Genomic DNA, 115,343 nt, shown 5'->3' on the forward strand with positions numbered 1-115,343 from the left:
TAATGAAAAAGGCCTGCAACTACAACGCAAAATCAATCATGCCATTTATGCGGGACAACGCAGCGGTGAACTCTACCAACGATTCCCCCAGCTCACGCCTATTGATGCCATTAAACGCGATACCGGTTCGTGAGTACTGATTTATCCCGTGCGGTACTGCTTGCCCTGGCAACGTCGTTCGTGGCCAGTCTCGTTGCCGCCGGTTCAAAATGGGCGGCGGAATATGTATCCATTCATCAATTGGTTGCGAGCCAGTATTTTGTGGGTTTTTGTCTCTATTTACCCTTGTTGGTTCGCGGTGGTAAAGCAGCAGTAAAAACCGAGCGTGCCGGTCTCCACTGCTTGCGTGGTCTGGCGGGTCTGGGCGCGTTTTACGCCTACTATGCCGCGATCCAACACATTCCATTGCTGGAGGCCACGTTGCTGCGCAACAGTGCACCCTTGTTGGTGCCGTTGATTGCACTGTGGTTTTTGCGCATCCGGATTCCGGCGGCGCGCTGGTGGCCATTGCTGATCGGGTTTGCGGGTGTGCTGATTATTCTGCGCCCCTTGCCTGCGTTGTTGTCGGTCTGGCATCTGGTGGGTTTTGCCGCTGCCTGGATGATGGCCGCATCAATGATTACCACCCGGCTACTGACTTATACCGAATCCAATCAGGTTGTGCTGTTTTACTATTTTTCCGTGGCGCTGCTGGTCTCCACACCCTTAGCCTTGTGGACCTGGCGCACGGCACCCTGGTGGGTTTACGGCCTGTTGCTGGTGTTGGGCCTTGGGCTTGCGTTGGCGCTTTGGCTGTACACCCTCGCGTATCGCGCAGCTAAACCTTCGGTTCTGGCGCCGGTGTCATACATGAGCGTGGTCTTTGCAGGACTCTGGGGCTGGCTGTTCTGGCGCGAAACACCCGATACGGTTGCCGGCATTGGCACCTTATTGGTGGTGATCAGCGCAGTGATGATCTTGTGGCAGGATAAAACCTCACCGCCTCTGCCAGCGGCACCCAGACCGCCGGCATAAGTGGGCCCTGTGGGCTCAGTAATTGGATTCCTTTGGCAGGCCGTTTAACAGTTGCTGGCGGCAGGCAATCATTTCTTTGTAGGTTTGCAGCATGGAAAAGTCCACCGGGCCGGACTGCAGGCGCAACGCTTCCAGTTGCCGTTGAAAGCCGGTGATTTCCCGTATCAGCTTTTCTTTCAGTTTTTGTGTGCGGTTGTACCGCACGCCAATGTGGCACTCTTTGGGCAGCTTCGCGACTATTGCTTTGGCCATAAATCCATCCGCTCGGTGTGTCAGGAGTGATTAAGAAGTTCCTTAAGCATAGTCAATGATGGCGTTGGGCAAAGACCATTTGGTTATTAGAGGTAGCGTTGCCACGGGAAGCCTATGTCGCCGATGACATAGAAGAACGGGTTCAGAATATCGGCCTTTTGATTGTACCGTAGCACCCGGAAATCCGTGTCGACAACCGCGCCGCCTGCGGCCTCCACAATGGCCTGTGCGGCGGCGGTATCCCACTCGCTGGTGAGTGCCAGGCGCGGGTAGAGATCGGCGCTGCCGTCGGCCACCAGGCACAGCTTGAGCGACGAGCCCATGTTGTCAGTGGCCACCGGCCGCTGGGTTGCGCGACTGAGTTTATCCATCAGGCTTTGCACAGCGTCCGCGCCATGGTTGCGAGACGCCACCAGGGTAATAGGCTCACCTTGTGAAAGTGCTGCGTCGACTTTGCGGGTGCTGATAGTGGCCAATTCGCCGTCGCGCAAACGGTAACTGCCGTGACCATTGGCACCATAGTAAAGCCAGTTTTTGACCGGCACATAAACCATGCCCAGTACCGGCGCCCCTTCATCAATCAAGGCAATGTTGACCGTGAATTCGCCATTGCGATTGATGAATTCCTTGGTACCATCGAGCGGGTCGATCAGCCAGTAGCGGTGCCATTGGCCACGGGTTTCGTAATCGGGAATGTGCGATTCTTCCGACAGTACCGGGACGCCCGGCAACAAGGGTGTGAGGCCTGCCACCAGAATATCGTGCGCTGCGAGGTCCGCCTGGGTAATGGGTGACTGATCGGCCTTATGATCCACCGCAACTGATTCCGGGGCATTGTAGACAGCCAGAATGGCATCGCCTGCGTCGCGCGCGATGGCTTCCAATGCCTGAAAAAGTGACTGGATTTGTTCGGAATTGAATACTGACACGGCGGGCTCCTTAGCTTTGTCGTCTATTCTAAAGCAAAGCTCCGTTGCTGAAGAAAAAAATGATCGAATGGTTTGCCGGGTTGCCGGTGCGCACCAAACTCAAAGCCCTGGTGGCGGGAACCCTGGCACTGGCATTGTTGATGTCCGGGGTGGTGTTTGTGTCCTACGATCGCGCCCGCCAGCTGGACGATACCGTCTCTGCAATGGAGGCTCTGGCGCAGGTGACGGCCCAGCGCTCACAGGCGGCGCTGGCATTCAACGACAGCCGGCGCGCGCTGGAAAACCTCCAGGGTCTGACGCCGGTTCGGGATATTGTGTCTGCCTGTGCCTATAGCGAACGGATTGCCGAGCCGCTGGCCCAGTGGACCAGAAATGACACCAGTGTGTCCGTTTGCTTAAGCGCGCCCGGGCAAGAGATCAGTGTAGATGGCTTTGTGGTCGCGGTGGCTGTGCAATCGCCCACCGGTGTGTTGGGCGTCCTGACACTGGCGGGGAGCTATCAGTCGCTGGACCAGCGGCTGCGCTATCTGGTGCTGAGTTTGCTGGCCATCGGCAGTGCCTGCGTGGTGCTGGCGCTGTGGATGACCCGGCCGTTCCAGCGGATGCTGTATCGGCCCATTGTCGAACTGGCCTCGGTTGCCCGGCAGGTGGAAAAGGGAGCCGATTTTCAGGTCAGGGCGGTCAAGCTCAGTACCGATGAAGTGGGCGAGGCCGTCGATGCGTTCAACGCCATGTTGTTGCGGTTGGAAGAAGACAAGCAGGCGCTGGAAAAACTGGCCTATTACGACACCCTGACGGGGTTGCCCAACCGCCGCCTGTTCATGGAAAAACTGGCGCGCGCCATCGCCCACAGTCGCATGCATGATCTCGCGTTCGGGTTGATTTTCATCGATCTCGACAATTTCAAATGGGTCAACGATACCCTCGGTCACGACCGCGGCGACTGGCTGCTGAAAGTGGTGGCAGAACGCACGCGCAGCGCGGTGCGCGATATGGATACGGTGGCCCGTTTAGGCGGCGATGAATTCACGGTCATACTGCTGGAGTTGACAGATCAGGCCCAGGGCGAGCAGCTGTGCCAGGCCATTCTCGACGCGTTGAAACCACCGGTCATGCTGGGTAATCACAGCCATCAGGCGGGGGCCAGTCTGGGTCTGGCCGTGTGCGATGGCTACTCGGTCTCCATTGACGGCGCCTTGAAGCAGGCTGATCTGGCCGTTTACGACGCCAAGGCAGCGGGCAAAAATACCTACCGTGTCTATCAGCGGGGACCGGATTGAGGTTTGCCCCTTTGCACAAGCACCTTACAATGAGGCTTTTTTTGCAGGACATTGCATGAACACCCCGCGCCTAGACTGGCACGCCATTGATACCGTTTTGCTGGATATGGACGGCACGCTACTGGACCTCCATTTCGATAATCATTTCTGGCTTACTCACCTGCCCCGGCGCTACGCCGAACTGAAGGGGCTGGAGCTGGCGCATGCGCGCGAGCACCTGATGGAGATGATCAAGGGGCATGAAGGCACGCTCAACTGGTATTGCCTGGAGTTCTGGTCGGAGGCGCTGGCGGTGGATATCCGCGCGCTCAAGGAGGAGGTGAAACACAAAATCTGCATGCGTCCGCATGTGGAACAGTTTCTCACCCTGCTGCGCAAGCTGGGCAAGAAAGTGATCCTCATAACCAATGCGCACCCGCAGAGCCTGTCGCTCAAATTGGAAGTGACCGCCTTGGACCGCTGGTTGGACGTGGTGATTTCGTCCCACGAATTCCGGGAGCCGAAGGAAGCGCAGGCATTCTGGCACGCGCTGGTATTGCGCGAACATTTCGACCCGGCCCGGGCACTGTTTGTGGACGATACGGTGCGCATCCTGGATTCGGCCAGAACCTTCGGCATCGGCCATCTGTTGTCGATTCATCAGCCCGACAGCCAGACTCCGCGCACAGTAGACGCCTACCCTGCCATTCATCATTTTGATGAGCTGCTGCCGGATCTGACCGCGATGGTGGCGAGCCGTGGATAAACTGAGGCTGGATAAATGGTTGTGGGCCGCACGCTTTTTCAAAACCCGCAGTCTGGCCAAGGGCGCGATTGAAGGTGGCAAGGTCAAGGTGGACGGCGACCGGCCCAAGGTCAGTAAGGAAATCGCCGTGGGCAACCTGCTCACCATCCGGCGCGGGTTTGACGAGGAGGAGGTTGAGGTACTGGCGTTGTCGGATCAGCGCCGGGGCGCACCGGAGGCCCGCTTGCTGTATCGCGAAACCGAGGCCAGCCTGGCCGCGCGCGAGGGTAATGCCGCGGCCCGCAAGGCGATGGCGGGCGAAGTGCACACGGAAGGGCGCCCCAGCAAGAAGCAGCGCCGGCAGATCCATCGCTTTGTCCGGCGCGTGATCGATGAAGACGAGAGTTAGGTGTTGTCCTGCCCGCTATACTGAAAGACCCGAGCGCGGGTGTTAAAATCCCGCCTTTTTGCCGTGGAAGCTTTCATGTCTGATACGCCCAAGACCTCCTCCGACGACAGTCTGAGTCGCTTTATTTTTGACGGTGCCGATATCCGCGGCGAAATCGTCACCCTTGCCGACAGTTACGCGGCCGTGCTGGCGAACAATCCAGCACCGGCGGCGGTACAACAGCTGCTGGGTGAATTCCTGGCCGCCGCGGCCTTGCTTTCCTCTACGCTCAAATTTGACGGCATCATTACCCTGCAGGCTCAGGGCGACGGGCCTGTGCCGGTCATTATGGCCGAATGCAATCATCACCACGGCCTGCGTGGCACCGTCCGCCCGCCCGAGGCCGGATTCAGCGACGGGCTTACCGGTGACCTGGGCGATCTGATTGGCCAGGGGGTGCTCGCCATTACCATCGACCCCGACAAAGGCGAGCGTTACCAGGGGGTGGTGCCCTTGGACAAGCCCACGCTGGCCGCCTGTCTGGAAGCCTATTTTGCCCAAAGCGAACAGTTAGGCACCCGGATCTGGCTCGAGGCTGATCAGGGGCGCGCAGCCGGACTGCTCATACAGGCGTTGCCCACCCAGCTGGCAGCAAGTATTGAGGACAATCAGGCGCAATGGGACACAGTTATTGCGCTCGCAACTACTGTAACTCAAAATGAATTGTTGTCGCTTGACCATTCATCTAATTTATACAGGTTATTTAATGAAATGCAGGTTCGGGTGTTTGAACCGGCCACCCTGCAGTTCCAATGCACTTGTTCCGAACAGCGCAGTCTTTCTGCGCTGGCGCAGATTGGCCGCGAAGAATGTGAAGAAATCCTTTCAGAACAAGGGGTTATCAACATAGACTGCCAGTTCTGTAACCAGCATTACGCATTCGGCGCGGCTCAGATCCGGGCCCTGTTCGAAGATTCACCCCCCACAATGCACTGATCTGCCAAAACATAGATTCAGTTATTCCCTGTGGGGGTGCTATCGCCCCCGTGAATGAAGTCTGTCATAATGCGCGCCCTTACAAGGGTGCTGTAGCCCTTTGAAAGCGACTCTGGCCCTGACATCTTCGGGGTAATGCGCTAGACCTGATTACAGGCATTGCTCCCACGAGGAGCCGCATTGAATGCACGGCCAGTGCAGGAGAGAGTTTCATAACACCCGTTTGAGCGGGGCGCCGGACCACCGGTACGCCTGACCCGGAATGCCGGGCCAAGGCAATGCTTGCAGATTAGGGCGCGCCCACAAGGCTGCGCTGCAGTTTTAACGCATGTACGCTGACAGGACGAGAGAAATGACCCAAGCTTCTGCGACCGTTTATACGGATCTGAGCTCTGCGCAACTGATTGAAGAAGCGCTGAAACGCGGCGAAGGCCGCCTGACCAATACCGGCGCTCTGCTGGCCGTTACCGGTGAACGCACTGGCCGGTCCCCAGCCGATCGCTTTATCGTTAAAGAACCCACCACCGAATCCGCCATTGACTGGGGCAGCGTCAACCGCCCGTTCGATGCCGCTAAATTCGACGCCCTCTGGGCGCGGGTGGAAGATTACATTGGCGGCCGCGATCGCTTCGTATCGCACCTGTCAGTGGGTGAGGATGCCGAGCACTACATTCCGGTTAAAGTCACCACCGAGACTGCCTGGCACAACCTGTTTGCCCGCAACATGTTCATTCGTCATCAGCCCCACAACCCCAAGGGCAAGGACGAGTGGCAGATTCTGCACGCGGCCAACTTTGTGTGTGAGCCCGAGCGCGATGGCACCAATTCCGAAGGCATTGTGTGCATCAACTTCGCCGCCAAAAAAGTACTGCTGGCCGGCATGAAGTACGCGGGCGAAATGAAAAAATCCATGTTCTCTGTGCAGAACTTCCTGTTGCCTGCTGCCGACGTGATGCCTATGCATTGCTCGGCCAACGTGGGCAAAGACGGCGACACCTGCCTGTTCTTCGGTTTGTCAGGCACCGGTAAAACCACCCTCTCAGCCGACCCCGATCGCTACCTGATCGGCGACGACGAGCACGGCTGGGCCAAGGGCGCCGTATTCAATATGGAAGGTGGTTGCTACGCCAAGACCATCGACCTGTCACAGAAGAACGAGCCCGTGATCTGGGACGCCATCCGTTTCGGTGCCATTGTTGAAAACGTGGTGGTGAACGACGCGCGCGTGGCTGATTACTGCGACACCAGTCTGACCGAAAACGGCCGTTGTTCTTACCCGCTGGAGCATGTTGAGCTGCGCGTGGAAGAAAACCGCGCGGGCGAGCCGAAGAACGTGATCTTCCTGACCTGTGACGTGACCGGCGTGTTGCCACCCGTGTCTATCTTGTCCAAGGAAGCGGCCGCTTACCACTTCCTGTCCGGCTACACTGCGCGTGTAGGCTCTACCGAGCTGGGTGCGGAAGCCGGTATCAACCCCACTTTCTCCACCTGTTTCGGTGCGCCGTTCATGCCGCGTCCAGCGCGTGAATACGCCGAGCTACTGATGAAGCGCATTGAAGACTTCGGCGCTAAGGTTTACCTGGTCAACACCGGTTGGACCGGTGGTGCCGGCGGTGCCAACGGCACCGGTAGCCGCTTCCCGATCCCGGTGACCCGCGCTGTAGTAGCGGCAATCCAGAATGGTTCGCTCGAGGGTGTGGCGACCGAGCACCTGGACGCGCTCAATCTGGATATTCCGGTGAAAGTGGCGGGTGTGGACGATAAGTACCTGAATCCACGCAAAGCCTGGAACAATGAAGCCGCCTACGATGAGCAAGCGGCTAAGTTGGCAGGACTGTTCGCGAAAAACATCAAGAAGTTTGCGGTATCGGCTGACATAGAAGCAGCAGGACCCAAAGCATAAGGCGGAATTTGTCTGCCAAGCGGTGCAAAACAAACGGGGCGGCCAATAGGCCGCCCTTTTTGTTGGTGTTGGTTCAATGAAGGGTGTTTCAGATTTTGCCCATTTTGTTGTGTTGGGAAAAATATTGCATGCCGGCTTTCTCCAGACTGCGATAAACCGAGCCGGGCAATTGCAGCAAGCAAGCGCAAGCGAGTGTGATCAGCGTGCGACCAGGTTCTTCCTTGAGAATGCGCTTGTCAGTTTTAAGCGCGTCCACTACCAGCTTGAGTGCTTGTTGCTTATTGCCCGATTGCACGGCACGGCGCGCCAGATAACGCAATTGGTAAGCGCGCGCCAGGCTGCCCCACTGTTGGAAGAATGCAGGGTTGAGTGCGCGGTTTTTTTCGATGCACAGTTCCCATGCGGCGTACTGCTTTTCCAGATTGGCGGATAATCCGCTGGCGTTAACGCGATAGTAGGTCAGGCCTTCACGTAGCCCCTCGAATTTGCAGCCGGTACTCAGCGCCAATCGCAACCAATATTCAATGTCTTCGGATTGGCGCAGGGATTCATCAAAATAGGTCATCCGGTAGTGGTCGCCAAAATCGGTTTTGCGTCCGGTTTTGATCAGCAAGCTGCGCCGGATTACCGGGGCAGAACCGTTGCCGATTGGGTTGCGGCAAAAAATATCTTTGACGCTGATATTTTTCACTTTTGGGTGCTGGCCAATACCAAGTTCGACACCCTGTTCGTCCACAAACAGACTGGCGCTGTAGCTGCAACCGAGCTTCGGATCCGTGCGGAAGTGTTCAATGTGGCGATACAGTTTTTCCGGGTGCCAGTAATCATCAGAATCCAGAAACGCCACATAGAGTCCATTACTGTGGCCGATGCCGGTGTTGCGTGCGCCGGCGAGGCCGCGGTTTTTCTGATGCACATAACGAATCCGTGGATCGTTAAAACGGCTCACAATCTCTGCGGTTGAGTCGGTGCTGCCGTCGTCCACACAAATCAATTCAAAGTGCGGATAGCTCTGTTCGAGCACGGAGGTGATGGCCTGCTCAACGTAAGCTTCTACGTTATACATGGGCATGACCACAGAAAATACGGGTTTGAATAGTGCATTTGTCATTTCAATAATCCTCTGAACGAATTTTTTTCCAGATATAAATAACCGGAATCAGCCAGCTGACGCTGGTGAATGCCACCAACTGAGCCATTGAGGTGGGATCAGTGGGCGCGAACAACATCAATGACGCGGCCATGAGAATCAGGCAGAAGCTCGCGGCCAATAATTCCAGTGCCGGTTGATTTCTTATGCGCAACAGCATGCCGGTTGCATCGATAAACAGCGCCGGTATGGCAGTGGTGCACAGCAACATGACCAGCGGTACCGCCGCCGACCAACGGTCGCCGAACAGGATGTACAGATACACCGGTACCGCCAGAATCTGCAGCAGGAACAGCAACGCAATGGCCCGACTGACCGACTGCAACTTGGCATGCGCCAAGACGGCAGATTGCTGGCGGTATTGCTCTGCGAGATAGGGCGCCAGCCCTCCGAGAAACGCATTGGTGAGCGATTGGCCCAGGCCGACACCGGCATTCTTGGCGAAACTATAGAGACCAAAAAATTCCGGGCTCAGTAATTTGCCGGCAATGATCAGGTCGGCCTGGAAGCGCCCGAGTCGTACTAATTCAGTGCCGAACACCTTGCCGGAAAAAATGGCGGTGCGGATAAATTCGGTGCCGTTACACCGGGTCAACGTCCTCAACGACAAACTTGGAAAGCGCATGAAAACCAACACCCACACCGCGGCAGCAATAATTTTTGCATAGATGACCGAGGCTACATCGAGGCCGCCGATCAACAGGCCGATGGTGGCCAAGTTGTCGGCGCTGATGCTCAGGCTGGACGCCAGCGCGTAGGATTTCATGGCGTTGGACCGTTGCAGTAAAAATACGCGCACCGAGACCAGGGGATACAACAGGTAGGTGAGGCTCGCGAGTTGCAGCAGCGGCGCCAATTCGGGCCGCTCGTAAAACGCCGCCAGCAGCGGCGCGATCCACCATTGCACAGCAATCATGACCAGACTCAATAACCACTGCTGCTGCCACGCCGCTGCGGCCACGGTGGGGAGCTCCTGCTCACTGCATTGAATCACCAGGGCACCGCCGCCGGCGCGGGTAAATACGCGCAGCAGTTCCAGCCACATCAACGACAGCGCTGCGAGTCCATAGGCCTCGGTGGTGAGCAACGCGGCCATCGCAATCACAGTGCCGATCCGGCTTACCTTGGCGATGGCCTCGGCAATGACCATCCAGCGGGTGTTGCACAGCAGACGATTGGCCGCGAACAGGGTGCGGAGCTTGTCGCTGGTGCGGATGATGGCTGGGTACATGGTTAACTCCAATGAGAATTAACCCGTGTTTTGCAGGAAGCGTGCCGGAATCAGTCAAGGCCCGGTCTGGCGGGCATCAGCGCATGGCTGTGCGCGGAAATGCGAGGGTTTTTTGCAATTTGCAATGCAATTGGCGTGGCGCAAACCGGCGGTATCAGGTGCTGGCGTTGGCCTTTTCCCACGCCTGCAGCTTGCGATAAAGCGTTGAGGGGCTGACCCCCAACGCCGCCGCGGCCTGAACCACGTTGCCCTCGCAGTGGTCGATGGCATGCTCTATCGCTTCGCGCTCGACCGTGGCCAGGGGGCGTATGGTTTTCGGTTCCGGCGGTGCCGTGGCAATTGTGGAGCGCGCTGCTGGTGAGGCAACCGGCGCGTGGGATTCAGCCTCGCCGGCAAGCAATTCATCCAGCTGTTCGGGTTTGAGGTGCAGCGCTTCAACCAATGCCTGCTCGGTAATGAGCGGTCCCTCGTTCATCACCACCAGATTGTGAATGCAATTGCGCAGCTGGCGTACATTGCCGGGCCAGCGATAGTGGTTCAGCAGCTGCTGGGCTTTCTGGCTGAAGCCTGCGAAGGCCTTTTTCTCCTGCTCGGCAAACAGCTGCAGGAAATGGTCGGCCAGCAATGCAGGATCGCCTTCGCGCAAGCGCAGCGGCGGCATATCCAGGGTGACAACCGCCAGACGGTAGTAAAGATCTTCGCGCAGCAAGCCTTGCTCAATGGCTTCTTCCGGGTGTCGGTTAGTGGCGCAAACGAAGCGGATATCCAGCGCGTCGGCCTTGGTCGCACCCACTTTTTGCACCTGGCCGGTCTGTATGAAGCGCAACAGCTTGGCTTGCAGGTTGATGTCCATCTCCGCCAGCTCATCCAGGAACAGGGTGCCACCGTGAGCCTGATGCGCGGCGCCGTCGCGATTACTGACGGCACCGGAAAAAGCGCCTTTGACATGGCCGAATATCTCCGATTCCATCAGGTCTGCCGGTATGGCTGCGCAATTAAGTGCGATAAAGGGCTTGTCGCGCCGGTCGCTCTGGTTGTGGATGGCCTGCGCGGCCACCTCTTTGCCTGACCCGCTGGGGCCGGTGATGAACACCGAGGCATTGCTGGACCCGACCCGCTCAATGAGCGAATAAACTAATTGCATGGGCGCAGAATTGCCTACAAACCCTTCAAATCCACGATTTTTTGGTGCGTTATAGCGCGCCAGCGTGCGTTTGAGCAACGCTCTTTCGGCAATCAGGTCCTGGGTGGCCATGGCTTGCTGCAGGGTGGCCAGCAGTTGATTGTCGTCCCATGGCTTGTGGATAAAGCCCCAGATCCGGCCCTCGTTAATGGCCGACATGATCAGTGATTCTTCCGAATAGCCGGTGAGTACCAGGCGGATGGTTTCGGGGTATTGGTCGGCAATCTGGGCCAATAGCGTGGCGCCGTCCATTTCAGGCATGCGCATGTCCGACACCACCACATCGAACGGCTCGTCTGCAAAAGCTGCCAGCGCCGCCTGCCCGCTTTCTACAAATACGCATTCGGCCTGAAAGTTGCGCATCATGCGGCGCAGACTCTTGAGGATTTGGGGTTCATCGTCGACGAATAAAAACCGTGTGCCGGCGCTCGCTGCCATAGGGTACCTGAAAATGCTGGCCTGATTTGTGCAGGCAGGTTGAAAACCATTTCAGTGTAGTTCAAGGAGCTTGTGTATGAGGGGGCTGGTCCTGAGTTTTGTGGCGGGTGGTTATCATTGGCGCTACGCCCGTGAGCTGGAAAGCCAGCGCGTGTATGCCGCGCGCATGGGCTATGACTTCCGTCTGGCGGTCTTGCCGGTGTTGCACCGGTTGGGACCTGAATTGGTCTGGTTCAAAATCCATCTGATCCGGGCGGCGTTGCAGCGGGGTTATGATTGGGTCTTGTTTGTGGACGCCGATGCGCGGATACAATCGGAATGCCCACCAGTGGAGCCCTCGCTCCACAAGGATAAATCCATCTACCTGACACGGGGTTATTCCGGTCGGTTCAACTCGGGCGTGATGTTGTTCAGGCGCACCAATGCCAGCTTTGAATTTCTCATCACGCTGCTGCGTCACCGTACCGATGTTGTGCCCGCTGAGGACGATGTTGGGTGGGGTGAAAATGGTCATGTGATTCATTTCGCCAAGGCCAACCCGTCCGTTCAGGCACTGGACGAACGCTGGAATAACAACGGCCGGCCACTGGCGGCGGACTATATCCGGCATTTCAGCGCGGGCCCAATGCGCGCCTGTCATAAAGCGGGCGTTATTCCCATGGTCAAGGCGCAGCTAACGGCAATCATCAATCGCCTACTGGTACGGCTGGCACCGCAGACCGATCCTTTTGCACAGGCACTGTTGTTTGAACGTTGGGCGCAGGCGTGTTTCCAATCGCCGTCGCAAAATGCAAATGATCGGGTACCTGTTTATCAAATTGAAAAAAAAGAGCGCCTTATCGCGCAAAAACACGCTGAAATACTGGCACGCTAACTGCAACACCTCTGCGCAACTATTTTTCGGGAGTGCGGACAATGATTTCAGTAGGCAGTCATTCAGAGGGTGTTGTGTCGGCAAATGCGATGTTTGACCGGTGCGTCGCCCTGCTTTGTGTGGTGCTCGTTGTGCCTGTGTGGCTGGTCAATGGCGCATTGGCATTGGCAACGCGACAACCGTTGCTGGAGTGGCATCTCAAACGGGATGATCTTGGCCGGGCGTTGGTGTTGCCGGTATTCAGTTGTGGACTGTTGCGTGAGTCCGCGTATCTTTTAGCCATCTTCAAAGGCCAGCTGGCGTTGGTCGGCATTGAGCTGGAATGCCATAGCCTCGCGGGCTTTGGCATCAGTGATCGCTGGCGCGAACAGCCGGCGGGATTGTTTTCCAGCTATGGGACTTTATTGCGCGTAGGCTACGTGGGCCAGTCACCTGCCGAAGCATTGGATCAACAATGCGAGAATCAGTCACTTCGCGCCTATATTGCCATCCTGGTGAAAGCGGTTGTGAACCGATTGCTGTTTGCCGAATGCGGTTTGCGTTGCACAAATGAATTTGATTTGTTGGGTCTCAGGATTCACAACCGCAAGCTGCATGAGGCTGTGACATTTGTCACTGAGGCGCCAAAAAACTCCTGTAAAAAATTGTTTTTCGTCAATGTGAATTCGGTCAATCTCGCGCACAACGATGCGCGTCTGACCGATGATATCAACTGCGCTGACCTGGCGCTGGTTGATGGCAGCGGCGTGCGTATGGCGGCACGGATGCAAGGAATCAAGCTGTTGGACAATATCAACGGCACAGACTTTCTTCCGCATTTATGCGCCGCGATGGCGGAAAAAGGGCAGCGGCTGTTCCTGTTGGGATCCGCACCGGGCATTGCCGAGCAGGCCGCTTACAATCTCAAAACCCAGTTTCCCTCACTGCAGATTGCCGGGCATTACCACGGATTTTTCTCTGCCGATCAGACCGATGATGTGATCGAAATGATCAATGCATCCAAAGCCGATGTGTTATTGGTTGCGCAGGGTTCCCCCAGGCAGGAGCGCTGGATAAACGCACACAGTGACTGGCTGAAGGTAAATTGTGCCTTGGCAGTGGGTGGGCTTTTGGATTTCACCTCTGGCCGCATTCCACGCGCACCGCAATGGATGTGCGAAATTGGTATGGAATGGGTATATCGGTTATGGCAAGAGCCGTATAAAAAATTCAATCGCTATGTGATTGGTAACCCGGTTTTTATTGCCCGATGTGTTGCGCAAAAATTTTTCCGATCCCGCTGATTTTTGCAAACCGAATAATTTGCGTTGCAATCTGCAAATTTTCGGATGTTTTCGTAAAAATACCGCCACTTCTGGCGGTATTTTTTTGGCATGTGGATTGCAATACCTGATACAGATAAAAAATTTTCAGTTGATCGAGTGTCGGTCCGTGTTCAGGAGTAATCACCATGGCTATTTCAGTTCTGCACATTAATGCGCTTTTTGTTCGTCTGCTTCCCAAGCTGGAATTGGGTAAGTTGCGATTTCCCCTTTGGTTGCAGCGTGGTCTGGCAACCCTAGGATTGTTGGCCATTTCGCCGCTGCTGTTGCTCACCGCGCTGGCCATCCGGATAGAGAGCCCGGGTGCCGTCATTTACACGCAAATCCGCGTGGGTGTTAACGGCCGTCGCTTCCGGATTTATAAATTCCGTTCTATGCGTTGCCCGAACGATCCGAAGTACCCGCCGGCGGAAGCGTTGCAAAGTGATCGCGAGGGCATTTGCCAGAAAATGTACCGCGACCCGCGCATCACCCGCGTGGGTGCGATTATCCGCAAGCTATCAATCGATGAATTGCCCCAGCTGTTCAATGTGGTGCTGGGTGATATGGCGCTGATCGGGCCGCGCCCGGCGCTGGAAAGGGAAGTGGCGCAGTACCAGATGCGCGCAATGGAGCGTCTGGATGCAATGCCGGGTTTGACGGGTTTGTGGCAGGTTTCCGGCCGAGCCGATACCACCTTTGATGAGCAGATCGATCTGGATTTGCGTTACGTGCGGGGTCAAAGCCTGTGGTTGGACATGAAAATCCTGTGCCTCACCGTGCCCGCAGTTCTGTTTGGTAAAGGCGCCTATTGATCAATAGGCCAACTAAAAACTGAAGCCGCGCATCGCGCGGCTTTGTGTGCTTGAGCTCAACTGCCCAACAGCCATTCCCACGCATGTTGATCCGGTAACAGGTCTATGCCGGCGAAACTTTTCAACAGGTAGAGCAACACCAACGCGAGCGGAATGGCGATCACCAACAGTAAATACAGCATTACCGCCAGGCTCATGCCACTCATGTGACGAAGGCGGGCATCTTCACGGTTGCGGGTACTGGAGCGGCGGTCCCGTCCCATCAGCAACACAACATAAAATCGCGCGAAGTAGAGTGAGGGCGTGAGCCGGATATCAACCGGATGCTGCTTGCCCGGCGCAGAAGCGCTGATAGCGACCCGCAGCGCTTCCAGCTGGACCAGGTTCAGACTGGCGAAAACCTTGGGGTCCAATTGGGAAAACACATGCTGGGTAAATGGATCGACCGGTTCACTCATAACGTTTACTTTTAAAGGAAAATATTCAATCGCATTTTGGTTATATGCAATCTGCAAAGGGCGCGTTTTCATATTGGTAATAATTTGTGGAAAACGCCAATTGGAAATATTTTTCTCAATAAAAACAATAAGTTATGTTTTGGCACGGCTTCTGCATTATCAAGGATAACCGGCGTTTATCGCCCTGAATCAAATCCCCAAGGATGCACTATGCTGACTCAACGCTTACCACTGGCCACTGCTTTGCTGATCGCGGCAATGTCGGGTCTGGTGGCCTGTACCCAGCATCATTCGCTGCCTTCACCGGATAACCCCAGTGACAAGTTCTATGGCACGCGCCATGAGACGGGTGAGCACGTCAGTCATGCCGTTGAGTCGCCGCGCGTCTATGCCTCCAATCTGGATTGCAGCGCCGCCGACAGTCGTTATCAGACTGCCCATTTCCGCGCTGATCGTGCGTTGATTGCCTATGAAGCGGCCAGCGGCCAGACCCAGGTGCAGCAGATTTTCAATCGCGAATTACCCTTGAGTCCGGGCGATCTGATCGATGTCCAGATTGAAGACGGTGAAGGCTTTGCCGGTCACTACATTGTGAACCCCGATGGCAGTCTGAAATTACCGCACCTGTCGGCCCTGGACTTACAGGGTGCCAGCGAAGCGGAGGCTTCACGTCGGGTTGAAATGGCGCTGGTGCGCGCTGGCCTGTTTCTGCCAGCCACCGCACGCGTGAGTGTGCGCGTGCTGCAGTGGGCACCGGTAGAAGTCACGGTGACGGGTGCGGTGTTTGAACCGGGCCGCGTGCGCATCAATGAAAACAATCAGGAAAGTGTGATCGCAGATCGCGTGGCGGCGTTTGGCGACTATGCCGAGCGCCGTTCGCTGGTAGAAGCGTTACGTGCCGCATCGGGCATTCGCCCGGATGCCAAATTGGATCAGGTGGTATTGGTACGCAACGGCTGGCAGCTGGAACTGGACATGAGCGGTGTGTTCACCGGCGAACCAGTGCGCGATGTGGCACTGGTGGCGGGCGATCAGATCGTGGTGCCCACCACCGGCTGTTTCCAGCCGCAGTTGGTGCGGCCCTCGCAAATTACACCCAAGGGTTTCCGGGTTTTTATGTCTAATCTGATTGCACCGGCGCTGGATAACGCGAGTGCGGCAGTGGGTCGCTACAGTTCCAGCCTGCCCTATGGCACGCGCCTGTTACAGGCTGCCGTTTCGGCTAACTGTGTGGGTGGTACTCAGCTGACGAATGCGCCGCGCAAAGTGGTGTTGGCCAGCCTGAACCCTTTGACCGGTCAGATGCAGGTGGTGGAGCGCAGTGTGGAGCAATTGATGCGTAATGCGCATCGCGAGGATATCAATCCTTACCTGATGCCGAACGATGCACTGGCATGTTACGACTCGGACGTCACTAACCTGCGAGACTTTGCCCGCAGTCTCACCGACCTGATTGCGCCTGTGCGCCTGCTGATGTGAGACGGTTATGAATAATTTTCCTGTCATTTATGAACCAAAGCCGGAGCGGGTGCCGTTCTGGCGCCGGCGTCCGCACCGCTACGTGTGGGTCGCGCTGGTCGGTTACGGTGCGTTGATTGCTATCCTGATGCTGTATATGAGCCGCACCCCGATTTACGACAGCGCCCATGCGCTGGTATTGCCCGGCAGCGGCTCGTCCAGCAATTTCAATATCGATGAAGTGGGTACCGCTAATCAGGACACCCGCACGCCGTTCGGCAGCGTGGAAGTCAGTCCTTTGGCGAACTACCGCGAAATCATTAAGAGTCGCAATGTGCTGTTGCGCGCGGCGGACCTGTTGCGCGTGCACCCCACCTTACTGGACATGCCGCGGGTGGAATTGCGCGAGCGCACCTCGATCATGATGGTGCACACCGAAGGCCTGAGCGGCGAGCGCGCGCAGGAAATCGGTTGGGCGTTTTATGAGGCGTTTCAGGCCGAACTGGAACGCTTGCGCAAAGACGAAGTCGCGCGCCGCGACGATGGTGTTCAGCAGGCTTTGGCGGGATATCGCGCAGAATTGGAGCGCACGCGCCAGGCCATTGTGGAATTTCAACAGCGCTCCTTGTTGGTGTCGGAAGACCAGATGACCCAACTCATGGTGACCCTGTCCAGCGTCAAAGAGCAGCAACTGACGTTGGCTTCAAGCGCACGCAATACCGAAGATTTCGTTCGCCAGTTGAGTCTGGACCTGGGCATTTCACCCTCGTTGGCCGGCCAGGCATTTGCGTTGCAAAGTGACGCCGCATTCCGCGGCTACCTGAAAGAACTCGATGCCAGTGCCATGCTGTTGGCCGAATATTCTTCGCGCTGGGGTGAGCAGCATCCGAAAGTGGTGGCGCAGTCGCGTCGTTACGACAAGGCGCTGTCTTCATTAAAAGTGCGCTCGGTAGCGCTGGTGGGCGCGCAGGTGTCGGATGCGCTGCAAACCACCGACCTGCAGGCGTCACCCGAGCGCGCACAATTGTTCGCCACGCTGGTGGACAGCTTTGCCAAACTCCAGGGCATTGAAGCCGAGCGTCAGGAAATGGTGCGGGCCGAAATGACGCTGACCGACCGATTGAAAATTTATTCGCGCGAAGCGGCCGAGCTCGAGCGCCTGCAGCGCGATCATTCGCTGGCAGAAGCCGTGTACACCTCAGCGGCGGCGCGCTTGCAAGCGGGCAAGGCGGACATTTTTGCGTCTTACCCGGCGGTACAACTGTTGTCTGTGCCCAGCATGCCGGAAAAACCCAAAAACCCCAGCGTGAAAATTGCCGCCGCAATCGGCGTGCTGGGATTCCTGTTCATTACCTTTGCGTTGTTGACCCTATGGCACCGTTCTCGCTTGATCGCGCTAATCTTGAAGAACAGCTGATCTTCTGGGCTTTGGCACTGCATTACCCGGTATATGTGTTCGGGGGCTTGTATGTGTTGGGTTCGGTGTTGGGTTGGTTGTTGCTGGCGGTATTTTTGCTGCGCGGTTTTCTTACCGACGGCGCCAGCAGCCGCGGCGCGTTACGTCGCATCTCGCCACTGGTGTGGTTCTGGGTGCTCGGTATGCTGGCCATGCTGGTCGCCCTGTGGGTTGCCCATATCGATCGCCAATTGGGTACCGGCATGGCGATCAAATCCACCATTGGTTGGGCCAAGGGTTGGGCGTTGCTGGCGTTGTTTCCGTTGTTGGGCGTTATTCTGCGCGTGCGCCCGGCGGTGTTGGTGCGGGGTGTCAGCATCGCCGCTGCCAGCGCACTGCCCTTTGCCGCCTTGGGTATCCTCGCTTACGGCGCGGGGATGAGTGGCGATTTATACCATTCACCGTTAAAAGCGGTGGGTGGTCCCGGCGAGGTGTTTCACATCCGTCTGTTCGGTATTAACCCGGAAACCGGTCGGCCCCGCTGGCAGTTCATCGGGCCCTGGGCGCCTGCCGCCGGTCTGATGGCGTGTTTTTATCTGGCCATCATCCTGCGTGAACAAAACGCTTTCTGGCGCCGTGCCGGCATCGCGGGTGCTTTGTTCATGGTGTTGTTGAGCCAATCGCGTGCGGGGCTGGCAATCTTTGCCATTATCCCGGTGTTGTCCTGGGGTATCGGTCGCTTGCGCGAGCCCTGGGTGCTGCTGTTACTTGGCCTGGGATTACCGGCCCTGGTGCTGTTGGGCGAGCCCGTTTACCAGGCCGGTATGGATGCCTATACCCAAGTGAAGGAAAGCCGCCCGGGCTCCACCCGGGTGCGCGCGGCGCTGGCCCGCATTGCATTGCAACGCTGGGAATATGAAGCGCCCATCTGGGGCCACGGTATCGTGGAGCGGGGCCCGAAAATTGTGGAATACATGCCCATTGGTACTCACCACAGCTGGTATGGCCTGCTGTTCGTCAAGGGCATCGTCGGCTTGTTGGCACTGGCACTGCCCATGGCGCTGACCTGCGTGTACTTGCTGTACCTGGCACAAAAATCGCGGCTGGCACAAACCGGTATGGTGCTGTGCATCATCATGGTGGCCTACAGCTTTTTTGAAAATCTCGAAATCCTTTCTTATCTCTACTGGCCTGCACTTTTCTGGTTGGGCGTATCGCTTCAACCCGGGCAGCCAAGCGCTAAAGGAGCGTGACAATGCAAAGTCTTTACCTGAGTGGTTACTACGGCATGAAAAACAGCGGCGATGATGCACTCATGCTGGCGGCAGCCATGGGCGCGCGTCAATTCCTGAATGTGCAGGACCTGGTGGTGGGCAGCTTTTCACCCGTCCTGTTACCGGAAATTGACTACCGGCCGGCGGCGTTGCGGGAACCACAGCGCATCCGAGGCGAAAACCGCATCCGCAATTATTTTCATGCAGTGGGTTGCGATGCCGTGCTGTTTGGCGGCGGTTCGGTGTTCCACACGGCCCAGGACATCAATGTGAAGCGCCACATGGCGCGTTTATCGGGTGTGGCGTTTGCGCTGGGCGTCGGTGTGGGACCGTTCAGGGATACGGCGGCCGAGCGCGCCTGTCAGGCGTATCTGCGCGCGGGTCATCGGATCCGCGTGCGCGATCAGGTGAGTTATGAGATTGCCACCGCGTTGGCGCCGGAGGCCGACATAGGTTTGTCATTTGACCTGGCACCGCTGTTGTTGACTCACCCTGCGGCCAATCTGATCGAGCCGGCCAAGCGCCAGGGCATTTGTGTGTGTTTGTGCCCGCGCGAGCGGTTGCAGGGCAATGCCATGGCCGAGGCCAAGCGCATCCGCGCGCTCGCCACGGCGTTAAACCGGGTGGCCGCAGAAACCGGCGAAAAGGTGACTCTGCTCGATTTCAACGGTCACCCCGAGCTGGGAGACCACGCGGTTCACCGGGAACTGGCGGCGCTGTTGTCGCCCGGTGTACTGGCATCGCATATTGCCTACAACGGCGACCCGCTTCGCGTTTTGCAAAGCCTTTCGCATTTCAAGGTGATCATCGGCATGCGCTTGCACGCCGCCATTCTGGGATTCATGGCCCAAACCCCGGTATTGGCGCTGAACTACCACAGTAAATCGGAAGGCTGGTGCGAGCAGATAGGGTTGGCACGCAACCTGCAATTCTCTTGTGGCAAGGCCTCTGAAGCACAACACAGTGCGGAGGATATTCAGGCCATGACCACAGCGCTGATTGACGGATTGTCACAAGGTTTTCAGCCACCGGTCATGAACAGAGATGAGGCATTGCAAAAATCTTTATTGAACTGGAGATAACACAATGCGAACGCCTGTTGAATTTTCTGTCGTGATTCCTTTGTACAACAAACGCGACAACATTATTGAAACGCTTTCCTCTGTCGTGCAGCAAACTTACGCGCCACTGGAAGTGCTGGTGATTGATGATGGCTCTACCGATGGCAGTGCTGAAATCGTCATGCACGCCATGGAGACCAACGCCGAGATGGCCTGTGTCCGTTTGGTGGGCAAAGCCAATGGCGGTGTATCGAGCGCCCGCAATCTGGGTATCCAATTGGCTTCAGGTAATATGGTCGCGTTCATGGACGCAGACGACAGCTGGGAAGCCCATTTTCTTGAAGAGGTTGCCATGTTGGCGCAGCGTTATCCGAACGCAGTGGCCTATGCCACCAACTACCAAAAGCGCCTTAACGCGAGCCATTACGTCGATCCGAAAATCCGTGGGCTCGAGTGCAAAACCAAGCCCCATTTGATGAACAATTATTTTGAAATCTGTGCCCAGGGTGACCTGCCGTTTATGACCTCTTCCATTGCGGTACCCAAGGCGGTGTTGGCGGCGGTGGGTGGTTTTCCCGAAGGCGAGCCCATGGGTGAAGATCAGGATATGTGGTCGCGTCTGGCCATGCAGGGTCAGATTGCTTACAGCCCGCGGGTGTTGGCGTTCTATCATCTGGACGCATTTGACCGCGCCTGCGTGCGCAATGTGCCCAAGCAGGAATGCCCGTTCAGCCTGCGTTTGATGGAGCAGGTCAATAACGGGCGCATTCCGTCAGAGCGAGCCGAGCGGGTGTTGCGTTATACCGCCACACACTTGCTGCACCTGGCGCGTGAAAATATCCGCGCCGGCGATTTCGACGTAGCGCAGCAATTTCTCAATAATGAGCGCACCCGGTTGCTGCCGGCCAAACGCTGGCGGTGCCTGTTCGATCTTACCGTTGCCCGGCGCGCGGCCGCGTGATTGCAAAGGCTAAAACGAAAAATCCTTGTGCTCCTGGTACAGGGATTTTTTAATGGGTAACGGAATAAGTTTGTCATCCACAAGCACCGGCAGCGTTTCGCCTGCCGACAATTGTGGCCCGGCGGGCAATGCAATGGTCAGGTCACACGGCGCCTTGGCGCAGGGCAACAGCGCATCGGTTTGCAGTATCCAGTCCTGGTCCGGTTTCGGGCCGATCCGGTACACCAGAAAGTCGCCGTGTTTACCCGGTAGCTGCCAGAAACGCGCGCGCGGGTCGCGCTCGCCGTCAGCCTGCAGGTGCCGATAGATCAATGGCTGATCCAATAGCAGCGTGACATCGGAAAATTGCTGCTCACCGCCGCGTTCAAAATGGCCGGCGTAGATGTCCACCACAATGGCAAAGGGAAAACGACCGGCAGGATTCAGGTCGGCCAATGCAAAGGGCTTGGGTGCGAGTGTGATCAACCCATCGAATTGTTCGCGCCATTGTCTGAACGCTTGCGCCTCGGCGGGCACGTCAAATCGCACCGGCATGACAATCTGCCGGTCGTGCGGGTGGTGATAAAGACCCAGGTGAGACGCGTACAAAGGTTCGTCGCCAAACAGCACCATGCCGTGCACCGCGGTGGTGTTGTGGTCTGTGTGTGCGGGTGTTTCCGCCCGGGCGATCAGGGCCACCAGCAGCAGGCTGCACATCAGTAAACGGAACAATCTTTTCACCTATTCATTGCGTAAGTCGGTATTGTTACGTATTTCCCGGATAAACGCAGTGGCGAACACCGCAAACGCAATATTGAAGATCACATGGGTGGCGCTTTGCCTGACCAGTGCAGCCTGTTCGCGCGATCCGTTGAAAAATGACCTGGACGATTACCATTACCGCCTGGGTAACACGCTCAACCAGAGCCTGACTGCGCCGGCACCGCCGCCGCTTTTGCCCTTGCCGGGCCGGCGCGACGTGCGGATACCGGCGCCCGAACAGCACATCGACCTGATTGATTTCCTGAAGCTTTCCCAGTGTGACCTGCAGCGTCTGGTGGGCCAGCGCAACGGTGCGCTCGGCCGGGTGATGACTGACAGCCAGCAATGGCTCTACGACCGCGCATTCGTGCGCCTGGGCTTGCAGTGTCTGCCTGCCATCGACGACCCGGAACTCAAGGCGGCGGTGGCGGCGGCCATTGAGGCCAAGCGTGCGTTCCGCCCTGCCCTTACCCACAACCTGTTGTGGGCGGGGCCGGAGTTACGGGCGTTCTTGTCCTATGGTGGGCAAGGCGTGGCGACGGATGTGGCCAGTGCGCGCTTGCAGGCGTCGGCACTGGACCAGTTGTATCAACTGCTGAGTCAACCGGCGCCGGATGGCGCCGCGCTGGAAACCACGCTCGCGCAATTGCTGGCGCCCAATGGCGGCGGCCAGTTGCTGGTGCAGTTGCAGTTGGCAGAGGCTTATCTGATCCCGGCGACCCGGGCTCTGGTGGAGGCACCGTCACTGTGTCCGCAGGGCAAACTCACCCGTCGCGGCGAGGTGCTCGGCAATGTATTCCGGGTCATCTATATCGAGCGTATTCAACCGCATCTGAGCGGCTTGGATCAGCAGTTGCGCCAGCTCCAGCCGGCGCTCGCACAACATCGCGCATGGGTGTCATCGCCCGCGCTGGCACGCTATTGGTCTGCGCATTGGTCGCTGGCAGGCCCCGCCGACACCAGCACCGCGGCGCGCTTCCGTCAGGCGGTAGCGGCCCATACCCGGGCCTGGCAATTGCGACTGGGCGAGTGTGGCTTGCGACCGGGCGCATGAATCATTGGTCGCTTTGTTCGTCTACCCTTGGATGCATGAAAAACTCTATAAGGTGATCCCTATGCGCTTGCTGGCCTGTGTGCTACTGCTGGTGCCTTTGTTTGCGTGGGCAGACGAGGCAGAAAAATCCAACGACCCCTTCCCCGAAGAAATTATCAAGGTCACCAGCCATAAGGTGACCATCAACGGCAAGAAAGTGGAGTACCAGGCCACCGCCGGCATTTCGTTCGTGTTCAATGACGAGCACGAAAAAATCGGCAACATTTTCTACACCGCCTACACCAAAAAAGGTGAAAAGCCAGGCTCGCGCCCGATTACCTTTGCTTATAACGGCGGCCCGGGTTCCGCGTCTGTGTGGTTGCACATGGGCACACTCGGCCCCAAGCGCGTCATGTTCGACAAAGAAGGCTTCCCCCTGCCGCCGCCCTATAAGGTGGTGGATAACGAATACTCCATTCTGGATAAAACCGATCTGGTATTTATCGACCCGGTGGGCACCGGTTATTCGCGCGCCGGTGGCAAAGGCACCAATGAAAATTTCCACGGCGTGTGGGAAGACGTGGCCACGGTGTCGGAATTCATCCGCCTGTACATGACCCGCAACAACCGCTGGAGCTCGCCCAAATACCTGATCGGCGAAAGCTACGGCACCCTGCGCTCTGCCGGTATTGCCCACCACATGAGCGAAAAAATGGGCGTGTATTTCAATGGCGTGATGCTGATTTCAAGCGTGCTGAACTACGCCATCGAAAATGACCCCAATGATCCCACCCAGATCATGTCGCCCATCAGTATCTTCCCGGCCTATACCGCCACTGCCTGGTACCACAACAAGCTGAGCCCCGAGCTGCAGAAAGATCTGGACGCTACACTCGCACAATCGCGCGAATTTGCCCTGGGTGAATTGGGCAGTGCGCTATTGCAGGGTGACTGGGCAAGCCAGGCACAAAAAGACGCGGCGATCAAAAAGTTTGCCGCGCTGACCGGCCTGTCGGAAGCCTTTGTACGCGAGCAGCAGCTGCGCGTGAGCCTGAAAGAATTCGTACACGAACTGCGGCGCGATGAAGGCCTCACCGTGGGCCGGCTCGACAGCCGTTTCGTCACAGAGCAATTAGACGCCATGAACGAACCCGGCTATCGCGACCCCAGCTACATGGCGATTCACGGCCCTTACACGGGCGCGATCATGAGTTATCTGAAGTCCGATCTGCAGTTCGACAGCGACCTGCGTTACCACATTCTCGGTGGTGGCGTGAAAAGCTGGAACTACAAGGAATTTGCCGACGACATGTTCGACATGAGCCACAAGCTCAAGGCCGCCATGTTGCGCAACCCGGACATGAAAGTGTTTGTGGCTAACGGCTATTACGATCTTGCCACGCCTTTCTTTGCCACCGAGTTCAATTTTGCCCACATGGGCCTGCCGGATGCGCTGAAGAAAAATGTGACCATGACTTACTATGAATCCGGCCACATGATGTACATCCGTCACCACGATCTGGTGAAACTGAAGCAGGACCTGGACGCGTTTATTCAGTAACGCCGGCGGGCCTGAAAATATACGCCGGGCGCGCCACCCGTGCCGGCCACAGGGCGTTGACCCGGCGTAGCTCCGCCTCACTCAGGGGTTGATAACCCCGTCCATAGGGCCACCCGTAACCCCAGCGGAAGCGGGTGGGCCAGAAGGGCGAGCCGCCCACTCTGACCCCCAGAAACATGATATTGCCCACCAGTGCCTGGTTTTTTGCCAGCACGCACTGCTCCAACTGGCGATCGGCCCACACCCGGCTGTGCCAGTCACCGCCGGCCCAGTAGGCCGCATCGTGGGCCACGCAGCAGTCGCGCCAGAGGCTTGGCTGGTCGTGGGTACCATCGGGAAACTGGCTGCAGCCATCGGTGCGGAAGGGCGCCAGTTCGGCCATCGCCGGCAGGGCGACCAGCAGTGTGACCAGCGTCCAGGTGTTCTTGTACATTCGGGTCACCGGCGTAGAATCGGGCGCAAAATCATAACAATAAACCGGCGGCTATCCGGCATTTTTACCAGCCGTTTTTGCGCTCAGCATTGGCTAAGCTTAGACGAACAGCGCCTGTCGCTTCGCATGCCGGGCCGCCACTGACTTTGGAAACCAACCCATGACAGAGCTTTCTCCCCTGTGCCACTACGATGTTGTTGTTGTGGGGGCTGGCTTTTCTGGTCTCCAGGCCAGTCGCCTGCTGGCGCGAAAATACTCGGTATTGTGCCTGGAGGCGGCCGCGCAGGTGGGTGGCCGGGTGCGCAATCACACCTTTGCCAACGGCGATACGGTGGACATCGGCGGGCAATGGCTCGGCCCGGGTCAGGATCGCATGTACCGGTTGGCATCCGACCTCAGGTGCGAGATCTTTCCGCTTTACAACCGGGGCGACAACCTGTTTTACGACGGCACCCGGCTGCACCGATACCACGGCACTATTCCCAAGCTCAAACCCCATGTGCTGCTCGATCTGGGGCGCATGATCCGCCGGTTTGAACGCATGGCCCACCAGGTGGACCCGGCCAAGCCCTGGGCTCACCCCAGGGCGGCGGAATGGGATGCCATGACCCTGCACAGCTGGATCAACCGCACCGGCTGGTCGGCGCAGGCGCGCGAGGTGTTCCGCATCGGCATTGGCGCTGTGTTTGCCGCCGAGCCTCACGAAATCAGCCTGTTGCATGCCCTGTTTTACGCGGCCAGCGGCGAGAGTCTGGAGCATCTGCTGGCCGTGGCCGGCGGTGCCCAGCAAGACCGCATACACGGTGGGACCTGGGCCATGTGCAAGGCAATGGCCGATGAACTGGGCGACGCCTGCCAGCTCAACGCCGTGGTGGAGTCCATCAGCTACAAGGCCGACGGTGTCAGCTTGTGTTACCGCCAGGCCGGCGCGCCGGTGTGCGTGTCGGCGCGTTGCGTGATTCTGGCCATGCCGCCCAACCAGATCAACCGGCTTCAATTCGACCCGCCCCTGCCCGCCTGGCGCGATCAGCTGTTCCAGCGCATGCCCGGCGCCAGCTGCATCAAATGCGTCGCCCGTTACGAGCAGGCGTTCTGGCGCGACCAGCGACTGTCCGGCCAGGTGGCCAGCACCCAGGGGCCGGTGCGGGTGGTGTTCGACAATGGCGAAAAAGGTAAGTCTGCCGGCCTGTTGATGGGCTTTGTGGAAGGCGATACGGCGCGCGCGTGGAGCGATAAGCCCGACGACTGGATCCAACAACAGGTGCTGGAAACCTTTGCCCGTTTCTTTGGTGAAAAAGCCCTGCATCCCACAGAGTTTGTGCTGAAAAACTGGGCCAGTGAGCCTTTTATCCGCGGATGCTATGCGGCGCTGATGGGCCCGGGCACCTGGACCAGCGCCGGCAAGCGACTGCGCAGCCCGGAAGGCCCCATCCATTTTGCCGGCACTGAAATGGCCACGGAATGGTTTGGCTATATGGAAGGTGCTCTGCAGGCGGGTGAGCGGGTGGCCAGTGAAGTGCATGCGCGGCTCAGCCGGCACCTGGAGCAGGCCATCAAGTAATGTGCGATACCTTTGCCTTTGCGCACGGCGGCGGCGTTTGGTTTGGCAAAAATTCCGACCGCGAACCGGATGAGCCGCAACGGGTTGAATATGTGGCGCCGGTTACTGGTGACCCCTCAGCCAGCTTGCCGGTCACCTACATCACCATCGACCAGCAGCCCGACCGCTTCGGTTACCTGATGGGCCGGCCCGATTGGCTCTGGGGCGCGGAAATGGGGGTAAACGATCAGGGCCTGGCCGTGGGTAATGAAGCGGTGTTTACCGCGGGCGCGGGCCAGGCGGAACCGGCACTGCTGGGCATGGACCTGGTGCGTTTGGCGTTGGAGCGGGCAGCCACGGCGCGCGACGGCGTGACGGTGATTACCGGATTGCTTGCGCGTTATGGCCAGGGCGGCGCGGCCGGCTATCGCAACAAGCGCTTCCGCTACGACAACAGTTTTCTGCTCGCCGACGCGCGCGAGATCTGGCAAGTGGAAACCGCGGGTAAGGCCTGGGTTGCCCGGCCTTATTCCCTGGCGGCCATCAGCAACAGCTTTTCCTTGCAACCGCCTTTCAGCCTGCATTCACCGGATCAGCCGCCGCAACAGCCGTTCCGCTATCGCAATAAGCGCCTGATGACCTGGTTGGCCGGTGCAGAACCGCGCCGGCAATGTGCGCTCAGGCTCGCCGGCCGGTTACAAAAGCAGGCGGCCGTGGAAGCAGCCGAGGTGATGGCTATTTTACGCACCCACGCAAGGGCTGATCGCCCGACCGGCAATCGGGATTTGTGCATGCATGCCGGCGGGCCGCACCGTCCGAGTGAAACCACCAACGCCATGGTGGCCTGGTTGGGACCTGCCGGACCCAAGGTGTGGTTTACCGGATGCCCTCAACCGTGCTGCAGTGAATTTCAGCCTGTGGCATTTGACGCCATACAGGTGGCGCAGACTTTTGGTGAGGGCTTTTGGGAGCAACAGCGTGGTTTGCTGGATGGCCTTACATCATCGGAACGGCGCGAGCGGCGGGCATGGGCTGGCCGCCCGCGCTGACCACCGTGCTCACACGTCTTGCTTGTTTTTCCTGCCCGCGCGTTGCCGGGCGCGCCAGATACGTGCCAGCAAAACCAGCACCAGGCCCAGCACAAACAGGCTGAGTGCCCCGGGCTCTGGTACGTAGACATTGTCGCTATGGGTGATGAAGGGCGCAGGATAGGTGTTGGCTGGCAAGAACAGTGGGGCCGCCGGAATCTCGGGTTGCGGGGTTTCCGCCAACGCCAGCCAGGGGTATTCAGGCGCTTCGGTCACCGTTTGCGGCGGTTGCTCCGCGAGCGTGATGGGTTCGCCCCACACCGGCAGCACGACCAAGCCCATTGCCAGCAGCAATGCAGCGTTCAGACCTCGTCTGTTCATGGCCAGTGCGCCCCCAGATCACTTTGTCGCACGATAGTACCACTTGATTTTGTGGGCTGTCATCTGTTGTGTTTTGTGGGAGTGTTGACGAGGGGAGATCAAGGCAATGCCGTTTTTGTCTGGAGTCAAAAACGGTAGATGCTGGTTGCTATTGGTCGAGTCAGGCGGTGCTTCTCTTTACAGCCTTGGGCATCTTATAGAAAGCCCTGTTCTTTTGGGCGGGGCTTTGAGGGTGGTGGTATTGGCGGACAAATTTGCCGGGAGCAAATTTGGGCAGCTTTGCTGGCCGGAGGGCGAGCCGCAGGACGCGGTGAGCCAACTATCGGAATAGCCTATGGGCTGTTCTGACCCTGCGGGCTGATGTGAAAGGAGTCGTCGGGGCGGAAGCATCGTAACAGCCTAAGGGCTGTTACGCCCCTGCGGGCTGCGCGCTATCGCGCTTGTGGCTAAATGCTGGTCGCATTTAGTCGAACCAGGCGGTGGGTCTCTCTACGCCCCTGGGCACCATACAAAAAAGCCCCGCTCTTTCGAGCGAGGCTTTTGTGTATGGTGCCCAGGGGCGGAATCGAACCACCGACACGCGGATTTTCAATCCGCTGCTCTACCGACTGAGCTACCTGGGCATTCCCGCTAGCGCGAGAGGCGCGTATTAAACCCGCATGGGCAGGTGGAGTCAAGGCCCGGTTGGGGCTTTTTGGCAGAAAGTCTTGCTGGTCTGTGGGATTGGATCGTCACAATTACAGGTTGCTCAAAAGCTGTACAGTGGAGGTGTTTTGTGAAGGCAAAAGAACTGTTAACCGAGTGGGAAAATACCACCGAGCGCTGGAAAGGCGAGGTGGAGTATGTGTTGAATCTGCCGGCTAAGGATGCGGCGCGGTTGGAGGCATTGGCCGCCTTGTACCCGGCGGTGGATAAAACCACGCTTATCAACCAATTGATTCACGCTGCGTTGGAGGAGATCGAGTCTTCCATGCCTTATGTGCAGGGTCCCAAAGTGGTCGCCCACGATGAACTGGGCGATCCTATGTATGAGGATGTGGGACTGACGCCGGAATACCTCAAGCTGAGGGCAAAATTCGCCGAGCAGTTCCGCCAGGCCGGCTGAATTCTTACCTGCTTATGCGCCGGGTGACGAGTCGCTCGGCGGCACATAGCCTTCGGCTTGGTCGAAGTCCTGGCCCGACAGGAATTTATCCATCTGCTCCTGCAAATAGGCGCGTGCGGTGAGATCCATCAGGTTCAGGTGCTTTTCGTTGATCAGCATGGTCTGGTGCGCCAGCCATTCCGACCAGGCTTTCTTGCTCACATGCTCAAACAGGTCCTGACCTTTGGCACCGGGAAACGGCGGCACGGCCAGGCCTTCGAGTTCCTGTTGGTATTTGCGGCAAAAAACGGTTCGGCTCATGGTGAATTGACTTCGGCTGAGTGGGACGGGGATTCTACCACTGCTGGCCATTCAATGTGGGCGCTGCCGAGCTTGCGTTTCAAAAAGCCGTTGGCTCGCAGTTCAAGCAACTTTTCACTTGCTGCCACGGCCAGCAGCCGGCCCATCCTGTCATCGGCAAAACTGTAACAAAGGGCTTTGTCGATCAGTGGGTGATCCACCGCAAAGGTGGGCATGGCCAGCCCGTCTGACTGTGCTATTTCTGCAATTTCCGCTGGGCTGGCAATAATCGCATCAACTCTTTGTCCATTCAGCATACGCAGCGCATTGCGCTGATTGACGGCCATGACTTTCTGAGCAGTAAGCGACTGGGGTAACGCGTAGTGATAGCCCCGCACAAGGCCGAGCTTCAGGCCGTTAAGCCCGGACAGCGCGGTGATGGCCGGGCGGTCGGGCGGGGTAAAAATGTAGCGCTTGATCTGCGCAAACGGAATGCTTTTGACAGATGTAACCGGGGGGCTCACATCACAAAAGTCGGGCACAAACGCGCGGACCTGACCGGCACGGTACATCTGATCTGCGCGCACCGGCGGCACCACATGGGTTTTAATTGTCGCATTGAAACGGCGCTCCAAAAAACTGACAACTTCCAGGTGGACCTCATACAAGGGGCCTTTGCCTTCCGCCTCCATGTAAACCGGCACTTCCATCGCAACAAAATGCCATTCGGGCGTGGCGCCCTGCAAGCTGCCAGCCCAGAAACACAGGAGCATCAGAATGGCGGTTGCTTTCAGAATAGTGGATCTCCGTTGGCCATTAAGTCGATGAGTTTTTTTACCGGCGCCGCCAGGCCCAGCGTGCCGGGTTTGGCGGGTGCGACCCAGCGTTGGGCTTTTTCATTAATTACCGACGGGGTGGATGCTAATTGCAACACCACCGGTTCAATGTCCAAATGGTAATGGCTGAAGGTATGGCGCCAGCCGGCGATTGTGTGGTGCTGTTCAACCGGTCCCAGCTGCCTTTCAGTCCAGTGTAGCGCAGATTCCCCTGTGGCCAGTTCCGGCAGGCTCCAGAGTCCGCCCCAGATACCGGAGGCCGGCCGTTGTTCCAGCAGCAGTTCACCGGCGGGGTTGCGGATCATGAGCAGCTGCACGCTTTTTTCAGGTAATACTTTTTTCGGCTTTTTACCCGGAAAGTCGGCGATGCGGCCGGCACCGGATGCCACGCAACCCATTTGTACCGGGCAGCGTTCGCACGCCGGTTTGGTGCGCGTGCACAGGGTGGCGCCGAGATCCATCATGGCCTGGGTGTAATGGCCGGTGCGCTCAGTTGGTGTGGCGGCCTCGGCGTGTTGCCAAAGCGTATTGGCCACCTGAGTTTGCCCGGGCCAGCCTTCTACGCCGTGATAACGCGCCAGCACCCGTTTAACATTGCCATCCAGAATGGCCGCGTGCTGGCCGTAGGCGATTGCAGCGATGGCGCCGGCGGTTGAGCGGCCGATGCCCGGCAGCGCCGACAGCTGTTCTACGGTTTTCGGAAACCGCCCCTTGTAGTCGGATGCCACCTGCTTTGCCGCTTTGTGCAAATTGCGCGCGCGGGCGTAGTAGCCAAGGCCGGTCCACAGATGCAGCACGTCATCAATGGGTGCGTCGGCCAATTGTTTTACAGTGGGGAAGCGTTGCATAAACCGGGTGAAGTAAGGAATTACCGTGCTCACCTGAGTTTGCTGCAACATGATTTCCGAAACCCACACGCGATAGGCGGTGATATTTTTCTGCCAGGGTAAATCCTTGCGGCCGTACTGGTCATACCAGCGCAGTACGGCCGCAGCGTTCAGCACTTGGGTCATTCTTTCTTTTTGCCACCGAACAGGTTTTTCAACAACTCTTTGGCTTCCGGATTTTTTTCCAGGTGTTTATCCAGTTGCTTGTCTAACTCTTTATTGACCTTGGACTTCACCTCATCGCGGTACATGTCTTCAATTGCCGCCATATCCGGTGCGCAAGAGCGCGCATTGAGTTTGGCGAAACTGTCTTTGCAGCGGATGGGGAGTTTTTTATTGAGCAGCTTTTTATTGGCGATAGGGCAATTCAATAACGCATTGGCCGCTTCATCGATAGTGAGGTCAAATTTGAAATCGAGTCCGCCTTTGGCGAGATCCACCACGCCCAAACCGCCCATGGCCATGGATTCCACGCCACCGTTCATGGATTTAACCGTGAGCTTCTGATTGGCCAGTTGGATCTGGCTGGTGAGCGTTTGCAGTTTGGTGAAGTCCGCCCACTCAATGGCGGGCATTTCCTTGCGCTGCGCCAGCATAGCCAGTTCGCACAAACTCTTTTCCAGATTCATGCTGTGCAGCAACATCTGTTGGCTTTGCAGGCCGATATCGGCCGTGAGGGCTTCTGCCAGCGCGGTGGATGTAGCGCCGCGGGATTGACCCTTTACCGTAACGGCGCCACTACCCGACACCAGGGGTGCAACTTCGAAATCCTGCAGCAGTTTTTCCAGCGGCATTTTATTGCCCGTGGCATTAAAGCTGAGTGTCGCTTCATCTTTGCGCGCATCGAATACCCCATTGGCATTGAGCGGGCCTTCGTGCAGGCGGGCATCAAAACTCTTCAGCTGGATCAAACCGGCTTTGGCGATGACTTTGGTTTTGACTTGCTGGAACGGCAGGCCTTTAACGGTCATTTTGTCAAAGCCGGCCAGCAGATCCAGGTTGAGTGCGCGCAATGCCTCCAGTGGCAAGGCATCGCTAGCGGCCGGCTTACTCTGGCGGATGGCTTTTTTGCCGCCGGCACCGGCGGCGCCAGCTGTATCTGCTTCAGGTGGCGGCAGGTAGTGATCCAGATTGATGGCATCGCCCTGGATGTCCACCAACAACGCGGTGGTTTCAAAATCGGTAATGCCCGCTTTGCCTTTGATGGTGCTGCTGTCCACCAGAATGGTCAGGGGCTCCAGCATCAGTTGTGTGCTGTCGCCTTTAAACGGCGAGGCTAACGACACTTCGTGCAGCGCGCGTGCGTCTGCCATTGGCGGCAGCGGGCTGCCGAGTGCAATCATCAGTTTTTGCAGGTTGGTGGGCGCTAGTGTCAGATCACCCGAGTAGCGCACGCCCTCGCCGCCCAGCAACAAAATAGCATCGGCACTCAGGTCGGCTCGGGCACTGGTGCCGGCGTGGGTCAGGGTCACAGGGGCTTTAAGGCCTTCAATAATCACCTGATCCAGCGCTTCCGGCAGGCGCAACGTGAGGTTGGCGCGGGTCTCGCCTTTGAGCGTTGAAGCTTCGGGCCGCACCAGCGTAAAGGCGGTGTTAAGGCTGACGGGAATGGCCGAGCCATCCAGCTTCAGGTCGGTGATTTCTGCGCCCAGATCGGTCAGGCTCAGGTGGATGCCGTCGGCTTTGGCAAAGCTCAACTGGCTGTCCTGCAGTGTGAGCCGGGCCAATTGCAACTGTTGCGCCGCATTGAAAGGCTGTCGGGCATTGACCGCTCGCACGTTGCCCAGCTGGTGCGCCCGTGCTATGGCGGGTACCAGTACGGGTGCGTGTTCCGCCGCGGCCACTTTGCCGAGAGACTGCCAATTGCCCACGCCGTGCTTGTTCACCTTCAGATCTATTTTGGCGCCAGTCAGGGTGATGCCGTCGATTTTTACTTCCTGGCTGAACAGGGGTATCAACTGGACCGCAACCGCAAAGCGGTCGATGGCGGCAATGGGGGTGTCTGGCGCTTCGGGTGCGCTTACCGCCACCTGCTCTGCTTTGATGGCAATGCGGGGCCAGAGCTGCCAGCCCAGGTCGCCATCCATTTTCAGGACCACATTGTTCCTGGCGGCGAGCTCGATGATCTGGGGCTTATATTTGTTGGGGTCGAATGTCAGGACCAGCGCGATTGCAGCCAGCACCAACAACAGAATCAGAATAAATAGGATTTTCAGGGCGCGTGCCATAGTTCCTCCTGAGCGTGGCGATGGGGGCCAGTGTAAACCAACCACCGGAGGCTTTTACGCTGGCCGGGCAAATTTTTGCTTTACTTGGTTTTCAGCGGTTCCCCCCTTGGCCCAATACCGTTAGAATGCGCGACTTTCCACTATAGGAAACAGGTGATCACTATGGGAAACAAGACCCCTTTATATGAAAGCCACAAGGCCATGGGCGGCCGGGTGGTGGATTTCGGCGGCTGGGACATGCCAGTGAACTACGGCTCGCAGGTGGAAGAGCACCATAAGGTGCGCACCGATGCCGGCATGTTTGACGTTTCCCACATGACCATTGTGGATGTGACCGGCCCCGAGGCCAAAGCCTACCTGCAGAAGCTGCTGGCCAACGACGTGGCCAAGATTGAATCGGCCATCGGCAAAGCCATGTACACCGGCATGCTGAACGAGCAGGGCGGCGTGATCGACGACCTTATTGTGTACTACCTGGGCGACTGGTATCGCACAGTAGTGAACTGCGCCACCCGCGAAAAAGACCTGTCATGGATGGGCAAGGTAGCGGCCGATTTCGACGTGACCCTGACCGAGCGCCCGGCGCTGGCTATGGTGGCAGTGCAAGGCCCCAATGCCATTGCCAAGGCCCAGCAAGTGCTGCCCGCTCACGCCGATACCATTGCCGCACTCAAGGTGTTCCAGGGCGCGGAAGCCGGCGACTGGTTCATTGCCCGCACCGGCTACACCGGCGAGGATGGCCTGGAAATCATGGTACCCGAGACGGAAGTGGTCGCCTTCTGGCAGGCACTGGCCGACGCCGGCGTGCAGCCCTGTGGCCTGGGCGCGCGCGATACACTGCGCCTGGAAGCCGGCATGAACCTGTACGGCTCCGACATGGATGAGACCATCTCGCCGCTGGAAGCCAACATGGCCTGGACCATTGCCTGGGAACCGGCCGGGCGCGATTTCATCGGCCGCAAAGCGCTGGAAGCCCAGAAAGCGGCGGGCGTTGCGCGCAAGCTGGTGGGGCTGGTGCTGGAAGAAAAAGGCGTGCTGCGCGGTCACCAGAAGGTGATTGTGGAAGGCACTGACCAGACCGGTGAAGTCACCAGTGGCACCTTCTCGCCCACCCTCGGCTATTCTATTGCTCTGGCCCGCGTACCGGCCTCCATCGGCGATTCCTGTCTGGTGGAAATGCGTAACAAACAGGTGCCTGTGAAGGTGGTAAAGCCCAGTTTTGTTCGCAACGGCAAAAAATTAATTTAGAATCCCCTTTTTATAAGATTGACCGCGACGCCCGCGAGAGGAACCCCCAATGAGCGAAATTCGCAAAGAACTCAAATACCTGTCCAGCCACGAGTGGGCGCGTATTGAAGAAGATGGCACCGTTACCATCGGCATTTCAGATCACGCACAGGAAGCGCTGGGCGACGTGGTCTATGTAGAAACGCCGGAAGTCGGCTCCACTGTGAATGCCGGTGAAGAAGCCGGTGTGGTGGAATCGGTAAAGGCCGCCTCTGACATCTACTCGCCCATTTCCGGTGAAGTGATTGCCGTCAACGAAGCACTCGAAGACGCGCCAGAAACCGTTAACAGTTCACCCTACGACGACGGTTGGTTCTTCAAAGTGAAGCCCAACGATTTGTCGGAACTGGATGACGCCCTCGACGCGGCTGGCTACCAGGCAGCTTGCGAAGACGAGTAAGTCGTCAAATAAAAGAACCCCGCTAAAACGGGGTTTTTTTTTGCTCTGGTTTTCTGATTGTGCTGTTCAGGCGCCATCAACGGGCCCTGAAGCGTCTATAGTGGTATTTACCAAGTGGTAGTACTCAGATAACAGCCATGCCCACCATGAAAAGCCAGATCCGCTCGTGGATTGCCCCTTGTCTCAGCCTTGTGCTCGCAGTACTACTCCCTTGGGGACAACTGCTGGCGGCCACGCCCGTTGTGATTCTCGATGCTGCAGGTTTACCGTTACCGGATGCGGTGCTGGTGGTCCCGGGCCAATCCGGTCCGGCGCCGGCGGGGCCGTTTATTGTGGATCAGGTTGATCTGACGTTCGTCCCCCATGTGCTGGTAATTCCCGTAGGGGCTGAAGTGGTATTCCCGAACAGCGATCGTACCCGGCACCACGTCTATTCCTTTTCGGCGCCCAATCAATTCGAATTAAAACTTTACAGGGCTAAAGATGCCCCGCCGGTCAAATTTGATGAGCCCGGAATCGTAGAGTTGGGCTGCAATATTCATGACGAGATGAAAGGGTATCTCTTCGTCACCCGCGAAAACGTCTTTGGTGTCAGCGATGCGCAAGGCAAAGTGGTATTCAACGACCTCGCGGCTGGCGCAAGCGAGGTTATCGTATGGCACCCGGCAATGGGCACGGCTGCACCACAACATTACGCACTGGCGCCGGAAATACGTACTGATATAAGGCCGGTGAGGCCTGATCCTGCACCAAAGAGCGATCTGCGTGACAGGCTCAGGCGGTTTAAAACCCAAGCCACGGAGCCTGCTGGTGACTAGCCTTCGCAGCCAACTGGTGTTGGCGTTTTCCGGTTTGCTGGTGGCGGCGTTGGTCTCTATTACCTGGGTGGTAATCAATACCACGCGTGCAGCGGCGGATAACTTTGCCGAACGGGAATTAGCAATTGCCGAGAAAGTCTTTATCGAGCAATTGTTAAATAACCAGCGCCAGCTCACTGGTCGCGCCCGCTTGCTCGCAGAGGATTTCGGGTTTAGGAAAGCCATTGCAACCGGTGAGCAGGAAACATTGATCAGCGTGCTGGCCAATCACGGTGATCGTGTAGGGGCAACACTGGTGATGTTGGCCGAGCCCGATGGAAAGATTGTGCTGGCTAGCCATAATCTGGATGCATCTGATAGACGATTGCGCGACGTGATGGCCAGTGGCAGCAACGCAACAAGCCAGATACTGGTGGCGGAAGGCAATGCATTTCAATTGGCATTGGTGCCTGTCATGGCGCCCAACCTGATCGCCTGGGTGGGATTGGGGTTTGCCATTGATCAGGCGGCGCTGGATGCACTGAAAGCAATCACAAAAGCCGAGGTTGCGCTTGAAATAGGCGGACGTTTGTCATTGTCTACCACGGCGCAGATACATCGCAAAACCTCCATTGCCGAACTACAGGCGTCTGCTGATTGGTTGGTGCGCCAGGTCAAACTGGATACATCTGATCCTGCGGACCTCAATGCCTATTTGTTGGCTTCACCGGCTGAATTGTCCGCGCCTTTTGCCCAGCTCCAACAACAAATGCAGCTAATTGCTGTGTTCGCTTTGGTGATTACTATTGCTGCGGCTGTCATGCTGGCGAAATCCATCGCCCAGCCCATAGGCTTTCTGGTAAGTGCCGCAGACCGTATCGCCAGCGGTGACTATGACAAACCCGTTGAACAATTCCGTAGTGAAGAATTGGGCCGACTGGCGAAAGCGCTCAATGCACTTCAATCTGCTGTCAAACACCGTGAGGCGCACATTCTTCATCAAGCGACACACGATGAAGAATCGGGTTTGCTCAATAGCTATGGATTGCGCGAGGCACTGGCAGAGCTGTTTAAGGACGACAAAGTGTTTTCATTTAGCCTGGTCTCATTGGAGAACTATAGCCGCATCAGTGACCTTTATGGCTATAGCTTTGTGCGTAAGCACCTGCCGGTTCTGGCTGAACAGCTGGTGCAGCGGCTGGATGCTGATAGTCTGGTTGCGAGGGTGGCTCGGGATCAATTGGCAGTGGTCGCTAAACAACCGATAGAATCACTGAATTCAGCCCTGGCTGACGCCATGGCAGCGCCATGGCCGGCAGGCCAGGTGCAAATACAGTGGGATATCAAACAGGGATTAATGGCTTGTCCCGAAGCCGCCGCTGATAGCGAGCAATTGTTACGTCGGGCCAATGTGGCACTCAAACAAGCACGATTGCGGAATATCCCCGCGTTTACTTATCAATCGGGTTTGGACGAACAGTACCTGAGAAAACTCAATATTACGCAACGTCTGCAACGGGTGACGGAAACCGGTGGGCTTGAATTGCACTATCAGCCCCAAAGTTGCTTATCGACCAGAAAAATTGTGGGTGTCGAAGCGCTCTTGCGTTGGAATGACCCGGAATTGGGACCGGTATTTCCGGATGAGTTTATTCCGCTTGCTGAGGAGACTGGCACGATCAGTTCACTGACCCAATGGGTGTTGAATCAGGCACTGAATGACATAAAAGCGTTGGCATTGGATTATCGGTTGGCGATGGTTTCGATCAATCTATCCGCTAATGATCTGCTGGATGCAACTATGATTCAAAAGCTGTTGGCTGCGCAATTATCGATAGCTGGTAGCGCAACCCAGCTGGAATTTGAAATTACGGAAACCGCTTTAGTGCAGGATGCTGATACTGCGGTGCATCACCTGCATCAGATGGAGTCTGCAGGTATCGGGCTTGCAATGGACGACTTTGGTACAGGCTATTCATCATTGTCGCAATTGAAGCGGCTTCCGGTGAGCAAACTCAAAATAGACAAATCCTTTGTGCTCAGTCTGGTGGATGATGCGGATGACCAAAGTATTGTAAAGGCCACCATTGCGATGGCTAAAGCGCTGTCTTTGAAAGTGATTGCAGAAGGCGTAGAAAACCAAGTCTCTGCCCAACTTCTACAGCAATGGGGCTGTGATGTGATGCAGGGCTACTACCTTGCGAAACCTATGCCCCTGAACAGACTAATTCAATGGCTGAAAGAATATAATGAATCACATTTTCCTCAAGAAACGGTGGGTAACTAGCCTGATTCTGTTTTTATGTGCGCCAATGCTTGCAGCGGCCCAAAGCAAGATATTGGCTACGCCCGGTGCAATGCAGTTGGAAGGCTCGGCGGGTGGCGGTATTGTTCCCTGGGCCGTGATTGGCAGCTACGGCCACGAAGACGAATGGGGTGCTAGTGCGGCACTCACCAAGGTTCAGGTGAATGACCTCTCCATTACCAGCGCCGGCTTTTTGCTGGGCGTTGATAATCGCTGGGAATTCAGTGTGGCATCGCAGCAGCTGCGCTTGGGTGCGGATGCCAACGCAGAACTGGCGGCCGCCACCGCTGGCGCCTGGACCAAACTCACCGTACAGCAAGATATCTTCGGCGTTAAAGCCCGCCTTGCCGGTGATCTGATTTATGGTCAAATGCCGCTAATCGCCGTAGGTCTGCAACACAAGGTAAATCGCGATGCAGAGCTCGCCACACAAGTACTGGGCGCGCATACCAGCCGCGACAATGACTATTACGTGAGTGCCACCAAGCTTTATCTGGACGCGCTTGCCGGTGGCAACCTGCTGGTGAATGCCACCGCCCGCTATACCGCCGCTAATCAGGCTGGCCTGCTCGGCTTTGGCGCCAATGGCAAATTGTCGCCCCGTTGGGTGCCCGAACTGAGCGTGGGCTGGCAATTTGCCAGTCATTGGCTGGTGGGAATGGAATACAGAAAACTCCCCAATGGCCTCGCCTCGGCGCCCGAATCGCGTTGGGCCGACGCGTTTGTTGCCTGGTTCCCGAATAAGCGTATGTCGGTGGTGGCGGCCTATGCGGATTTGGGTGATGTGGCCCTGTGGCCAGAACAGCGTGGATGGTATTTATCGGTACAAATCAATAATTGAAAAAAAGAGTTAAACCATGCGATTGCTATTTTGTTTTCTGGTATGGATTTTGGCGGGTTGTGCCAGCCAAAATACGGACAATCTCTATGAGCGGCTTGGTGGCGAACAAGGTATAATAACCATTGTGGACAACTTGCTTTACGTTATCGCGGAGGATCCGATTATCCGGCCTTTGTTTGAAAAAACCGACCTTGATCGATTTCATGAAAAGTTGTCAGAGCAATTGTGCGAAGTCGCTGGAGGCCCCTGTATTTATACCGGAGACGACATGGTAGAAGTGCATGCCGGGATGGCTATGAACAACCGGCATTTTGATGCGATGGTGACGGCGCTGGACCAAGCAATGCAGGATGCCGGTGTAACGTTCAGCGCGCGTAATGCCATGCTCGCCAGGCTTGCCGCTCTGCATGAACAAGTGATGCAAGAAACTGTCATTCCAAACTAATATGCAGCAAGGAAGAACCCTATTTTCAGAATACTTCTGTACTGAACTTACTGTGGCAAATTTCTTTTTTATTGAAAGTGGCGTACTTCTATTGAACACTATTAATGCGGATGTTGGTAAAATTCGTTCGGCCACGCGCAATCTAGATCTGCACGTAAAGAAGCTCAGGTTAATACAATGATTAAGCATATTACTATTGCATTTCTTGTTTCTATTTTTTTGTTTTCCAGTGGTACACTAGCTAAAAATTCCAATTCTGAAGATAAAAAGTTGCCGCCTGGATTGGAGAAAAAACTTGAAAAAGGTGAAGCGTTGCCACCAGGTTGGCAAAAAAAGCTCATCGTAGGTCACCGCCTTGATGATGGGGTATATCGGCGGGGGCGTGTCATACATCGGGGCGACAATGGTGAAGTCACCATTGAAGTAGAAGATGAGGTTATCCGTGTCATCGAAAATACCCGCGAAATCCTGGAGATTCTGACGGGCAAGCACCAGTCGCATCGCTGAGTTTTAATGAAAAGCGCTGAATAAAACCCAAAAAGTCGCCAGCTGGCGACTTTTTATATTTAACGTTAAAGAAATATCGGCGGTTCCCTGGCAGCCATTATCAAGAAAGTCACTTTGTGCATTACCCAGAAACCGTTAGTAGGGTCCAAAACGCTGGTAGCCTTGCCTGCATTGCTAGCTCCTTTGCCGTCCGGATCAAAATAACCCTATTAGAGCTAGGGTCTTTTGGGCTGCATATATAGACAACGATGCTACATATAGACATGCTACATATAGACAATGCAGATATAGACAAAATTAATAGAAATTGTCTAAATGTGGCATGCGATTGTCCAGATGTAGCATATTGTCTATATGTGGACGGGTCTGTTAATCACACTGTTATGTTTCGTGAGATGAAAAAGTACCTCTTTGCTTTAGCTGTTTTAGTGGCCCCATTGATAATGTGGGTTGCAGTAGAGTCTGCCGGAAAAGCCTATTTAAACTGGGCTATGCAGCCACTAGCGCCATTGATTGAAGTTGTCCAAAGTTCAAATGCTAGTGGGCCGATCTCGGACTCAGAAATATCGGAAAAATATGGAATAGACGCCAGTGTTCTACGTGCAGAATCTGCAAAGAGAAGCAAATGGAGTCCTTACGTAATAGGCTTCTTATTGTTTGTATTTGTGATGTTTGTGGCCATTGAGGCTCTATGGTTAAAAAGAAGATTAAAAACATAACAAATAAAGGCAAACCGACGCGCAAAATGCGCACGCGGTTGCTTTAGGCGTTATGTAAAAATTGATCGAAATGTTTAGTACGCTGAATAAATATGTAGGCTTAATTTGCATTCTTCTTTTGCCTGTAGTTATAGCCATCGTCAGCATCAAAGATCCTGAGGAGCATTCAAGAGCTGGAATTGAATGGATATTTGCGCTGTTGGGTATATGGCTGCCTTTCTATTGTTTTAGATGTATAGAAAAAGGCCACATATTTTTACCAAGTGTTAATGACATACACTTAGCGAAAGAGCCAATCGTGTTTTGGATATTTATAGCTCTACATATGGCGGTGTCATTAGCAATTTTTAGGAATATAGTAAATGTCATTACATAACAAAGGCGGCCAATTCGCGACTGACGCCGCTGGACTCGCTTTCGCTCGCCCTTGCCGCCGGCGTTATAAATTTTAGGACAAATAGATGAGTAATATCGCAAATGCGCTTCTGGGTGTCATGGGTTGGTTAGAAATCCTTGAGGCTGAAGAGTTAGACGAAGATATGATAGTAAAAATACAAGAAGAGTTGGCATCTGCATTCGCAGAGTTCACTGAACAGGAGCGTGAGATCATGCGAGTTCAAGCTAATTCATGTCTTAAAGAATCCGTAGAGGTTAATTCTCCCCCTGATTGGATTAACTTTTATAAAAATGTTGTTTCCAACTATGGGTTGGAAGACTAATTTATAACAAAGGCAGGCAAAGTAGGCCGCGAAAAGCGCGGCCCGGACTCGCTGTCGCTCGCCTTTGCTGCCGGCGTTAGATTTCCAAGTTACCCACGAATAGTAGACACCCTGTATAGTTATATTAAGCCTATATGGAGGTGTCCTTATGGCACGCAAAAAGCATCAGCATTACACCGAAGAATTCCGTAAAGAAGCGATAAAGCGCTCTGAACAGCCGGGTGCTACCCAAGCTTCCGTTGCGAAGGAGCTTGGGATTAGTGCCCAGCAGATCGCCAACTGGAAGCGTCAACTCACCCGCCTATCTGATAAGCAATTCAATACCTTGGATGGTGTGGATTACTCGAAGAAAGAAAGTGAGGAGATGCGTGAACTACGGCGAGAGAATAAGCGCCTGAAAGAGGAGATGGAATTCTTAAAAAAGGTGTCTGCGTACTTCGCGAAAAACCAAGAGTGAAGTACGCATTGATTTTGGAGTATGTTGGCCAATACAGCATATCCCTGATGTGCGATGTACTAGGCGTACATAGATCTGGCTTCTATCGCTGGTGGGATGCTCCTAAAACCAAACGTGAGGCTCGTAAGGAAGAGTTAGGCGAACTGGTGAAAGACACCTTTGAGGAGTTTGAGGCTGCCTATGGAGCCCCAAGAATCGCTCAGGAGCTGAACGACCTAGGGCATAGGTGCTCAGTCAATTTTGTAGCCAAAATCATGCAGGAACAGGGTATTTTGGCCAGAAACGGCAAAGCCTTTAACTATGGCGGCCACGCATTAACGATGCACAATGTTGCGGACAACCTCCTTTGGCGCGACTTTTCGACTGACCGGCCGAATCAAAAATGGGTCACAGATATCACGTATGTTTGGGTGAAGAATCAGTGGCTATATCTGGCAACTGTAATGGATCTGTATTCCCGTCGGATTATTGGCTGGAGCCTCGATACCGGCATGACTGAGCAGCTCATAACGCGGGCAATGCAGATGGCGATTGATGCCAGAGGTGTGGCACCAGGTCTCATCGTCCATTCGGACCGAGGCACACAGTACCGCTCAAATAGCTACGTTGGCTTCTTGGAAAAGCACAAGATCACGCGCAGCATGAGTAGAAAGGGTAATTGTTGGGACAATGCAGTAATGGAGTCGTTCTATGCACGACTAAAGGTTGAGCTTATCTATGCCAAGAACTATCAGTCGATTGGTGAAGCTCGTTCGGGTATATTTGGGTACATTGAAGTCTTTTATAATCGCAAGAGAAGGCATTCAGCGAACGATGGGCTAAGTCCCGTTGATTTCGAAGAGAACGCAGCAATAGCTGCATAAGTAGAGTGTCTACTTTTTGTGGGGAACACCAATTTATATGGAACTTACATACGCGATAATGTGGGCTATTTCCATGGTTCTTGGGATTTTGATTGTCCCATTGATTCTCGAGATGGTGATTAAACCTAAGAGTCAAACCAGAAAGTCAGTAATAGCCAGGGTGATTTTTTCTTCAGGGGTAATATTCCTAGTTTCTAACGTGGCAACTTTAATATTGCTGTTGTTAGAGGCTGTTTTCGAAAAAGTGTGTAATGTCCCTGTAGCAGATGAGATACCATGTAGTGAGTGGATCTATCATTTCGCCAGCTGGGCACAGGAATGGGCCGGTTACCCATTTCTTCTGGTCTTTTTTGGTGTTTATTTGGTTTTGATGTTTAGATTCGGAAAGAATGTTGGGTATAACAGCAAAAAAATCTAACAAGGGTGGCCAATTCGCGGCTATCGCCGCGGGACTCGCTTTCGCTCGCCCTTGCCACCGGCGTTATGTGCAAATGGATTACGCATTGCAATGAAAAGGATATTGTTGGTACTGCTAGTAGTTTTTTCGCTTTCTGTTAAAGCTGAAGTGCTGTGGAAGCCGGAGGCTATTTCATATCAGTTGAAGCAAGCTCATAAAATTCTTGGGTATGGGCTTATGCTTGAGCTTAATCAAGCTTTGAATTCAGGAGAGAAAGGCTGGAGGCAGTCAAGAATCGATGTTCCAGAAAGCTGGGTGGGTGCTTTGATAGAAATGAAGGGTGGCACGATCTATATTACGGTCGGCACAGACATCTACTACCTTAATTCAACCAATAAAGGCGAGCTTAGTTTTGCCATACTAGATGGTGGGAAAAAAACAGATGCTAACTTGCTGGAAATTTGGGCCAAATATGCAAAAAGCACATAACAAGGGTGGCCAATTCGCGGCTATCGCCGCGGGACTCGCTTTCGCTCGCCCTTGCCACCGGCGTTAGGTGTTCGAATGGCTAAAGATACGCCTTCGATGGCAAAGAATAAGATCAAAAGAAGTTTGGGCGCAATTTGCGATCCCCACCCTTCTAAGAAAGAAGAAGATGCTCTTTGGATGTATTTCAATTTCCAATGTGCCTATTGCGGTATTCTGATTGAAAGAGCATCGAGAACCGGCCATCTTGATCATCTTATTCCTGCTTCTGAAGGCGGAACCAATAGCATCTATAACCATGCTCTTTCGTGTGCAAAGTGCAATGGCGATGAGAAGCGGGAGGGAGAGTGGGATTCCTTTTTAAAAGTAAAGGCATTATCGAACGAGATTTACGAAATAAGGAAGAATAAGATCGAAGCGTGGTTAAAGAAATCTCCCAAAGTCTTAAACGATCCTGACTTCATTGCAATGCGGGATAGGATCATAAATAAAGCCATCGCTGATTTTGATGTCGCCGTCTCGAAAATGAGGGAGCTAAGAAATAAATGCACCTAACAAGGCCAGCCAACAACGGCAGCGCAAAAGACGCGCTGCCTCGACTCGCTGCGCGTTGCTTCGCTCGCGGTTGCTGGCGGCGTTATACGATAAAGGAAGAATGAGCTCTGGAGCGTCATGAAGTTTATTAAGGGAAAGGAATTTAAGTCGGATCGGCCTTGGGGTTCTGAATTAATTGCATCAATGAACGGGATTTCAACCAAAATCCATTGGACTGATGAACCATACAAATGGCACGTCAATGATGGGGAGGAAGTGTTTGTAGTCCTTCATGGTTCAGTAGAGATGCGCTACAAAAGTGAGTCCGAAGAGCTATCCAAAATCATGGAGTCAGGAGACATATTTTTTGCGTCCATAGGCACAGAACATGTGGCTCACCCAATAGGCGAGGCCAGAATACTGGTAATAGAAACTGAAGGCAGCGTATAACAAGTGTATTTTGTACGCCGCTAAAAGCGCGGCGGGACGGCTCCGCTGTCGCTCCGCCGCCCCAAATACAGGTGTTAACTGTCTCGACTGAATGATGAAGATTACTCAGATAACAAGAAGAGATCTCTTTGATGCGATTATCATCGAGAGAATAGACTGGGCAGGATCACTTGAAGAGCCTGAGTTTTTGGCTCGCTTGTATAATCTTCAAGAGATCGAATCAACGGATCAGAGGTTTCCAGATGCGGCCGGTGATATTTGGCAGCATAGAGTTAGAAACTATGACTGGGATGAGTATTGGGTTTTTAATGATTCTCGATTCCAACTTATGAATGGAGATGACGAAATATTGCTTCGTTTTCTGGCGGAGACCGTTCATCCTATTGTTCGGTCAGATGCAACAGAATCGCAACGTTTGGTTCAGCTATATAATAAGTTTTTACGAAATGATGGATTTGAACTGGCAGAAAAAACTCGTATTTCCGGAAAGCCAATTTACATAGGAAGAAATGTAGGTACCGTCTCACTGCCTGGAATGTCGTCTGCAAAAGAAGTTCTTAGCGGCACAGACTTAGTTTATGTTGCTCAACAGATTACTCGTATGGAAGCGGCGGTTAATAACGATCCTAGTTTAGCTATTGGAACAGCAAAAGAATTAATAGAAAGCTGTTGTAAAACTATTCTCGCAGAAAGAGGAGTTGCAGTAGGAAGCTCTGATGATGTGCCTAAGCTTGTAAAGGCAACAGTAAAGGAGCTAAAGCTAACGCCAAGTGACATTCCTGACGAAGCTAAAGCGGCTGATTCGATTAGAAAGCTTTTGAGTAATTTGGCTTCGGTAGCAAGCGGCATTGCAGAATTGAGAAACAAATACGGTACAGGTCATGGTAAAGAAGGTAGTACCAAAGGATTGAGTTCGCGTCATGCGAAGCTAGCTGTTGGAGCAGCGTCAACGCTGGCGGTCTTTCTAGTTGAAACTCACCGTGTACAGAATGACAGTTAACAAACGCAAGCATCCGACTCGCTACGCTCCCGGCTGTTGCGGGCGTTATGCATAAGGCTGGATATGCTGAATAAGAAAGTACTTATTGTCGTATTTATTCTATTGCCATGTCTTGGGTTGACGATCTTGCCTATCTGCGCCATTGCTAGCGGCTACTTTATGCCAAGTCAGGAGCATTTGCTCAGAGCGAGAGACCGTTTGCCTGTTGGGAACATACTGCAAATAGGGTTTTCCTCTGGAAGTGTGAAATGCGATGGAGAGAAGTGCGATTACAGACAAAGCTTTGATCAAAAACAATACATAAGCACCGGAGATCCGGCTAAAGTTGTTAGCATTAAGAAAGGATATGATGGTGTTTGGTCCATATCGGAGTCCCGCTTAACTTTAGCTTCCGGCCTTTCTCTCTTGGCTCTTTATATGATTGTATTCGCAGGGCTCACGTACTCGGTAAGAAGTCTTAAAAATGCATAACAAGGCCAGCCAACAACGGCAGCGCAAAAAAAAGCGCGCTGCCTCGACTCACTCCGCGTTGCTCCGTTCGCGGCTGCTGGCGGCGTTATACGTCCAAGTTACCCACGAATAGTAGACACCCTGTATAGTTATATTAAGCCTATATGGAGGTGTCCTTATGGCACGCAAAAAGCATCAGCATTACACCGAAGAATTCCGTAAAGAAGCGATAAAGCGCTCTGAACAGCCGGGTGCTACCCAAGCTTCCGTTGCGAAGGAGCTTGGGATTAGTGCCCAGCAGATCGCCAACTGGAAGCGTCAACTCACCCGCCTATCTGATAAGCAATTCAATACCTTGGATGGTGTGGATTACTCGAAGAAAGAAAGTGAGGAGATGCGTGAACTACGGCGAGAGAATAAGCGCCTGAAAGAGGAGATGGAATTCTTAAAAAAGGTGTCTGCGTACTTCGCGAAAAACCAAGAGTGAAGTACGCATTGATTTTGGAGTATGTTGGCCAATACAGCATATCCCTGATGTGCGATGTACTAGGCGTACATAGATCTGGCTTCTATCGCTGGTGGGATGCTCCTAAAACCAAACGTGAGGCTCGTAAGGAAGAGTTAGGCGAACTGGTGAAAGACACCTTTGAGGAGTTTGAGGCTGCCTATGGAGCCCCAAGAATCGCTCAGGAGCTGAACGACCTAGGGCATAGGTGCTCAGTCAATTTTGTAGCCAAAATCATGCAGGAACAGGGTATTTTGGCCAGAAACGGCAAAGCCTTTAACTATGGCGGCCACGCATTAACGATGCACAATGTTGCGGACAACCTCCTTTGGCGCGACTTTTCGACTGACCGGCCGAATCAAAAATGGGTCACAGATATCACGTATGTTTGGGTGAAGAATCAGTGGCTATATCTGGCAACTGTAATGGATCTGTATTCCCGTCGGATTATTGGCTGGAGCCTCGATACCGGCATGACTGAGCAGCTCATAACGCGGGCAATGCAGATGGCGATTGATGCCAGAGGTGTGGCACCAGGTCTCATCGTCCATTCGGACCGAGGCACACAGTACCGCTCAAATAGCTACGTTGGCTTCTTGGAAAAGCACAAGATCACGCGCAGCATGAGTAGAAAGGGTAATTGTTGGGACAATGCAGTAATGGAGTCGTTCTATGCACGACTAAAGGTTGAGCTTATCTATGCCAAGAACTATCAGTCGATTGGTGAAGCTCGTTCGGGTATATTTGGGTACATTGAAGTCTTTTATAATCGCAAGAGAAGGCATTCAGCGAACGATGGGCTAAGTCCCGTTGATTTCGAAGAGAACGCAGCAATAGCTGCATAAGTAGAGTGTCTACTTTTTGTGGGGAACACCAACGTGAAGTGAAATGAAACATATTTGCCCAAATTGTGGTTCCAAATTTAGTGCTCAAGAAGCGCTCTGCGAAGATTGGAGAAATCCAAAAAGAAGTCTTGGGTGCCCCAACTGCAAAGTATGGTTAAAGCACGCTGACCATAGAGCAGAGCTAAAAAGGAATTTCTGGTTCTTGTTGGTAATTGCAATCGTGATAACTGTAAATGCTCTTATAAAAGAGTTGGAAACAGATTGGCTTAGTTATGGATATGCCATTGTGATTGCTATCTCCATTGTTGCTTTCATATTGATTAATTATAGGCTTAATGGTAACAGCCAATTAGTTAAACCTAAATGGAAGCAGTCTCCTTTAGAGATTGTCGATGATGATGAAAACGTATAACAAACGCAAACAAACTGGCCTATCGGCCTCGACTCGCTACGCTCGCGTTTGTTGCGGGCGTTATGCGTAAACAAGAAGGATCTATGTGGAAAACAATCGGGACACTTTTTCTGTTTATATTATTTTTTGTTTCTGGTTACTTAGTCGCATCTTGGAATTTCGTGTACGGAACAACATACGTACTAACTGAATCAATCGTTCTTGAAAGTGGACAGGCCGTAGGTGAACTCCCGGCCGGCACTGAATTGCATTATCAGTCCATGGCGCATGGTGAAATAGATTATTACGTGTTTGTACGCATGCCCCTGAAGAAATCTATGGAAATTAGGAAAAAGGTCGAGGTAGATACCTATAACGGAATAAAGAGGTTAAAAGGTGGCTTTGAGTAATCCGCATAACAAGTGGCTATTGGTGGCCGCACAAAATACGTGCGGCGGGACGGCTACGCTGTCGCTCCGCCGCCCCAAAGCCAGGCGTTACAAGTCTTAGGTATTGAGCAATGATCGAAATTGAATTCGAAGAACCAAAATTAGAAGTATGTGAATGTTGTGGTAATACGACCACTCGATTAACTCGCTTCGTATACCAAGATGGCGATGCTTTCGCTGTTTACTATGTTTTATTCACTGACGGCCATGAGGATAAAGTTGCATACTCCTTAATAGGTTTGGGTGAGTGGGGTGAAGGTGGTGAGCCAGAAATGCGTACCGCCTTCGCTGTGAAAATCTGGGACAACAATGACAATTGGGCAGTAACCGTCACAGATAAAGAAGAATCACCTTGGAGTCATGTAGAGTTCCTAGGGAAAATTGTTAACCGCGAAGAGGCGCTACAGCACCCTTGGATCAAGGACGTTTACCATATTACTGATCATATCGTTGCTGAAGATAAGCCAGTAATAGAGTTCTTCGCATGACCCAACTTGTAACAAGCGGCTGCACCGGACAAATTTCCGCTGTCACCTTTTTTGCGTGGCAAAAAAGCCGCCATCAAAAATTTGCTCGGTGAGCCGGGCGTTATATGCTGATCGTAGATGAGATCTTAAATGATATTTGCAGAACTAGATTATCCTGAAAGTTATGAAAATATTCATGATGAGCTGGTTAATTTTATCAGCTTAGAGTTTAGCAATGTACAGTCAGGGCTTCAGGGTGATTCATGGATATGGATTTTCAGTGAAAGTGAAAAGGTGGTCATCGACACATTCCTATCTATGAAGCATGAAATCAAATCTGACCATCTCAATTCAAGGTTGGTGATCGAAGTAATTAACCATTTGAAAAAAAGGTTTGTGGTTAATGTGTATGGCACTCCGGAGCCAGAGCCTCATGAAGAATAGATGTGCATATAACAAGCAAAAGCAAGCCGACGCGCAGAAACGCGCGCGCGGCTGTTTTGGGCGTTAGGCAAATCATGAAATTTCAAGGTGCAAATATTCATCTACAAAAGATGGCTACTAAGACTTTGTGTCAATTTTGCATTGATCACGGTATGAAGGAATCTCCAAGCGTCATTAGTATAAAGGAGTGTCTTGAATGCTTGGAGCGAGGAGATCTTGAGTTGGCGTACTATGCGTATAAGACAGTCCCTCTGGGTGGAAACAATTGCTTCAATGACCGTTTTGTCAAGGCGTCGTACCCTCATGAAAGTGACAGTTACGCGAATGGTGTGTTTCATGCGTTAATATATTATTGGTGGAATACTATGAATGGATCGGTAGTAAAAAATGCCTAACAAACGCAAGCATCCGACTCGCTACGCTCCCGGCTGTTGCGGGCGTTAAAACTCAGGAGTATCGATGGAACCGATTACCTTAACTGCATCATTTGCAACAGTTGTTAGCTTGCTAGGCACTTATAAAGCTGAAAGTCGTGTGATTGAGGGAGATGAGTTTAAAGATTTCATGCAATGGCTGATTGAAACAAATCATATTGAAATTAAAAATTTATTAGAAGTTAACACTAAAGCAACTATCGGGATAAAGGCCTTGTTAAACCAAGATAGAGAGCTGTTGTTTCAAAAGCTTGGGGCCATTGATGAATTGCTCAGTCTTATTGCTAGTCGAGTAGATGGATTTAGCGAAGTAAGTAATGCGATTCACCCTAATAGCGAAATTTCAGAGCAAGCTGTTTCTATCCTTAGGCAGTTTGTTGAGTCTGAGGGAAGTAAGTTTCTAAAGTCTGAAGCTATGAATCGCGGTCCGGTTTTTCTAATAATAGGGGGAAAAGGTGGTCAAATTGACTACACCGAACCCCAGTTCATCGATGACGATTTGAACACGCTAGTTGGTATCGGGTTGCTTGCACAAGATTACAATAGCAAAGGACAGCCCTTATATGGGATTACAAGAGCTGCGGTTAAGTTCCTTGCCACACTGCAATAAATGTTTTAACAAGGGTGGCCAATTCGCGGCTGTCGCCGCGGGACTCTAGACTTGCACCACTTTGACGGACAGTAAATTACTGTCAGTCAAAAGAGGTGTGTTATGGGAATAACAAAGAAGAAACACTACGACAGCTACACATTGGCCTTTAAGGTCAAAGCGGTCAGAGAAAGTAAAAAACGAGGCGTTAAGGCCATAGATGTGGCGAACGCGCTTGGTATTCATCCGGTTATGTTGTATAGATGGCGACAGGAGTATAAGGAAGGTCGCCTATCGGAGAACAAGCATATGAAGGTGCCGGAGCCCCCACCTAAAAAATCTCGCGAAGACAGCGACAAGCTTAAAGTGGCCGAGAGGCGCATTAAGGAGCTTGAGAAACGCTTGGCGGCTAAGGAAGAAGAGGTCGTCATTTTAAAAAAGGCAAAGCGGTTCTTCTTGGAACAGCGCAAGAAAGATATGCGTTCATAGAGGAGAACCGCGACGTTCATAAAGTCGTGACGATGTGTGAACACCTTGATGTTTCGACCAGTGGTTACTATGACTGGCGCGAGAGGAAGCCGAGTGAGCGAGCCCAGTACGACGCTATCCTGGTGAGCCAGATATGTCGCATGCATGTTGGCCACCAAAAAAACTATGGCGCGATACGGGTGCACCCTTACTTAAGGGCGCGCGATTACGCCTGTAGTCGGCGCCGGATCAATCGCTTGATGAAGGCACATGGCATACGCTCTATTTATCATGCTCAGCGTCCGCGTCGTTACAAAGGAGCAAATGCTCCAGTATCGGATAACATATTGGCTGCTCGACCAAAAGCTGCGCAAGTAGGCGAAAGCTGGGCTGGAGACATGACCTATCTGAAGACGGCGGAAGGGGAGCTGTATATGGCTGCGGTCTTGGATCTCTACAATCGCAAGGTCGTTGGCTGGGGCTTTTCCTCAGCCCATAATAGTGATCTGGTTGAGGGCGCACTACAGATGGCGCTGGCGATGGAGGAGCGGCTTCCAGGTTGCATCTTCCACAGCGACCAAGGCTCAGAATATCGATCGGATGAGTATCGCAGGCTGCTTCAAGATTCAGATATGGTGAGCAGCATGAGCAGGGCTGGAGTGCCTACAGACAATGCGTACGTAGAATCGTTCTTTAAAACGTTGAAAAATGAGCTGGTTCATCATTGGAAATTCAAAAGCAAGATAGAATGCGTTGCCCGAGTTGTTGATTACGTTGGGTTTTATAATAATAACCGCTTACACTCGGGTTTAGATTATGCAACACCAAATTCATATCAAGGGTGAATCAATAGGTGTCCGTGAAAGTGGTGCAAGTCCACTCGCTTTCGCTCGCCCTTGCCACCGGCGTTAAATTCCCAAGTTACCCACGAATAGTAGACACCCTGTATAGTTATATTAAGCCTATATGGAGGTGTCCTTATGGCACGCAAAAAGCATCAGCATTACACCGAAGAATTCCGTAAAGAAGCGATAAAGCGCTCTGAACAGCCGGGTGCTACCCAAGCTTCCGTTGCGAAGGAGCTTGGGATTAGTGCCCAGCAGATCGCCAACTGGAAGCGTCAACTCACCCGCCTATCTGATAAGCAATTCAATACCTTGGATGGTGTGGATTACTCGAAGAAAGAAAGTGAGGAGATGCGTGAACTACGGCGAGAGAATAAGCGCCTGAAAGAGGAGATGGAATTCTTAAAAAAGGTGTCTGCGTACTTCGCGAAAAACCAAGAGTGAAGTACGCATTGATTTTGGAGTATGTTGGCCAATACAGCATATCCCTGATGTGCGATGTACTAGGCGTACATAGATCTGGCTTCTATCGCTGGTGGGATGCTCCTAAAACCAAACGTGAGGCTCGTAAGGAAGAGTTAGGCGAACTGGTGAAAGACACCTTTGAGGAGTTTGAGGCTGCCTATGGAGCCCCAAGAATCGCTCAGGAGCTGAACGACCTAGGGCATAGGTGCTCAGTCAATTTTGTAGCCAAAATCATGCAGGAACAGGGTATTTTGGCCAGAAACGGCAAAGCCTTTAACTATGGCGGCCACGCATTAACGATGCACAATGTTGCGGACAACCTCCTTTGGCGCGACTTTTCGACTGACCGGCCGAATCAAAAATGGGTCACAGATATCACGTATGTTTGGGTGAAGAATCAGTGGCTATATCTGGCAACTGTAATGGATCTGTATTCCCGTCGGATTATTGGCTGGAGCCTCGATACCGGCATGACTGAGCAGCTCATAACGCGGGCAATGCAGATGGCGATTGATGCCAGAGGTGTGGCACCAGGTCTCATCGTCCATTCGGACCGAGGCACACAGTACCGCTCAAATAGCTACGTTGGCTTCTTGGAAAAGCACAAGATCACGCGCAGCATGAGTAGAAAGGGTAATTGTTGGGACAATGCAGTAATGGAGTCGTTCTATGCACGACTAAAGGTTGAGCTTATCTATGCCAAGAACTATCAGTCGATTGGTGAAGCTCGTTCGGGTATATTTGGGTACATTGAAGTCTTTTATAATCGCAAGAGAAGGCATTCAGCGAACGATGGGCTAAGTCCCGTTGATTTCGAAGAGAACGCAGCAATAGCTGCATAAGTAGAGTGTCTACTTTTTGTGGGGAACACCAGTTTAAAGGAGAGCTATGAGTTTACTGATGAATATCTCTTTTGATTGTGAGTGCGGTGAGCATGTAAATGAAATAGTGTACGTACAACCCCCAGACTTCTCTGCTGAAAAGACCAAAGACAGTCAGACAGATTCTTGGCAAGAAGTGTACTGCCCTTCGTGTGATAAGGAATACACCATACAGGTTACAAATACATTTTATGGAGCTATGGCATCTACTGACTCCGGTAACATTGATATAAATTATGGAAACCCATATTACCCAGGGGATGATCAGGACGAGCTAAATTGGGTTATAGAAAGCCAGAATCAGATAGATATTTTCAAAGCTCAGATATCCAGTGTGGAAAGACTTCTATCAATTGAGATTGAGGGTGATGCAAAATTTAGCATGCAGGTCATGCTGTATGGGCATGTGGTTGCTGCAGTTGAGGCGTATTTATCTTCTACTTTTATTCATAATGTAACCAATTCAGATCGCCTAATACGCAAGCTTGTTGAAACTGATCCGACATTTTCAAAGCGCACATTTACGTTAAAAGAAATATTTGAAAAGAGGGAGTCAATTAAGCTTACAGTTGCCAACTACCTCAAAGACATAATCTTTCATGACTTGAAGAAGATAAAGCCAATGTATCGAGATGTATTCGAATACGATTTTGGTGACATATCTTGGCTGTTTCAGGCTGTGCTAGTCAGACATCATTGTGTCCATCGTGCTGGGTACGATAAAGATGGTAATAAAATTGAAGTATCGGATGAGGTTCTTAGGGATTTAGTTTTCAAATCGGTTGAGTTAGTAGAGGCTTTAGAAGTTCGGGCAAAAGAAATTGAATTTGATAACGAGTTACCGTTTTAAACATAACAAGCGCATCTTGTTCGCAGCACAAAAGTCGTGCTGCGGGACGGCTGCGCTGTCGCTTCGCCGCCCCAAATGCGGGCGTTAGCCAAATACCATGTCCAAGAAACTTAAGACGAAATATAGAGAGTACGTTGATCATCCACGGTACGGTCGCAAGCCGATATACTCTGGTAGTAAAATGACCGCTGAGATGGCAGCAGATGCCCACTGGAGCTTTGACAAGGAAAATGTGTTTCCTGAAACCGCTATCCCTGCAAATACAGATAAGCAAAACTACTCCATATTTCCACGTAAGTTTTATGTGGATATAGAGCGGTGTTGTACCCAGTGTAAACGTTGGTTCATATTTTTTTCGGTAGAGCAAAGGTTTTGGTTTGAAGAGCTGGGCTTCTATGTAGATGCTGATTGCACCAAATGTATTGACTGTAGAAAAAATGATCAGAACTTTAAATTAATGCAGAAGAGGTACCAGGTGCTAAACGTGAAATCAGACCGGAACGCAAAAGAGACGTCAGAGCTTAAAAAGATCGCGTTAGAGTTATTTCAACTTGGGTATATCAAAGATAAAACCAAGGTGGATCGAATTGGCTAACAAGGCAAACCATCCGACCAAAAACACTCGCTCCGCTCGCGTTTTGGTCGGCTGTTTGCGGCGTTATGAGCAATAAGAGATGAAGAGTATCGTTCTTACAGCGCTATTGGTATCAAGTTTTGCGACAGCTAGTGGCGGTCCAGAGATCGTAGAACTAACTCATTCATCGGCAACCGATCTTGGGTTTACTATATCGACTAAGGAAGAAGGATCATCGATACAAGTCGTGCTCAGAGGTCCAGCACAGAGTAATGATTCATGCACGGCATCAAGAAGCGGTGTCTTCCTGTTGGATTCCCAGGGGCAAGAGATCATAACTTACATTACTGAACTGCCGGTTTCACCAATGCAACCGGAGGCATCGGGTTATTACATTGATAAGGGTCAAACTATGGGTGTATTCATAGATTATCTGTGCTCAAAAGGTGATATTGCTTTGGGTAAGCGGTACACAGTGCCATCAATTAGTAATTGGCTCATAACAAGTAAAGGCAAACCGACGCGCAAATAGCGCGCGCGGTTGCTTTAGGCGTTATATTTTTCGATGAAAGAACTTAAGGCTTACATTTCGATAGTTGGCGCAAGTGTCGTTTGTGTAGTATTTGTGTATGTATTCTTTGGGATATATCTACAATATGATGCGCAGAAAAAGTCGCAGGAGGTAGATGCAAGTATTGATCTCTGGCTAAAGAATAAGCCAGAAAGATACTCATATACTATTCGCGAAGGTTGTATGCTCTACGACTCCTATCAAGTAATACACCTTGGAAACGAAGTTAAGTATTTTGATCTGCAAAAGAAAGAGTATCCGTTTGACTACATGCAGATAATCGATGTTTTCGAGAGGTTAAAAAAGGCCAAAAGTGAAGCGAACACTCTTGAAGTGGAATATCACCCATTAGGGTTTCCAAAGAGCATAAAAGTGGACTGGGATTACGAAACATACGATGATGAGTGTTTCATCATTGTTGAAGATTTTCAGCAAATATAACAAGTGTATTTTGTACGCCGCTAAATGCGCGGCGGGACGGCTCCGCTGTCGCTCCGCCGCCCCAAATACAGGCGTTAAGTGAATGAAGAGAATAAATTTCGAGCCTACGATACTTGGGGTTGCAAATTTCGCAATGTATATAGGGGGCGTTATGGCCTTTTGGGCAATTGCATTTGCAGGTAGCTGCCCGGCAAAGGGTCGGTGTGGCGCCCCAATTGAGCCGATGCTGGTATTTATAGTGTTGCATTGGTTGGTGGTAGGGTTTGTTATAAAGAAAAATCTTACAGTTGCAAAATGGATGATGGTGTTTACTGGGGTAGTGCCTTTTTTTTCGATGGGGTTTGTCTATTACTATTCGAGCGAAGATATGTATCAGTATCTAAATATATATAGCGTATATCTGTTCGTGTTCGGGTTAGTGTATACGGCGTACCTATTTTTTAGCCGTGAAGTAAGAGAATATGAAAGAAATAAAAACACCTAGCAAGGGTGGCTAATTCGGGGCTATCTCCGCGGTACTCCATACACTCGCCCCTGCCACCTGCATTTTGGTTAAATCAGGATTAAAGTGAAATGCGCTATCGGGGTTATTTCTGTAGTTATTTTAGTGTCGATATTTTTTCTCGCTAAAGAGTGGGATGAGTGTTCTTTTACTGAAGAATATGCAACAGAGATAGTTATTCGGTCTTTGTCAAAGTCGCAGAACTCAAAGAATTTGAGTGATCCGAGTTTCATAGAGGGCGATTGCTCTTATAGCTATTTGTACAAAGACGAAAATAGCGAAATATCTTATGTTTTTACCAGTTGGGGTGAGGTGCATAAATGGGATTATGTGCGTGATAAATAGCGCAAGTCATAACAGTCGGATTGGTATGCCTTACTAAACACCTGCGATAGATTTAGTATTTTAAGATGTAGTCAGATATGATGTCGAAAGAGATAACCTCGAAAGCATTTTTGTTTCTGCGCTTGAGAAAATATGATTTCTCTTAACAATGCAATGGTCCGGTTCGCCACCATAGATTCTGTTTAAGGCGTTAGGTGGTGATGAAGATTATAATTTTTTCAATAGCTCTCTTGATTTCATTGACCTCCTGTACGGCAAATAAACTGAATAAGACAGATTCAGAATGTGTATTTAAGCCGCTTACTCAGGAAGAATATTATGAACTTAAGGAACTTGCGTTACTTCCAAGAGAGGTACAGGTTTGTGTCAGCCAATATATAGACGAGCATCGAGAGAAGAGATGTCTTATATGTTCCAAGAAATCGGGAAGCGATGAGTGCCTTGGTCGAGGGTATACGACATATATGCATGTCGAATACAATGTATGGATTCAGGCATATTCAGAGTGCCAGAAAATGAAAAACTAACAAACGAGTGTGATTTTGTTAGAGCTTTTGGCATGAACAACTTTCGTTTCACTTTATATACATATCAATAGGGAAATTCCGATGTTAAGAGCGCTGCTGTGCGGGTTGTTGGTCGTGTGGGTTTCGGGCTGTGTTACGGTACCTGTCTCAGAAAAGAAGACCTATACCTGTGAATTGTCTACCGACAAGAAGGTGTTAAAGGTTATTGACGTGGCTGAGGCGACCAATACCTACTATGACGTTGTTGGCTTGGCGCTGTCGCCCATTCTGGTGCCCACCACTGCTATCGTTTCCGGTGCTTATGTCCTGATCAATAATACGTATCACTTGGGCGAAGAAGCCATCAAGTGTGGTTGATTGGTCTTTCCTGATGCCGTGATCGCCCCGTTCGATGAGTATCACTCATGTCTGCCGCCGCTATTAGAGTGGCGGCAGACACCATAAATTAACGTCACTCAGTCGCTCACCTTGCGACAAACCTCAAATAATTCCTTCACCAGATCTTCATCATCCAACGCGCGGGCGATGGCCATGCCGCCAATCATCAGCACGCTGGCTTTGATGGCGGCCTGGCGTTTCTCTGGCGTTTTGGAAAATTGCTCGATAAACCCGCGGAATACATGGGTATACGCGGCCCGCACTTCAGGATCGCGTTGACTGACGTCGGTGGTAAGAAAGGCCAGTGGGCAGCCCAGGGTTTCGCCGCGGCGGTGAGTTTCGCTCAGGTAGCCGTTAATCATGGACTGGCGGTCGGGGCGCTCAGGCAGGCTATCCAGCAGTGCCTGTTGTGCCCTGCGGGCAGCATGGGGAATGGCTTCGGCGTATAGCGCGGCTTTGGATTTGAAATGGGCGTAGAAGGCCCCGCGCGTGAGCCCCGCTGCCTCCATCACCTGGTTGACGCCCACCTGTTCATAACCGTAGCGGGTAAACAGCCCCGCCGCCGCGTCCAGGATGGCGTTGCGCGTGTCTTGTTTATGAGATGCCGACCAGCCCATGGTGTGATTCCTGAAATATGATGTTGATCATATTGTCATTTTGATTAGGCTGTTTCAACACACCCCGATCAAAGGAGACACAGGGATGACCGTGCATATTTATGGTCCGCAATTCAGTAATTTTGTTCGCAGCGTGCAGTGGGTCTGTGAGGAGAAAGGCATTGATTACCAGATTGGCTTCGAACTCCAGGACAGCCCGGTAGAGTTCAAGGGCGAGCAACACCGGGCCTGGCACCCCTATCTTAAATTACCCGTTCTGGTGCACGAAAACCGCGCGTTAGCGGAAACAGCGCCGATTTGCCGCTATCTGGACAATGCCTTTGACGGCCCGGCGCTACAGCCAGTAGATGCCTGGGCCCGTGCGGAATGCGATAGCTGGTGCCAGCTGGTGAGTATTTACATCGATAAGGCCATCGTGCGCGATTACCTGCTCGAGCTGTATTTTCCCAAAACGGACGACGGCAAACCCAGAATGGACGTGGTGATGGCAAACCTGCCGGCGGCAAAAGCCGCGCTTGCGGTGTTGGCGCAGCAGCTGGGCAATAAGCCCTACCTCATGGGTGAGCACTTTACTCTGGTTGATGCTATCGCGGGGCCCATTGTCTGCTACGCCGCGGGGCTGGAAGGTAAAGTTGCGCTGGTAGACGCCGCGTCGCCATTGCGTGCTTACGTTGCGCGTTTGCAGGCGCGTAAAAGTTCAGCCAAGGTATTGCAAGTCACGGGTTGATTGACGCCGATCACTCGCCCTAACATAGCGCCTCTTATTCACAGGAAGTGGCGCTATGACCATTATTGGCATTGATCTCGGAACCACCAACAGTGCCTGTGCCATCTGGCAGGACGGCGAGGTCAGATTTATTCCCAACCGGCTGGGTGAATTGTTGACCCCCAGCGTGGTCAGTATTGACGACAAAGCCAAGGTGCTGGTGGGTAAAGCCGCCAAAGAGCGCCTGGTGTTCAAAAGCGCTGACACGGTGGCGGCGTTCAAACGCATGATGGGCAGTGATCATCGCGCCCAGTTGGCCGGGCGCACTTTCTCGGCCATCGAGTTATCCACGCTGGTACTCAAATCCCTCAAAGAAGATGCCGAAACGTTTTTAGGTGAAGCGGTGACCGATGCGGTGATCAGCGTACCGGCCTACTTTAACGACAACCAGCGCCAGGCCACCAAAACCGCCGCCGAACTCGCCGGCCTGAAAGTGGAGCGACTGATTAACGAACCCACCGCCGCCGCCATGGCTTATGGCCTGCACGAAAAGAAAGAAGGCACCTTCATGATCCTGGATCTGGGCGGCGGCACCTTCGATGTATCCATTCTTGAATTTTTTGACGGCGTCATGGAAGTACATGCCAGTGCCGGTGACAATTACCTGGGCGGCGAAGATTTTGTCGAGGCCATGGTGCAGGCTGTGTTGTCTGAATTCAATGTATCTGACGATGCCCTGACGTCTGTCCAGCGCCAGCAATTGTACGTGTTGATGGAATCGGCCAAGCGACGGGTGAGTGCCGCGCCCAGTCAGACGCTGACGCTGGATCTGCCCGCGGGTAAGACCGAATGGGAACTGACCGCCCAGTGGTTTGCCGATGTGACCGCACCGTTGCTGCTGCGCGCGCGCCGGCCCATCGAACAAGCGCTGCACGATGCCAAACTCAAGCCCGCCGACATTGATGAAGTGGTTTTGGTGGGCGGTTCTACCCGCTTGGGTGTATTCCGTTCGGCCGTCGGTCGGTTATTCGGTCGCCTGCCCGCCTGTCATCTGGACCCGGATACCGTCATCGCCGCGGGCGCTGCCATTCAGGCGGGACTGAAATCGCGCGATGCGGCGCTGGATGACGTGGTGCTCACCGATGTTTGCCCTTATACCCTGGGCACCGGCGTGCTGAATAGCGACAGCCCGGAACAGGGCAGCTATTTTATGCCGATTATTGAGCGCAACAGCGTGGTGCCGGTAAGCATTGTGCGCCGCGTTTACACGGCCCATGATGATCAGGCCGAAGTGTTGATTGATGTTTATCAGGGCGAAAACCGGTTGGTGAGAAAAAATGTTCACCTGGGCGATTTACGGGTACCAGTGCCCAAAGCGCAAGCCGGCAAAGAAGCCATCGACATTCGCTACAGCTATGACATGAACGGTTTGCTGGACGTGGATGTGACGGTGGTGTCGAACGGAAAAACTTTTTCAACGCTCATTGAACACACGCCGGGTCACTTGAGCGAGGCCGATAAGGCGGCCGCGCTGGAAGCCCTGGCCACGCTGAAATTTCATCCGCGCGACGATGAAAAGAATCGCGTGTTGTTGGAAAAGGGCGAGCGGTTGTACGAATCCTCGTTGGGCGAGCGACGGGAATACATTTCGGCATTGCTGGGCCAGTTTGACCGTGCATTGGATAGCCAGCAACCGCTGGAAATCAGCAAGGCACGCGCACTGCTGAAACAAAAACTGGAAGAGCTTGAAACGGAAGACTGGCTCTGATGAACCCCTGGCAACTACTTGAGCTCGAACCCACTGATGATGCCAGGGCGATCAAACGCGCTTATGCTAAAAAGTTAAAGCTCACGCGCCCGGATGATGACCCGAAAGGCTTTCAGGCGCTGAACGAGGCCTATCAGCGCGCCCTGCAATTGGCTAAGCGCCAGGCGGCAATTCAAACCGCAGATGGGCCCGTAGCCGCGCCGCCAAACGAACCGGCAACCGATGCCGGTTCTGCAACAAACGGCGAGGCAAGCCCTGATACGGATGCAAAGGAAAACAACGCATCTGCACCGGTAGGCAATACGGATCCGGAGACACCACCGCGCGGCGCTTTAACCGCCAGCGAACGGGCCCAGGCGGATGCGGACCGGCGCGCGGCGGAACGTGACGCCCATGCCCGGGCGGAAGCCGCGGTGGCCGCAGCGCGGGATCAGGCACTGAACGAAACGCTGCAGGCGGCGTTGGCGTTGGTGCAGGGCCCGCATTGTAACGACCGCAAGCGCTGGTCGTTTGTGGGGCAATCGCAATGGATTCTCGATCCGCAATACAATCAGCGTTTGAGCCGCGGCTTGATTGCCATGGTGGTCGATCGGCTCGACCCGCTCGACCCGAGCGCGAAACAGGCCGCCATCAGCGATGATGTTCTGCGCTATCTGAATCAATTGTTCGAATGGTCGGACCAGCCACGCGCTCTCGCCCAACTGCTGTCGGAAAAGCAATTTGATCAGTTGAAGCAGCGCTTGTCTGTGTTAAGTGATCAACCGCTCCTGAAAGCGGGTCAATGGCAACAAGGCAAAAAGTTCTCTGTGCGTGGCCAGGCGGTGCCGCGTTTGCCCGAATATGTGTTGGCCGGTATGTGGGTGCGTTTTTGGGCGCTGGCACTGGACCTTTTTCTGGTGTACATGTTCCTCAGTTTTACCTATGTGCCCCTTGCCAGGCACGTGTTCACCGAGATGAGCGCATCGCCCGAATTTTACGCGGTGCTGATGGTGATTCCCGGTTACTTCCTGATGGCGTGGATTATGGAGTCCGGGCCTTTGCAGGCAACGCCGGCCAAACATTTGCTGAATTTGCGAATCACCAATCGCCGGTTTGAACGCATCGGTTTGTTGCATGGGGTGGCCCGGAGCCTGGCGTTCTTATTCAATTGTTGTCTTTGGAAGTTGGGTTACTTTATCAACCTGTTTCTCAAAGGCGAGTTGATTCACGATCGGCTCAGTCGCACCTATGTGATCAATCTCGGCAGAAGTCTGGATGAGCAATTCCTGAACGACTGCCGGGATTCCATGCAAGGCTGGTTCAGGCGGCGCTGAGCGGCGCCTTCAGCCATTTTTGCCGCAGTGCCTTGGTGGCATTGACCATGATTGCCAGTGCCGCACGGGTCTCATCCCAGGTACGGGTTTTCAAACCACAATCGGGATTGACCCACAAACGCTGGCGGGGAATTCTGGCGGTGGCTTTTTCAATCAGTGATTCAACCCATGCCTGCGACGGTAAGTTGGGCGAATGGATATCGTAGACCCCGGGACCTATTTGATTGGGGTAAGCGAAATGTTCAAACGCTGCCAGTAACTCCATGTTCGAGCGCGACGTCTCAATGGTGATCACATCGGCATCCAGTGCGCTGATGGCTTCGATGATGTCGTTGAATTCCGAATAACACATGTGGGTGTGAATCTGGGTGCTGTCCCCTACTCCGCTGCTGGCAAGCCGGAAGGCGTGCGCGGCCCAGGCCAGATACGTTGGCCAATCGCTATTGCGCAGCGGCAGACCTTCGCGCAGGGCCGGCTCGTCAATCTGAATGATGCCAATGCCTGCGGCTTCCAGGTCCTGCACTTCATCGCGGATGGCGAGCGCCAGTTGCTGCGCGGTGTGTTCGCGCGGTTGGTCGTCGCGCACGAAAGACCAGCATAACAGTGTTATCGGCCCGGTCAGCATGCCTTTCACCGGTTTGTCGCTCAGGCTTTGGGCATAGGTGGCCCATTCAACGGTCATGGGGTGCGGGCGGCTGATGTCGCCGACAATAATCGGTGGCTTCACGCAACGAGACCCGTAACTTTGCACCCAACCGTGCGCGCTGAAGACATAGCCGTCTAACTGTTCGCCAAAATATTCCACCATGTCGTTGCGCTCGGCTTCGCCGTGCACGAGCACATCCAGGCCGAGTTGTTCCTGAATGACGATGGCACGTTTGATTTCTGCGCGCATCAGGCTGTTGTAGTCGTGTTTGTTCAGTTGCCCGCGCTTGTAAGCGGCACGCGCTTTACGGATTTCCGGTGTTTGCGGAAAGGAGCCTATGGTGGTGGTGGGCAGCAACGGCAATTGCCAGCGTTGTTGCTGCAAAGGCTCGCGTTCGGAAAACGGCGTGGCGCGCAGGGCGTCGCTGTCTTTGAGTGCGGCCAGACGCTTGCGTAGCGCCGGGTTGTGGACTCTGGGTGAATCCCGGCGCGCGGTTTGGATGGCGCGTGCGTCAGCGAGTCGAGCTTGGATGTCCGCGTGCCCGGGGCTCAATAAGGCGTCGCGCAACAGTGTTAGTTCGTCCAGTTTTTGTTGGGCGAAGGCGAGCCAGGGTTTAACGTCGGCCGGCAATGTGGTTTCGCGCTCCACGTCATAGGGCAGGTGCAGCAAGGAACAGCTGGGCGCCAGCCACAAGCGTTCGCCGAGTTTAGCGTGCAGCGGTTTGAGCGTGGCCAATGCGGCATCCAGATCCGCGCGCCAGATATTGCGGCCATCGACAATGCCTACTGACAACACTTTATGGGCACTGAGCCGGTCCACCACACGGGTGATTTCCGATGCGCCGCGTACGGCATCGATGTGCAGGCCGGCCACGGGCAATTGAATGGCGGTGCCAAGATTGTCTTGTAGCGGACCAAAATAACTGGCCAGCAGGGTGTTCAGTCCCTGCACCTGTATCTGGTGGTAGCTGGGCTCAAAGGCCGCCTGCCAGGGGGCCGGTAAATCGAGCGCGAGGATGGGTTCGTCTATTTGCACCCAGGTGGCGCCGGCGTCTTTCAGTGCGGCCAACAGCTGGCGGTAAACCGGTAATAGCCGCGGCAGTAAATCCAGTTTGTCCGCGCTGTCGCCCTGGCTGAATTTGCCTAACCACAGGTAACTGAGTGGCCCGAGAATGACGGGCTTGGGATTAAAACCGGCCGCTTTGGCTTCGGCGGTTCCATCAATGATCTGTCGCCAGGCCAAGCGGAAGCGCTGGTCGGGTTCGAACTCGGGCACCAGAAAATGGTAGTTGGTATCAAACCATTTGGTCATTTCGCTGGCGGCATGGCAGCAAGCCGCCTGTTGGTCGCGCCCGCGCGCAACCCGGAACAGCGTATCGAGGTCGGTGTCGCCCTGGCGATGGCGCTCGGGAATCACATCCAGCGTGGCAGACAGGGTCAGCACCTGGTCGTACCAGGCAAAGTCGCCTACCGGCACAAAATCCAACGCCGCTTGTTGTTGCCAGTGTGTGTGCCGCAGTTGGCGGCCGGTGTGTTCCAATGTGGCCCGGTCGGACTGACCGGCCCAGTAGTGCTCGAGCGCAAACTTGAGTTCACGCCCCTGCCCGATACGGGGAAAGCCCAGGTTATGAAGTGTTGGCATGGTGGTATCTCGGTCAATGGATGATGGCGGCATTGTTCGAATCCTGATAACTTGAATCAAACTGATTGTTCTTGTTTTAAGTATTAGGAAAATTAATAGTGTCGCTGAACCTTGATATCCGGCAGCTCCGGACCCTGTTGGCGCTGCGCGATACCGGCTCTTTGGTGGAAGCCGCCGACCGCTTGTGCCTGACCCAGTCGGCACTGTCGCACCAGGTGAAGGATCTGGAGTCCCGCTTGGGGCAGCCGGTATTTATCCGCAAAAGCCGGCCCGTGCGTTTCACTGAACCGGGCCAGCGGCTGTTGTTGTTGGCGGAAGAAGTGATCGCCGCGCTCGACAACGCCGAGCGCGATATCACCAAATTACTGCACGGCGAGGCCGGCCGGTTGCACATGGCGATTGAATGCCACAGTTGTTTTAACTGGTTGATGCCAGTGATTGATCAGTTCCGGCCGCACTGGCCGCAGGTGGAATTGGACTTCAGCGCCGGCTTTACGTTTGAACCGTTGCCTGCACTGGCGCGCGGCGAAGTGGACTTGGTGGTGACCACCGATCCCATGCCGTTAAAGGATGTGGTGTACGAGCCACTGTTTGATTGCGAAATGCAGCTGGCGGTGTCGCCCCGGCACCGGCTGGCCCAGCGTGAACGTGTGCAGCCCCATGACCTGGCCGATGAATTGCTCATTACCTATCCGGTGGCGCCTTCCCGGCTCGATATCATCAACCGGTTTTTGCAGCCGGCACAGATTCAGCCGACCCTGCGCACCACCGAAATGACCTTGATGATGGTGCAGATGGTGGCCTCGGGGCGCGGTGTGTGTTGTCTGCCCAATTGGGTGTTGGCAGAGTACGCCAATCTGGGGCAGTTGCAGTGTTTGTCGCTGGGCGAAGGCTTGTGGACCCGCGTGCAATTGGGATTGCGGCGGGAAACCCGCGCCATGCCCTATGCTGAAGAATTCATCCAGCTGGCGCGCGCGCATTGTGTTAAAACCTTATCCGGCATTGTGCCGTGCCAGACACCCAACGCGGGGGAAACGCTTGATGGCTAAGAAAACCGGTTCACCCTGGTTGCTGTTTTTATTTGCACTGCCGTTTGCCGGTGTAGGCGTCGGCCTGTTGTTTTTCAGCGTGCTGCCTTCGCTGTATGAGTGGCAAAGCATGAAAAGCTGGCAGCCAGTAGCCGCCCAATTGACCCATGCAGAACTCAAAACCCATCGCGGCGACGACAGCGATACCTATCAGGCGCTGGCGCGTTATCAGTATCAAATGCAGGGTGTGCAATACCAGGGTGACCGGGTGGGTATTATGTCTGGCGCGGATAATATCGGCCGCTGGCAACAGGATCGCGCGTACGAATTGCAGCGGCAGTTACATCAAACCATTACTGTGTATGTGAATCCGGATGATTACAGTGAGTCTGTCATCTACCCGGACCTGCGTTGGGGGATGCTGGGTTTTAAACTGGTTTTTGTGGTGGTGTTTGGCGGTGTGGGTGTAGGTTTGATGATTGCTACCCTCGTTGGCCGTAAAAAAACGCAAGCGCGTCAGGCGCGCAAAGAAGCAGGCCAGGCACTCTGGTTGCAGGAGCCCGACTGGGCCAACCCGGTATCCTCCGGTGGCCGTTCGGGCTTTTATGGGCTGCTATTTTTTGCAGTAATCTGGAACGCGATTTCCATGCCGCTGCTGTTTGTCATCCCCGACGAAGTGCGCAGCGGCAATACGCCGGCGTTGATTGGCCTGCTGTTTCCGTTGGTGGGTGCGGGTCTGATTGTGGCAGCAGTTGTGCAGTTCAGTCGCTGGCGCCGTTTTGGTTCAGCGCAGCTGACCCTGGACCCCTGGCCTGGCGCCATTGGTGGCCATGTGGGCGGCAGTTTTGTGGTATCACTGCCGCACCACGAGCAGCCGGATATTCTGGTGACGCTCGCGTGCTTGCGCAGTTATTACACGGGCTCAGGTAAAGACCGCAAACGCACGGAAAAGGTCATCTGGCAAAAGGAAGGCATTGCCGCGCAAACACCCGTGCAACATGCCACCCGCGTCAGCTTTCATTTTTCGGTGCCCGACAATCTGCCCGCATCCGAATTGGCTGACAGCGATTACCATTTCTGGCGGGTGAGTTTCAGTGCGCCGCTCAAGGGCGCGGATCTGGCCCTGGATTTTGAGATGCCGGTGTTTGCCACCGGCGCGACCGCGCAGACTGCAGGGGTTGAATCGGACCAGCACCCGGCGTTGGTTGCGCGCCATGAACAGCAATTGGATCAATTGTTGAATGCCCGGCAGTTGCCTGATGGGGTGGCGCTCTATTTCGATTACTTCCGTAATCCGCTTGGCAAGTTTATCGGCATTGTGTTCGGGGCCGTGTTTGCCGGCGCCGGGCTGTTTATGTGGAACAGCGATGCACCCGCGTTTATGGCGTTTATTTTCAGCCTGATCGGTGGCGGGATTGTGGTGGGCTGTTTGTATGCTTTGCTGAACAGCTACACGGTAAAAATGGGCAGCCGGGGGATTTATACCGAGCGTCGCATTCTGGGCGTGCTGGTGCGCAAGCGGCTGGTGCAGCCGGACCAGGTGCGGTATCTGACACTGAAAAAAAACGGCAGTTCGCAAACCGGTGCCAAAACCACCGAGCATTTTGTCATTGATGCCCAGTTAAAAGACGGTGGCAAAATCCGCGTGGCGGAATCACTTAATGGCCGGGGGCTGGCCGAACAGGCGCTGGAATCGCTGGCGTTGTTGAGTGGGTTCGCCAAGCAATGAGGCGCGATCAAATAGAGCCTGCCGGGTTTCTCCGGTAAGATGGCGGCCTTTTCCTACAGCACCTTTGGGGTAATTCATGAGCCTGTCACCATTGCATCTTAAATCCCAGGCCGATCGCCGGCTGCGCAAGGGGCACTTGTGGATCTACTCCAATGAGGTGGATGTTCAGGCCACGCCGCTCAAGGCCTTTGCGCTGGGACAGCAGGTGGAAGTGTTGGCGGCCAATGGCAAATCATTGGGCGTGGCCACGGTAAACCCGAACAATCTGATTTGTGCCCGCCTGGTCAGTCGCGATGCGCGCTACCCATTGGATAAATCCTTGTTGGTGCACCGCATTAAGCAGGCGTTGAGTCTGCGCGACAATTTCTTTCCTGCGCCCTACTACCGGTTGATTTATGGCGACAGTGATTTGCTGCCGGGCCTTGTGGTGGATCGGTTCGGCGATTATCTGGTGGTGCAGATTGCCACGGCCGGTATGGAAGCGGTGGTCGATGACATCGTGGCCGCATTGGTGAAGGTGTTACAGCCTGCCGGCGTGCTGCTGGCCAACGAGCACAGTGCGCGCGAGTTGGAACAGCTGCCGCTCTACACCCGGGTGGCACATGGCGACGTACCCGGTAAGGTGGAGCTGATGGAAAACCACACCCGTTTTCTGGCGCCGGTATTTGAAGGCCAGAAAACCGGTTGGTTTTACGATCACCGGCTCAATCGCGCCCGCCTGCAGGAATTTTCAGCCGGCAAGCGGGTGCTGGACGTGTTTTCCTATATTGGCGGCTGGGGTCTTGCGGCCGCGCAGGCCGGTGCACGCGACGTGGTGTGTGTGGATGCCTCGGCACCGGCATTGGAATGCGTCATGGAAAATGCCCGGTTGAATGGCTTTGCCGATCGGGTGCGCTGCCAGCAGGGCAAAGCCGTGGCCGTGATGAAAGCCATGATTGAGGCGGGCGAGCAATTTGACATAGTGGTGCTGGACCCGCCGGCGTTTATCAAAAAACGCAAAGACCATAAATCCGGGCTGGCGGCATACCGGCACATTAACGAACTGGGCATGCGGTTGTTGGGGCGCGATGGTTTGCTGGTGGCGGGTTCCTGCTCCATGCACCTGGCCACGGCGGAACTGGAACAGTGCATTCAGGGCGCGGCCCGGCACCTGGACCGGCAGGCACAACTGGTTGCCCGCGGCAGCCAGGGCCCGGATCATCCAGTGCATGCGGCCATTCCGGAAACCGAATACCTGAAAGCGTTGTTTTATCGGGTTTACAGCGCGTGAGGTACGCGCTCGGGTGTTTATTGGCGTTGACGGTGGCCGTTAACGCCGGTGCGCAGGATGTCGCCACCCGGTCTATCGAAGAGCTGAACCTGTCGTACGTTTATGCGCCCATTTTCGGCACCGGTATTTATCACGCCGGTGCCGAACAAACCACCGTGTTGAAAATTCCCGCTAACGGCTATTTGCTCAACCAGTCCGAGGATGCCGAAATCTTCTGGTTGCTGCCCGTCACTTTTGGTGTGCGCCGGGCCGCGATTGAAGGTGTTATTGACGACGTGCTGGAGGGTGAGTTGCATGACATGACGTTCATGCCAGGCGTGGCGCGCAGGTTTGAGCCGGCGGCGCGTTGGCAATTGAGCGCATCCGCGCAATTGGGGGTGGCTCATGATTTCACGCTCAATACCAGTCGCACCTTGTACACCTCTGCGCTGCGGGCGACCCACTGGTGGTTGCAGGGTGAACGCCGTTGGACCTGGGGCAGCCGCGTGCGGTTGGCCGGTCAGAATAAATTGGTGGAAGGTAAGCGCCAGGGCTTCGGATTATTGGAAACCGGCATCGAGTGGGATACGCCCACAGATTACCAATTGTTCGGCGAGCCGCTGCATGTGAGTATTTACGGTATTGCCCAATACTTCATTCAGCACACAGGCATTAAAGGAGTCGAGGGTGAGCCCATCGGTAGCCGCAATCTCTACAACCTCGGGTTTTCGCTCGGATGGGCCGAGCCGGTTGAGGTGCTTGGGGTGCCGGTGGACCGGGTTGGCATGACGTTTATCGGGGGCGACGATGTACGCGCCCTGTCATTCAACCTGGGGTTTCCTTTGGCGTCGGACTGATCAGGCGTCCGGGTCTGGCAGCTTTATCATTTGCGCCAATTGTTGCAGGCTGGCAATCGCCGCTATCCACTGGGTTTCACTTTGGTTTTCAGCCAGTTTTTGCAGGCTGCGTTCGGCAGCGGCAAGCTGGTCCCGCCAACCGTTCGATTCGTTACCGCTCCATTCACGGATCAGCAAACGGGTATCGTCCCGCAACAATTGCTGCAGGCTGGCAAGCTGGTTTTGCAACGCCGGTATTCCGTGGCCCGCGTAGGGTACGGGTGAGCTGGGCAGCGCGTCGGGAGCCTCGATCTGAGGTTGCAATTGTTGATTAATTAATTGTTGTTCGATCAAGTATATTGCGGCAGCCCTCAGCAATTCAGAGACCTGCTGACCACTTTGCCGGTTAAACGTTAGTTGTGAGCGGGTATTGGATTGCCACTGCAAGGCCAGCGATTGGAGATCGTCGCGCAGCAGATTCACCTGCAGGGCCAGCAGGGCGCGGCGCCGGTTGGTGGGCAATTCGTCCGCTTTGGGCGCTTCTTCGGAATGATCTTCAGTGGTGGCCAGGACAAAATCGGTGGCCGGCCGCTGGCCGTTTTCGCCCCACAACAGGTAGGCGATGGCATGCAGCCCCAGGGCGCGGTCTTCCGTATCAAATTGTTGGTGGGCAGCGCGAATGCTCTGGGCATTGATCGGAATGGCGATGTCGTTCACCAGCCCGGATTGACTGTAGACATCGAAGTAATCCAGAAAGCCCGGCTGGATGGGCCAGCCACCGATGGCGGCGGTGAGCGTGGCCAGATCGTCAAATAATCCCTGGTGCGCATCGATCACGGCCAGCTGATAGCTGAAGGCGAGCCAGCTGTTGTGGCATTGGTGCCAGGCTGCGCGGGCGTTTTCCAACTGCTTCGGCCCCGGTTGGTTGAGCAGCGATTGCACCGACTGATCCAGCTGGTCGGTGTGTTGGCTGACCTGTTCAAGCAGCGCACTGCTACCCGCCCATAAGTCGCGCGCGGCCTGCTTTACCGCTTGTTGACTGGCATTTTCCGGCGTCTCTGTCGCGGCCGGTGTGGCCGGCTCTCCGCCGGAGGGCGCGGGGCGATCACTGCAGGCGACAACCGTTGTCAGGGCGATGAGCAGGGCGATCGAGGGCGCGCGCATGAAATTCCTTTGCATTTTTGCTTGAACAGTTAGTTGGCTCGCATAGCACGCTATTCTGCGTGCCCTGCCCGCTTGCTGGCAAGCCTCAGCGCAGGCTGATTACCGGCCAATGGCGCGCTTCAGCGGCGGCCTGCAAGCGCTCACAGGGATCCACCACCACCGGATGGGTGACGGCCTCCAGCAAGGGTAGGTCATTGATGGAGTCGCTGTAAAAGTAACAAGTCTCATCTGGCGCATCGCGTTCCGCCATAAACGCCTGCCAGCGCAAAACCTTCCCGGCCTGAAAGCAGGGTGGGTCGATGATTTCGCCAGTGTATTGGCCGTCGATGATTTCGGGCTCGGTGGCGATCAGCTGATCCACGCCCAGCGCGTCGGCAATGGGCCGGGTAATGAATGCATTGGTGGCGGTGATGATCAGCAGGTAATGGCCTTTGGCGCGGTGCTCGGCCAGCAGGGCTTCGGCCTTGGGCAGCCACAGCGGGCGAATGCATTCCTGCATAAACTGGTTCAACAGTGCCTGTTGCTGGGCGGCCGGGAACTGCGCGACCTGGGTGAGGACAAAGCGCTGATAGGCATGGATGTCCAGCTCGCCGCGCTTGTAATCTTCGTAAAACTGGTCGTTGGCTTTCCTATACTGTACTTCGTCAACCAGGCCCTGCCGGACCAGAAACTCGCCCCAGCTGTGGTCGGAGTCCCCTGCAATGAGGGTGTTGTCGAGGTCAAAGATGGCAACGGTCATGGGCGGCTCCGGACTGGGGTGGGCAAGAATACCTATCTGGTCGGTGCGAGTAAATTGCTGAAATCTAAAGAGTTGTGGAACAATAAGCTGCCTGCACCCACATAATAAGGAACACATCTTGATAGACAGTGACGGTTTCAGACCCAATGTGGGCATCATTGTGACCAATGACCGTGGCCAGGTGCTGTGGGCGCGCCGCGTGGGCGGGCAAGACGCCTGGCAATTCCCGCAGGGCGGTATCAATCCCGACGAATCGGTCGAGCAGGCGCTGTACCGCGAATTGCATGAGGAAGTGGGTCTGACTGCCGATCAGGTAGAAATACTGGGCTCCACCCGCGGCTGGCTGCGCTACCTGTTGCCGAAAAAGCTGCTACGCAAAAACTCCTCGCCGGTATGCATCGGTCAGAAGCAACGCTGGTTTCTGCTGCGTCTGAAGGCAGACGACGGTGCCATCGATCTGCATACCCAGAAAAAAGATGAATTCGATCATTGGCGTTGGGTGAGTTACTGGTACCCGTTGGGTAAAGTGGTTTCATTCAAGCGCGATGTGTATCGCAAAGCCCTGCGCGAGCTGGCACCATTGCAAGCGCGTCACCAGCGCTCTCAGGGGGTTTAATTTGGCCGCGGGCATGCTCAATTCGTTGCGAACCATCGTGCAGGAGGTGAATGCTGCCCGCGATCTGCAATCGGTGCTCGACCTGATTGTGGCCCGCATCAAATCGGCCATGAACACCCAGGTGTGCTCGGTGTACCTGCGCGATGGCAAGGGCGCCTATGTACTGATGGCGACCGAAGGTCTGCACGCCAGCGCCGTGGGCAAGGTGACCCTGAAGCCCGAGGAAGGCCTGGTGGGACGCGTGGCCACGCGCGAGGAACCGCTCAATTTAGAGCATGCCGAAACCCACCCCAGCTACCAGTATTTTCCGGAGACCGGCGAAGAGCGGTTCAGCTCCTTTCTGGGCGTTCCCGTCATTCACCATCGCGAAGTACTGGGCGTATTGGTGGTGCAACAGGTGGAACAGCGCCGGTTCGATGAGGGCGACGAAGCTTTTCTGGTAACCCTGTCGGCACAATTGGCGGGCGTCATTGCCCACGCCGAAGCCACCGGTGTGGTGGCGGTGGGCAAAGGCACCGCCGACGCCAAATTTATGGGCACCGCTGGCTGTGCCGGCGTTGCCATGGGGGAAGCGGTGGTGATTTCGCCACCGGCGGACCTGCGTTCGGTGCCTTACCAGGTGGTATCGGACATCGATGAAGAAATCGCGTTTTTTTACCGCTGCCTGGCCGCCGTGCGCGAAGACATCGGGCGCATGGGCGAAGAGCTGCGCACGCGCCTGTCGCGCGAAGAGCAGGCCTTGTTTGATGCCTATTTAGCCATGCTGGATGATGCCTCGCTCGGGGGCGAGGTGATCGAGCGGATTGAAAACGGCGTGTGCGCGCCCTTTGCCTGGGCCGAGGTCATTCTCGAGCACGAACAGACCTTTGCCAGCATGAATGATCCTTACCTGCGGGATCGCGCAGCGGATGTGCGCGACCTCGGTCGGCGAGTACTTGCTTACCTGCAGGAGTCTGCCCAGTCGTGCCGGGTTTACCCGGACAATGCCATTCTGGTGGGTGAAGAACTGACCGCCTCCATGTTGGGCGAGGTGCCGCCGGACAAACTGGTGGGCATGATTTCGGTGGAGGGTTCGCGCAACTCCCACGTGGCGATTCTGGCGCGCGCCATGGACATCCCCACGGTGATGGGGGTGATCGATCTGCCCTATACCCAGCTCGATAGCCGCACCCTGATTGTCGATGGCTATAACGGCCTGGTGGTGTCGGACCCGAGTACCCAGCTCAAGCGTCAGTACAAGGCCATCATCAAAGAAGAACAGGCGCTGGCCAAGGGCCTTGAGAGCCTGCGCGACCAACCCTGTGAAACCACCTGCGGTCACCGCCTGAACCTGTGGGTGAACACCGGCCTGATGGCCGACGTGATGCGCTCGCTCGATCGCGGCGCCGAAGGCGTGGGTCTCTACCGCACCGAGGTGCCTTTCCTGCTGCGCGACCGTTTTCCCGGCGAAGAAGAACAAACCCGCATTTACCGGCAGCAGCTGGAGGCGTTTGCGCCCCGGCCGGTGACCATGCGCACCCTGGATGTGGGCGGCGACAAGGCCCTGCCCTATTTCCCGATTGAAGAAGCCAACCCGTTTCTGGGCTGGCGTGGCCTGCGGGTGACGTTGGATCACCCGGAAATTTTTCTGGTGCAGGTGCGCGCCATGCTCAAGGCCAGCGAAGATCTGGATAACCTGCGCATCATGCTGCCCATGGTCACCAACATGGCCGAGCTGGAGGCTGCCAATGGACTGATCATGCGGGCGTTCAACGAAGTCATGGAGGAAGGTCATCGGCTGGTCTATCCACCGGTCGGGGTGATGATCGAAGTACCGGCGGCGGTGTACCAGGCGCGCGAATTTGCCGCCCGGGCCGATTTCCTGTCGGTGGGCTCCAATGACCTGACCCAATACCTGTTGGCGGTGGATCGCAATAACGCGCGCGTGGCCGACCTGTACCAGAGTCTGCACCCGGCCGTGTTGCGCGCCCTGATGCAGGTGGTGGAAGCGGCCGCCAGCGAAGACTGCGACGTGAGCATCTGCGGCGAAATGGCGGGCGACCCGGGTGCCGCCGTGCTGCTGATGGCCATGGGTTACGACATCCTGTCCATGAGCGCCACCAACCTGCCCAAGGTGAAGTCGGTGCTGAGGGCCCTGTCGCGTGAACAGGCGGATACCTTGTTGCAGGACGTTTTGGCCCTGACGTCTGCCAGCGAAGTGGAAGCGCTCATCAATGAGCGGCTGACGAGCTTGGGTGTGAAACGCCTATATCGGCCCAACGCTTGATTAATCGGGCTGATGTTGCAGGAGTGGCGGGGCGGCCCATCCGCTTCTCAGCCGCGAATAGAGTTTGTGCCAGTTCCTTCGCGGCCAGGAAGCGGATGGCCGCCCCGCGCTCCTACACAGTCATAATCTCGCATCCCCCAACAACGGCAAACACACCTCATTCTGCATTTCACCGGCGTTATCAAACTGGCGTTCCCACAACTGGCCCCTGCCCTGGCCGTCCAGCAGTAATAATGAGCTGGCGCGGGTACCGTAGTCCGGGCTGACAATGAACCGGGCCGACAGGCGAGTTTCCCACTCGAGTCCCACGCCTGTGTCGGGGAGTTCAGCGGTGTCGGCAGTGGCGCGATGCGCCAACAGCGCCCACAGTGCCTGCCGCAAATCGGCGTCCTCTTCGGTGCCTACTGCATTAACGAAGGCGCTTTTACCCTGTGTTACTTTCGGCCAGGGGCTGTCGAGCCCCGCATTGCTCAAACCATAACAACCCGGTTTTAGTCGCTGTGATCCGGGTGGGTGAATGCCACCGCCATTGGTGTGATAGTCAATCTGCCAGCCGCCCGGGCTGAGCTCGCCCTTGAGCAGGTTGTAACCACCCACGTCGGCGTTGAGGGCGGGTGCCCGGCCGCGCAATGCATCCAATATCAGCGTTCCGCGGCTGCCTTGCGCCACCGGTGCCGCGGGGTTGCGGATATTGGTCAGCGCAGCCCAGCGGGCCTGCTCGCTCGCCATCAGCCAGCTGCCGCCGGCCTGCAGATCCTTGCCGCCCAGCCACTGGGGTTGTTCGGGCCAGCGCTGGGCCGGCCGTGTGAGCCGGTGATGAAATTCGTCGCGGTTGGCGGCTACAATCAGCGGCCAGCGCGGGTGCTGCTGAATTGCCAGAAAAATCAGACACATTGCAAGACTGGTTCTCTGTGGGCTGAGTCCGCATAATGCCCGCTCTCAACCCCCTTTTACAGTGACGGACGCAGGATGAAATACCCCGAAATAGACCCCATTGCCTTTTCCCTGGGGCCGGTGGACATTGCCGGTTACAGCCTTGGGCCGTTATCGGTGCACTGGTACGGGCTCATGTATCTGGCGGCATTTCTGGCGGCTGGGTTTATTGCAGCCCGCCGGTCCACCCGCGCCGACAGCCCGGTGACCCGGGCGCAGGTAGAAGACCTGATTATGTATGGCGCCTTCGGGGTGATTCTCGGCGGCCGCTTCGGCTATGTCCTGTTTTACAACTTCGACCGGTTTCTGGCCGACCCGCTGTGGCTGTTGCGCTTGTGGGAGGGCGGCATGTCCTTTCACGGTGGTTTGTTGGGGGTGCTGGTAGCGCTCTGGTTGTATGGCCGGCGCATTGGTCAGCCGTTTTTCGCCATCACCGATTTTGTCGCGCCGCTGGTGCCGCTCGGGCTTGGCTTCGGCCGGTTGGGCAATTTTATCGGGCAGGAATTATGGGGCCGCGCTACCGATGGCCCTTGGGGCATGGTGTTCCCGCGCGACCCCGAACAACTGGCCCGGCACCCGTCGCAACTGTATCAGGCGGCGTTGGAAGGCCTGTTGCTATTTATTATCCTGTTCTGGTTTTCCGCCAAACCCCGGCCCCGCATGGCGGTGAGCGGACTTTTCCTGCTGGGCTACGGCTGTTTCCGCTTTCTGGTGGAATTTGTACGCGAGCCGGACAACCACATCAGCTTTGACCTGTTCGGCTGGGTCACGCGCGGGCAGGTGTTGTCGGCGCCCATGATCGTACTGGGGCTGGTGTTTATCGGCCTGGCCTACCGCAATCAGGCCAGGACCCAGCAGCGTGGTTGATCCATACGGGTTACGCGCCTTGCGAAACGTAAAGACATTTCTATAAAAGACAGGCTATGAAACAGTACCTCGATCTCATGCGCCACGTGCGCGATAACGGTGTTTTCAAGGGCGATCGCACCGGCACCGGTACCACCAGTATTTTCGGTTACCAGATGCGCTTTAATCTGGCCGAGGGTTTTCCGTTGGTGACCACTAAAAAGTGCCACCTGAAGTCGATCATTCACGAGTTGCTCTGGTTTCTGAATGGCGACACCAACATCGGTTATCTGAAAGACAACGGTGTGAAAATCTGGGACGAATGGGCCACCGAAGCGGGTGATCTGGGGCCGGTGTATGGCCATCAATGGCGCAGTTGGGCCGGACCCAATGGCGAAGTGGTGGATCAGATCAGCGATCTGGTGCAGATGATCAAAACCAAACCCAATTCCCGCCGGTTAATCATCTCCGCCTGGAACCCCACGGTGCTGCCCGATGAGTCCATCTCGCCCCAGGCCAATGTGGCGGCCGGTCGCATGGCGCTGGCGCCCTGCCACACCCTGTTCCAGTTTTATGTATCCGAGGGCAAGTTGTCCTGCCAGCTGTACCAGCNACCCTGTTCCAGTTTTATGTATCCGAGGGCAAGTTGTCCTGCCAGCTGTACCAGCGCAGTGCGGATATTTTTCTGGGGGTGCCGTTCAACATTGCGTCCTACGCGTTGCTGACGCTGATGCTGGCGCAGGTGTGTGAGCTTGAGCCCGGGGATTTTATTCATACCTTTGGCGACGCCCACTTGTACAGCAACCACACCGAGCAGGTCGAGCTGCAACTCTCCCGCTCGCCCAAGCCGCTGCCACAGATGCGCCTTAACCCGGCGGTGAAAGACATCTTCGGCTTCCGGTTTGAGGATTTTGAGCTGGTTGGCTATGACCCCGACCCGCACATCCCGGCGCCGGTGGCTATATGAGTGAGGTGAAGCTGGCGTTGATTGTGGCGGCGGCCGAAAACGGCACCATTGGCCGCGATAATCAATTGCCCTGGCACCTGCCCGGTGATCTGGCCTTTTTCAAACGCTGCACCCTGGGCAAGCCTATTGTCATGGGGCGCAAGACATTCGATTCCATCGGTCGCCCCCTGCCCGGGCGGCCCAATATCGTGGTCACCCGTCAGGCGGATTGGCAGGCGGAGGGTGTTACTGTCTGTAACTCGCTGGAACAGGCGTTGGCCGTGGCAGGCGCACTGCCCGAAGCACAGTCTGCCGGCGAGGTCATGGTGATTGGTGGTGCTGAGTTGTACCGCCAGGCCCTGCCAATGGCCCAACGTCTGTATCTGACACGGGTTCACGCGACTATTGAAGGCGATGCTCACTTCCCGGCAGTGGAGAAATCCGATTGGCTGCTAGAATCTGATGAGCGGCACTCAGCCGAAGGTTCCAATCCGTACGACTATTCGTTTATAGTGCTATCCCGTACGTGATTCTGATCGCAAAAAGGGTCAGTTTTACCGCGAATCACCAAGCAGCTGTTTGTTTTTTAAGCTGGTGTTACCGCTTCTGGATGTACTTTCCATAGGTTGTTACCCAACTGTTACCGTCGTGTTACTTATCGGCACAAACGCTGTTTGGATATTCGTTTTGGCGTTGAATCTTGGCAAAAGGGGTCATTACAATGCTCCCCTTAACTGTCGCCGGAGCAACGCGGATTACGTGTGTGTGGCAGTTGAACTGACGCATACAAGTTGATTGCAAAAAGCACCCGAGTTGGGGGAATTATGAAGAAGCAACGTTTGAAGGCTGTGGCGCTGTCCACCATGCTTTCTGCGGGCGCACTGATTGGCAGTGTGGCCCAGGCAGACCAAACCCTGAATGCAATTCTGCAAACAGGTCAGGCCAAGACCACTGCCGCTGTGCAGTCTCAAAAGCGCATCGACAAGATCGCTGAGGACACCAATGCCATCGTGCAGGAGTTCAAGACTGTCAATAAGCAGATCGAAGGCCTGCGCGTGTATAACGCACAGCAGGAAAAGCAGATTGCTAACCAGTTGAAGGTGATTGCCGATCTGGAAGAATCCATCGACAACGTCACCGTGATCGAGCGTCAGATTCAGCCTCTTATCCTGCGTATGCTGGATGGTCTGGAGCAGTTCGTTGAGCTGGATGTACCTTTCCACCTGGACGAGCGTCGCGCCCGCATCGAGCAGCTGCGCTCCAACCAGGAGCGTGCGGACATTACCGTTGCTGAGAAATTCCGTCAGGTTCTCGAAGCCTACAAAATTGAGTCCGAGTACGGTCGCAAGATCGATACTTACAAGGACACCCTGAACATCGGTGGCGTGGACCGCGAAGTGAACATCCTGCGCGTTGGTCGAATCGCTCTGATGTACCAGACGACCGACACCAAGCTGTCCGGTGCCTGGGATGCGCGTCAGAAGGCGTGGGTAGAGCTGGATTCCGGCGAATACCGTTCATCCATCCTGCAGGGCATCAAGATCGCCAAGAAACAGGCGACCAATGATGTTATGGGCTTACCGATTCTGGCTCCGGAGGCTAAATAATGAATATGTTTGCTAAGCGCTGCCTGATTGTTGCAGCGGTAGGCCTGTTTGGTGCGAGCACTGCCTTCGCCCAGGATGACCAGGCCAAGTCTCTTGATGAACTGTTGAAAATGGTTCAGCAATCCAAAATTTCCGAGTCCAAGGAACACAAGCAGCGCGAAGCTGAGTTCCTGCGCGACAAGGCCAACCAGCAATCCAACCTGAACAAAGCCAAAGCCACCAAAGCGGCTGAGGAGCGTCGTTCAGAAGAGCTGGAAAAGAAGTACAAAGAGCAGGAAATTCAGGTAGCGGCCAAGCGTAAGCAGCTGCAAGAGCGTCTGGGCTCACTGAAAGAACTGTTCGGCCACCTGACCTCAACCGCCGGTGACCTGCGTTCCAACATCAACACCTCTGTGGTTTCTGCCCAGTACGGTGACCGCACTGTGTTCCTGGATGAGCTTATCGACAAGATGAACTCAGCCACCAAGCTGCCCAAGATCGAAGAGATCGAGAAGCTGTGGTACGAAATGCAGCGCGAGACTGTTGAAGGCGGCAAGATTGCTTCTTTCACCGGTACCGTAATCAAGCCTAACGGTGACAAGCTGACTCAGACCATTGTTCGCATCGGTAACTACAACCTGGTGTCCGATGGCAAGTACCTGACCTTCGATCCCAAAAACGGCAAAATCGAAGAGCTGGTGCGTCAGCCCGATGCATTCACCGCTAACGCTGCGGCGCTGCAGAACGCTACTTCCGGCTTCACTAAAACCGGTATCGACCCCACGGGTCCTGCTGGCGGCTCACTGCTGCAAGCGCTGATCAACAGCCCTTCCCTGGAAGAGCGTTGGCATCAGGGTGGCACCACCGGTTATGTGATCACCGCTGTGGGTGCATTTGCCCTGCTGTTGGCCCTGATCCGCTTCTTCGCACTGGTAGGTATTTCTTCTAAAGTCAGCGCTCAGCTGAAGCAGGAAAAAGCCAACCCGAACAACCCACTGGGTCGCGTGCTGAAAGTTGCCGAAGACAATCCGAATGTGGATGGCGAAACCCTGGAGCTGAAACTGGAAGAGGCGGTGCTGAAAGAGCGTCCCGCGATCGAGTCCGGCTTGCAGCTGCTGAAGATCATTTCCATGGTGGCACCGCTGCTGGGTCTGCTGGGTACCGTGACCGGTATGATCGTGACCTTCCAGGCCATCACCATCTTCGGTGCGGGCGATCCAAAGGCGATGGCCGGCGGTATCTCCGGTGCTCTGGTGACCACTGTACTGGGTCTGATTGTGGCGATTCCAACCGTTCTGTTGCACACCTTCCTGAACGGAAAAGCCAAGCGCGTACTGCATATCCTTGAAGAGCAGAGTGCTGGCATCATCGCTGAAAACGCCGAAAAGAAGTAGGAGATAGACCATGTTGGCATTGATGGACGCGATTGCAGCCATTAACGCCTTTATGGACACGGGCGGTCCCATCCTTAAGTGGATCGCCGCCCTGACCTTTGTCATGTGGACCCTGATTTTCGAGCGGGTCTGGTATTTCAAGGGCAGTCTGAAAGGCGACGTGCAATCTGCACTCGATACCTGGGAGGCGCGCAAAGAGCGTAAATCCTGGAATGCGCATCAGGTGCGATACGCGCTTATTTCACGTATCTCTGAAAAGATTAACGGCAACATGGACATGATCGCGACCATGGTCGCCCTGTGTCCACTGTTGGGTCTGCTGGGGACTGTGACCGGGATGATTGAAGTGTTCAACATCCTCGCAGTAACTGGTGGTGGTGATGCCAAGTCCATGGCGAGCGGTGTGTCCCAGGCCACCATTCCTACCATGGCGGGCATGGTGGCAGCGCTTTCCGGCCTGTTCGCCAACACCTTCCTGACCCGTACGGCAGAGAATGAAGCCCAATTGCTGGCCGACCATCTGACGATGGATCACTAAGTCCAGGTGCCGCGGGCAACCGCGGCAAAACCCAGTTACAACGAGAACTGTCATGAGTAAAAGACCAACTAAAGAAGAGGATGTCGGCGCGATTGACTTAACGCCGATGCTCGACGTGGTATTTATCATGTTGATCTTCTTCATCGTGACCGCATCGTTCATTAAAGAAGCCGGTATTGACGTTAACCGCCCGGATGCCACTACGTCGCTCTTGAAAAAGAACGCCAACATTCTGGTGGCCATTAGCGCCAATAACGAAATCTGGATTGCCAAACAACAGGTCGATGAGCGCGATATCAAATCGCACATCGAGCGTTTGTATGCAGAGAACCCGAAAGGTGCTCTGGTGATTCAGGCTGACAACGATGCGCAAATCGAATTTGTCGCTAAGGTTGTTGAGGCAGCGCGTGAAGTGACTGTCCTTGACGTGTCTGTTGCCACTAACAAGTAAAGGTTGCTATGAACATCGTAAAAGTAGGTGTAGCAGCGGCCACTACGGCAAGTTTGATTTTCCTGATGCATTTTTTGATTGCGCGTGACCTGCAGGAACCCAAAGAGACCGATGAGTTCAAAGTGGTGGATATCACCATGCCTGAACGCGAAATCAAAACGCAATATGAAACGCCGGAAGCAGTGAAGCCGGACGATCCGACACCTCCGCCAGAAATGCCGGAAATGGACTTTGATACTCCGGATCTGAATCCGAATGCCATTAACATGGGTGCGCCGAAAGTAGCGGCAAACCTCAAGGTTGGCGGCATTGGTGGCTTTTCAAGTGATGGTGAGTATCTGCCCATTGTTAAAGTGCAGCCGGTTTATCCGCGTCGCGCTCTGGCTCGTGGCATTGAAGGCTATGTGATTGTGGAATTCGTGGTGACTAAAAACGGTTCGGTTCGCGATCCGGTTGTAGTCGAGGCAGAACCTGAAGGTATCTTCAACAGTGCAGCTATGAAGGCCGCGCTCAAGTTCAAGTACAAGCCACGTGTTGTGGACGGCGAGCCCATTGAGGTGCCCGGTGTTCGTAACAAGATCACATTCGCTATCGCGAAGTAACGGACGGGAGGACTCAAGATGGTTAGAACTATGGTTACCCGTATCGTCAAATCGGCACTGTTTGCAGCGCCGTTGATGCTGGCGCCCGCGCTATCCGGTGTAGTTTTGCAGGATACCGTGTTTGCCAAGCATGTCAGCGCTGGTACTGCATTCGCTCAGGAAGAGCAAAAGCCGAAGCACAAAACCCGCAAGACGCCGGCACTGCGTGAAAACGTCTACAAAAAGCTGGCTGAAGTTCAGGTGTTCACCGATGCCGGCGATTGGAATGGCGCGCTGAAAGAACTGAACGAAATCAAAAGCGAATCATCCAAGTGGAATGGCTATGAGTTGGCACAGCTGTATAACTACTACGGCTTCGTGTACTACTCGTTAGAGCGTTACAACGACTCTCTGAATGCCTATGAGCGCGTAATCGCAAACCCGGACGATATTCCTGAAGGGCTTGAAACCGCAACACTGTTCACGATGGCTCAGCTGTATTTCATTCAGGAAAACTACAGAAAAGCCATTGATTTGCTGACTCGCTGGATGAATCTGTCGCCGATTGTTGGTGCAGATGCATACGTGCTTCGTGGCCAGGCTCACTATTCCTTAAACGAATTTGATAAAGCGTTGCCGGATATTAACTGGGCTGTTAACGACTACGAAGGCAAAGGCAAAATTCCTAAGGAAAACTGGTTTGCACTTCAGCGGGCAATCTACTATGAGAAAGGCGATAACAAAATGGTTATCAAGATTCTCGAAAAGCTTGTCCGGCATTACCCTAAGACTTCCTACTGGCGTCAGCTGTCTGGCATGTATGGCACCGTAGGTCGCGAAAAGGATCAGCTGCATTCGCTTGAGGCCGCATATATGATGAATGCGGTTAAAAACGAAAAAGAGCTGCTGAACCTTGCGTACCTGTTTTTGGGTGAAGAAGCACCTTATAAAGCTGCAAAGATTATCGACAAAGGCATCAAGGACAAAAACATTGAGCCCACTTCCAAGAATTTAGAAGTGTTGTCGCAGGCATGGCGTATGGCGCAAGAGATTAAAAAGTCTCTGCCAGAAATGGAGAAAGCCGCCGCCAAATCTGACAATGGTGATCTGTACGCGCGACTGGCCGGGTTGTACCTCGATAACGATATGCTGGATAAAGCAATTGATGCCGGTAAAGTGGCACTCAAGCGTGGCGGTGTGAAGCGCGCCGACAGCCTGCATATCGTAATGGGTATGGCTTACGTCACTAAGAAGCAGTACGACAGCGGTATTTCGTCCTTCAAAGAAGCGGCGAAAGACAAGCGTTCCGTGAAGTTTGCCAATCAGTGGATACAGTTCGCGGAGGCTGAAAAGCATCGTGAACAACAGTTGAAACTGTAAAAGTACGAATCAAAAGGCCAGCATCTGCTGGCCTTTTTTATTTCTGTCCGGAGGAATTTTCAAGCGGCGAAAAGGATATCTGTGTTTCGCCGATAAACTAGCCAGGAGGTTACTATGAAACGTTCAGTATGGCCGCTAGCTGCAGCCCTGGGCTTATTACTTGCCGGGTGCGGAGCGGATAACAGCGCGCCGGTCTCGGCCAAGCCGACGAAAGATGCGATGCCCTCGCATGGCACTGTTGAATTCAAAGGCAAAATCGCGCGCGAATACGAAAACTCGGAAGAGTGGTGGCCGGATGCGTATAAATCTGCGCCGGAGGGTGCACCTAACGTGGTATTGATTCTTCTGGATGACACCGGTTTTGCCCAATTGGGCAGTTTTGGTGGTCTGACTGAGACCCCCAATCTGGACGCGCTTGCCGAAAACGGTCTTCGTTACAACAACTTTCATACCACGGCTCTGTGTTCTCCTTCGCGGGCGTCGATTATGGCGGGCCGCAATCCCCATTCCATCGGACTGGGCTCGCACTCGCTGACCGCCATGGGTTTCCCGGGCTATAACGCAATCATTCCCGAAAACGCCAAGTCGGTAGCCAAGATCCTTCAGCAAAATGGTTTTGTGAATTATGCGCTGGGCAAATGGGATCACACGCCGCTGAACGAAGTGTCACAGACGGGCCCGTTTACCCGTTGGCCCAGTGGGGAAGGCTTCGATCATTTCTACGGCTTTATGGCCGCCGACGCGGATCAATATCGCACCGTCATGTTTGAAGATCATGCGCCCATTGAGCCCTGGAAACATGCCGGCGACGACTACCATAACTCGGAAGATCTGGCAGACAAGGCAATCAAGTACATCACCGGGCATGTATCAACCGCGCCCAAGCGTCCGTTCATGGTATTCCTGGCACCGGGTGGTATGCATTCACCGCATCAGGCACCAGAAGCTTACCTGAAAAAATACCGGGGCAAGTTCGACATGGGCTGGGACAAAGCCCGGGAAATGATTCTGCAAAAACAAAAGGCCCTGGGCATTGTGCCTGCAAATACGCAAATGACGGAGCGGCCTGCAGATATCCCGGCGTGGGATACACTGAACGCGGACGAGAAAAAACTCTATGCCCGTCAGATGGAAGTGTTTGCTGCGATGCTCGATCATCTGGATGAACAAATCGGCCGCGTGGTTGCCACGCTCAAGCGCGTGGGTAAATACGACAATACCGTGATCATGGTGACGTCGGACAATGGCGCGTCGGGTGAAGGTGGACTTGCCGGTACATTCAATGAAACCTATGTGCTGAATGGTTTACAAACCGCGTTTGACGCAAACATGCGCAAATACGATAAATGGGGCGATCGCGACACCTACCCTCATTATCACGCGGGCTGGGCGATGGCGGGCAATACGCCACACCGGTATTTCAAGCAAAGCGTGCACCGCGGGGGCATTGCCGATCCGCTGATTATTCAGTGGCCTGCAGGCATCAAAGCCAAAGGCGAAATTCGCAGTCAGTATCACCATATCGCGGATATCGCACCGACGATTCTTGAGTTGACGGGCCTGACTTTGCCGGACGAGATCGATGGCGTACCGCAGATCCCGATGGATGGGCAGAGCATGCAATACAGCTTCAACAATGCCAGCGCACCCACCGTCAAAAAAGTGCAGTATTACGAGATGTTTGGCAATCGCGCTATCTGGGCCGGCGGTTGGAAAGCGGTAACGCTGCATGGGAAGCGCATGCCATGGATCACCAATTCTGTGACGCCCTTTGAGGATGATGTGTGGGAGTTGTACAACCTGAACGAAGACTTCAGTGGTGCAGTGGATCTTGCAGATAAGTTCCCAGAAAAACTGGAAGAAATGAAGGCGTTGTTTGATCAGGAAGCATGGAAATACAATGTGTATCCGCTCTACGACGACATGATCATGCGTCTGTCCCGCCAGCAGGATCGTCAGTTTGGTGATCAGACGGAATTTGTATTCTATTATCCGGGTGCCGTTCGCATTGCTGAAAAGGCCTCACCGCCTATCAAAGGTCGCTCCCATATCATCAGCACACAGTTGAATTACACCGGTGTGGAGGAAGGGGTGATTGTCGCCTGTGGCGGATTTACCGGGGGTTACGCAACCTTTATCAAGGATGGCAAATTCTACTATGACTACAACTTCTTGGACGGTGTGCATTACATTCTTGAAAGTCCGGCGCTGGCGGCGGGTGAATACAACTTTGAAGTGAAGTTTACTCACACGGGTCAATTTGCCGGTTACGCTGAACTGTTCGTCAATGGCAAGATGGTAGACAAGGTGGATATGCCGCAAACGCACATTTCAACTTTCTCGCTGAGCGAGCCATTTGACGTTGGTGTCGATAATGGAACGCCGGTGTCTACCCTGTACTCCGACGCGTTTGAATATACCGGAGAATTGGACAAAGTTGTGTTCAGGCTTTTGGATAAGTAAATCCAAGAAAAACCCGGCCGAGCGGCCGGGTTTTTTATATCTGCGGTTTAAAAACTGTAGGTGACTTTTCCATAAACAAAGCGACCACGCGGGCTGTGTTGGCTGGATACATAGCCATACAGGTCCGAATCGCCATCGCCGATTGCGAAGGGCACGTCTTCGTCCAGCAGGTTGTCTACACCAAAACTGACTTGCGTATTTTCCATGCCGGTATAACGGGCCTGGAGGTTGACGGTGACAAACTTGTCGACCATGCGCGATGTATTGGTGTCGTAGTCCGGACTACCGTCAAAATCGATATCGGGAGTATCTTCGAATTCACCGGTGTAGTTAACACTGGCTGTCATTCCGAAGCTATCCCAATCCAAATCGCCCGCCGCCACCCAGCGATGTTTGGGGTACTTGTACTCGCCGGCGAGCTTGCGTGTGATCAGGCTGGAACCATCGGCATTCAACTCTACCCGGTCAAATTTTGCCAGGTAGGCGTAATCGAACCGGAAGCCGAGCGCGCCATCAGCGAGTTCCAGGCCGCTGTAGCGGGCACTGAAGTCTACGCCGCCTGCATCCTGCTCACCAATATTGATGTAGCCACTGTTGACGGACTGCAGCGCTCCGAGCGTATCGCCAGGCAAAGGCGCTGAGCGAACACATACGCTGCTGTTCTGGACATCACAAAATTGGGTATATAGATAGCCCACGGGTACTTCGTCGATTTTGTTTTCCTGTTTTATATTCCACAGGTCGAGGGACAGGGTCAGATCGTCGGAGGGTTGGAACACGACGCCCACGTTATAAGACTCAGACTCTTCGGCCTCGAGATCCGGGTTGCCTGAGAATATTACTGTGTAGTCTGTGCTGGCGCAGTAAACCGGGTTGTCTGCGCAACCATACACATCTTCGAAAAACAAAGATTCCTGCGATGGACCGAGTCCGATCTGGGCCAGAGACGGCGCGCGGAAACCCTGCCCCCAGGACGCCCGAAGGCTGACGGCTTCAGTAACAGCCCAGCGGGCGTTGATCATCGGGTTAGTGGTGGAGCCAAAGTCGCTGTAATTGTCGTAACGGCCGGCGAGCGTCACATCCAGATTTTCCATTACCGGCAGCGCGACTTCCACATAGGCCGACCCGATATCGCGCTTGGCGGCGGCAGAGACGGACTCGGTGCCAAAGATAAGCCCGCGCTGGAATTGATCGTCGGGAATATCGGAAGCGCTTTCCTCGCGGTATTCGACGCCAGCCGCCATGGCAGCTGCGCCACCGGCCATATCAAACAGGTCGCCGGAAATATTGAAGTCCACCATACTCATTTGTGAGGTGCCCTGCCGAACCAGGCTGGTGGTGATTGCATCAATCACAGACTGGGGATTCTGGGTTGCACCAAAAGGGTTGTATCGGCCGGCGTCAATTTCTTGCTGCAGAAAATCGGTTCTTACCCAGCCCTGTGAACGATCGCCGGTTTGCTTTGATTCGGACCGGGCCCGTTGGGCGCTCAATTCCCAGTTCCAATCGTTCACGGTGCCTTTCAGTCCGAACAGAACGCGCAGATTGGTAGTCTGAATGTCCCAGACCCGTGCGCCTGCATCCACGGTCCGATAGCGGCCAACATCAATGCTGGTAGCGCCGGTATAGGGATTGCCAGGATGCGTTACAGGCACGGTTAAGCCCGCGCTTTCATCCAAGGGTGTGGGTGCGCCGCGCGCGGACGAGCGGTTGTGCTGAACGCCTATTTCTGTGAACAGCTCGATATCATCGGTAAGCATGCGATGGCCACTGCCGAGCAAGCCAACGCGTTCGGCCTCGGGCGTCAATACGTTCCATGGACCGTAATCGTAAACACAGGTATTGCCGCCGGGGCCGGCGATACTGTCTGTTGGGCAAGCGGGGTCGCGTTGCGTGGTGCCGTCAACCACAAACCGGCCGGGGTAGCCCCGTGAGGACCGGAAATCCATGCCGCCATTGGGCGCTTGGTTGGCGGTGCCCAAGCGGCCGCGGTCGCGGTTCATCAGTGCACTGTTTTTGAAGTAGTCGAATATGAGTGTCATATTCGATTCGTTTTCGCCATTGACGCCCCAAATGGCGGACAGGGTTTTTTCATCATTGTCTGTGTCGGTGGTATTGCCGTAGCTACCGGACACCTCGAAACCGTCAAAGTCCTTGCGCAATACAATGTTGACCACACCGGCGACGGCATCCGAGCCGTAAATTGCCGAGGCGCCGTCTTTAAGCACCTCAACCCGTTCGATAGCGCCTACCGGAATGGCGTTGATATCCACAAAATTGGTGGTAATACCTTCAGCGAAAGCACTGATTGCAACGCGACGTCCGTTTACCAGTACCAATGTGGCGTCCGCGCCCAGCCCGCGCAAGCTCACCGCTGCCGCGCCGTTAGCGGTAGAGTCCTGATTATTGCCCCGGGTTGAAAATGTCCCGTTACCGGCAACCGGTGACTTTTCAAATATTTGCTGAAGATTGTTGTACCCGGATTTATCAATGGCCTCGCGATCGAACACCTGTACCGGTGTTGCACCTTCAAATTCGCTGTTGCGCGAAATGCGTGAACCTACCACGGTCACTTCTTCTATGGCTTTGTCCTGGGCGAGGCTTGTGGTGGGCAAGCCGGCTGCCACGGCGATGGCACTGAATAACAACGTGTGGCGAAAGCTTTCTCTCTGGCGTTTCATGTTTCTATCCTTTTCATGAATTTATTTTTTACGCTGCAACCTCCAGCGGTACAGGCATACCATCTGGTGAATTCAAAGGCGATAGTTGGATAGTTGAAGTGAGAGAAAAGGAAACCAATGCGAAGCTTTTCTGCGATAAAAATATTTTTTTCGCCCGGGAATGGTTCGTTCGTATCGCTAATTGTTTTTGTGTGGGAAAAAGGCTTATGGGGTAATAAATCCTACTTACTCATTAGAGGAAATACATTATTGGAAAAATAATTCCCACAATTTAAATAGGGCTTATTGCTCACGTTAACGGTGAAATGCGTGCGACGAAAGGGTCCGTCTATACGGTGATCAGTGTATGGACGCAGCGCTGTTGACGATGGGAAACAGCTGATGACCATTAAAAAAGCCGGCGAGTGCCGGCTTTGAATCAGAGACTGGGCCGCTTGGCCGCAGGTGACGTTCAGTCCAGTTTCGACAGATCCCGCACCGCGCCCTTATCGGCACTGGTGGCCAACAATGCATAGGCCTTTAACGATGCAGAGACTTTGCGTGGCCGGGCTTTGCGTGGCTTCCAGGCGTCTTTGCCGCGGGCTTCTTCGCGGCTGCGGCGGGCTGCCAATTCCGCGTCTGACAGTTTTACATTGATGCTGCGCGCGGGAATGTTGATTTGGATAATATCGCCAGTTTCCACCAACCCGATGGCGCCACCCGCGGCGGCTTCCGGTGAAGCGTGGCCAATGGAAAGGCCGGAGGTGCCGCCTGAGAAACGCCCGTCGGTGAGCAATGCGCACTGCTTGCCCAGACCTTTGGATTTCAGGTAGCTGGTGGGGTAAAGCATTTCCTGCATACCGGGGCCGCCTTTTGGGCCTTCGTAACGGATGATGACCACATCGCCGGCTTTGACTTTGCCATCGAGGATATCGGCCACGGCGTCTTCCTGGCTTTCGACCACATAGGCGCTGCCTTCGAATTCCCAGATGGATTCATCCACACCGGAGGTTTTGACCACACAGCCGTCTACCGCGATGTTGCCGGTCAGCACCGCCAGACCGCCCTCCTTGCTATAGGCATGTTGTACCGAGCGGATGCAGCCCTGCTCGCGGTCGCCGTCCGGACTTGGCCAGCGGGTGGCTTGTGAAAACGCGGTCTGGGTGGGAATGCCGGCGGGGCCCGCCTTGAAGAACTCGGCCACTGCGGCGTCGCCGGTCTGGACGATGTCCCATTTGGCCAGGCCTTCCGCCAGGGTATTGCTGTGCACCGTGGGCACCGAGGTATCGAGCAGGCCGCCGCGGGCGAGCTCACCCAGAATGCCGAATACGCCGCCGGCCCGGTGCACGTCTTCCATATGGTATTTCTGGGTGTTGGGGGCGACTTTACACAGCTGCGGGATCTGGCGCGAAAGCGCGTCGATATCCTGCATGCCGAAGTCCACGCCGCCTTCCTGTGCGGCCGCCAACAGGTGCAGGATGGTATTGGTGGAGCCGCCCATGGCGATATCCAGCGCCATGGCATTTCTGAACGCGGCCTTGGATGCGATGGCGCGCGGCAACAAATGGGATTCTTCGCCTTCGTAGTAGCGCTTGGTGATGTCGACGATACGCCGGCCGGCTTCCAGGAACAATTGCTCGCGGTCGGCGTGGGTGGCCAACATGGAGCCGTTGCCCGGTAGGGACAAACCCAACGCCTCGGTCAGGCAGTTCATGGAGTTGGCTGTGAACATGCCAGAGCAGGAACCGCAGGTGGGGCAGGCGGAGCGTTCGTACTCGGCCACCAGCTCATCGGACGCGCTGCTGTCGGCGGCGATCACCATGGCATCCACCAGATCCAGCTTGTGTTCCGATAACTTGGTCTTGCCCGCTTCCATGGGGCCACCGGACACGAAAATCACCGGGATATTCAGGCGCATGGCCGCCATCAGCATGCCGGGGGTGATTTTGTCGCAGTTGGAAATACACACGATGGCATCGGCGCAGTGGGCGTTGACCATGTATTCAACGCTGTCGGCGATGATGTCGCGGCTGGGCAGGCTGTAGAGCATGCCATCGTGGCCCATGGCGATACCGTCATCCACCGCAATGGTATTGAATTCCTTGGCCACGCCGCCGGCCTTTTCGATTTCACGCGCCACCAACTGGCCCATGTCTTTCAGATGAACATGGCCGGGCACAAATTGCGTGAAGGAATTCGCCACCGCAATGATGGGCTTCTGAAAGTCGTCGTCCTTCATACCGGTTGCGCGCCACAGCGCGCGGGCGCCAGCCATGTTACGGCCGGCGGTGGAAGTCTTGGAGCGATAGGCGGGCATTACAATCTCCGGTACAGCAAGTGCGGATGAATAAAAAATTTGTGTTAGTGCGGTGCCGCTGCCGCTGCCGCTGCCGGGCATTTTCCTGGCGGCAATCCACACGGTGAAGGATCACTGTGTGGATTTGCGGGCAAACATTAGCCGGATAGCATAGCAGAAAGCCGGCGGGCGGCCGAGGGGCGCAACCTGAAATATTGGCAGAAAACTAATTCAGGCTGCGATTTTTTTGATAAAAATTTTCGACTTGCGTTGGTAGTTGTACAGAGATTGCTTCTCGTTGGGCAATGTGTCGATATCACCGGGCACAAAACCCTGCTCCAGGAACCAATGCGCGGTCTGGGTGGTGAGTACAAACAGCTCCTTGATACCCATGCGCATCGCCTGCCGCTCGAGCTGATGCAGCAGCTTGGCGGCGCGTCCACCCTTTTGGTAGCTGGGGTGGGTGACCACGCACGCCAGTTCGGCGGCGCCATTGGAAAAGGGGTAGAGCGCGGCGCAGGCGAGAATGGTGCCGTCCTTCTCCAGCACCCAGAACTTTTCAATTTCCGCTTCCAGCACTTCGCGCGACCGGCGCACCAGCACGCCGGCCTGCTCCAGGGGTTCGATCAGTTCGATGATGCCGCCCACATCATCGATGCTGGCGATGCGCAGCTGTTCGTAGGTATCGCGGTACACCATAGTGCCGGACCCATCGCGGGTGAACAGCTCCTTAAGGAAGGCGCCGTCGTCGGAGAAAGACACTATCTGCGCGCGCGGTACGCCTTTGGTACAGGCCTGATAGCAGGCGTTGAGCGCCAGCCGGCTGCCATGGGCGGGGCGGCTTTGCGGGTTGTTCAGGTAGCGCTCCGCTTCATGCAGCATGAACTCGCGGATCAGGCCGCCGGCTTCATCTTCCACGCCGCGACCTTCCACAAAACTGACGATCTTGTCGGCATTGAGTGCAATGGCCACCTGGGTCGCCACCTCGGCAAAGGACAGGTTGAACACCTCGCCGGTGGGGGAATAGCCCAGGGGGCTGATCACCACGATGGCGCCAAAATCCAACGCCTGTTGCATGGGTTTGGTGTTGATACGGCGGACCTTACCGGTGAATTGCAGGTCTACACCGTCGATGACCCCGATGGGCATGCCGGTGACAAAGTTGCCGGAAATGGCCTGAATCTGGGCGCCGTGCATGGGCGAATTGGGCAGGCCGGTGCTGAGCGCGGCTTCAATGTCCACGCGCACTTCGCCCGCCGCCTGAATGATGGCGGTCATGGCGTCGGGGTCAGTAATGCGCAGATTCTCGTGAAAATTGGAGGTCATTTCATCCAGCTGCAGGCGCTCTTCCACCTGCGGACGGGTGCCGTGCACGATCACCAAGCGCACGCCCAGGCTGTTGAGCAGCGCAATGTCGTAGATGATGTTGGCAAAGTTGGCGTGGCGCACCGCTTCACCCGGCAGCATCAGGACAAAGGTTTTACCCCGGTGCGCATTGATGTAAGGCGAGGAATCCCGGAACCAGTCGACGTACTGTTGGGACAGAGGTTTCACTTGATCGTTCATAGAGTTAGAGGCAGTAGTGACGTATCAGTTGTTGTATCAGATTCACCGCCGGCGCTATCTGCGCGAGCGGAATGAATTCGTTGGGTTGGTGCGCCTGGTCAATGGAGCCTGGTCCCAGCACCAGGGTTTCCATGCCTAACTGTTGAAAAAACGGCGCTTCGGTGGCGAACGCAGCGCTCACCGACGGGCGCCCGCTGAGCGTTTCACACAGGCGCACCAACTCGCTGTCGGGGGCCTGCTCGAATGCGGGCACATCTTCAAACAGGGCGCGCAATTGAATGTTGAGTGCGCGTTTTTCCGCTACCGGGCGCAGTCGTTGTTCGAGTTGATGGTGTAGTTCGGCATTGTTCATCCCGGGCAGGGCGCGCAGGTCAAAATGCAGCTGGCAATCGGCGCAGATGCGGTTGGGGTTGTCGCCGCCGTGGATACAGCCCAGATTGAGCGTGGGCACCTGGACCTTGAAGCCGGTATGCTGGTAGCGGGTTTGCAGTTCGGCCCGAAAGCCCAGCAGTTCGCCCATGACCTCGTGCATGGCCTCCAGTGCGTTATTGCCGAGGGCCGGGTCGGAGGAGTGGCCGCTTTTACCGCGAATCACCACCGACTCCATCATGATGCCTTTGTGCATGCGGATGGGTGCCATGTCCGTGGGCTCGCCGATAATCGCGGCGCGGGCCTTCGGGCCGCCTTCGGCCGCCAACAGGCGCGCGCCGGCCATCGAGGTTTCCTCATCGGCCGTGGCCAGAATGATCAGTGGCGCTTTCAATTGCTGGGCGGTGAAAGCCCGCGCGGCGGCCAGTGCCACCGGGAAAAACCCTTTCATGTCGGTGGCGCCCAGGCCATAGAGGCGGTCGTCGCGCTCGGTGAGGGCAAAGGGGTCCTGATCCCAGGAGTGTTCGTCAAAGGGGACAGTATCGGTGTGCCCGGCCAGAATCAGGCCGCCTTCCCCGCTGCCCAGGCGCGCAATCAGGTTGGCTTTGCCGGGCTGGTTGGGCAGTGGCTGGATCTGGATGCTGAAGCCCATGGCCTCGAGCCAACTGGCCAGCAATTCAATGACCTTGAGGTTGCCCATGTCCAGCGCCGGTGTGGCGCAGCTCACCGAGGGCAGGGCCACCAGTTCGCCGAGTTCACGGGTAAAGCGTTTTAGATCAGTCATGGCCGTCGGGTATCTGAATAGTGCCTGTTAAGAATGGCACAGCATGGCCGCGCAGGAACACCCTTGTGTCGACCAATTCGCACTCCAGCTCGCCCCCGCGGGCGGAGACCTGTAAAGCGGTGAAGTGCGTGCGGCCGGTTTTGTCGGCCCAGTAGGGCGTGAGTTTGGTGTGCGCCGAGCCGGTGACCGGGTCTTCATCCACGCCCACGTTGGGGCCGAAAAAACGGCTGACAAAATCCACGCTGTCGCCCGCTGCAGTGACAATCACGCCGCGCACCGGAATCGCGGCCAGGGCTTTGAAATCGGGTGACAGGGCGCGCACTTCAGCCTCTGTTGCCAGTTCAACAATCACATCCTCTCCGTTGACGATATGCAATGGCTGGCAGCCCAGCGCGTTGGCGAGCTGGTGTTGGTGGGCGGCAGACAGGCTGCACGGGTCCAGCCGTTGGCAGGGAAAATCCAGCTCCAGCCGGCCATCGTCCAGCCGGTTGACCCGCAGCTCGCCCGACAGGGTATTGAAACGCAAAGGGGCGACAGTGTAGTCCAGTCGGTTGTACAGTACCCAGGCGGTGGCCAGGGTGGCATGGCCACACAGGGCAACCTCGCAATCCGGGGTAAACCAGCGCAGCTGGTAGGCCTCGCCGTCCGGTACAACGTAGGCGGTTTCCGACAGGTTGTTCTCGGCGGCAATGGCCTGCAGGGTGGTGTCGGGCAGCCAGGCGGCCAATGGCACCACCGCCGCCGGGTTGCCGGCGAACAGCCGTTGGGTGAACGCATCTACCTGATAAATCGCGAGTTCCATGGCCTGTCTCCTTTTAGACGATTGTGGCACCGACCGGGCGCCATAAACAACAAAGGCGCCCATTGGCGCCTTTGTGGGGTGCGATGTCCGGTTTAGCTGAACAGCCCCTTGAAGAAGTAAAAGAACACTACCGCCAGCAAGGCGCCCGCCGGCAGGGTGACGATCCACGACATGAAGATACTGCCGATCACGCGCAGGTTGAGCGCACCAATACCGCGCGCCAGGCCTACACCCAGTACCGCGCCCACCAGTGTGTGGGTGGTAGAAATGGGCAGCCCGGTACCGGACGCGAGTACCACCGTGCCAGCGGCACCCAGCTCGGCGGCAAAGCCGCGGCTCGGGGTCAGGTGGGTGATTTTCTTGCCGATGGTGGCCATGACCCGGTGGCCGTAGGTGGCGAGACCAATCACGATACCGATTGCGCCCACCAGCAGGATCCAGCCGGGCATAGCGGCTTTGGCACCAATGGCCCCGGTTTTCACCGTGGCGACAATGGCTGCCATGGGGCCGACGGCGTTGGCCACATCGTTGGAACCGTGGGCGAACGCCATGGAACAGGCGGTAAAAATCATCAGGATGGCAAATACCTGCTCAACGTTGGCAAAGCGGGATTCTTTTTCACTGACGGGTTTGAGCTGGCGCAGCAGGTAAATACCGAAACCGGCCACCAAGAGCCCGATCAAGGCGGACAGGCCCATGGACTCCAGGAAGCTGAGCTTGAAACCGCTGTCCTTGAATACGTGCTTCAGGCCCTTCAGCAAGGTCACCATGCTGATCAGAAAGCCCACGAAGAACATGTACACCGGCACGTACTTTTTGGCGTTGGCCAGGGGGTTGTCGGTGTCGAGAATCAGCCGTTGCACGCTGCGGAACAGCATGAAGGCAATGGTGCCCGCCAGTAGCGGCGAAACCACCCAGCTGGCGGCGATAGTGCCAACCTTGCCCCAGTTCACCGCGTTCATGCCGATGCCGGCGACGGCAAAGCCTACAATGGCACCCACGATGGAGTGGGTGGTGGACACCGGCCAGCCGAGGATAGACGCCGCCAGCAGCCAGGTGCCCGCGGCCAGCAAGGCGGCCATCATGCCGTACACCAGTAATTCTGGTGTGTCGGCGAGCATGCCAGGGTCGATAATGCCCTTGCGGATGGTATCGGTGACCGCACCGCCCGCCAGATAGGCGCCCAGGAATTCGAACACCATGGCGATAATAATCGCCTGTTTGATGGTGAGGGCCTTGGAGCCCACCGAGGTGCCCATGGCGTTGGCGACGTCATTCGCACCCACACCCCAGGCCATAAACAGACCGAAAATACAGGCCAGGACCAGAAAAATCTGGCCGTATTCAGCAATAACAGACATGGAAAATTCTCCGCAAAGGTGGCGCTTAGCGCGCTAACAGCAGCTCTAACCGGCTGCCTACTTTTTGAGCGCGGTCGGCCACATCGCCAACCCAGTCAATGACTTTGTAAAGGAACATCACGTCCACCGGTGGCATTTCGGCCTCCAGTTCGAACAGCGACGCCCGGATGGCGACTTCCATTTCGTCGGCCTGGTTCTCCAACCGGTCGAGCTCGCCGATCATGGTTTCCACGATGTCCAGCTCACGGCCGGCAAAGCCGGTTTCCAGCAGCTCGTCCAGCTCGTTGATGGCTTTCAGCGATTGTTCAACGGTGGTGACGGCCGCTTGCACGAAGGCAAGCATCTGATCGCCCAGGGCCTTGGGCAACTTCATCTTGCGCCCCAGCATGATGCCGGCGATGTCCTTGGCGCGGTTGGCAATGCGGTCCTGGCCGGCCAGCAGTTCCAGCAGGTCGGAACGCGGTACCGGCAAAAACAGGCTCTTGGGCAGATGCAGGCGCAGGTCTTTCTTCAGACTGTCAGCCTTGTTCTCCAGACCGTGGATCTGTTGTTGGACCTTGTCGGCCTGGGCCCAGTCGTTGGCGATGACGGCTTCGAAGAAAGGGGTCAGGAGGCCGGCGGCCTCAGCCACCACGGCCATATGCTCTTGCATGGGCTTGATGGGGGATTTGCCAAACAGGATGGCGAATGGATTAGCACTGGGCATAGGTGTCTCCCGGTTAACGAGCGCGAATTATAAAGACAGGTGTGATCTGGGTCACGCGCCAATTTCCGCGCCAGGCGCGCCGGCATGGGCGCTGCCAGTCCGCTGTGTTACATTCTGGAGGTTAGTGGCAGGTTTCGCCACGTGTTACGGGAATACAGGGATATGAATCAACTGGCTGCGCCAGACCGACCGTTAGAGCTGCGCAATATCCTGCTTGCGCTGGTGGAAGACGGCATTATCACCCAAGGCGATGCCAATGTGCTGGGCGGCAGTCCGCTCTCGGGCAAGCAGCGCACCAAGAACCCGCTTTCCATCATCTGCAGTCGCAAACTCATCGATCAGCGCACCGGGGGCAAGCCGCTGGACGGTGAGCGGTTGTCGCGCTGGCTGGCCGAACGGGCGCAGCTCGAGTGGTTCAATATTGACCCGTTGGAAATCAACGTGGCCAAAATCACCGAAGTGATGTCCTTCGCGTTTGCCCAGCGTCATAAAATTTTATGCGTAAAGGTCAAATCCGATGAGCTGGTAGTGGCCACCGCTGAGCCCTACGTCAATAACTGGGTAGAGCAGCTCACTCATACTGCGCGCAAACATATCACCAAAGTGATTGCCGATCCGGATGATATCGAGCGGTATACGGTCGAGTTTTATACCCTTGCCAAATCCATTTCCGGGGTCGGCAGTCAAACCGGCACATCGGCCGCCAACAACTTTGAGCAATTGCTGGAAGTGGGCGGCGCGCGCGACCCGGAAGCCAACGACCAGCACATCGTCAACATCGTGGACTGGCTGCTGCAGTACGCGTTTGAGCAGCGTGCCAGTGATATCCACATTGAGCCGCGTCGCAACGTAGGGCGCATCCGTTTCCGCATCGATGGCGTTTTGCATCAGGTGTACGAGTTGCCCATGAATGTGACCACCGCGGTCACCTCGCGCCTGAAAGTGTTGGGCCGCATGAACGTAGCGGAAAAACGTAAGCCCCAGGACGGGCGCATCAAAACCAAAAGCCCGGATGGCAATGAAGTAGAACTGCGTTTGTCTACGCTGCCTACGGCCTTCGGTGAAAAACTGGTGATGCGGATTTTCGATCCGGATGTGTTGTTGCGTTCTTTCGAACAACTTGGCTTGATAGGCGATGACCTGGCCGCCTGGCAGGACATGCTGTCGCGTCCGAACGGCATTGTATTGGTGACCGGCCCCACCGGTTCCGGTAAAACCACCACGCTGTATTCGTCCTTAAAACGCATTGCCACCGATGAGGTGAATGTCTCCACCATCGAAGATCCCATTGAAATGGTGGAAGACAGTTTCAATCAGACCCAGGTACAGCACAATATCGGGCTGGATTTTGCCGCCGGTGTGCGCACGCTCATGCGTCAGGACCCGGACATTATCATGGTGGGTGAGATCCGCGACCTGGAAACCGCCGAGATGGCGATTCAGGCCTCGCTCACCGGTCACTTAGTGCTATCGACCCTGCACACCAATGACGCGCCGGCGGCGGTGGCGCGGATGGTAGACCTGGGTGTGCCGGCGTATCTGATCAAGGCCTCGGTGTTGGGCATTATGGCGCAACGTCTGGTGCGCACCCTGTGCCCGCACTGCAAAGAACCCGACGCGGTGGATCCCAATGCCTGGCAACAATTGGTGGCGCCGTGGAAAGCTCCGGCGCCGGCAAAAATCTACAAGCCAGTGGGTTGTCTCGAATGTCGCAACACCGGCTATCTGGGCCGGGTGGCGATTTATGAAATCATGATTTTATCGGACTCGTTGAAAACCATGATCCGCGATGACGGCGATCTGATGGCGCTGCGCAAGCAGGCAGTTAAAGAGGGCATGCGCACGTTGCGATTGGCGGGCGCGCAAAAAGTGGGTGCCGGGCTCACCACCATTGAAGAAGTCATGCGGGTAGCGCCGGCGCCGGATCGGGATTAATGGTGAATCTAGAGTGATTTGAATCCGCGAAACCGATTAGCCCCACCAGTATTCCGTTGGTCTGGCTCCGCCCCACGTTTTCCCGCTCGACAATACGTCCTGGTATTGACTCGCCGGGGCCTGCGGACACTATTTTGATTGCCGCTGCTGTGCTCATTTTTGTGACCAGCGAGGCATCGATCGCGTGGTGTAGCGTGCTACATAAGCGATTGATAACACAGTTGGACGCGAAAATGGGCGTAGCCCTGCGGGTTGCGGTTAAATAAGCGCCACTTGTCGTTGCGCGTTGCTTATTTGGAATGACCAAACTTCGCGCCTTGCGCCTAAACTGGCGCTTATTTAACCGCAACAGCGGTAACCAAAATAGTGTCCACAGGCCCAGGGCCGTCCCTGGCCTTTGCAAAACGTGGGGCGGAGCCAGACAATCACGTTGGGTGCGAGTTTCCGCGACAAGGAAACTTTTAGTGCAAATTTTTCTCTTTCTACCATTTTGGCAGTGTTTATGAACCAGCCTGCAATTGATACCCGTCTGGTGCCTGGCGAGCTGTCGCCTTTGCATCAGAATATCGCTATTCCTCACACCGACCTGCCGGATACTCCTCAGCTCAGGCGCTTGTTACTGGCGTCGGATTTTGCGGCGGAAAAACTTGCGCGCTTCCCGCACTGGTGGCCGGCTATTGCCGCAGATGCGCCGGTGGATTATGCCGCGCTGTTGTCTGATATGGTCGCGGGCTGCGACAGCGAAGAAAAATTTCATCAGGCACTGCGTTGGTTCCGCCACCAGCATCTCATTCGGCTGATCTATCGCGAATGCAATGGTCTGGACAGTCTGGCAGACACCACGGCGGCACTGACTGAATTGGCCAGCCAGATGATTGCGGCATCGCTCGCCTGGCATTACCCCCGGTTGTGTACACAGCTGGGCGCGCCTGTGGGTCGCCACTCCGGGCGGACACAACCTTTGGTGGTGCTGGGTATGGGCAAGTTGGGCGCGTGGGAGTTGAATCTTTCGTCCGATATCGACCTGATTTTTGCCTTTCCCGAATCTGGCTCCACCCATAGCGAACGCCAGTTGGATAACCAACAGTTTTTTACCCGTCTGGGTCAGAAACTCATCGCCAGTCTGGATACGGTCACCGTTGATGGCTTTGCGTTCCGGGTGGATATGCGATTGCGTCCGCACGGGGATTCGGGCGCGCTGGTATCCAACTTCAACGCCATCGAAGACTATTACCAGACCCAGGGTCGGGATTGGGAGCGCTTCGCCATGATCAAGGCGCGGCCCGTGGCCTGGGTGGGCGAGGGTGGCGCGCAGGCCGCCGACGAACTGATGGCCCTGCTCACGCCGTTTACCTATCGCAAATACGTGGATTTTTCCGCGTTTGATTCCCTGCGCGATATGAAAAACCTGATCAACCGCGAGGTGCACCGCAAGGGTTTACAGGATGATGTGAAGCTGGGCGCCGGTGGCATCCGCGAGTTGGAATTTATCGGCCAGGCGTTCCAGTTGATCCGCGGTGGGCGCGACCCGGAATTGCGCGAACGCCGGGTGCTGCCGCTGCTGGCGTTGCTGGCCGAGTGGGATCTGATCCCCGCCGCGACGCAAACAGCACTCAGCCAGGCCTATGCCTTTTTGCGTCACGCCGAGCACCTGATACAGGCGCAACAGGATCGCCAGACCCAGCAGCTGCCGCAGGATGACGCGCTGCGCGATCGCCTGGCGCTGGCGATGGGTTTTCCGCATTGGGACGATTTCTGGCAGGCGCTTGAACAGCACCGGGCGCTGGTGCATCAGGAATTCCGCGCGGTGATCAGCAGCCCCGATGACGAGGAAGAAGCCGCCGAGGAAGTGGATATCCAGCATTGGGCCAGTTTTCTGGCCGCCCTGCCCGAGCAGGCGGTGGCTGAAAGCTGGATTGCCGAACAGGGCTTTGATGACCCGGCGGGTGTATACAAGCATCTGCAGGACCTCTATAGCCAGCGCGCCGTGAGCCTGATGCAAGCCCAGGGGCGCGAGCGGCTGGATCGGTTTATGCCACGGCTGATGGCGTTGTTGGCGGATCAGGCGCCGCAGCTGGAAACCTTCATCCGGGTGTTGAAGCTGGTGATCGCCGTCCTGCGCCGCTCCGCCTATCTGGTGTTGTTGATTGAAAACCCGGCCGCCATGGCGCAGCTGGTGAGCCTGTGCGGCGCCAGCCCCTGGATTGCCGACCAGTTGGCGCGCCACCCGGCGCTGCTCGATGAACTGCTGGATGTGCGCAGCCTCTATTCACCGCCCGATCGCACCCAATTGGCCGACGAGCTGCGCCAGGCCACCCTGCGCATCAACCGCGATGACCAGGAAGCCCAGATGGAGGCATTGCGCTATTTCCGCCTTGCCCATGGCCTGCGTGTTGCTGCCAGCGAGGTTGCCGGCGTGCTACCTCTAATGAAAGTGAGTGATTACTTAACCTGGCTGGCGGAAGCGATTCTGGAGTATGTGCAGCAATTGGCGTGGGAGGAAACGGTGGCCCGCCATGGCTTCCCCACCCGTGCAGGCCAACCGGTTGAAGCGCCGGAATTCTGCGTGGTGGGTTACGGCAAGCTGGGTGGCATCGAGTTGGGCCATGGCTCGGATCTGGATCTGGTGTTTGTCCACAACACAGAGCTTACGGGTTACACCACCGGCGAGCGCTCTATCGATAACCAGAGTTTTTATATCCGCATGGGTCAGAAGATGATCCACATTCTCAATACCCAGACAGTCTCGGGCCAGTTATACGAGGTGGACATGCGGCTGAGGCCCTCGGGCAATTCCGGTCTGTTGGTGACATCATTGTCGGCTTTTGAAAAGTACCAGCGCGGCGAAGCCTGGACCTGGGAGCAGCAGGCGCTGGTGCGCGCGCGCGCCATCTGCGGCTCGGCCGACCTGATGGCGGCCTTTGAAGCCTTGCGGTTGGCGCTGCTGTGCGTGCCCCGGGATCTGGAAAAACTGGCCGCCGATGTGGTGCAAATGCGGGAAAAAATGCGCCAGAGTCTGGGATCTGGCAATAAAGCCGGCTTCCATCTCAAGCAGGATGCCGGTGGTATCGTCGACATTGAATTTATGGTTCAATACGCGGCTTTAGCTTGGGCCCACCAAGTGCCGGCGCTGGTGCGATACTCGGACAACATTCGCATTCTCGGCTGTCTGGAAGATGCTGATCTGTTGGCTGCCACCGATGTGGCCAACCTGATCACCGCCTACAAAGCCTACCGATCAACGGGTCATGCCCTGGCGCTACAACGCCAGTCTGTCACCCTTGAGGACAGCCAATTCCGTACCGAGCGCAAAGCCGTAGAAGATCTATGGCAACGGTTATTTGGGGCTCTTGGCAATCAGGATAAATAATCTGAACTTTGCCGGGGTTCCATGGGTCCACCGAGACCAACGAAGTACAGGAGTAGGCTTATGAATTTTGCTGACCGCGACGGCGTCATCTGGCTGGATGGCGAACTCGTTCCCTGGCGCGATGCCCGTGTGCACGTGCTGACCCACACCCTGCATTACGGCATGGGGGTGTTTGAGGGCGTGCGCGCCTACCACACCGAATCCAGCGGCACCGCGATTTTCAAGCTGAAAGAGCATACCGATCGCCTGTTCCGCTCAGCCCACATCATGCGCATGAACATGCCATTCAGTAAAGATGAGCTCAATGCCGCACAAAAAGCGGTGGTGCGCGAAAACGGCCTGAAAGAAGCCTACCTGCGCCCCATGGCGTTCTTGGGTTCAGAGGGTATGGGGCTGCGCGCCGACAAGCTCCAGACGCACGTGATGGTCGCCGCCTGGGAGTGGCCTTCCTACATGTCGCCGGAAGCGCGCGAGCAGGGCATCAAAATCCGTACATCCAGTTATACCCGCCACCATGTGAATATCACCATGTGTAAGGCCAAGGCCAACGGGAACTACATCAACTCCATGCTGGCCCTGCGCGAGGCACTGGATGCGGGCTGTGAAGAAGCGCTGTTGCTGGATAACGAAGGTTATGTGGCCGAAGGCAGCGGTGAAAACTTCTTTATGGTGCGCGATGGCATCATTTATACGCCCGAGCTCACCAGCTGCCTGGATGGCATTACCCGCGCCACGATTTTCCAGCTGGCGGCAGAAGCCGGCTACACTATCAGGGAAAAACGCATCACCCGCGACGAGGTGTATGTGGCTGACGAAGCGTTTTTTACCGGCACCGCCGCTGAAGTGTTGCCCATTCGCGAGCACGATGGCCGGGTCATTGGTGCCGGCAAGCGCGGTCCGGTGACGACTATACTGCAACAAATGTATTTCGATGCGGTCAAAGGGGTGGGTAACAAGCACCCTGAGTGGTTGGCGCCAGTCAGCGAATAGACAAGGGGCGGCCGGGGCCGCCCTTTCTTCATTAAGGCACTTTAATTTCTGATGGATATTGCGTTAACCATTTACCGCTACGCCCCTTACGAAGGGCATGCGCGGCACTGCCTTAACATTGCGCGCGAGTTGGCTGCCCGGGGCCATGCCGTGCGCATTTACAGTATGCAGTGGGTCGGTGACAAGCCGGATAATCTGCGCTTTGTTCAGGTGCCGGTAAAAAGCAAAGTGCCCGAAGAGCGCAACGAGTTTTTTCATCGCTGGGTTAAAGCCCACATGGCAAAATTCCCGGTACAGCTGACCGTGGGCTTCAACAAAATGGCCGGTCTGGATGTGTGTCTGGTGACGGAAGGCTGTTATCGCGCACAGGTGGCTGAAAGCCGTAACTGGGTTTATAAAATGTCCGCCGCCTACCAGTTCTGGAGCGGCTGCGAGGACGCCGTCTTTGGTGATGACAGCAAAACCCAGATTTTGCTGATGTCGGGCGCGCAGCGCGCCATCTTCGCCAATCAATTCCCCAATGCGGTCAAACGCATGCATTTGTTGCCGCCGGGCGTTACCCGCGACCGCAAAGCCACCGCCGAAAGCGAGCTCTACAAAATGGGGTTCCGGCGCGAACACAATATCAAAAGCGAGCACCTGGTGCTGTTGGCGGTCATGACGCGGTTTAAGCGTCAGGGCCTGGACCGCTTGGTAGAAGCGGTGGGTGCACTGCCCGACGCGTTAAAACACCGGGTCAAACTCTGGATAGTGGGTAATGATACGCCCGATGATTATCTGCGTCGGGCACACGAACTCGGTGTGGCTGAGCGCATGGTGTTTTTCGGCGGGCGTGAAGATGTGCCTGTGTTCATGCAAAGCGCGGATTTGTTGGTGCATCCGGCCCATCAGGACATGACGGCTACTGTGCTGTTGGAAGCGATGGCCGCCGGTTTGCCGGTGCTTTGTACCACCACCTGCGGCTATGCGCCGCTGGTTAAAAATGCCCGTGGGGGTCTGGTGGCCAGTTACCCCTATTCGCAAGCCGAGTTCAACCAATTATTACTGCGTGCATTGGAATCCGATGAACGTATGGAGTGGGGTATCAACGCCTTGGAATTTACCGACAGCCGCGATATCTATTCATTGGCGCACCGGGCCGCGGACCTGGTTGAAGCCGCTGTGCGCGACCGCTGAGTTAACGGCTATGTTTCAATGTGAAAAATCTCTGCAAACCCTGCTTCAGAAGCTGCACCTGCAGGATGCGGCGCGCCTGTGGGACTATTGCGCGCGGCAATTGCATTTTTCACCGGCGCACGGAGAGTCGGCCAAGAAAACCGGTGAACTCAATTTTGGTGACGACGCCGGGCCTTTGTTCCGCGTGTACATCAGCCAGAATCAATTGCAGCGTAAAGGCTGGTTGTTTCAACAGGCGCCGCGGTTGAGAGAGCATTATCAGAATTATTTATTGTGTGAAGCGCGCGGTATCGCCACCCGGCCGGCAGTGTGTTACGCCGAGGACAAGATGGCCGCTCAGGACAGCTGGCGATCCGTCATGGTGGTGGCGCTGGATAGTCTCTATGTCACCAGTCAGTCCCTGCAAAAACACTGGACCGAGCAGAATCTGGAGCAGCGCAAGCCGATCTTGCAGGCATTTGCCAACCAACTCAATCAACTGCACAAATGCCGCCTGGCGCACCACAATCTTCACCCGGTTAATCTGTTAATCCAAACCGGGTCGCTCACTACCTGCCTGGATCAGATTGAACACCTTGGCTATCAATGGCGCTCGGTGGTGGCCAGTGTGAATGATCTGGCGACTTTTTTGTCGGGCATGCCGTGTTTTGACGCCGCCGATACGGAATTTTTTCTGCAACAATACTGGCGCGACTGCAATCTGGGGCTGACCTATCAGGGCTTGCGCCAGCGAGTACTGGCGCAGTTGGCGCACTGATCGGCCTGTGCGCCCGCACAAGCCGGAAGATTGTGCCATTGCACTTGAAACGTATCGCACCACGTGCTGTGTGAACCGTAATTTCCGACTGAAAACCCTCTGCTCAATCAGGACGTTTAGATGCAACTTCCGAAGCTATTGATACTCGGTGCCGGCGGCCAAGTGGGGCAGGCATTGCAGGCGTCGAGCCCCGGCTTATACACCTTGATCACGCCCACGCGCGCGGATCTGGACCTGACGGCATCCGCGGCGATTGAGCCCTTTATCATCGCCACAAAACCGGCTCTGGTCATCAATTGTGCGGCCTATAATTTCGTCGACAAGGCCGAGCAGGAACGCGAACGCTGTCGTCTGATTAACGCCACCGCCGTAGCGCGAATGGCGGCCGCGTGTGAGCGGCTGGCAATTCCGCTGGTGCATTTTTCCACCGACTATGTGTTCGAAGGCAAGGCCGCCGGCAGCGCCCTGTACACCGAGGATGAACCCCCTTGCCCGGTCAACCATTACGGCCAGACAAAACTGGCCGGCGAGCGCGCCGCTTTGGCACAATCCCGCAATCTGGTGTTGAGGGTGAGTTGGGTGTTTTCCGAATTCGGCGCCAATATGGGGTCGCGCATGCTGGCGGCGGCGTGCGCGGGCCAGCCTTTGCGCATGGCCTCTGACCAATGGGGTTCTCCCACCTATGCGGGACACATTGCGGAAACGGTGTGGGCACTGGTGCCGGCGCTGTTACGGGGCGAGCCCGGTGGGCTGTATCATCTGAGCGGCCTGAGTGCGGTAATGCCTGCGGCCAGCCGCTGGGATCTGGCGGCGGGGCTGGTAGAGGCGGCCATCGCTGCCGCCATGTTGCCGGCAGATTACCGGGTGGATGCCACCACCCAGGCGCAGTGGCAGGCACTGTTCGGCGTGCCTGCGGCCAGCCGGCCGGACTTCTCTGCCATGGCCAATGACAAGCTGGCCGCGCGGCTCGGACGTGCACTACCCCATTGGCAGCAGGGATTGGCGCCCTGTGTGACCGGCTTGTTGGCGCAATCATGATAAACTGGGCAATTATCCAAACAGGACAATAACCGGTGAGCACTCCAGCAACACCCATTCAACCTCAGGATACCGAGCAGTCTCTCACCGCCGGCCAGATCTATCTGCGCTTGCTGGGCTATGTGCGCGATCACGCGGGTCTGTTTGCCATCAGCATTTTTGGCCTGGCCATATTTGCCGCATCCCAGCCCATGTTTGCCTGGGTGATGGAATACCTGATTGACGAAGCGATTCCGAATAACCGGCCCGAGGACCGCTGGATTGTGCCGGTGGCGATGATGGCGATTTTCGGGTTGCGAGGTTTTGGTCAGTTTATTGGCAATTATTTCAGCGCGCGCGTGTCTTTAGCGATAGTCCACACCTTGCGGATTCAGTTGTTTAACCAACTGACGGCGATGCCGGGGGTGTATTTCGATAACAATAATTCCGGCCACCTGATTTCCCGCATCACCTACAACGTCACCCAGGTCACGGCAGCGGCCACCGAAGCCTTTAAAGTGATCGTGCGCGAAGGTCTGACCGTTGTGTTCTTGTTGGGCTACCTGATTTACAGCGACTGGAAGCTCACGCTGATCTTTCTCGGCGTGGGGCCACTGATAGGGCTCATCGTCTGGCAGGTGGGCCTGCGCTTGCGCAAGTTGTCGGCCAAAGTGCAGCATTCCATGGGCGATGTGACCCATGTGGCCTCAGAAATGATCAATGGCTACCGGGTGATGCGCTCCTTTGGCGGCGAGCACTACGAGCAAACCCGCTTCAAGCAGGCGTCGGAAAAAAACACCCGGCAAAACCTGAAAATCGCGCTCACCAGTGCGGCCAATACGCCGGTTATTCAGTTGATGGTGGCCGTGGCCATGGGCTTCGTGGTGTACCTGGCCCTGACGTTCATGGGCACGTCCAACCCTGGCGCCTTTGTGGCCTATATCACCGCGGCGGCATTAATCCCCAAACCGGTGCGTCAGCTGTCCGAGGTCAACTCCACCATCCAGAAAGGCATTGCCGCGGCGAGCAGCATTTTCATTCAGCTGGATGAAATTACCGAAACGGACACGGGTGATTACCAGACCAAACGGGTGCAAGGCGCTCTCGCGATCAAACATCTGAATTTTTCCTATGATGGCAAAAAGCAGGTGCTCAAGAACATCAGTCTGGATATCCCGGCGGGAAAAACAGTCGCACTGGTAGGACGTTCCGGCTCAGGTAAAACTACGCTGGCGAGTCTTATTCCCCGTTTCTATCAGCACGAAGATGGCGAAATCCTATTGGATGGGATAGAAATCAACCGCTATACCTTGTCCAGCTTGCGCGCGCAGATTGCCCTGGTGAGCCAGCAGGTCACTTTGTTTAATGACACTGTCTACAACAATATTGCTTACGGCACCCTGGCCGATGCCAGTGAAGAGGACGTGCTGGCGGCGGCCAGGGCTGCGCATGCGCTCGACTTTATCGAAAAAATGCCCGACGGCATGCAGACGCTCATTGGCGAAAATGGTGTCCGTCTATCGGGCGGTCAACGCCAGCGCCTGGCCATTGCCCGCGCACTGTTGAAAAACGCACCGCTATTGATTCTGGATGAAGCCACGTCTGCGCTGGATACCGAATCCGAGCGTTCGATCCAGGATGCATTGGAAGCAGTGATGAAAAACCGCACCACGCTGGTCATCGCACACCGGCTTTCCACCATTGAAAACGCGGATCACATCGTGGTGATGGATCACGGCGAAATTGTCGAGCAGGGCGACCACGCCAGTTTGCTGGCCCAGCAAGGTTATTATGCCAAATTGCATGCAATGCAATTTGAAGAGGAATGAAGCAGATGTTATTGACCATGCCACATTTCAACGGGTCCCAGGTATTGGTGGTGGGCGACGTCATGCTGGACCGCTATTGGACCGGTGGCACCTCGCGCATTTCACCGGAAGCGCCGGTGCCGGTGGTGAAAGTCGATCAGATTGAAGATCGTGCCGGCGGTGCCGGCAACGTGGCATTGAATATTGCCGCTCTCGGGGCGGGCGCCAGCCTGATTGGCATTGTCGGCAACGACGAAGCAGGTGAGGCCCTGCGTACCCGCTTGCAGGCCGCCAACGTGCACACGGATTTTCAGGTGGTGGACAACAAGCCGACGATTACCAAACTGCGGGTGATGAGCCGCCATCAGCAATTGTTGCGCATGGATTTCGAGCAGGCGTTTGCCGCTGAAGACAGCAGTGAATTCGTGCATAAAGCCGAACAGCTGATTCCCCACGTGGGCGCACTGATTCTGTCCGATTACGCCAAAGGCAGCCTCGCCAATATCCAGCCGCTGATTGCAATCGCCAACAAGCACAAGGTGCCGGTGCTGGTCGATCCCAAAGGGACGCATTTTGAAGCCTATGCCGGTGCGACACTGCTCACGCCCAATCTGCACGAGTTTGAAGCGGTGGTAGGTGAGTGTGCAACTGAACAGGCTTTAGTGGAAAAAGGCGTTGCGTTATTAAAAAAACTGCGCCTGCAAGCCTTGCTGGTGACACGCGGCGAACAAGGCATGACTTTGTTGCGCGAAGGGCAACCGGAGCTGCATTTGCCCGCGCGCGCGCGCGAAGTCTACGATGTGACCGGTGCAGGCGATACCGTAATCTCTGTGCTGGCAGCCTCCCTAGCGGCCGGTGAGCCGTTGCCGAACGCGGTGGCGTTGGCCAATCTCGCCGCCGGTATCGTGGTGGGCAAACTGGGTACTGCGACGGTCAGCGCGCCGGAATTGCGCCGCGCCGTGAAAGCCGATCAGGGCTCCGAGCGGGGTGTGTTGAACGAAGAACAATTGCTTCTGGCGTTGGAAGAAGCCCGCGCCGCCGGTGAAAAAATTGTATTCACCAACGGTTGTTTTGACATCATCCACGCCGGCCATGTGGGTTATCTGGAAGACACCCGCGCATTGGGCGACCGGTTGATTGTCGCCATCAATTCCGATGAATCCGTATCCAAACTCAAGGGCCCCGGGCGGCCGATTAATCCGGTCGATCGCCGCATGGCAGTGTTGGCCGGTTTGGAAGCGGTAGATTGGGTCACCAGTTTTAACGATGATACGCCCGAGCGTTTACTGAAACTGATTAAACCCGATGTGTTGGTCAAAGGTGGTGACTACACAACCGATCAGGTCGTGGGCCATGAAATCGTGCGCGCCTACGGTGGCGATGTCCGGGTGTTGAGCTTTTTTGAAAATGTATCAACCACCGCGATCGTAAAGAAAATTCAATCGCAAGAAAAAGAATAATAACGCCATGCTGATGAGAGCTGCAGGCGTAATTCCTACCCCATTGTCTGATAGCAAGATTTTTGCTGTAAACGACACTTGGATTTAACGACGGCAGGGATGATTTATTTTTTCAGCTTCTTTCTGAATATCGGTATTGTTGCCAGTATTTTGTGGTTGGCTGGCAGGGTGGGATTCGTCCGCATTGCGTTCAAACACGCCCTGATCTGCGCAGTCGTTTCGTCGCTGGCCGGTCTGGTGCCCTATGTGGGCTGGTTCTTTGCGCTTTGGTCGCTGTTCAGCATGTTGCATTATTTTACCCGCGCCAGTCTGGTGCCGGATTTGGTCGTGCTAGTGCTGTTGGCGCAGGCGTTTGCCATGGGCTTGGGTGCGTTGGTGGGGCCGGATCACAGCGCCAGGCAAGACCGTGCGGAGCGGATCTTATTGTTGGAGCGTTGCCAGGATGACCCAGACTATGCAGGTTGCGACTCGCTCCACGCTTACTGAAAATCACCCCAGGTCATTTGCAGAATGCTCAGCGCGGCAATGGGTGCGGTTTCCGTGCGCAGCACGCGCGGGCCTAACTGAAGCGGGTGAAAGCCCTGATCCTGCGCTTGCGCGATTTCTTCATCCGACAGACCGCCTTCGGGCCCTATCACCATTGCCACAGAGGTGGGTGTTGCGTGGGTGCTAAGCGCTCTGTCTGCGCGGTGGTGCAATACCAGTTTCAGTGCCTCTGATCGATCGGCCAACCATTGGTCTAGTTTGAGTGGCGCCGCTATTACCGGCAGGCGGTTGCGCTGGCATTGCTCACAGGCGGAAACAGCAATTTGCTGCCAGTGGGCAATTTTTTTATCGGCCCGCTCTGCGCTGAGTTTGACCTCTGAACGACTGGTTAGCAGCGGTGTGATGTGGGTAACGCCAAGTTCGGTGGCCTTTTGAATGACCCAGTCAAAACGATCGCCCTTGGACAAGCCGATACCCAGATGAATTGCCAGGGGCGATTCTTTTTCGGTTGGATCGAAGGCGCCAATGGTGAGTGTTACCGCTTTTTTTGCCGCGCTGGCAATAGTTGCCGCATACTCCCCGCCCTTGCCATTAAACACCGTTAACGGCCTGCCCGCCTCCATGCGCAAGACGCCAGCCAGATAGCGACTGGCATCGGCATCTAACGCGACCGTATGGCCGCTCGCGAGTTCGGTGTTGACGAAGAGGCGGGGGATGCGCATTTAGTCGTCGTCACCAAACAGGTTGTCGAGTACGCGCGCGCTCGGCCCGGTTTGGTTCATGGTGTAAAAATGCAAACCCGGTGCGCCGTTTTCGAGCAGGGTCTGACACAGCTCGCTCACCAGGTCGACACCAAAATCCTGTAAGGCTTCGCTGTCGTCACCGTAGCTTTCCAGTTTCTTGCGTAACCAGCGTGGGATTTCGGCGCCGCAACTGTCGGAAAAGCGCGCCAGGTTGCGATAGTTAATGATGGGCATGATGCCCGGATAAATCGGCGAGTCGATGCCGATGGCCTGGCACTGGTCGATAAAATGGAAGTAGGCGTCGGGGTTGTAAAAATACTGGGTAATAGCGCTGTTGGCACCCGCGTCAAACTTTCCTTTCAGGTAGCGGATATCATCGCTGTAGCTTTTCGCTTCCGGATGAATTTCGGGATATGCGGCCACTTCCAGATGGAAATGATCGCCAAATTTTTCCCGGATAAACGCGACCAACTGATTGGCATACACCAGCTGTGAATGACCACCCATGCCGGAGGGTAAATCGCCGCGCAGTGCCACTATGCGATCGACACCGAAACTTTTGTAATCTGCCAGCAATGTGCCGACGGTCTCTTCGTCGTCCCCGCCAAATGACAAATGCGGTGCGGCACTGATGCCCTGTTCGATCAATGACTTCACCACCCCGCGCGTGGTGTCGCGGGTGGTGCCACCGGCACCGTAGGTGACAGAATAAAAGTCGGGGTCAAAGCGCTGCAGCTCTTGCCTGACCTGATAGAGTTTGGCTTTGCCTTCCGCTGTTTTGGGCGGGAAGAATTCAAAGCTGATGCGAATATCGTCGCTCATTGTTTTTGTGTCCTGTGACTTCCTGTGAGCTTCTGGCTGCCGACCCATGATGACCAGCAACCAGAGGTCAGAGACTTATTAATATTTATACGATTCCGGCTTATAAGGGCCGTCTACCTTCACGCCAATGTACTTCGCTTGTGCCTCGGTCATGCGCGTGAGTACGCCACCAAACCCTTCCACCATATCTTTGGCGACTTCTTCGTCCAATTTTTTCGGCAGTACTTTTACGTACAGGGCGTCTTTCTTCTCGGCAGCCGGCAGGTCGGCGAATTTGCGCTCATACAAATACATCTGCGCCAGTACCTGATTGGCAAAAGAGCCGTCCATGATACGCGAGGGGTGACCGGTGGCGTTGCCCAGATTTACCAGGCGGCCCTCCGACAGCAGAATCAGGTGATCGCCGTTGGCTGCTTCTTTGCTGGCGGCACGGTAGATCTTGTGTACCTGCGGTTTCACTTCTTCCCAGTGCCAGTTTTTGCGCATAAAGGCGGTATCGATTTCGTTGTCGAAGTGGCCGATGTTGCACACCACGGCGCTGGATTTCAGCGTTTGCAGCATGGCGCTGTCACACACGTTGATATTGCCGGTGGTGGTTACAACCAGATCGGTGGTGCCGAGCACGGCGGTGTTGATGTCCTCGACCTTGCCGGTGTTGATGCCATTATTGTAGGGCGATACCACTTCATAGCCGTCCATACAGGCCTGCATGGCACAAATCGGATCGATCTCGGTGACTTTAACAATCATGCCCTCCTGACGCAGGGAGGCGGCAGAGCCTTTGCCCACATCGCCGTAGCCGATAACCAGCGCTTTTTTGCCCGACAGCAGGTGGTCGGTACCGCGTTTGATGGCATCGTTCAGGCTGTGACGGCAACCGTACTTGTTGTCGTTCTTGGATTTGGTCACGGCATCGTTCACATTGATCGCCGGAACCTTCAGGGTGCCTTCGGCAATCATTTCCAGCAGGCGATGTACACCGGTAGTGGTTTCTTCACTGATGCCGTGAATCTTGTCCAGCATGGCCGGGAATTTCTCGTGGCAGAGTTGGGTCAGGTCGCCACCGTCATCCAGAATCATATTGGCATCCCAAATCTCATCGCTGTCCTTGTGGGCGCGGATGGTCTGCTCGATACACCACCAGAATTCTTCTTCAGTCTCGCCTTTCCAGGCAAATACCGGAATCCCGGCAGCAGCAATTGCCGCGGCGGCGTGATCCTGAGTAGAGAAAATATTGCACGATGACCAGCGCACGTCTGCACCCAGATCCACCAGCGTTTCAATCAACACGGCGGTCTGAATGGTCATGTGAATACAGCCCATGATTTTGGCGCCTTTTAACGGCTGCTCGCTATGGTACTTGCGGCGCAGTGCCATCAGCGCAGGCATTTCACCTTCGGCAATTTCAATTTCACGCCGGCCCCAGGCCGCGTCTTTTTCAAACTGGGCCAGATCTTTGGCGGCTACTTTAAAATCGGCAAAGCCGTTGATGGAATAAGTCATAATCAAATCTCAAAAAAGTTGCGAGTTGCTAATGCCTGATAAAAAGAGACCAGGCATCAGCTACTTGTTTTAAAGCGCTTTTGCCAGCGCCTCAGCTTTGTCGGTTTTTTCCCAGGTGAAGTCCGGAATCTCGCGGCCGAAGTGACCGTAGGCGGCGGTTTGGCGATAGATCGGCCGCTTAAGATCCAACATGGCAATCAGACCCTGCGGGCGCAGATCAAAATGCTCGCGCACCAGATTCACAATATCGGTATCAGACAGTTTGCCGGTGCCAAAAGTATTGACAGAAATAGACGTGGGTTCAGCCACACCAATGGCGTAAGACACCTGAATTTCACAGCGATCGGCCAGACCGGCGGCGACAATATTTTTTGCCACGTAGCGGCCTGCGTAAGCGGCAGAGCGATCAACTTTTGAAGGATCTTTACCGGAAAAGGCGCCGCCACCGTGACGGGCCATGCCGCCGTAGGTGTCCACAATGATTTTGCGCCCGGTCAGGCCGCAGTCACCCACAGGGCCGCCGATGATGAACTGGCCGGTGGGGTTGATGTGGTAGAGCGTGTCTTTGTGCAACCATTCCGCTGGCAATACCGGTTTGATGATTTCCTCCATCACCGCTTCGCGCAAATCGCTTTGTTTGATGCTGGGTGAGTGTTGGGTGGACAACACCACGGCATCGACGGCGACGGGTTTGCCGTTTTCATAGCGCAGCGTCACCTGGCTTTTGGCATCCGGGCGCAGCCATTCCAGTACGCCGTTTTTGCGCAGTTTGGCCTGGCGCTCCACCAACCGGTGGCTGTAATAAATCGGGGCGGGCATCAGCACATCGGTTTCGTTGGTGGCATAGCCGAACATCAGGCCCTGATCGCCAGCGCCCAGGTCCTTGTTGTCGGCTTCGTCCACACCCATGGCAATATCGGCGGATTGTTTGCCAATGGCATTCAACACTGCACAGCTGGCGCCGTCGAAACCCACGTCGGATGAGCCGTAACCGATGTCCAGTACGACGCCGCGAATCAGGTCTTCGAGGTCCACATAGGTGCTGGTGCGCACTTCGCCGGCTACCACCACCATGCCTGTTTTCACCAGGGTTTCCACCGCCACGCGGGCGTCTTTGTCGTCGGTGAGAATGGCATCGAGCACCGCGTCAGAAATCTGATCGGCCATTTTGTCGGGATGGCCTTCCGAAACGGATTCGGAGGTAAAGATGGCGTATTCGGACATGGATGTCTCCGTCTATTGAATAGAGTTGGCCAGCCGGAACTGGCGAAGCTGAATTTGAAAACCATTGCGCAGTGCAAAATAGTTGGACTGACCTTCGATCAGGCCTGCGCGTTGTGCCCAACCGGAAAATTCTTCAGGCTCAAAGCCCTGCCATAAGTCGCCGCAGGCGTCGCGGGCCCAGGACTGGTCGTGCCGGCACAGGTCTGTGACCACCAGCTGGCCACCGGGTTCCAGCATGGACGCCAGGTCGCTGAATACTTCTGCCGGACTGGGCGTGTGATGGAGCACCATGTTGGTGACAACGCAGTCAGCTTTGAAGCCCTGGTTAACGCCTGTGCGGGTGTCGCCCTCAATAAATGTCACGTTGTGCAGCGTGCGATTGTTGTCGCGCGCTTGCGCCAGCATCTCGGGGGCGTTGTCGAGTGCGGTGACCCGCTCGAACCGCTGGCTTAACCACGGCAGCAATTCACCCGCACCGGGGCCCACTTCTATGGCATGGCGGGCCGTGGCCGGGAACAGGTGGCCGAGCATTTCGCATACCGAGTCGCCGTATACGGGAAAACTCGCAATCAGATCCTGCTGAGCATGAAATTTTTGCGCGTTTTCTGCGAAGAATGCCTGCGACGTTTTTGACCTTTCTGCGTATAACTGTTGGAGTCCGTCCACCAGGGCCGGCGCCAGCGGTTGTTGGTCCAGGTCTGCCAGTAGTGCTGTCCGGGTGTTGGCAAGCGGCCAGTGACTGGCCACCAACTGGCGGCGGTAAAAGTTGGAATTGCCTTCGCGCCGGCTGGCAATCCAGCCGCCTTTGGTCAATACCTTAAGGTGGTGGCTCATGCCGGATTGCGGCATATCGAACAGCCCGGCCAGCTCCAACACGCCAAAGGAATCCTGTGCCATCAGGCGCAAAATCGCCAGGCGCAGCGGGTCGGCCACCGCTTTGAGGGCGATAGCGAGAGTTTCGCCGGTGACGGGATTCTGATTGAGGGCGCTGTTCATGGGCGTGAAGTGTAGCAAGCTTTCAATCTATATCAAAATATTTTGATATAGATTGAGTGAATTGAAGGTTTTCGGCCCCGGTGCGTTATCTGATCTGACCGGATAACGAATAACCCCGGTGCACAGGAGCGTGACGATGCGATGGTATGTGGTGTGGGTGCTGGGTGTGTGCCTGGTGTTGAGCGGTTGCGGTGGTGGCAGTGGCAGCGGGGGCTCCGGCAATCCGGTCTTTGGTAACCAGGACCCGGTCGCACGTTTTACGGTGACCAGCCAGAGCTTGTCAGTGCCGGCAACGGTGGCATTCAACGGCTCTGCATCCAGTGACAGTGACGGCACCGTGGAGGCTTACAGCTGGGACTTTGGCGATGGCAATACCGCCAACGGCGCCGTGGTGTCGAACATCTATGCTGACGCTGGAAGCTACACCGTGACCCTGACCGTGACCGACGATGATGGGGCGACGGACAGCCACACCGAGGTGGTCAACGTACTGAACCAGCAACCCGCGGTGCCGGTTATCGACACCGCCGCGCCCCACCTCATTGCGCCGGCGACTGTCCAGTTTGATGCCACCGGCTCCACCGATCCCGATGGCGATATCGCGTCCTACCACTGGGACTTTGACGATAACGGCAGTTTTGGTCAGGGGCCTCAGGTCAGTCATGTGTTCGAACAGCCGGGTGATTACGAAGTGGTTCTGACCCTGACCGACGACACCGGGTTGTTGTCCAGCGACAGCGTGGTCATCACAGTGTTGCCGCGCTCCGCGGGGCAGTACAGTATTTCCGGCCGGGTGCGCGCCACCGAGCAAACCTATGTGGATGGCGATACCAATGACCCGCTCAGCACGCTTGTGGCCAACAACAGCGGCCCCGAGGCGCAGGTCATCGGCAACCCGAGTATTACCGGCGGCTTTGTCGCACAGGCCCCCACGGGCGGCACCCAGAACGGCGACCGCTTTGCCAACAGTTCCGATGTGAGCGATTTCTACCGGGTCAATCTGCAGGCTGGGCAAAGGGTGTTGTTGGAGATTGGCGACTGGGCCAACGGGGATGTGGACATTGATTTGTTCCTCTACAACGACCTCGGCACCCAGCTGGACTTTTCCGAGGGCGTGTCGGATGTGGAAGTGGTGGAAGCGCCGTTGAGCGGTACCTATTGGGTTGAAGTCTTCGCTTACAGCGGTTTCTCCAATTACGAGCTCAGTGTGGGTGTCAGTGCCGCGCGCATCCCGGCGCGGGCCTGGGCAATGGGCAGCCGGTCACCGATTGTGGAAAACGAGCTGTTGGTGCGCATGGCCGGTGACGGCGTGCTGACACCAGCCCAGGCCAATACCCGTGCGGCTGGCTTGAAGTTGGCCGGCGAACCGCGGGCCGGCCGGTTGGCCCGCATGGCATTATCCGAGCCGCCGGTGTTGCGGGCCCTCACGGCCGGGTTCAATCGCCCGACAGCGCATGCGGGCAAGCAGGCCACCCTGCGTGCGCTCAAGCAATTGCGGCGCGATCCCGCAGTGGCGGAAGTGGCGCCAAACTACTGGATGACGCCGCAGGCCACGATACCTACCGATCCGAGCTACATCCAACAGTGGCATTACCCCCAGATCAACCTGCCCCAGGCCTGGGATCACGCCACGGGCGCGGGCGTGATAGTGGCGGTATTGGATACTGGCGTGTACCTGGCGCATGAGGATTTAGGCGCCAACCTGGTCAGTGGATACGACTTCATCAGCAGCAGTGCCAACGCTGCCGACGGCAATGGCATCGACAACAACCCGGATGATCCGGGCGATGGTGGCTTGTCCGGCAACTCGTCCTGGCACGGCACTCACGTGGCCGGCACGGTGGCGGCGGTGGCCAATAACGGCCGCGGTGGGGTGGGCGTGGCCTATGGCGCCCGGATTATGCCGATCCGGGTGCTGGGGACCCAGGGCGGCTCCAGTTACGACATCCTGCAGGGCCTGCGTTATGCGGCTCGCCTGCCCAATGACTCCGGTACGGTGCCCCCCGTGGCGGCAAAAATTGCCAACCTGAGCCTCGGCTGCCAGTTCTGCTTTTCCGCCTCTGAAGCCCAGGCCTATCAGGCGGTGCGCGATGCGGGCGTGATTCTGATTGCGGCGGCAGGCAATGAAAACTCTACCGCGCCCGGCTACCCGGCCAGCTACGATGCGGTGGTCTCGGTGTCGGCCACCGATCGGTTTGATGCCCGCGCGCCCTATTCCAACCAATCGCAATTTGTCGCCATTGCCGCGCCGGGTGGTAACCAGCGCACCGGCGCCAGCAGCGGTATTCTGAGCACGCTGGTGGATCAGTC

The 115,343-nt window shown here is 55.3% G+C and carries 109 protein-coding genes, 1 tRNA gene and 1 pseudogene (2 of these 111 cut by a window edge); 80 read left to right on the forward strand and 31 right to left on the reverse strand.

Annotated elements, in window-relative coordinates; translation table 11 throughout:
- Both M5M_RS12880 and M5M_RS12885 read left to right on the forward strand, forming a co-directional pair.
- Positions 1-133 carry the end of a substrate-binding periplasmic protein gene (locus tag M5M_RS12880; protein ID WP_015047950.1) on the forward strand. 605 nt of this gene lie to the left of the window's left edge, so 133 of the gene's 738 nt are visible here — the last part of the coding sequence; the start codon falls outside the window, past its left edge; it ends in the stop codon at positions 131-133.
- The gene (locus tag M5M_RS12885; RefSeq protein WP_015047951.1) at positions 130-1,014 is read left to right on the forward strand and encodes a DMT family transporter; all 885 of its coding nucleotides are present in this window, start codon (positions 130-132) and stop codon (positions 1,012-1,014) included. Before M5M_RS12880 ends, M5M_RS12885 begins: the two co-directional genes overlap by 4 nt.
- 15 nt (positions 1,015-1,029) lie before the next feature.
- Here the strand turns inward: M5M_RS12885 and M5M_RS12890 are convergent, their stop codons facing one another.
- Positions 1,030-1,266, reverse strand: a complete 237-nt coding sequence (locus M5M_RS12890) for a hypothetical protein (protein WP_015047952.1) — start codon at positions 1,264-1,266, stop codon at positions 1,030-1,032.
- Positions 1,267-1,352: 86 nt separating this feature from the next.
- Positions 1,353-2,195, reverse strand: a complete 843-nt coding sequence (gene cysQ / locus M5M_RS12895) for a 3'(2'),5'-bisphosphate nucleotidase CysQ (RefSeq protein WP_015047953.1) — start codon at positions 2,193-2,195, stop codon at positions 1,353-1,355.
- 44 nt (positions 2,196-2,239) lie between these two features.
- On the opposite strand from cysQ, the gene M5M_RS19630 reads away from it, so the two are divergent.
- From M5M_RS19630 to M5M_RS12920, 5 genes are all read left to right on the forward strand, one after another.
- Positions 2,240-3,475, forward strand: coding sequence for a sensor domain-containing diguanylate cyclase (locus M5M_RS19630; protein WP_015047954.1), 1,236 nt, complete (start codon positions 2,240-2,242; stop codon positions 3,473-3,475).
- Between the two features lie 55 nt (positions 3,476-3,530).
- Positions 3,531-4,220, forward strand: a complete 690-nt coding sequence (gene yrfG, locus M5M_RS12905; protein ID WP_015047955.1) for a GMP/IMP nucleotidase — start codon at positions 3,531-3,533, stop codon at positions 4,218-4,220.
- The gene (locus M5M_RS12910) at positions 4,213-4,608 is read left to right on the forward strand and encodes an RNA-binding S4 domain-containing protein (protein WP_015047956.1); all 396 of its coding nucleotides are present in this window, start codon (positions 4,213-4,215) and stop codon (positions 4,606-4,608) included. The genes yrfG and M5M_RS12910 overlap by 8 nt, the downstream gene beginning before the upstream one ends.
- Before the next feature lie 75 nt (positions 4,609-4,683).
- Entirely contained in the window at positions 4,684-5,583 is a 900-nt protein-coding gene (hslO, locus tag M5M_RS12915) for an Hsp33 family molecular chaperone HslO (protein WP_015047957.1), read from the forward strand.
- A gap of 352 nt (positions 5,584-5,935) precedes the next feature.
- Positions 5,936-7,486 (forward strand): phosphoenolpyruvate carboxykinase, encoded by a 1,551-nt coding sequence (locus tag M5M_RS12920; protein ID WP_015047958.1) that lies wholly within the window; start codon positions 5,936-5,938, stop codon positions 7,484-7,486.
- A gap of 88 nt (positions 7,487-7,574) precedes the next feature.
- On the opposite strand, the gene M5M_RS12925 is transcribed toward M5M_RS12920, so the two are convergent.
- The 3 genes from M5M_RS12925 to M5M_RS12935 all read right to left on the reverse strand — a co-directional run bounded on the left by M5M_RS12925 (position 7,575) and on the right by M5M_RS12935 (position 11,488).
- A complete protein-coding gene (locus tag M5M_RS12925) occupies positions 7,575-8,597 on the reverse strand; it encodes a glycosyltransferase family 2 protein (RefSeq protein WP_015047959.1) in 1,023 nt (340 codons plus the stop codon).
- Between the two features lies 1 nt (position 8,598).
- Entirely contained in the window at positions 8,599-9,867 is a 1,269-nt protein-coding gene (locus tag M5M_RS12930) for an oligosaccharide flippase family protein (protein WP_015047960.1), read from the reverse strand.
- Positions 9,868-10,021: 154 nt separating this feature from the next.
- Positions 10,022-11,488 (reverse strand): sigma-54-dependent transcriptional regulator, encoded by a 1,467-nt coding sequence (locus M5M_RS12935; protein WP_015047961.1) that lies wholly within the window; start codon positions 11,486-11,488, stop codon positions 10,022-10,024.
- A gap of 76 nt (positions 11,489-11,564) precedes the next feature.
- Between M5M_RS12935 and M5M_RS12940 the strand changes: the two genes are divergently transcribed.
- From M5M_RS12940 to M5M_RS12950, 3 genes are all read left to right on the forward strand, one after another.
- Positions 11,565-12,362 carry a hypothetical protein gene (locus tag M5M_RS12940; protein WP_015047962.1) on the forward strand — a complete coding sequence of 266 codons (798 nt, stop codon included), beginning with the start codon at positions 11,565-11,567 and terminating at the stop codon, positions 12,360-12,362.
- A 41-nt stretch (positions 12,363-12,403) separates the two neighbouring features.
- A complete protein-coding gene (locus tag M5M_RS19950) occupies positions 12,404-13,645 on the forward strand; it encodes a WecB/TagA/CpsF family glycosyltransferase (protein ID WP_015047963.1) in 1,242 nt (413 codons plus the stop codon).
- A gap of 167 nt (positions 13,646-13,812) precedes the next feature.
- Complete coding sequence (locus tag M5M_RS12950; RefSeq protein WP_015047964.1) at positions 13,813-14,478, forward strand: sugar transferase; 666 nt, start codon at positions 13,813-13,815, stop codon at positions 14,476-14,478.
- A 56-nt stretch (positions 14,479-14,534) separates the two neighbouring features.
- Here M5M_RS12950 and M5M_RS12955 read toward each other — a convergent pair whose 3' ends face one another.
- Complete coding sequence (locus M5M_RS12955) at positions 14,535-14,936, reverse strand: hypothetical protein (RefSeq protein WP_037434075.1); 402 nt, start codon at positions 14,934-14,936, stop codon at positions 14,535-14,537.
- A gap of 210 nt (positions 14,937-15,146) precedes the next feature.
- Between M5M_RS12955 and M5M_RS12960 the strand changes: the two genes are divergently transcribed.
- From M5M_RS12960 to M5M_RS12980, 5 genes are read left to right on the forward strand one after another with little or no spacing between them, the layout of a single operon-like run.
- Positions 15,147-16,415: a polysaccharide biosynthesis/export family protein gene (locus M5M_RS12960; protein ID WP_015047966.1), complete on the forward strand. Its 1,269-nt coding sequence runs from the start codon at positions 15,147-15,149 to the stop codon at positions 16,413-16,415.
- Between the two features lie 7 nt (positions 16,416-16,422).
- Positions 16,423-17,811 (forward strand): GumC family protein, encoded by a 1,389-nt coding sequence (locus M5M_RS12965; RefSeq protein ID WP_015047967.1) that lies wholly within the window; start codon positions 16,423-16,425, stop codon positions 17,809-17,811.
- Positions 17,766-19,043, forward strand: coding sequence for a capsular polysaccharide biosynthesis protein (locus M5M_RS12970; RefSeq protein ID WP_015047968.1), 1,278 nt, complete (start codon positions 17,766-17,768; stop codon positions 19,041-19,043). The genes M5M_RS12965 and M5M_RS12970 overlap by 46 nt, the downstream gene beginning before the upstream one ends.
- Before the next feature lie 2 nt (positions 19,044-19,045).
- On the forward strand, positions 19,046-20,146 hold the full coding sequence (locus M5M_RS12975) for a polysaccharide pyruvyl transferase family protein (RefSeq protein WP_015047969.1): 1,101 nt from the start codon (positions 19,046-19,048) through the stop codon (positions 20,144-20,146).
- Between the two features lie 4 nt (positions 20,147-20,150).
- Positions 20,151-21,086, forward strand: a complete 936-nt coding sequence (locus M5M_RS12980) for a glycosyltransferase family 2 protein (RefSeq protein ID WP_015047970.1) — start codon at positions 20,151-20,153, stop codon at positions 21,084-21,086.
- 9 nt (positions 21,087-21,095) lie between these two features.
- Here the strand turns inward: M5M_RS12980 and M5M_RS19635 are convergent, their stop codons facing one another.
- Positions 21,096-21,797 carry a hypothetical protein gene (locus M5M_RS19635; RefSeq protein ID WP_162141177.1) on the reverse strand — a complete coding sequence of 234 codons (702 nt, stop codon included), beginning with the start codon at positions 21,795-21,797 and terminating at the stop codon, positions 21,096-21,098.
- 82 nt (positions 21,798-21,879) lie between these two features.
- Here M5M_RS19635 and M5M_RS12990 point away from each other — a divergent pair, with 82 nt between their 5' ends.
- The gene (locus M5M_RS12990; protein ID WP_162141176.1) at positions 21,880-22,881 is read left to right on the forward strand and encodes a DUF3080 domain-containing protein; all 1,002 of its coding nucleotides are present in this window, start codon (positions 21,880-21,882) and stop codon (positions 22,879-22,881) included.
- Between the two features lie 61 nt (positions 22,882-22,942).
- Positions 22,943-24,421 carry a S10 family peptidase gene (locus tag M5M_RS12995; protein ID WP_015047973.1) on the forward strand — a complete coding sequence of 493 codons (1,479 nt, stop codon included), beginning with the start codon at positions 22,943-22,945 and terminating at the stop codon, positions 24,419-24,421.
- On the opposite strand, the gene M5M_RS13000 is transcribed toward M5M_RS12995, so the two are convergent.
- Entirely contained in the window at positions 24,411-24,854 is a 444-nt protein-coding gene (locus M5M_RS13000) for an FAD-binding oxidoreductase (protein ID WP_015047974.1), read from the reverse strand. The genes M5M_RS12995 and M5M_RS13000 overlap by 11 nt on opposite strands.
- Before the next feature lie 160 nt (positions 24,855-25,014).
- Between M5M_RS13000 and M5M_RS13005 the strand changes: the two genes are divergently transcribed.
- Together M5M_RS13005 and M5M_RS13010 are read left to right on the forward strand one after the other, a co-directional pair.
- On the forward strand, positions 25,015-26,415 hold the full coding sequence (locus M5M_RS13005) for a flavin monoamine oxidase family protein (RefSeq protein WP_015047975.1): 1,401 nt from the start codon (positions 25,015-25,017) through the stop codon (positions 26,413-26,415).
- On the forward strand, positions 26,415-27,443 hold the full coding sequence (locus M5M_RS13010) for a C69 family dipeptidase (protein WP_015047976.1): 1,029 nt from the start codon (positions 26,415-26,417) through the stop codon (positions 27,441-27,443). The genes M5M_RS13005 and M5M_RS13010 overlap by 1 nt, the downstream gene beginning before the upstream one ends.
- A 9-nt stretch (positions 27,444-27,452) precedes the next feature.
- On the opposite strand, the gene M5M_RS13015 is transcribed toward M5M_RS13010, so the two are convergent.
- The gene (locus M5M_RS13015; protein WP_015047977.1) at positions 27,453-27,803 is read right to left on the reverse strand and encodes a PEP-CTERM sorting domain-containing protein; all 351 of its coding nucleotides are present in this window, start codon (positions 27,801-27,803) and stop codon (positions 27,453-27,455) included.
- Between the two features lie 547 nt (positions 27,804-28,350).
- A tRNA-Phe gene (locus M5M_RS13025) sits at positions 28,351-28,426 on the reverse strand.
- Positions 28,427-28,578: 152 nt separating this feature from the next.
- Between M5M_RS13025 and M5M_RS13030 the strand changes: the two genes are divergently transcribed.
- Complete coding sequence (locus M5M_RS13030) at positions 28,579-28,908, forward strand: hypothetical protein (protein ID WP_015047979.1); 330 nt, start codon at positions 28,579-28,581, stop codon at positions 28,906-28,908.
- 12 nt (positions 28,909-28,920) lie between these two features.
- Here the strand turns inward: M5M_RS13030 and M5M_RS13035 are convergent, their stop codons facing one another.
- The 4 genes from M5M_RS13035 to M5M_RS13050 are packed head-to-tail and all read right to left on the reverse strand — an operon-like array spanning position 28,921 to position 33,138.
- Positions 28,921-29,208, reverse strand: a complete 288-nt coding sequence (locus tag M5M_RS13035) for an oxidative damage protection protein (RefSeq protein ID WP_015047980.1) — start codon at positions 29,206-29,208, stop codon at positions 28,921-28,923.
- Positions 29,205-29,960: a type 2 periplasmic-binding domain-containing protein gene (locus M5M_RS13040; protein WP_015047981.1), complete on the reverse strand. Its 756-nt coding sequence runs from the start codon at positions 29,958-29,960 to the stop codon at positions 29,205-29,207. The genes M5M_RS13035 and M5M_RS13040 overlap by 4 nt, the downstream gene beginning before the upstream one ends.
- Before the next feature lie 17 nt (positions 29,961-29,977).
- On the reverse strand, positions 29,978-31,036 hold the full coding sequence (gene mutY, locus M5M_RS13045) for an A/G-specific adenine glycosylase (RefSeq protein ID WP_015047982.1): 1,059 nt from the start codon (positions 31,034-31,036) through the stop codon (positions 29,978-29,980).
- Positions 31,033-33,138, reverse strand: coding sequence for an AsmA family protein (locus M5M_RS13050; RefSeq protein ID WP_015047983.1), 2,106 nt, complete (start codon positions 33,136-33,138; stop codon positions 31,033-31,035). The genes mutY and M5M_RS13050 overlap by 4 nt, the downstream gene beginning before the upstream one ends.
- Before the next feature lie 162 nt (positions 33,139-33,300).
- On the opposite strand from M5M_RS13050, the gene gcvT reads away from it, so the two are divergent.
- The 31 genes from gcvT (at position 33,301) to M5M_RS13230 (ending at position 56,745) form a co-directional block, all read left to right on the forward strand.
- Entirely contained in the window at positions 33,301-34,386 is a 1,086-nt protein-coding gene (gene gcvT / locus M5M_RS13055; protein WP_015047984.1) for a glycine cleavage system aminomethyltransferase GcvT, read from the forward strand.
- Positions 34,387-34,435: 49 nt separating this feature from the next.
- The gene (gene gcvH / locus M5M_RS13060) at positions 34,436-34,825 is read left to right on the forward strand and encodes a glycine cleavage system protein GcvH (RefSeq protein ID WP_015047985.1); all 390 of its coding nucleotides are present in this window, start codon (positions 34,436-34,438) and stop codon (positions 34,823-34,825) included.
- Positions 34,826-34,971: 146 nt separating this feature from the next.
- Positions 34,972-35,643, forward strand: a complete 672-nt coding sequence (locus tag M5M_RS13065) for a methylamine utilization protein (protein WP_211216986.1) — start codon at positions 34,972-34,974, stop codon at positions 35,641-35,643.
- Positions 35,636-37,909 carry a putative bifunctional diguanylate cyclase/phosphodiesterase gene (locus M5M_RS13070; RefSeq protein WP_015047987.1) on the forward strand — a complete coding sequence of 758 codons (2,274 nt, stop codon included), beginning with the start codon at positions 35,636-35,638 and terminating at the stop codon, positions 37,907-37,909. Before M5M_RS13065 ends, M5M_RS13070 begins: the two co-directional genes overlap by 8 nt.
- 25 nt (positions 37,910-37,934) lie before the next feature.
- On the forward strand, positions 37,935-38,768 hold the full coding sequence (locus M5M_RS13075) for a DUF3034 family protein (RefSeq protein ID WP_051143427.1): 834 nt from the start codon (positions 37,935-37,937) through the stop codon (positions 38,766-38,768).
- Positions 38,769-38,784: 16 nt separating this feature from the next.
- Positions 38,785-39,213, forward strand: coding sequence for a group I truncated hemoglobin (locus M5M_RS13080; protein WP_015047989.1), 429 nt, complete (start codon positions 38,785-38,787; stop codon positions 39,211-39,213).
- Between the two features lie 177 nt (positions 39,214-39,390).
- Positions 39,391-39,720 (forward strand): hypothetical protein, encoded by a 330-nt coding sequence (locus tag M5M_RS13090; RefSeq protein WP_016389474.1) that lies wholly within the window; start codon positions 39,391-39,393, stop codon positions 39,718-39,720.
- Positions 39,721-40,115: 395 nt separating this feature from the next.
- Positions 40,116-40,439 carry a hypothetical protein gene (locus tag M5M_RS13095; RefSeq protein ID WP_144062449.1) on the forward strand — a complete coding sequence of 108 codons (324 nt, stop codon included), beginning with the start codon at positions 40,116-40,118 and terminating at the stop codon, positions 40,437-40,439.
- 461 nt (positions 40,440-40,900) lie between these two features.
- Complete coding sequence (locus M5M_RS13100) at positions 40,901-41,158, forward strand: hypothetical protein (RefSeq protein ID WP_015047991.1); 258 nt, start codon at positions 40,901-40,903, stop codon at positions 41,156-41,158.
- A gap of 148 nt (positions 41,159-41,306) precedes the next feature.
- Positions 41,307-41,615: a transposase gene (locus tag M5M_RS13105; RefSeq protein WP_015047685.1), complete on the forward strand. Its 309-nt coding sequence runs from the start codon at positions 41,307-41,309 to the stop codon at positions 41,613-41,615.
- Complete coding sequence (locus M5M_RS13110; RefSeq protein WP_015048083.1) at positions 41,612-42,478, forward strand: IS3 family transposase; 867 nt, start codon at positions 41,612-41,614, stop codon at positions 42,476-42,478. The genes M5M_RS13105 and M5M_RS13110 overlap by 4 nt, the downstream gene beginning before the upstream one ends.
- 508 nt (positions 42,479-42,986) lie before the next feature.
- On the forward strand, positions 42,987-43,364 hold the full coding sequence (locus M5M_RS13120; protein WP_016389479.1) for a hypothetical protein: 378 nt from the start codon (positions 42,987-42,989) through the stop codon (positions 43,362-43,364).
- Positions 43,365-43,439: 75 nt separating this feature from the next.
- Positions 43,440-43,916 (forward strand): HNH endonuclease, encoded by a 477-nt coding sequence (locus M5M_RS13125; RefSeq protein ID WP_016389480.1) that lies wholly within the window; start codon positions 43,440-43,442, stop codon positions 43,914-43,916.
- A 117-nt stretch (positions 43,917-44,033) separates the two neighbouring features.
- Complete coding sequence (locus tag M5M_RS13130; RefSeq protein ID WP_016389482.1) at positions 44,034-44,345, forward strand: cupin domain-containing protein; 312 nt, start codon at positions 44,034-44,036, stop codon at positions 44,343-44,345.
- Between the two features lie 91 nt (positions 44,346-44,436).
- Complete coding sequence (locus M5M_RS13135; protein WP_016389484.1) at positions 44,437-45,345, forward strand: abortive infection family protein; 909 nt, start codon at positions 44,437-44,439, stop codon at positions 45,343-45,345.
- Positions 45,346-45,973: 628 nt separating this feature from the next.
- Complete coding sequence (locus M5M_RS13145) at positions 45,974-46,282, forward strand: transposase (protein ID WP_015047685.1); 309 nt, start codon at positions 45,974-45,976, stop codon at positions 46,280-46,282.
- Positions 46,279-47,145, forward strand: a complete 867-nt coding sequence (locus M5M_RS13150) for an IS3 family transposase (RefSeq protein ID WP_015048083.1) — start codon at positions 46,279-46,281, stop codon at positions 47,143-47,145. Before M5M_RS13145 ends, M5M_RS13150 begins: the two co-directional genes overlap by 4 nt.
- Before the next feature lie 43 nt (positions 47,146-47,188).
- Positions 47,189-47,557: a hypothetical protein gene (locus M5M_RS20205; protein WP_144062451.1), complete on the forward strand. Its 369-nt coding sequence runs from the start codon at positions 47,189-47,191 to the stop codon at positions 47,555-47,557.
- 62 nt (positions 47,558-47,619) lie between these two features.
- Positions 47,620-47,946 (forward strand): hypothetical protein, encoded by a 327-nt coding sequence (locus M5M_RS13160; protein ID WP_211216987.1) that lies wholly within the window; start codon positions 47,620-47,622, stop codon positions 47,944-47,946.
- Between the two features lie 110 nt (positions 47,947-48,056).
- Positions 48,057-48,473 (forward strand): hypothetical protein, encoded by a 417-nt coding sequence (locus M5M_RS13165; RefSeq protein WP_016389489.1) that lies wholly within the window; start codon positions 48,057-48,059, stop codon positions 48,471-48,473.
- Positions 48,474-48,602: 129 nt separating this feature from the next.
- Entirely contained in the window at positions 48,603-48,896 is a 294-nt protein-coding gene (locus tag M5M_RS13170; protein ID WP_016389491.1) for a hypothetical protein, read from the forward strand.
- A 459-nt stretch (positions 48,897-49,355) separates the two neighbouring features.
- The gene (locus M5M_RS13180; RefSeq protein ID WP_016389494.1) at positions 49,356-49,940 is read left to right on the forward strand and encodes a hypothetical protein; all 585 of its coding nucleotides are present in this window, start codon (positions 49,356-49,358) and stop codon (positions 49,938-49,940) included.
- A 102-nt stretch (positions 49,941-50,042) separates the two neighbouring features.
- Positions 50,043-50,408, forward strand: coding sequence for a transposase (locus tag M5M_RS13185; RefSeq protein ID WP_015047689.1), 366 nt, complete (start codon positions 50,043-50,045; stop codon positions 50,406-50,408).
- Positions 50,405-51,232 carry an IS3 family transposase gene (locus tag M5M_RS19955; RefSeq protein WP_244431091.1) on the forward strand — a complete coding sequence of 276 codons (828 nt, stop codon included), beginning with the start codon at positions 50,405-50,407 and terminating at the stop codon, positions 51,230-51,232. The genes M5M_RS13185 and M5M_RS19955 overlap by 4 nt, the downstream gene beginning before the upstream one ends.
- A gap of 135 nt (positions 51,233-51,367) precedes the next feature.
- Positions 51,368-51,676: a transposase gene (locus M5M_RS13195; protein WP_015047685.1), complete on the forward strand. Its 309-nt coding sequence runs from the start codon at positions 51,368-51,370 to the stop codon at positions 51,674-51,676.
- Positions 51,673-52,539 (forward strand): IS3 family transposase, encoded by an 867-nt coding sequence (locus M5M_RS13200; protein WP_015048083.1) that lies wholly within the window; start codon positions 51,673-51,675, stop codon positions 52,537-52,539. The genes M5M_RS13195 and M5M_RS13200 overlap by 4 nt, the downstream gene beginning before the upstream one ends.
- A 46-nt stretch (positions 52,540-52,585) precedes the next feature.
- Positions 52,586-53,428 carry a hypothetical protein gene (locus M5M_RS13205; RefSeq protein ID WP_015047993.1) on the forward strand — a complete coding sequence of 281 codons (843 nt, stop codon included), beginning with the start codon at positions 52,586-52,588 and terminating at the stop codon, positions 53,426-53,428.
- A gap of 181 nt (positions 53,429-53,609) precedes the next feature.
- Positions 53,610-54,023, forward strand: a complete 414-nt coding sequence (locus tag M5M_RS13210; RefSeq protein ID WP_211216988.1) for a zinc-ribbon domain containing protein — start codon at positions 53,610-53,612, stop codon at positions 54,021-54,023.
- Positions 54,024-54,102: 79 nt separating this feature from the next.
- Entirely contained in the window at positions 54,103-54,534 is a 432-nt protein-coding gene (locus M5M_RS19960; protein ID WP_081640182.1) for a hypothetical protein, read from the forward strand.
- 33 nt (positions 54,535-54,567) lie between these two features.
- Positions 54,568-55,014, forward strand: coding sequence for a DUF6174 domain-containing protein (locus tag M5M_RS13215; protein ID WP_016389495.1), 447 nt, complete (start codon positions 54,568-54,570; stop codon positions 55,012-55,014).
- Positions 55,015-56,469: 1,455 nt separating this feature from the next.
- Positions 56,470-56,745, forward strand: coding sequence for a hypothetical protein (locus M5M_RS13230; protein WP_015047998.1), 276 nt, complete (start codon positions 56,470-56,472; stop codon positions 56,743-56,745).
- Positions 56,746-56,843: 98 nt separating this feature from the next.
- Here M5M_RS13230 and M5M_RS13235 read toward each other — a convergent pair whose 3' ends face one another.
- Positions 56,844-57,383: a TetR/AcrR family transcriptional regulator gene (locus M5M_RS13235; protein ID WP_015047999.1), complete on the reverse strand. Its 540-nt coding sequence runs from the start codon at positions 57,381-57,383 to the stop codon at positions 56,844-56,846.
- 85 nt (positions 57,384-57,468) lie between these two features.
- Between M5M_RS13235 and M5M_RS13240 the strand changes: the two genes are divergently transcribed.
- The 3 genes from M5M_RS13240 to M5M_RS13250 are packed head-to-tail and all read left to right on the forward strand — an operon-like array spanning position 57,469 to position 61,170.
- Entirely contained in the window at positions 57,469-58,110 is a 642-nt protein-coding gene (locus tag M5M_RS13240; protein ID WP_015048000.1) for a glutathione S-transferase family protein, read from the forward strand.
- A 55-nt stretch (positions 58,111-58,165) separates the two neighbouring features.
- Positions 58,166-59,857, forward strand: coding sequence for an Hsp70 family protein (locus M5M_RS13245; protein ID WP_015048001.1), 1,692 nt, complete (start codon positions 58,166-58,168; stop codon positions 59,855-59,857).
- Positions 59,857-61,170, forward strand: a complete 1,314-nt coding sequence (locus tag M5M_RS13250; RefSeq protein ID WP_015048002.1) for an RDD family protein — start codon at positions 59,857-59,859, stop codon at positions 61,168-61,170. The genes M5M_RS13245 and M5M_RS13250 overlap by 1 nt, the downstream gene beginning before the upstream one ends.
- Here M5M_RS13250 and metE read toward each other — a convergent pair.
- A complete protein-coding gene (metE, locus tag M5M_RS13255) occupies positions 61,157-63,457 on the reverse strand; it encodes a 5-methyltetrahydropteroyltriglutamate--homocysteine S-methyltransferase (protein WP_024330511.1) in 2,301 nt (766 codons plus the stop codon). The genes M5M_RS13250 and metE overlap by 14 nt on opposite strands.
- A gap of 98 nt (positions 63,458-63,555) precedes the next feature.
- On the opposite strand from metE, the gene M5M_RS13260 reads away from it, so the two are divergent.
- The 4 genes from M5M_RS13260 to M5M_RS13275 all read left to right on the forward strand — a co-directional run bounded on the left by M5M_RS13260 (position 63,556) and on the right by M5M_RS13275 (position 68,320).
- Positions 63,556-64,506 (forward strand): LysR substrate-binding domain-containing protein, encoded by a 951-nt coding sequence (locus M5M_RS13260; protein ID WP_015048004.1) that lies wholly within the window; start codon positions 63,556-63,558, stop codon positions 64,504-64,506.
- The gene (locus M5M_RS13265; protein WP_015048005.1) at positions 64,499-66,214 is read left to right on the forward strand and encodes a DUF3592 domain-containing protein; all 1,716 of its coding nucleotides are present in this window, start codon (positions 64,499-64,501) and stop codon (positions 66,212-66,214) included. The genes M5M_RS13260 and M5M_RS13265 overlap by 8 nt, the downstream gene beginning before the upstream one ends.
- A 76-nt stretch (positions 66,215-66,290) precedes the next feature.
- Positions 66,291-67,484, forward strand: coding sequence for a class I SAM-dependent rRNA methyltransferase (locus M5M_RS13270; protein ID WP_015048006.1), 1,194 nt, complete (start codon positions 66,291-66,293; stop codon positions 67,482-67,484).
- Positions 67,481-68,320: a hypothetical protein gene (locus M5M_RS13275; protein ID WP_144062453.1), complete on the forward strand. Its 840-nt coding sequence runs from the start codon at positions 67,481-67,483 to the stop codon at positions 68,318-68,320. The genes M5M_RS13270 and M5M_RS13275 overlap by 4 nt, the downstream gene beginning before the upstream one ends.
- Here M5M_RS13275 and M5M_RS13280 read toward each other — a convergent pair whose 3' ends face one another.
- A complete protein-coding gene (locus M5M_RS13280) occupies positions 68,321-69,463 on the reverse strand; it encodes an imelysin family protein (protein ID WP_015048008.1) in 1,143 nt (380 codons plus the stop codon).
- A gap of 85 nt (positions 69,464-69,548) precedes the next feature.
- Positions 69,549-70,202: a histidinol-phosphatase gene (locus M5M_RS13285; protein ID WP_016389501.1), complete on the reverse strand. Its 654-nt coding sequence runs from the start codon at positions 70,200-70,202 to the stop codon at positions 69,549-69,551.
- 118 nt (positions 70,203-70,320) lie between these two features.
- On the opposite strand from M5M_RS13285, the gene rppH reads away from it, so the two are divergent.
- Together rppH and ptsP are read left to right on the forward strand one after the other, a co-directional pair.
- A complete protein-coding gene (gene rppH, locus M5M_RS13290; RefSeq protein ID WP_015048009.1) occupies positions 70,321-70,818 on the forward strand; it encodes an RNA pyrophosphohydrolase in 498 nt (165 codons plus the stop codon).
- A gap of 13 nt (positions 70,819-70,831) precedes the next feature.
- Complete coding sequence (gene ptsP / locus M5M_RS13295; protein WP_016389503.1) at positions 70,832-73,084, forward strand: phosphoenolpyruvate--protein phosphotransferase; 2,253 nt, start codon at positions 70,832-70,834, stop codon at positions 73,082-73,084.
- Between the two features lie 120 nt (positions 73,085-73,204).
- Here ptsP and M5M_RS13300 read toward each other — a convergent pair whose 3' ends face one another.
- Positions 73,205-73,978 (reverse strand): NRDE family protein, encoded by a 774-nt coding sequence (locus M5M_RS13300; RefSeq protein WP_015048010.1) that lies wholly within the window; start codon positions 73,976-73,978, stop codon positions 73,205-73,207.
- Between the two features lie 75 nt (positions 73,979-74,053).
- Here M5M_RS13300 and lgt point away from each other — a divergent pair, with 75 nt between their 5' ends.
- The 10 genes and pseudogenes from lgt to M5M_RS13350 all read left to right on the forward strand — a co-directional run bounded on the left by lgt (position 74,054) and on the right by M5M_RS13350 (position 84,202).
- On the forward strand, positions 74,054-74,884 hold the full coding sequence (gene lgt / locus M5M_RS13305; RefSeq protein WP_015048011.1) for a prolipoprotein diacylglyceryl transferase: 831 nt from the start codon (positions 74,054-74,056) through the stop codon (positions 74,882-74,884).
- A gap of 56 nt (positions 74,885-74,940) precedes the next feature.
- Positions 74,941-75,830, forward strand: a pseudogene (gene thyA / locus M5M_RS13310) (thymidylate synthase).
- Positions 75,827-76,339, forward strand: coding sequence for a type 3 dihydrofolate reductase (gene folA, locus M5M_RS13315; RefSeq protein ID WP_015048013.1), 513 nt, complete (start codon positions 75,827-75,829; stop codon positions 76,337-76,339). Before thyA ends, folA begins: the two are co-directional and overlap by 4 nt.
- Positions 76,340-76,633: 294 nt before the next feature.
- A complete protein-coding gene (locus M5M_RS13320; protein ID WP_016389509.1) occupies positions 76,634-77,416 on the forward strand; it encodes a DUF3450 domain-containing protein in 783 nt (260 codons plus the stop codon).
- Positions 77,416-78,789, forward strand: coding sequence for a MotA/TolQ/ExbB proton channel family protein (locus M5M_RS13325; protein ID WP_015048015.1), 1,374 nt, complete (start codon positions 77,416-77,418; stop codon positions 78,787-78,789). The genes M5M_RS13320 and M5M_RS13325 overlap by 1 nt, the downstream gene beginning before the upstream one ends.
- Positions 78,790-78,799: 10 nt before the next feature.
- Positions 78,800-79,327, forward strand: a complete 528-nt coding sequence (locus tag M5M_RS13330; RefSeq protein WP_015048016.1) for a MotA/TolQ/ExbB proton channel family protein — start codon at positions 78,800-78,802, stop codon at positions 79,325-79,327.
- A gap of 52 nt (positions 79,328-79,379) precedes the next feature.
- On the forward strand, positions 79,380-79,778 hold the full coding sequence (locus tag M5M_RS13335) for an ExbD/TolR family protein (protein WP_015048017.1): 399 nt from the start codon (positions 79,380-79,382) through the stop codon (positions 79,776-79,778).
- 8 nt (positions 79,779-79,786) lie between these two features.
- Positions 79,787-80,380: an energy transducer TonB gene (locus tag M5M_RS13340; RefSeq protein ID WP_016389513.1), complete on the forward strand. Its 594-nt coding sequence runs from the start codon at positions 79,787-79,789 to the stop codon at positions 80,378-80,380.
- Positions 80,381-80,485: 105 nt separating this feature from the next.
- A complete protein-coding gene (locus M5M_RS13345; protein ID WP_244431035.1) occupies positions 80,486-81,739 on the forward strand; it encodes a tetratricopeptide repeat protein in 1,254 nt (417 codons plus the stop codon).
- A 114-nt stretch (positions 81,740-81,853) separates the two neighbouring features.
- Entirely contained in the window at positions 81,854-84,202 is a 2,349-nt protein-coding gene (locus tag M5M_RS13350; protein ID WP_015048020.1) for an arylsulfatase, read from the forward strand.
- A gap of 47 nt (positions 84,203-84,249) precedes the next feature.
- Here the strand turns inward: M5M_RS13350 and M5M_RS13355 are convergent, their stop codons facing one another.
- The 7 genes from M5M_RS13355 to M5M_RS13385 all read right to left on the reverse strand — a co-directional run bounded on the left by M5M_RS13355 (position 84,250) and on the right by M5M_RS13385 (position 94,746).
- Entirely contained in the window at positions 84,250-86,883 is a 2,634-nt protein-coding gene (locus tag M5M_RS13355) for a TonB-dependent receptor (RefSeq protein WP_015048021.1), read from the reverse strand.
- Positions 86,884-87,334: 451 nt separating this feature from the next.
- Positions 87,335-89,179: a dihydroxy-acid dehydratase gene (ilvD, locus tag M5M_RS13360; protein ID WP_015048022.1), complete on the reverse strand. Its 1,845-nt coding sequence runs from the start codon at positions 89,177-89,179 to the stop codon at positions 87,335-87,337.
- 210 nt (positions 89,180-89,389) lie between these two features.
- Entirely contained in the window at positions 89,390-90,724 is a 1,335-nt protein-coding gene (gene argA / locus M5M_RS13365) for an amino-acid N-acetyltransferase (protein ID WP_015048023.1), read from the reverse strand.
- Positions 90,725-90,728: 4 nt separating this feature from the next.
- Complete coding sequence (gene argE / locus M5M_RS13370) at positions 90,729-91,877, reverse strand: acetylornithine deacetylase (protein WP_015048024.1); 1,149 nt, start codon at positions 91,875-91,877, stop codon at positions 90,729-90,731.
- Positions 91,870-92,679: a PhzF family phenazine biosynthesis protein gene (locus M5M_RS13375; RefSeq protein ID WP_015048025.1), complete on the reverse strand. Its 810-nt coding sequence runs from the start codon at positions 92,677-92,679 to the stop codon at positions 91,870-91,872. The genes argE and M5M_RS13375 overlap by 8 nt, the downstream gene beginning before the upstream one ends.
- Before the next feature lie 92 nt (positions 92,680-92,771).
- Positions 92,772-94,040: an inorganic phosphate transporter gene (locus M5M_RS13380; RefSeq protein WP_015048026.1), complete on the reverse strand. Its 1,269-nt coding sequence runs from the start codon at positions 94,038-94,040 to the stop codon at positions 92,772-92,774.
- Positions 94,041-94,065: 25 nt separating this feature from the next.
- Complete coding sequence (locus M5M_RS13385; protein ID WP_015048027.1) at positions 94,066-94,746, reverse strand: TIGR00153 family protein; 681 nt, start codon at positions 94,744-94,746, stop codon at positions 94,066-94,068.
- A 162-nt stretch (positions 94,747-94,908) separates the two neighbouring features.
- Between M5M_RS13385 and tfpB the strand changes: the two genes are divergently transcribed.
- The 9 genes from tfpB (at position 94,909) to M5M_RS13430 (ending at position 107,745) form a co-directional block, all read left to right on the forward strand.
- Positions 94,909-96,681 carry a type IV pilus assembly ATPase TfpB gene (tfpB, locus tag M5M_RS13390; protein WP_024330512.1) on the forward strand — a complete coding sequence of 591 codons (1,773 nt, stop codon included), beginning with the start codon at positions 94,909-94,911 and terminating at the stop codon, positions 96,679-96,681.
- A 502-nt stretch (positions 96,682-97,183) separates the two neighbouring features.
- Positions 97,184-100,051, forward strand: a complete 2,868-nt coding sequence (glnE, locus tag M5M_RS13395) for a bifunctional [glutamate--ammonia ligase]-adenylyl-L-tyrosine phosphorylase/[glutamate--ammonia-ligase] adenylyltransferase (protein ID WP_015048029.1) — start codon at positions 97,184-97,186, stop codon at positions 100,049-100,051.
- A 60-nt stretch (positions 100,052-100,111) separates the two neighbouring features.
- Positions 100,112-101,041 (forward strand): branched-chain amino acid transaminase, encoded by a 930-nt coding sequence (locus tag M5M_RS13400; RefSeq protein WP_016389521.1) that lies wholly within the window; start codon positions 100,112-100,114, stop codon positions 101,039-101,041.
- Positions 101,042-101,092: 51 nt separating this feature from the next.
- On the forward strand, positions 101,093-102,217 hold the full coding sequence (locus M5M_RS13405) for a glycosyltransferase family 4 protein (RefSeq protein ID WP_015048031.1): 1,125 nt from the start codon (positions 101,093-101,095) through the stop codon (positions 102,215-102,217).
- A 10-nt stretch (positions 102,218-102,227) separates the two neighbouring features.
- Positions 102,228-102,974 (forward strand): lipopolysaccharide kinase InaA family protein, encoded by a 747-nt coding sequence (locus M5M_RS13410; protein ID WP_015048032.1) that lies wholly within the window; start codon positions 102,228-102,230, stop codon positions 102,972-102,974.
- A 120-nt stretch (positions 102,975-103,094) separates the two neighbouring features.
- Positions 103,095-104,012 carry a dTDP-4-dehydrorhamnose reductase gene (gene rfbD / locus M5M_RS13415; protein WP_015048033.1) on the forward strand — a complete coding sequence of 306 codons (918 nt, stop codon included), beginning with the start codon at positions 103,095-103,097 and terminating at the stop codon, positions 104,010-104,012.
- Between the two features lie 35 nt (positions 104,013-104,047).
- On the forward strand, positions 104,048-105,820 hold the full coding sequence (gene msbA / locus M5M_RS13420; RefSeq protein WP_015048034.1) for a lipid A export permease/ATP-binding protein MsbA: 1,773 nt from the start codon (positions 104,048-104,050) through the stop codon (positions 105,818-105,820).
- 5 nt (positions 105,821-105,825) lie between these two features.
- Positions 105,826-107,259, forward strand: coding sequence for a bifunctional D-glycero-beta-D-manno-heptose-7-phosphate kinase/D-glycero-beta-D-manno-heptose 1-phosphate adenylyltransferase HldE (hldE, locus tag M5M_RS13425; protein ID WP_015048035.1), 1,434 nt, complete (start codon positions 105,826-105,828; stop codon positions 107,257-107,259).
- Between the two features lie 99 nt (positions 107,260-107,358).
- Positions 107,359-107,745, forward strand: coding sequence for a hypothetical protein (locus tag M5M_RS13430; protein ID WP_015048036.1), 387 nt, complete (start codon positions 107,359-107,361; stop codon positions 107,743-107,745).
- Here the strand turns inward: M5M_RS13430 and M5M_RS13435 are convergent.
- The 5 genes from M5M_RS13435 to M5M_RS13455 form a co-directional block, all read right to left on the reverse strand.
- Positions 107,739-108,467 (reverse strand): 16S rRNA (uracil(1498)-N(3))-methyltransferase, encoded by a 729-nt coding sequence (locus M5M_RS13435; protein ID WP_015048037.1) that lies wholly within the window; start codon positions 108,465-108,467, stop codon positions 107,739-107,741. The two genes, M5M_RS13430 and M5M_RS13435, sit on opposite strands and share 7 nt — an antisense overlap.
- Positions 108,468-109,310 carry a methylenetetrahydrofolate reductase [NAD(P)H] gene (metF, locus tag M5M_RS13440; RefSeq protein ID WP_015048038.1) on the reverse strand — a complete coding sequence of 281 codons (843 nt, stop codon included), beginning with the start codon at positions 109,308-109,310 and terminating at the stop codon, positions 108,468-108,470.
- A 78-nt stretch (positions 109,311-109,388) separates the two neighbouring features.
- The gene (gene ahcY / locus M5M_RS13445) at positions 109,389-110,813 is read right to left on the reverse strand and encodes an adenosylhomocysteinase (protein WP_015048039.1); all 1,425 of its coding nucleotides are present in this window, start codon (positions 110,811-110,813) and stop codon (positions 109,389-109,391) included.
- Between the two features lie 69 nt (positions 110,814-110,882).
- Positions 110,883-112,037 (reverse strand): methionine adenosyltransferase, encoded by a 1,155-nt coding sequence (gene metK / locus M5M_RS13450; protein ID WP_015048040.1) that lies wholly within the window; start codon positions 112,035-112,037, stop codon positions 110,883-110,885.
- Between the two features lie 12 nt (positions 112,038-112,049).
- A complete protein-coding gene (locus M5M_RS13455; RefSeq protein WP_015048041.1) occupies positions 112,050-113,033 on the reverse strand; it encodes an ArsR/SmtB family transcription factor in 984 nt (327 codons plus the stop codon).
- A gap of 136 nt (positions 113,034-113,169) precedes the next feature.
- On the opposite strand from M5M_RS13455, the gene M5M_RS13460 reads away from it, so the two are divergent.
- Positions 113,170-115,343: the 5' portion of a S8 family serine peptidase gene (locus M5M_RS13460; protein ID WP_015048042.1), read on the forward strand. The gene runs 913 nt beyond the window's last position; 2,174 of the gene's 3,087 nt are visible here — the first part of the coding sequence; the start codon lies at positions 113,170-113,172; its stop codon lies off the right edge, out of view.

It is taken from the genome of Simiduia agarivorans SA1 = DSM 21679, assembly GCF_000305785.2.
Classification (GTDB): Bacteria; Pseudomonadota; Gammaproteobacteria; order Pseudomonadales; family Cellvibrionaceae; genus Simiduia; species Simiduia agarivorans.

Bases quoted from the DNA above. Each gene is read 5' to 3' on its own strand.
- M5M_RS12890 (WP_015047952.1), bottom strand. From the start codon at position 1,266: ATGGCCAAAGCAATAGTCGCGAAGCTGCCCAAAGAGTGCCACATTGGC.
- yrfG (WP_015047955.1), top strand. From the start codon at position 3,531: ATGAACACCCCGCGCCTAGACTGGCACGCCATTGATACCGTTTTGCTG.
- hslO (WP_015047957.1), top strand. From the start codon at position 4,684: ATGTCTGATACGCCCAAGACCTCCTCCGACGACAGTCTGAGTCGCTTT.
- M5M_RS12920 (WP_015047958.1), top strand. From the start codon at position 5,936: ATGACCCAAGCTTCTGCGACCGTTTATACGGATCTGAGCTCTGCGCAA.
- M5M_RS12925 (WP_015047959.1), bottom strand. From the start codon at position 8,597: ATGACAAATGCACTATTCAAACCCGTATTTTCTGTGGTCATGCCCATG.
- M5M_RS12930 (WP_015047960.1), bottom strand. From the start codon at position 9,867: ATGTACCCAGCCATCATCCGCACCAGCGACAAGCTCCGCACCCTGTTC.
- M5M_RS12935 (WP_015047961.1), bottom strand. From the start codon at position 11,488: ATGGCAGCGAGCGCCGGCACACGGTTTTTATTCGTCGACGATGAACCC.
- M5M_RS12940 (WP_015047962.1), top strand. From the start codon at position 11,565: ATGAGGGGGCTGGTCCTGAGTTTTGTGGCGGGTGGTTATCATTGGCGC.
- M5M_RS19950 (WP_015047963.1), top strand. From the start codon at position 12,404: ATGATTTCAGTAGGCAGTCATTCAGAGGGTGTTGTGTCGGCAAATGCG.
- M5M_RS12950 (WP_015047964.1), top strand. From the start codon at position 13,813: ATGGCTATTTCAGTTCTGCACATTAATGCGCTTTTTGTTCGTCTGCTT.
- M5M_RS12955 (WP_037434075.1), bottom strand. From the start codon at position 14,936: ATGAGTGAACCGGTCGATCCATTTACCCAGCATGTGTTTTCCCAATTG.
- M5M_RS12960 (WP_015047966.1), top strand. From the start codon at position 15,147: ATGCTGACTCAACGCTTACCACTGGCCACTGCTTTGCTGATCGCGGCA.
- M5M_RS12965 (WP_015047967.1), top strand. From the start codon at position 16,423: ATGAATAATTTTCCTGTCATTTATGAACCAAAGCCGGAGCGGGTGCCG.
- M5M_RS12970 (WP_015047968.1), top strand. From the start codon at position 17,766: ATGGCACCGTTCTCGCTTGATCGCGCTAATCTTGAAGAACAGCTGATC.
- M5M_RS12975 (WP_015047969.1), top strand. From the start codon at position 19,046: ATGCAAAGTCTTTACCTGAGTGGTTACTACGGCATGAAAAACAGCGGC.
- M5M_RS12980 (WP_015047970.1), top strand. From the start codon at position 20,151: ATGCGAACGCCTGTTGAATTTTCTGTCGTGATTCCTTTGTACAACAAA.
- M5M_RS12995 (WP_015047973.1), top strand. From the start codon at position 22,943: ATGCGCTTGCTGGCCTGTGTGCTACTGCTGGTGCCTTTGTTTGCGTGG.
- M5M_RS13000 (WP_015047974.1), bottom strand. From the start codon at position 24,854: ATGTACAAGAACACCTGGACGCTGGTCACACTGCTGGTCGCCCTGCCG.
- M5M_RS13005 (WP_015047975.1), top strand. From the start codon at position 25,015: ATGACAGAGCTTTCTCCCCTGTGCCACTACGATGTTGTTGTTGTGGGG.
- M5M_RS13010 (WP_015047976.1), top strand. From the start codon at position 26,415: ATGTGCGATACCTTTGCCTTTGCGCACGGCGGCGGCGTTTGGTTTGGC.
- M5M_RS13015 (WP_015047977.1), bottom strand. From the start codon at position 27,803: ATGAACAGACGAGGTCTGAACGCTGCATTGCTGCTGGCAATGGGCTTG.
- M5M_RS13035 (WP_015047980.1), bottom strand. From the start codon at position 29,208: ATGAGCCGAACCGTTTTTTGCCGCAAATACCAACAGGAACTCGAAGGC.
- M5M_RS13040 (WP_015047981.1), bottom strand. From the start codon at position 29,960: ATGCTCCTGTGTTTCTGGGCTGGCAGCTTGCAGGGCGCCACGCCCGAA.
- mutY (WP_015047982.1), bottom strand. From the start codon at position 31,036: ATGACCCAAGTGCTGAACGCTGCGGCCGTACTGCGCTGGTATGACCAG.
- M5M_RS13050 (WP_015047983.1), bottom strand. From the start codon at position 33,138: ATGGCACGCGCCCTGAAAATCCTATTTATTCTGATTCTGTTGTTGGTG.
- gcvT (WP_015047984.1), top strand. From the start codon at position 33,301: ATGGGAAACAAGACCCCTTTATATGAAAGCCACAAGGCCATGGGCGGC.
- gcvH (WP_015047985.1), top strand. From the start codon at position 34,436: ATGAGCGAAATTCGCAAAGAACTCAAATACCTGTCCAGCCACGAGTGG.
- M5M_RS13065 (WP_211216986.1), top strand. From the start codon at position 34,972: ATGAAAAGCCAGATCCGCTCGTGGATTGCCCCTTGTCTCAGCCTTGTG.
- M5M_RS13075 (WP_051143427.1), top strand. From the start codon at position 37,935: ATGCTTGCAGCGGCCCAAAGCAAGATATTGGCTACGCCCGGTGCAATG.
- M5M_RS13080 (WP_015047989.1), top strand. From the start codon at position 38,785: ATGCGATTGCTATTTTGTTTTCTGGTATGGATTTTGGCGGGTTGTGCC.
- M5M_RS13090 (WP_016389474.1), top strand. From the start codon at position 39,391: ATGATTAAGCATATTACTATTGCATTTCTTGTTTCTATTTTTTTGTTT.
- M5M_RS13095 (WP_144062449.1), top strand. From the start codon at position 40,116: ATGAAAAAGTACCTCTTTGCTTTAGCTGTTTTAGTGGCCCCATTGATA.
- M5M_RS13100 (WP_015047991.1), top strand. From the start codon at position 40,901: ATGAGTAATATCGCAAATGCGCTTCTGGGTGTCATGGGTTGGTTAGAA.
- M5M_RS13105 (WP_015047685.1), top strand. From the start codon at position 41,307: ATGGCACGCAAAAAGCATCAGCATTACACCGAAGAATTCCGTAAAGAA.
- M5M_RS13120 (WP_016389479.1), top strand. From the start codon at position 42,987: ATGAAAAGGATATTGTTGGTACTGCTAGTAGTTTTTTCGCTTTCTGTT.
- M5M_RS13125 (WP_016389480.1), top strand. From the start codon at position 43,440: ATGGCTAAAGATACGCCTTCGATGGCAAAGAATAAGATCAAAAGAAGT.
- M5M_RS13130 (WP_016389482.1), top strand. From the start codon at position 44,034: ATGAAGTTTATTAAGGGAAAGGAATTTAAGTCGGATCGGCCTTGGGGT.
- M5M_RS13135 (WP_016389484.1), top strand. From the start codon at position 44,437: ATGATGAAGATTACTCAGATAACAAGAAGAGATCTCTTTGATGCGATT.
- M5M_RS13145 (WP_015047685.1), top strand. From the start codon at position 45,974: ATGGCACGCAAAAAGCATCAGCATTACACCGAAGAATTCCGTAAAGAA.
- M5M_RS20205 (WP_144062451.1), top strand. From the start codon at position 47,189: ATGAAACATATTTGCCCAAATTGTGGTTCCAAATTTAGTGCTCAAGAA.
- M5M_RS13160 (WP_211216987.1), top strand. From the start codon at position 47,620: ATGCGTAAACAAGAAGGATCTATGTGGAAAACAATCGGGACACTTTTT.
- M5M_RS13165 (WP_016389489.1), top strand. From the start codon at position 48,057: ATGATCGAAATTGAATTCGAAGAACCAAAATTAGAAGTATGTGAATGT.
- M5M_RS13170 (WP_016389491.1), top strand. From the start codon at position 48,603: ATGATATTTGCAGAACTAGATTATCCTGAAAGTTATGAAAATATTCAT.
- M5M_RS13180 (WP_016389494.1), top strand. From the start codon at position 49,356: ATGGAACCGATTACCTTAACTGCATCATTTGCAACAGTTGTTAGCTTG.
- M5M_RS13185 (WP_015047689.1), top strand. From the start codon at position 50,043: ATGGGAATAACAAAGAAGAAACACTACGACAGCTACACATTGGCCTTT.
- M5M_RS13195 (WP_015047685.1), top strand. From the start codon at position 51,368: ATGGCACGCAAAAAGCATCAGCATTACACCGAAGAATTCCGTAAAGAA.
- M5M_RS13205 (WP_015047993.1), top strand. From the start codon at position 52,586: ATGAGTTTACTGATGAATATCTCTTTTGATTGTGAGTGCGGTGAGCAT.
- M5M_RS13210 (WP_211216988.1), top strand. From the start codon at position 53,610: ATGACCGCTGAGATGGCAGCAGATGCCCACTGGAGCTTTGACAAGGAA.
- M5M_RS19960 (WP_081640182.1), top strand. From the start codon at position 54,103: ATGAAGAGTATCGTTCTTACAGCGCTATTGGTATCAAGTTTTGCGACA.
- M5M_RS13215 (WP_016389495.1), top strand. From the start codon at position 54,568: ATGAAAGAACTTAAGGCTTACATTTCGATAGTTGGCGCAAGTGTCGTT.
- M5M_RS13230 (WP_015047998.1), top strand. From the start codon at position 56,470: ATGTTAAGAGCGCTGCTGTGCGGGTTGTTGGTCGTGTGGGTTTCGGGC.
- M5M_RS13235 (WP_015047999.1), bottom strand. From the start codon at position 57,383: ATGGGCTGGTCGGCATCTCATAAACAAGACACGCGCAACGCCATCCTG.
- M5M_RS13240 (WP_015048000.1), top strand. From the start codon at position 57,469: ATGACCGTGCATATTTATGGTCCGCAATTCAGTAATTTTGTTCGCAGC.
- M5M_RS13245 (WP_015048001.1), top strand. From the start codon at position 58,166: ATGACCATTATTGGCATTGATCTCGGAACCACCAACAGTGCCTGTGCC.
- M5M_RS13250 (WP_015048002.1), top strand. From the start codon at position 59,857: ATGAACCCCTGGCAACTACTTGAGCTCGAACCCACTGATGATGCCAGG.
- metE (WP_024330511.1), bottom strand. From the start codon at position 63,457: ATGCCAACACTTCATAACCTGGGCTTTCCCCGTATCGGGCAGGGGCGT.
- M5M_RS13265 (WP_015048005.1), top strand. From the start codon at position 64,499: ATGGCTAAGAAAACCGGTTCACCCTGGTTGCTGTTTTTATTTGCACTG.
- M5M_RS13270 (WP_015048006.1), top strand. From the start codon at position 66,291: ATGAGCCTGTCACCATTGCATCTTAAATCCCAGGCCGATCGCCGGCTG.
- M5M_RS13280 (WP_015048008.1), bottom strand. From the start codon at position 69,463: ATGCGCGCGCCCTCGATCGCCCTGCTCATCGCCCTGACAACGGTTGTC.
- M5M_RS13285 (WP_016389501.1), bottom strand. From the start codon at position 70,202: ATGACCGTTGCCATCTTTGACCTCGACAACACCCTCATTGCAGGGGAC.
- ptsP (WP_016389503.1), top strand. From the start codon at position 70,832: ATGCTCAATTCGTTGCGAACCATCGTGCAGGAGGTGAATGCTGCCCGC.
- M5M_RS13300 (WP_015048010.1), bottom strand. From the start codon at position 73,978: ATGTGTCTGATTTTTCTGGCAATTCAGCAGCACCCGCGCTGGCCGCTG.
- lgt (WP_015048011.1), top strand. From the start codon at position 74,054: ATGAAATACCCCGAAATAGACCCCATTGCCTTTTCCCTGGGGCCGGTG.
- folA (WP_015048013.1), top strand. From the start codon at position 75,827: ATGAGTGAGGTGAAGCTGGCGTTGATTGTGGCGGCGGCCGAAAACGGC.
- M5M_RS13320 (WP_016389509.1), top strand. From the start codon at position 76,634: ATGAAGAAGCAACGTTTGAAGGCTGTGGCGCTGTCCACCATGCTTTCT.
- M5M_RS13325 (WP_015048015.1), top strand. From the start codon at position 77,416: ATGAATATGTTTGCTAAGCGCTGCCTGATTGTTGCAGCGGTAGGCCTG.
- M5M_RS13330 (WP_015048016.1), top strand. From the start codon at position 78,800: ATGTTGGCATTGATGGACGCGATTGCAGCCATTAACGCCTTTATGGAC.
- M5M_RS13335 (WP_015048017.1), top strand. From the start codon at position 79,380: ATGAGTAAAAGACCAACTAAAGAAGAGGATGTCGGCGCGATTGACTTA.
- M5M_RS13340 (WP_016389513.1), top strand. From the start codon at position 79,787: ATGAACATCGTAAAAGTAGGTGTAGCAGCGGCCACTACGGCAAGTTTG.
- M5M_RS13350 (WP_015048020.1), top strand. From the start codon at position 81,854: ATGAAACGTTCAGTATGGCCGCTAGCTGCAGCCCTGGGCTTATTACTT.
- M5M_RS13355 (WP_015048021.1), bottom strand. From the start codon at position 86,883: ATGAAACGCCAGAGAGAAAGCTTTCGCCACACGTTGTTATTCAGTGCC.
- ilvD (WP_015048022.1), bottom strand. From the start codon at position 89,179: ATGCCCGCCTATCGCTCCAAGACTTCCACCGCCGGCCGTAACATGGCT.
- argA (WP_015048023.1), bottom strand. From the start codon at position 90,724: ATGAACGATCAAGTGAAACCTCTGTCCCAACAGTACGTCGACTGGTTC.
- argE (WP_015048024.1), bottom strand. From the start codon at position 91,877: ATGACTGATCTAAAACGCTTTACCCGTGAACTCGGCGAACTGGTGGCC.
- M5M_RS13375 (WP_015048025.1), bottom strand. From the start codon at position 92,679: ATGGAACTCGCGATTTATCAGGTAGATGCGTTCACCCAACGGCTGTTC.
- M5M_RS13380 (WP_015048026.1), bottom strand. From the start codon at position 94,040: ATGTCTGTTATTGCTGAATACGGCCAGATTTTTCTGGTCCTGGCCTGT.
- M5M_RS13385 (WP_015048027.1), bottom strand. From the start codon at position 94,746: ATGCCCAGTGCTAATCCATTCGCCATCCTGTTTGGCAAATCCCCCATC.
- tfpB (WP_024330512.1), top strand. From the start codon at position 94,909: ATGAATCAACTGGCTGCGCCAGACCGACCGTTAGAGCTGCGCAATATC.
- glnE (WP_015048029.1), top strand. From the start codon at position 97,184: ATGAACCAGCCTGCAATTGATACCCGTCTGGTGCCTGGCGAGCTGTCG.
- M5M_RS13400 (WP_016389521.1), top strand. From the start codon at position 100,112: ATGAATTTTGCTGACCGCGACGGCGTCATCTGGCTGGATGGCGAACTC.
- M5M_RS13405 (WP_015048031.1), top strand. From the start codon at position 101,093: ATGGATATTGCGTTAACCATTTACCGCTACGCCCCTTACGAAGGGCAT.
- M5M_RS13410 (WP_015048032.1), top strand. From the start codon at position 102,228: ATGTTTCAATGTGAAAAATCTCTGCAAACCCTGCTTCAGAAGCTGCAC.
- rfbD (WP_015048033.1), top strand. From the start codon at position 103,095: ATGCAACTTCCGAAGCTATTGATACTCGGTGCCGGCGGCCAAGTGGGG.
- hldE (WP_015048035.1), top strand. From the start codon at position 105,826: ATGTTATTGACCATGCCACATTTCAACGGGTCCCAGGTATTGGTGGTG.
- M5M_RS13430 (WP_015048036.1), top strand. From the start codon at position 107,359: ATGATTTATTTTTTCAGCTTCTTTCTGAATATCGGTATTGTTGCCAGT.
- M5M_RS13435 (WP_015048037.1), bottom strand. From the start codon at position 108,467: ATGCGCATCCCCCGCCTCTTCGTCAACACCGAACTCGCGAGCGGCCAT.
- metF (WP_015048038.1), bottom strand. From the start codon at position 109,310: ATGAGCGACGATATTCGCATCAGCTTTGAATTCTTCCCGCCCAAAACA.
- ahcY (WP_015048039.1), bottom strand. From the start codon at position 110,813: ATGACTTATTCCATCAACGGCTTTGCCGATTTTAAAGTAGCCGCCAAA.
- metK (WP_015048040.1), bottom strand. From the start codon at position 112,037: ATGTCCGAATACGCCATCTTTACCTCCGAATCCGTTTCGGAAGGCCAT.
- M5M_RS13455 (WP_015048041.1), bottom strand. From the start codon at position 113,033: ATGAACAGCGCCCTCAATCAGAATCCCGTCACCGGCGAAACTCTCGCT.